The 93,442-nt window shown below is 56.6% G+C and carries 93 protein-coding genes, 1 tRNA gene and 1 pseudogene; 43 read left to right on the forward strand and 52 right to left on the reverse strand.

Annotated elements, in window-relative coordinates; genetic code table 11:
- Positions 1-131 precede the first annotated feature (131 nt).
- A complete protein-coding gene (putA, locus tag CKF42_RS05610; RefSeq protein ID WP_046102063.1) occupies positions 132-4,079 on the reverse strand; it encodes a trifunctional transcriptional regulator/proline dehydrogenase/L-glutamate gamma-semialdehyde dehydrogenase in 3,948 nt (1,315 codons plus the stop codon).
- 451 nt (positions 4,080-4,530) lie between these two features.
- Here putA and putP point away from each other — a divergent pair, with 451 nt between their 5' ends.
- The 5 genes from putP (at position 4,531) to phoH (ending at position 10,841) form a co-directional block, all read left to right on the forward strand.
- Positions 4,531-6,015: a sodium/proline symporter PutP gene (gene putP, locus CKF42_RS05615; RefSeq protein ID WP_111207733.1), complete on the forward strand. Its 1,485-nt coding sequence runs from the start codon at positions 4,531-4,533 to the stop codon at positions 6,013-6,015.
- 190 nt (positions 6,016-6,205) lie between these two features.
- Positions 6,206-7,030 carry an iron uptake transporter permease EfeU gene (gene efeU, locus CKF42_RS05620; protein ID WP_058958334.1) on the forward strand — a complete coding sequence of 275 codons (825 nt, stop codon included), beginning with the start codon at positions 6,206-6,208 and terminating at the stop codon, positions 7,028-7,030.
- A gap of 52 nt (positions 7,031-7,082) precedes the next feature.
- Complete coding sequence (gene efeO, locus CKF42_RS05625) at positions 7,083-8,198, forward strand: iron uptake system protein EfeO (RefSeq protein WP_111207734.1); 1,116 nt, start codon at positions 7,083-7,085, stop codon at positions 8,196-8,198.
- A 2-nt stretch (positions 8,199-8,200) separates the two neighbouring features.
- Entirely contained in the window at positions 8,201-9,481 is a 1,281-nt protein-coding gene (efeB, locus tag CKF42_RS05630) for an iron uptake transporter deferrochelatase/peroxidase subunit (RefSeq protein WP_111207735.1), read from the forward strand.
- 571 nt (positions 9,482-10,052) lie between these two features.
- Positions 10,053-10,841, forward strand: coding sequence for a phosphate starvation-inducible protein PhoH (phoH, locus tag CKF42_RS05635; protein WP_009089645.1), 789 nt, complete (start codon positions 10,053-10,055; stop codon positions 10,839-10,841).
- Between the two features lie 166 nt (positions 10,842-11,007).
- Here phoH and CKF42_RS05640 read toward each other — a convergent pair.
- The 6 genes from CKF42_RS05640 to eptA form a co-directional block, all read right to left on the reverse strand.
- A tRNA-Ser gene (locus CKF42_RS05640) sits at positions 11,008-11,095 on the reverse strand.
- A gap of 254 nt (positions 11,096-11,349) precedes the next feature.
- Positions 11,350-11,883 carry a peptide-methionine (S)-S-oxide reductase MsrA gene (gene msrA / locus CKF42_RS05645; protein WP_111207736.1) on the reverse strand — a complete coding sequence of 178 codons (534 nt, stop codon included), beginning with the start codon at positions 11,881-11,883 and terminating at the stop codon, positions 11,350-11,352.
- 59 nt (positions 11,884-11,942) lie between these two features.
- Entirely contained in the window at positions 11,943-12,509 is a 567-nt protein-coding gene (locus tag CKF42_RS05650) for a flavin reductase family protein (protein WP_181161902.1), read from the reverse strand.
- A 293-nt stretch (positions 12,510-12,802) separates the two neighbouring features.
- Positions 12,803-13,861 carry a two-component system sensor histidine kinase PmrB gene (gene pmrB / locus CKF42_RS05655; protein WP_111207737.1) on the reverse strand — a complete coding sequence of 353 codons (1,059 nt, stop codon included), beginning with the start codon at positions 13,859-13,861 and terminating at the stop codon, positions 12,803-12,805.
- Positions 13,858-14,538, reverse strand: a complete 681-nt coding sequence (gene pmrA, locus CKF42_RS05660; protein ID WP_046102013.1) for a two-component system response regulator PmrA — start codon at positions 14,536-14,538, stop codon at positions 13,858-13,860. Before pmrA ends, pmrB begins: the two co-directional genes overlap by 4 nt.
- Complete coding sequence (eptA, locus tag CKF42_RS05665) at positions 14,535-16,166, reverse strand: phosphoethanolamine transferase EptA (protein WP_111207738.1); 1,632 nt, start codon at positions 16,164-16,166, stop codon at positions 14,535-14,537. Before eptA ends, pmrA begins: the two co-directional genes overlap by 4 nt.
- Before the next feature lie 454 nt (positions 16,167-16,620).
- On the opposite strand from eptA, the gene otsB reads away from it, so the two are divergent.
- The 17 genes from otsB to CKF42_RS05750 all read left to right on the forward strand — a co-directional run bounded on the left by otsB (position 16,621) and on the right by CKF42_RS05750 (position 35,979).
- A complete protein-coding gene (gene otsB / locus CKF42_RS05670; RefSeq protein WP_111207739.1) occupies positions 16,621-17,409 on the forward strand; it encodes a trehalose-phosphatase in 789 nt (262 codons plus the stop codon).
- Positions 17,406-18,842 carry an alpha,alpha-trehalose-phosphate synthase gene (gene otsA / locus CKF42_RS05675; RefSeq protein ID WP_009089660.1) on the forward strand — a complete coding sequence of 479 codons (1,437 nt, stop codon included), beginning with the start codon at positions 17,406-17,408 and terminating at the stop codon, positions 18,840-18,842. The genes otsB and otsA overlap by 4 nt, the downstream gene beginning before the upstream one ends.
- Positions 18,843-19,855: 1,013 nt before the next feature.
- Complete coding sequence (gene flhD, locus CKF42_RS05680; protein WP_009089661.1) at positions 19,856-20,209, forward strand: flagellar transcriptional regulator FlhD; 354 nt, start codon at positions 19,856-19,858, stop codon at positions 20,207-20,209.
- Complete coding sequence (gene flhC / locus CKF42_RS05685; protein WP_009089663.1) at positions 20,206-20,784, forward strand: flagellar transcriptional regulator FlhC; 579 nt, start codon at positions 20,206-20,208, stop codon at positions 20,782-20,784. The genes flhD and flhC overlap by 4 nt, the downstream gene beginning before the upstream one ends.
- Before the next feature lie 132 nt (positions 20,785-20,916).
- Positions 20,917-21,804 (forward strand): flagellar motor stator protein MotA, encoded by an 888-nt coding sequence (motA, locus tag CKF42_RS05690; RefSeq protein WP_009089665.1) that lies wholly within the window; start codon positions 20,917-20,919, stop codon positions 21,802-21,804.
- Positions 21,801-22,745, forward strand: a complete 945-nt coding sequence (motB, locus tag CKF42_RS05695) for a flagellar motor protein MotB (RefSeq protein WP_009089667.1) — start codon at positions 21,801-21,803, stop codon at positions 22,743-22,745. The genes motA and motB overlap by 4 nt, the downstream gene beginning before the upstream one ends.
- A gap of 11 nt (positions 22,746-22,756) precedes the next feature.
- Positions 22,757-24,739 carry a chemotaxis protein CheA gene (cheA, locus tag CKF42_RS05700; protein ID WP_181161907.1) on the forward strand — a complete coding sequence of 661 codons (1,983 nt, stop codon included), beginning with the start codon at positions 22,757-22,759 and terminating at the stop codon, positions 24,737-24,739.
- Between the two features lie 23 nt (positions 24,740-24,762).
- Complete coding sequence (cheW, locus tag CKF42_RS05705; RefSeq protein WP_009089670.1) at positions 24,763-25,257, forward strand: chemotaxis protein CheW; 495 nt, start codon at positions 24,763-24,765, stop codon at positions 25,255-25,257.
- A gap of 471 nt (positions 25,258-25,728) precedes the next feature.
- Positions 25,729-27,291, forward strand: coding sequence for a methyl-accepting chemotaxis protein (locus CKF42_RS05710; RefSeq protein WP_111207740.1), 1,563 nt, complete (start codon positions 25,729-25,731; stop codon positions 27,289-27,291).
- A gap of 104 nt (positions 27,292-27,395) precedes the next feature.
- On the forward strand, positions 27,396-29,072 hold the full coding sequence (locus CKF42_RS05715) for a methyl-accepting chemotaxis protein (RefSeq protein WP_046102009.1): 1,677 nt from the start codon (positions 27,396-27,398) through the stop codon (positions 29,070-29,072).
- 78 nt (positions 29,073-29,150) lie between these two features.
- Positions 29,151-30,023 carry a protein-glutamate O-methyltransferase CheR gene (gene cheR, locus CKF42_RS05720; RefSeq protein WP_009089677.1) on the forward strand — a complete coding sequence of 291 codons (873 nt, stop codon included), beginning with the start codon at positions 29,151-29,153 and terminating at the stop codon, positions 30,021-30,023.
- The gene (locus CKF42_RS05725) at positions 30,023-31,072 is read left to right on the forward strand and encodes a chemotaxis response regulator protein-glutamate methylesterase (RefSeq protein ID WP_009089678.1); all 1,050 of its coding nucleotides are present in this window, start codon (positions 30,023-30,025) and stop codon (positions 31,070-31,072) included. The genes cheR and CKF42_RS05725 overlap by 1 nt, the downstream gene beginning before the upstream one ends.
- 39 nt (positions 31,073-31,111) lie before the next feature.
- The gene (gene cheY, locus CKF42_RS05730; protein WP_003849158.1) at positions 31,112-31,501 is read left to right on the forward strand and encodes a chemotaxis response regulator CheY; all 390 of its coding nucleotides are present in this window, start codon (positions 31,112-31,114) and stop codon (positions 31,499-31,501) included.
- A 9-nt stretch (positions 31,502-31,510) separates the two neighbouring features.
- Positions 31,511-32,152, forward strand: coding sequence for a protein phosphatase CheZ (gene cheZ / locus CKF42_RS05735; RefSeq protein ID WP_009089682.1), 642 nt, complete (start codon positions 31,511-31,513; stop codon positions 32,150-32,152).
- A 191-nt stretch (positions 32,153-32,343) separates the two neighbouring features.
- Entirely contained in the window at positions 32,344-33,495 is a 1,152-nt protein-coding gene (gene flhB, locus CKF42_RS05740) for a flagellar biosynthesis protein FlhB (RefSeq protein WP_009089683.1), read from the forward strand.
- Positions 33,488-35,587 carry a flagellar biosynthesis protein FlhA gene (gene flhA, locus CKF42_RS05745; RefSeq protein WP_111207741.1) on the forward strand — a complete coding sequence of 700 codons (2,100 nt, stop codon included), beginning with the start codon at positions 33,488-33,490 and terminating at the stop codon, positions 35,585-35,587. The genes flhB and flhA overlap by 8 nt, the downstream gene beginning before the upstream one ends.
- Positions 35,587-35,979 carry a flagellar protein FlhE gene (locus CKF42_RS05750; RefSeq protein ID WP_009089686.1) on the forward strand — a complete coding sequence of 131 codons (393 nt, stop codon included), beginning with the start codon at positions 35,587-35,589 and terminating at the stop codon, positions 35,977-35,979. Before flhA ends, CKF42_RS05750 begins: the two co-directional genes overlap by 1 nt.
- 130 nt (positions 35,980-36,109) lie before the next feature.
- On the opposite strand, the gene CKF42_RS05755 is transcribed toward CKF42_RS05750, so the two are convergent.
- The 6 genes from CKF42_RS05755 to CKF42_RS21435 all read right to left on the reverse strand — a co-directional run bounded on the left by CKF42_RS05755 (position 36,110) and on the right by CKF42_RS21435 (position 41,212).
- Positions 36,110-36,442, reverse strand: a complete 333-nt coding sequence (locus tag CKF42_RS05755; RefSeq protein ID WP_046102057.1) for a HigA family addiction module antitoxin — start codon at positions 36,440-36,442, stop codon at positions 36,110-36,112.
- An 84-nt stretch (positions 36,443-36,526) separates the two neighbouring features.
- Positions 36,527-36,862 carry a type II toxin-antitoxin system RelE/ParE family toxin gene (locus CKF42_RS05760; RefSeq protein ID WP_111207742.1) on the reverse strand — a complete coding sequence of 112 codons (336 nt, stop codon included), beginning with the start codon at positions 36,860-36,862 and terminating at the stop codon, positions 36,527-36,529.
- Positions 36,863-36,913: 51 nt separating this feature from the next.
- On the reverse strand, positions 36,914-37,912 hold the full coding sequence (locus CKF42_RS05765) for an aldo/keto reductase (RefSeq protein ID WP_111207743.1): 999 nt from the start codon (positions 37,910-37,912) through the stop codon (positions 36,914-36,916).
- Positions 37,913-38,146: 234 nt separating this feature from the next.
- Positions 38,147-39,064: a LysR substrate-binding domain-containing protein gene (locus CKF42_RS05770; RefSeq protein WP_111207744.1), complete on the reverse strand. Its 918-nt coding sequence runs from the start codon at positions 39,062-39,064 to the stop codon at positions 38,147-38,149.
- An 83-nt stretch (positions 39,065-39,147) separates the two neighbouring features.
- Positions 39,148-40,878 (reverse strand): arginine--tRNA ligase, encoded by a 1,731-nt coding sequence (argS, locus tag CKF42_RS05775; RefSeq protein ID WP_111207745.1) that lies wholly within the window; start codon positions 40,876-40,878, stop codon positions 39,148-39,150.
- 211 nt (positions 40,879-41,089) lie between these two features.
- A complete protein-coding gene (locus tag CKF42_RS21435) occupies positions 41,090-41,212 on the reverse strand; it encodes a hypothetical protein (protein WP_009089698.1) in 123 nt (40 codons plus the stop codon).
- 313 nt (positions 41,213-41,525) lie between these two features.
- Between CKF42_RS21435 and CKF42_RS05780 the strand changes: the two genes are divergently transcribed.
- Entirely contained in the window at positions 41,526-42,086 is a 561-nt protein-coding gene (locus CKF42_RS05780; RefSeq protein ID WP_111207746.1) for a VOC family protein, read from the forward strand.
- Here CKF42_RS05780 and CKF42_RS05785 read toward each other — a convergent pair.
- The gene (locus CKF42_RS05785; RefSeq protein WP_111207747.1) at positions 42,083-43,228 is read right to left on the reverse strand and encodes a MalY/PatB family protein; all 1,146 of its coding nucleotides are present in this window, start codon (positions 43,226-43,228) and stop codon (positions 42,083-42,085) included. The genes CKF42_RS05780 and CKF42_RS05785 overlap by 4 nt on opposite strands.
- Before the next feature lie 85 nt (positions 43,229-43,313).
- Here CKF42_RS05785 and cutC point away from each other — a divergent pair, with 85 nt between their 5' ends.
- Positions 43,314-44,066 (forward strand): copper homeostasis protein CutC, encoded by a 753-nt coding sequence (cutC, locus tag CKF42_RS05790; protein ID WP_111207748.1) that lies wholly within the window; start codon positions 43,314-43,316, stop codon positions 44,064-44,066.
- Positions 44,067-44,734: 668 nt separating this feature from the next.
- On the opposite strand, the pseudogene CKF42_RS05800 reads toward cutC, so the two are convergent.
- Positions 44,735-45,732, reverse strand: a pseudogene (locus tag CKF42_RS05800) (hypothetical protein).
- Between the two features lie 527 nt (positions 45,733-46,259).
- Here CKF42_RS05800 and CKF42_RS05805 point away from each other — a divergent pair.
- Positions 46,260-47,108, forward strand: a complete 849-nt coding sequence (locus CKF42_RS05805) for a hypothetical protein (protein ID WP_111207750.1) — start codon at positions 46,260-46,262, stop codon at positions 47,106-47,108.
- A 30-nt stretch (positions 47,109-47,138) separates the two neighbouring features.
- On the opposite strand, the gene CKF42_RS05810 is transcribed toward CKF42_RS05805, so the two are convergent.
- Complete coding sequence (locus tag CKF42_RS05810; protein ID WP_111207751.1) at positions 47,139-48,236, reverse strand: glycerol dehydrogenase; 1,098 nt, start codon at positions 48,234-48,236, stop codon at positions 47,139-47,141.
- A 145-nt stretch (positions 48,237-48,381) separates the two neighbouring features.
- On the opposite strand from CKF42_RS05810, the gene CKF42_RS05815 reads away from it, so the two are divergent.
- Positions 48,382-49,005: a LysE family translocator gene (locus CKF42_RS05815; protein WP_111207752.1), complete on the forward strand. Its 624-nt coding sequence runs from the start codon at positions 48,382-48,384 to the stop codon at positions 49,003-49,005.
- Positions 49,006-49,009: 4 nt separating this feature from the next.
- Here CKF42_RS05815 and cmoB read toward each other — a convergent pair whose 3' ends face one another.
- From cmoB to CKF42_RS05835, 4 genes are all read right to left on the reverse strand, one after another.
- A complete protein-coding gene (cmoB, locus tag CKF42_RS05820; protein ID WP_058957334.1) occupies positions 49,010-49,978 on the reverse strand; it encodes a tRNA 5-methoxyuridine(34)/uridine 5-oxyacetic acid(34) synthase CmoB in 969 nt (322 codons plus the stop codon).
- On the reverse strand, positions 49,975-50,703 hold the full coding sequence (gene cmoA / locus CKF42_RS05825) for a carboxy-S-adenosyl-L-methionine synthase CmoA (RefSeq protein WP_009089712.1): 729 nt from the start codon (positions 50,701-50,703) through the stop codon (positions 49,975-49,977). The genes cmoB and cmoA overlap by 4 nt, the downstream gene beginning before the upstream one ends.
- A gap of 81 nt (positions 50,704-50,784) precedes the next feature.
- Positions 50,785-51,180 (reverse strand): MAPEG family protein, encoded by a 396-nt coding sequence (locus tag CKF42_RS05830; RefSeq protein ID WP_111207753.1) that lies wholly within the window; start codon positions 51,178-51,180, stop codon positions 50,785-50,787.
- Between the two features lie 70 nt (positions 51,181-51,250).
- Entirely contained in the window at positions 51,251-52,072 is an 822-nt protein-coding gene (locus tag CKF42_RS05835) for a DUF72 domain-containing protein (protein WP_111207754.1), read from the reverse strand.
- A 211-nt stretch (positions 52,073-52,283) separates the two neighbouring features.
- Here CKF42_RS05835 and aspS point away from each other — a divergent pair, with 211 nt between their 5' ends.
- The 6 genes from aspS (at position 52,284) to ruvB (ending at position 57,803) form a co-directional block, all read left to right on the forward strand.
- Positions 52,284-54,062 (forward strand): aspartate--tRNA ligase, encoded by a 1,779-nt coding sequence (gene aspS / locus CKF42_RS05840; RefSeq protein WP_009089718.1) that lies wholly within the window; start codon positions 52,284-52,286, stop codon positions 54,060-54,062.
- Positions 54,062-54,493, forward strand: coding sequence for a dihydroneopterin triphosphate diphosphatase (gene nudB, locus CKF42_RS05845; protein WP_111207755.1), 432 nt, complete (start codon positions 54,062-54,064; stop codon positions 54,491-54,493). The genes aspS and nudB overlap by 1 nt, the downstream gene beginning before the upstream one ends.
- 278 nt (positions 54,494-54,771) lie before the next feature.
- Positions 54,772-55,515, forward strand: a complete 744-nt coding sequence (locus tag CKF42_RS05850) for a YebC/PmpR family DNA-binding transcriptional regulator (RefSeq protein ID WP_009089723.1) — start codon at positions 54,772-54,774, stop codon at positions 55,513-55,515.
- Between the two features lie 37 nt (positions 55,516-55,552).
- Positions 55,553-56,080, forward strand: coding sequence for a crossover junction endodeoxyribonuclease RuvC (gene ruvC, locus CKF42_RS05855; RefSeq protein ID WP_009089725.1), 528 nt, complete (start codon positions 55,553-55,555; stop codon positions 56,078-56,080).
- A 95-nt stretch (positions 56,081-56,175) separates the two neighbouring features.
- Positions 56,176-56,790 (forward strand): Holliday junction branch migration protein RuvA, encoded by a 615-nt coding sequence (ruvA, locus tag CKF42_RS05860; RefSeq protein WP_009089727.1) that lies wholly within the window; start codon positions 56,176-56,178, stop codon positions 56,788-56,790.
- A gap of 8 nt (positions 56,791-56,798) precedes the next feature.
- Positions 56,799-57,803 (forward strand): Holliday junction branch migration DNA helicase RuvB, encoded by a 1,005-nt coding sequence (ruvB, locus tag CKF42_RS05865; RefSeq protein ID WP_009089728.1) that lies wholly within the window; start codon positions 56,799-56,801, stop codon positions 57,801-57,803.
- Here the strand turns inward: ruvB and znuB are convergent.
- On the reverse strand, positions 57,800-58,585 hold the full coding sequence (gene znuB, locus CKF42_RS05870) for a zinc ABC transporter permease subunit ZnuB (protein ID WP_009089730.1): 786 nt from the start codon (positions 58,583-58,585) through the stop codon (positions 57,800-57,802). The genes ruvB and znuB overlap by 4 nt on opposite strands.
- Positions 58,582-59,337 (reverse strand): zinc ABC transporter ATP-binding protein ZnuC, encoded by a 756-nt coding sequence (znuC, locus tag CKF42_RS05875; protein ID WP_009089732.1) that lies wholly within the window; start codon positions 59,335-59,337, stop codon positions 58,582-58,584. Before znuC ends, znuB begins: the two co-directional genes overlap by 4 nt.
- A 77-nt stretch (positions 59,338-59,414) precedes the next feature.
- Between znuC and znuA the strand changes: the two genes are divergently transcribed.
- The 3 genes from znuA to lpxM all read left to right on the forward strand — a co-directional run bounded on the left by znuA (position 59,415) and on the right by lpxM (position 62,807).
- Positions 59,415-60,362 carry a zinc ABC transporter substrate-binding protein ZnuA gene (znuA, locus tag CKF42_RS05880; protein WP_111207756.1) on the forward strand — a complete coding sequence of 316 codons (948 nt, stop codon included), beginning with the start codon at positions 59,415-59,417 and terminating at the stop codon, positions 60,360-60,362.
- A gap of 13 nt (positions 60,363-60,375) precedes the next feature.
- Positions 60,376-61,707, forward strand: a complete 1,332-nt coding sequence (gene mepM, locus CKF42_RS05885; protein WP_046101985.1) for a murein DD-endopeptidase MepM — start codon at positions 60,376-60,378, stop codon at positions 61,705-61,707.
- 125 nt (positions 61,708-61,832) lie between these two features.
- Entirely contained in the window at positions 61,833-62,807 is a 975-nt protein-coding gene (lpxM, locus tag CKF42_RS05890; protein WP_111207757.1) for a lauroyl-Kdo(2)-lipid IV(A) myristoyltransferase, read from the forward strand.
- Positions 62,808-62,834: 27 nt separating this feature from the next.
- Here lpxM and CKF42_RS05895 read toward each other — a convergent pair whose 3' ends face one another.
- From CKF42_RS05895 to CKF42_RS05905, 3 genes are all read right to left on the reverse strand, one after another.
- Complete coding sequence (locus tag CKF42_RS05895; RefSeq protein WP_111207758.1) at positions 62,835-64,067, reverse strand: MFS transporter; 1,233 nt, start codon at positions 64,065-64,067, stop codon at positions 62,835-62,837.
- Positions 64,068-64,151: 84 nt separating this feature from the next.
- A complete protein-coding gene (gene pyk, locus CKF42_RS05900) occupies positions 64,152-65,594 on the reverse strand; it encodes a pyruvate kinase (RefSeq protein WP_009089741.1) in 1,443 nt (480 codons plus the stop codon).
- Between the two features lie 107 nt (positions 65,595-65,701).
- Positions 65,702-66,580: a MurR/RpiR family transcriptional regulator gene (locus CKF42_RS05905; protein WP_199559860.1), complete on the reverse strand. Its 879-nt coding sequence runs from the start codon at positions 66,578-66,580 to the stop codon at positions 65,702-65,704.
- A gap of 364 nt (positions 66,581-66,944) precedes the next feature.
- Between CKF42_RS05905 and zwf the strand changes: the two genes are divergently transcribed.
- Both zwf and CKF42_RS05915 read left to right on the forward strand, forming a co-directional pair.
- Complete coding sequence (zwf, locus tag CKF42_RS05910; RefSeq protein ID WP_009089746.1) at positions 66,945-68,420, forward strand: glucose-6-phosphate dehydrogenase; 1,476 nt, start codon at positions 66,945-66,947, stop codon at positions 68,418-68,420.
- 212 nt (positions 68,421-68,632) lie between these two features.
- Positions 68,633-69,271 (forward strand): bifunctional 4-hydroxy-2-oxoglutarate aldolase/2-dehydro-3-deoxy-phosphogluconate aldolase, encoded by a 639-nt coding sequence (locus tag CKF42_RS05915; protein ID WP_009089747.1) that lies wholly within the window; start codon positions 68,633-68,635, stop codon positions 69,269-69,271.
- A gap of 34 nt (positions 69,272-69,305) precedes the next feature.
- Here the strand turns inward: CKF42_RS05915 and purT are convergent, their stop codons facing one another.
- Positions 69,306-70,484, reverse strand: a complete 1,179-nt coding sequence (gene purT / locus CKF42_RS05920) for a formate-dependent phosphoribosylglycinamide formyltransferase (protein WP_009089749.1) — start codon at positions 70,482-70,484, stop codon at positions 69,306-69,308.
- Between the two features lie 167 nt (positions 70,485-70,651).
- On the opposite strand from purT, the gene CKF42_RS05925 reads away from it, so the two are divergent.
- Both CKF42_RS05925 and CKF42_RS05930 read left to right on the forward strand, forming a co-directional pair.
- Entirely contained in the window at positions 70,652-71,308 is a 657-nt protein-coding gene (locus tag CKF42_RS05925) for a tellurite resistance TerB family protein (protein ID WP_046101979.1), read from the forward strand.
- Positions 71,309-71,424: 116 nt separating this feature from the next.
- Positions 71,425-73,488, forward strand: a complete 2,064-nt coding sequence (locus CKF42_RS05930; protein WP_111207759.1) for a prolyl oligopeptidase family serine peptidase — start codon at positions 71,425-71,427, stop codon at positions 73,486-73,488.
- Here CKF42_RS05930 and exoX read toward each other — a convergent pair.
- On the reverse strand, positions 73,482-74,153 hold the full coding sequence (exoX, locus tag CKF42_RS05935; protein ID WP_199559861.1) for an exodeoxyribonuclease X: 672 nt from the start codon (positions 74,151-74,153) through the stop codon (positions 73,482-73,484). The two genes, CKF42_RS05930 and exoX, sit on opposite strands and share 7 nt — an antisense overlap.
- Positions 74,150-74,383 (reverse strand): DNA polymerase III subunit theta, encoded by a 234-nt coding sequence (locus tag CKF42_RS05940; RefSeq protein WP_009089756.1) that lies wholly within the window; start codon positions 74,381-74,383, stop codon positions 74,150-74,152. The genes exoX and CKF42_RS05940 overlap by 4 nt, the downstream gene beginning before the upstream one ends.
- Before the next feature lie 151 nt (positions 74,384-74,534).
- Between CKF42_RS05940 and copC the strand changes: the two genes are divergently transcribed.
- From copC to CKF42_RS05955, 3 genes are read left to right on the forward strand one after another with little or no spacing between them, the layout of a single operon-like run.
- Positions 74,535-74,912: a copper homeostasis periplasmic binding protein CopC gene (gene copC, locus CKF42_RS05945; protein ID WP_111207760.1), complete on the forward strand. Its 378-nt coding sequence runs from the start codon at positions 74,535-74,537 to the stop codon at positions 74,910-74,912.
- A gap of 5 nt (positions 74,913-74,917) precedes the next feature.
- On the forward strand, positions 74,918-75,793 hold the full coding sequence (gene copD / locus CKF42_RS05950; RefSeq protein WP_111207761.1) for a copper homeostasis membrane protein CopD: 876 nt from the start codon (positions 74,918-74,920) through the stop codon (positions 75,791-75,793).
- A 28-nt stretch (positions 75,794-75,821) separates the two neighbouring features.
- Complete coding sequence (locus tag CKF42_RS05955) at positions 75,822-76,169, forward strand: YebY family protein (RefSeq protein ID WP_009089760.1); 348 nt, start codon at positions 75,822-75,824, stop codon at positions 76,167-76,169.
- Positions 76,170-76,465: 296 nt separating this feature from the next.
- On the opposite strand, the gene CKF42_RS05960 is transcribed toward CKF42_RS05955, so the two are convergent.
- The 9 genes from CKF42_RS05960 to CKF42_RS06000 all read right to left on the reverse strand — a co-directional run bounded on the left by CKF42_RS05960 (position 76,466) and on the right by CKF42_RS06000 (position 84,269).
- Positions 76,466-77,530, reverse strand: a complete 1,065-nt coding sequence (locus CKF42_RS05960) for a tyrosine-type recombinase/integrase (RefSeq protein WP_111207762.1) — start codon at positions 77,528-77,530, stop codon at positions 76,466-76,468.
- Between the two features lie 104 nt (positions 77,531-77,634).
- Positions 77,635-77,850, reverse strand: coding sequence for an ogr/Delta-like zinc finger family protein (locus CKF42_RS05965; RefSeq protein ID WP_069026604.1), 216 nt, complete (start codon positions 77,848-77,850; stop codon positions 77,635-77,637).
- 77 nt (positions 77,851-77,927) lie between these two features.
- The gene (locus CKF42_RS05970) at positions 77,928-79,103 is read right to left on the reverse strand and encodes a phage late control D family protein (protein ID WP_111207763.1); all 1,176 of its coding nucleotides are present in this window, start codon (positions 79,101-79,103) and stop codon (positions 77,928-77,930) included.
- Positions 79,100-79,627 carry a phage tail protein gene (locus tag CKF42_RS05975; protein WP_111207764.1) on the reverse strand — a complete coding sequence of 176 codons (528 nt, stop codon included), beginning with the start codon at positions 79,625-79,627 and terminating at the stop codon, positions 79,100-79,102. The genes CKF42_RS05970 and CKF42_RS05975 overlap by 4 nt, the downstream gene beginning before the upstream one ends.
- Positions 79,628-79,630: 3 nt before the next feature.
- The gene (locus tag CKF42_RS05980; protein WP_111207765.1) at positions 79,631-82,093 is read right to left on the reverse strand and encodes a phage tail tape measure protein; all 2,463 of its coding nucleotides are present in this window, start codon (positions 82,091-82,093) and stop codon (positions 79,631-79,633) included.
- Complete coding sequence (locus CKF42_RS05985; protein WP_111207766.1) at positions 82,083-82,208, reverse strand: GpE family phage tail protein; 126 nt, start codon at positions 82,206-82,208, stop codon at positions 82,083-82,085. The genes CKF42_RS05980 and CKF42_RS05985 overlap by 11 nt, the downstream gene beginning before the upstream one ends.
- 32 nt (positions 82,209-82,240) lie before the next feature.
- Entirely contained in the window at positions 82,241-82,519 is a 279-nt protein-coding gene (locus tag CKF42_RS05990) for a phage tail assembly protein (protein ID WP_111207767.1), read from the reverse strand.
- A 58-nt stretch (positions 82,520-82,577) separates the two neighbouring features.
- Positions 82,578-83,087 (reverse strand): phage major tail tube protein, encoded by a 510-nt coding sequence (locus CKF42_RS05995; RefSeq protein ID WP_111207768.1) that lies wholly within the window; start codon positions 83,085-83,087, stop codon positions 82,578-82,580.
- Between the two features lie 12 nt (positions 83,088-83,099).
- Positions 83,100-84,269, reverse strand: a complete 1,170-nt coding sequence (locus CKF42_RS06000) for a phage tail sheath protein (RefSeq protein ID WP_111207769.1) — start codon at positions 84,267-84,269, stop codon at positions 83,100-83,102.
- 187 nt (positions 84,270-84,456) lie between these two features.
- Between CKF42_RS06000 and CKF42_RS06005 the strand changes: the two genes are divergently transcribed.
- Entirely contained in the window at positions 84,457-85,404 is a 948-nt protein-coding gene (locus CKF42_RS06005; protein ID WP_146239918.1) for a hypothetical protein, read from the forward strand.
- A gap of 231 nt (positions 85,405-85,635) precedes the next feature.
- Here CKF42_RS06005 and CKF42_RS06010 read toward each other — a convergent pair whose 3' ends face one another.
- From CKF42_RS06010 to CKF42_RS06075, 15 genes are all read right to left on the reverse strand, one after another.
- Complete coding sequence (locus tag CKF42_RS06010; RefSeq protein WP_146239919.1) at positions 85,636-86,226, reverse strand: tail fiber assembly protein; 591 nt, start codon at positions 86,224-86,226, stop codon at positions 85,636-85,638.
- A complete protein-coding gene (locus CKF42_RS06015) occupies positions 86,226-87,239 on the reverse strand; it encodes a phage tail protein (RefSeq protein ID WP_111207771.1) in 1,014 nt (337 codons plus the stop codon). Before CKF42_RS06015 ends, CKF42_RS06010 begins: the two co-directional genes overlap by 1 nt.
- Positions 87,236-87,844 (reverse strand): phage tail protein I, encoded by a 609-nt coding sequence (locus CKF42_RS06020; RefSeq protein WP_111207772.1) that lies wholly within the window; start codon positions 87,842-87,844, stop codon positions 87,236-87,238. Before CKF42_RS06020 ends, CKF42_RS06015 begins: the two co-directional genes overlap by 4 nt.
- Complete coding sequence (locus tag CKF42_RS06025) at positions 87,837-88,745, reverse strand: baseplate assembly protein (RefSeq protein ID WP_111207773.1); 909 nt, start codon at positions 88,743-88,745, stop codon at positions 87,837-87,839. Before CKF42_RS06025 ends, CKF42_RS06020 begins: the two co-directional genes overlap by 8 nt.
- Positions 88,746-88,749: 4 nt before the next feature.
- Positions 88,750-89,100, reverse strand: coding sequence for a GPW/gp25 family protein (locus CKF42_RS06030; protein WP_111207774.1), 351 nt, complete (start codon positions 89,098-89,100; stop codon positions 88,750-88,752).
- Positions 89,097-89,681 (reverse strand): phage baseplate assembly protein V, encoded by a 585-nt coding sequence (locus tag CKF42_RS06035; RefSeq protein ID WP_111207775.1) that lies wholly within the window; start codon positions 89,679-89,681, stop codon positions 89,097-89,099. Before CKF42_RS06035 ends, CKF42_RS06030 begins: the two co-directional genes overlap by 4 nt.
- An 81-nt stretch (positions 89,682-89,762) precedes the next feature.
- Positions 89,763-90,713 (reverse strand): DUF4062 domain-containing protein, encoded by a 951-nt coding sequence (locus CKF42_RS06040; protein ID WP_146239920.1) that lies wholly within the window; start codon positions 90,711-90,713, stop codon positions 89,763-89,765.
- 16 nt (positions 90,714-90,729) lie between these two features.
- Positions 90,730-91,188: a phage virion morphogenesis protein gene (locus CKF42_RS06045; RefSeq protein ID WP_111207777.1), complete on the reverse strand. Its 459-nt coding sequence runs from the start codon at positions 91,186-91,188 to the stop codon at positions 90,730-90,732.
- Positions 91,185-91,652, reverse strand: coding sequence for a phage tail protein (locus CKF42_RS06050; protein WP_111207778.1), 468 nt, complete (start codon positions 91,650-91,652; stop codon positions 91,185-91,187). The genes CKF42_RS06045 and CKF42_RS06050 overlap by 4 nt, the downstream gene beginning before the upstream one ends.
- A complete protein-coding gene (gene lysC, locus CKF42_RS21315) occupies positions 91,585-91,857 on the reverse strand; it encodes an Rz1-like lysis system protein LysC (protein ID WP_233501029.1) in 273 nt (90 codons plus the stop codon). The genes CKF42_RS06050 and lysC overlap by 68 nt, the downstream gene beginning before the upstream one ends.
- Entirely contained in the window at positions 91,754-92,176 is a 423-nt protein-coding gene (gene lysB / locus CKF42_RS06055; RefSeq protein WP_111207779.1) for an Rz-like lysis system protein LysB, read from the reverse strand. The genes lysC and lysB overlap by 104 nt, the downstream gene beginning before the upstream one ends.
- A complete protein-coding gene (locus CKF42_RS06060) occupies positions 92,173-92,682 on the reverse strand; it encodes a lysozyme (RefSeq protein ID WP_111207780.1) in 510 nt (169 codons plus the stop codon). The genes lysB and CKF42_RS06060 overlap by 4 nt, the downstream gene beginning before the upstream one ends.
- Positions 92,666-92,884, reverse strand: coding sequence for an HP1 family phage holin (locus CKF42_RS06065; RefSeq protein ID WP_064704197.1), 219 nt, complete (start codon positions 92,882-92,884; stop codon positions 92,666-92,668). Before CKF42_RS06065 ends, CKF42_RS06060 begins: the two co-directional genes overlap by 17 nt.
- Before the next feature lie 2 nt (positions 92,885-92,886).
- The gene (locus CKF42_RS06070; protein ID WP_031592803.1) at positions 92,887-93,090 is read right to left on the reverse strand and encodes a tail protein X; all 204 of its coding nucleotides are present in this window, start codon (positions 93,088-93,090) and stop codon (positions 92,887-92,889) included.
- The coding region (locus tag CKF42_RS06075; protein ID WP_111207781.1) for a head completion/stabilization protein at positions 93,090-93,442 on the reverse strand (353 nt) is incomplete at its 5' end. The genes CKF42_RS06070 and CKF42_RS06075, both read right to left, overlap by 1 nt.

Here is a 93,442-nt window from a genome sequence, read left to right on the forward strand (position 1 = left end):
AACGAAACCTGCTCAAAGCCCGTTCGTGCATCGAACAAACTCCCGGCGAACGAAACCTGCTCAAAGCCCGTTCACGCAGCGAACAATCTCAGCGCCCGCCCGCGCAGCGACCTCGCCGGCAACCCACCCCCTTACCCGATGGTCATCAGGCTGGCGTTACCGCCTGCGGCCGCGGTATTCACACTCAGTGAGCGCTCAATCAACAGACGCTCCAGCAGCAGATTCGTCTCGCCGCGGGCGAAGCCCTGCACCGACACAATCGCGCCGTCACGCGCGGCAATCTGTTCGCACAGGGCGCGCAGCTGATCGGCGTCGCCGTGATAGATTACCGCATCAAACTCCGCCGTCAGCGGGTCTCGCGCCAGCGTAATGCGCGCTTTCACCGCGTCCGGCAGCGAGGCTCGCAGGGTGCGATGCAGCTCATCATCCTGCCACAGCGCCTTACTGCCGACGCTGGTCACGGCCGCCAGCTGAATCAACGCATCCTGCTCGTTGTCAGCCAGGCAGAGCACCTGATCGCGTGGCAACAGCGAGAAGGTATTGCGCTCACCCGTCGGGCCGGGCAGCAGCCGTACCACACCGGCCTGGGCCAGCTGGTCGTAGCGATCACAGAGTTCAGCCAGCGCCGGTTTATCTTTGGCCCAGCTGCTGAGTGCCTGATGCGGAGCCAGCAGAGCGTGACGCAGCGTGCTGTCAGCCGGGCGCTCCGCATCCTGGCGATCGAAGGTCAGACGCAGCGCGCCATCCGGACGATGTGCCAGCAGGCGGTAGAGATAGAGCGGACCGCCCGCTTTCGGACCGGTACCGGATAAGCCTTCACCCCCAAACGGCTGCACGCCAACAACGGCGCCCACCATATTGCGGTTAACGTAGAGGTTACCGACCCGGGCGCTCGCCGTGACCTGCGCAATGGTCTCATCGATACGCGTATGGACACCCAGCGTCAGGCCGTAACCGGAAGCGTTAATCTGCTCAACCAGCTGCGGCAGCGTGTTGCGGGTGAAGCGCACCACGTGCAGCACCGGTCCGAAAATCTCTTTATCCAGGTCGCTGACCTGATCCAGCTCAATCAGCGTGGGTTTGACAAAGGTGCCGCTGTTCCACTCTTTGCTGTCCTGCGGATTATCCTGCACCGCCTGATAGACCGTGAAGCCCTTGTTACGCATCGCCTGAATATGGCGGTCGATATTGGCTTTGGCTTCGGCGTCAATGACCGGGCCGATATCGGTGGAGAAGCGCTCCGGGTTACCCATGCGGCACTCTGCCATCGCACCGCGCAACATTTTCAGCGTATGGTCAGCGACATCTTCCTGGATGCAGAGCAGACGCAGGGCGGAGCAGCGCTGTCCGGCGCTGTCGAACGCCGAGGCAACGATATCAACCACCACCTGCTCGGTCAGCGCGGAGGAGTCAACGATCATCGCATTCATCCCGCCGGTTTCCGCAACCAGCGGCACTGGGCGGCCGTGCTGGTCAAGACGACCGGCGAGATTACGCTGCAGCAGGGTTGCCACGGCAGTGGAGCCGGTAAACATCACACCGCGCACCCGGTTGTCGCCGGTCAGCTGTGCGCCAACGGTTTCACCCTGGCCTGGCAGCAGCTGCAGCACGCCTGGTGGTACGCCCGCATCCAGCAGGATCTGCACCGCCTGCGCGGCAATCAGCGGCGTCTGTTCGGCAGGTTTGGCCAGCACGCTGTTGCCTGCTGCCAGTGCTGCCGCAATCTGACCGGTGAAGATCGCCAGCGGGAAGTTCCACGGACTGATGCAGACCACCGGGCCCAGCGGGCGATGGGTTTCATTGTCGAAATCGTCGCGCACCATGCCGGCGTAGTAATAGAGGAAATCGACCGCTTCGCGCACTTCCGCGATGGCGTTGTTGTAGGTCTTGCCCGCTTCACGCACCAGAATGCCCATCAGCTTCTGCATCTGGCCTTCCATAATCTGCGCCGCGCGCTCCAGAATCGCGGCACGCTCCTGCGGCGGGGTGGCAAACCAGATTGGCCCGCTGTTCACGGCGGCATCCAGCGCCACAGACACTTCCTGTTCTGTCGCTTCACGCACCTGACCCACGCGATCGCCAGGCACGGCCGGGTTCAGCACGTCGTGCAGCTCACCGGTGCCCGCTTCGCCATCGATCATCGGTTCGGCCAGGTAAGGGTGGGCGGCGCTGCTCAGCAGGGCGCTGGAGAGTGAGGCGAGGCGGTGTTCGTTGGCCATATCCAGACCCGCAGAGTTGACGCGGTTCTCGCCATAGAGGTCACGCGGCAGCGGGATCTTCGGATGCGGCAGGCCGATCGCGCCTTCGCTTGCCCCGAGTTTCTCAACGGCGAGCACCGGATCGGCAACCAGCTCGTCAATCGGCAGCGAGGTATCCGCGATGCGGTTAACAAAGGAGGTGTTGGCTCCGTTCTCCAGCAGACGGCGCACCAGATAAGCCAGCAGGGTTTCATGCGTCCCCACCGGCGCATAGATGCGGCAGGGGCGATTCAGCTTCCCGTCCGCCACTTTGCCGACCACCTGCTCATAGAGCGGTTCACCCATGCCGTGCAGACACTGGAACTCATACTGTCCCGGATAGTAGTTGTTGCCCGCCAGCTGATAGATAGCGGCCAGGGTATGGGCATTGTGCGTGGCGAACTGCGGATAGATCAGGTTTGGCACGGAGAGCAGCTTGCGGGCGCAGGCCAGATAGGAGATATCGGTGTAGACCTTGCGGGTGTAAACCGGATAGCCTTCCAGACCTTCCATCTGCGCACGTTTGATTTCGCTATCCCAGTAAGCGCCTTTCACCAGACGGATCATCAGGCGGCGGCGACTGCGCTGGGCCAGATCGATCAGCTCATCGATGACAAACGGGCAGCGTTTCATATAAGCCTGGATGACGAAGCCGATCCCGTTCCAGCCTTCCAGCTCCGGCTCGAAACAGAGTTTCTCCAGCATATCCAGTGACAGTTCCAGCCGGTCAGCTTCTTCGGCGTCGATGTTGATGCCGATGTCATAGGAGCGCGCCAGCAGCGTCAGCGATTTCAGCAGCGGGTAGAGCTCTTCCATCACCCGCTCATACTGCGCGCGGCTGTAACGGGGATGAAGGGCTGACAGTTTGATGGAGATGCCCGGGCCTTCATAGATGCCCCGGCCATTGGAAGCTTTACCAATCGCGTGGATCGCCTGCTGATAGGAGAGCAGGTAGGCTTTGGCATCGCCTGCGGTCAGTGCCGCTTCGCCCAGCATGTCATAGGAGTAGCGGAAGCCTTTCTCTTCCAGCTTGCGGGCGTTTGCCAGGGCTTCGGCAATGGTTTCGCCGGTCACGAACTGCTCGCCCATCAGTCGCATCGCCATATCCACACCTTTGCGGATCAGCGGCTCACCGCTCTTACCGATAATGCGGTTCAGAGAGCGTGACAGATTTGCTTCGTTATGGGTTGAGACCAGGCGGCCGGTAAACAGCAGACCCCAGGTCGCCGCGTTGACAAACAGGGACGGGCTGCGTCCCAGGTGTGACTGCCAGTTCCCGTTACTGATTTTGTCGCGGATCAGCGCATCGCGTGTTGGCTTATCGGGAATACGCAGCAGCGCTTCGGCGAGGCACATCAGCGCCACGCCCTCGTGAGACGATAATGAGAACTCCTGCAGCAGGCTTTGCACCATACCGGCGCGTCCGGTTGCACCTTTTTGGTGCCGCAGCTTGTCGGCAAGCTGATAAGCGAGCTGATGGGTTTTCTCTGCCAGCGGCGCTGGCAGGCGCGCCTGCTCCAGCAGCATCGGCACCGCATCCGTCTCCGGACGACGCCAGGCGGCGGTCACGGCGGAACGGGTCACGGACTGCGGTAAAATCTGCTCTGCGAAGTCAAGGAACGGCTGATGCAGCTCCTCTGGCTGGATGTCGTCAGACTCGGCGGCGGCCTGTGCAGTGAGAGGGATCTCCGGCACGGCATCCCCGGTTTCCAGCTGGCCCAGGTAGTTAAAAATCGCCTGTTTGATCAGCCAGTGTGGCGTGCGGTCGATGCGCTGCGCAGCCAGTTTGATGCGCTCACGTGTCGCGTCATCCAGTTTTACACCCATGGTGGTTGTACCCATGACTTCCAGGCTCCTTAATAGTGGTTCGATACGGCGTGGGCTGCACTATCACTTAAGTTGCAACTTTGTGCAACCGTGTTAAATGTGAGCCAGTTAACACCCCTGTGACATCGCCAATTGTTAAATCTGACAATTCGGCACGGATATTGCTGCAAGATCCTCGCCAGGTTGGCAGACCCGATAAAATGCGGGTTTCCGGCAGGTTACACGGTGGTGCAACCGGATAACTGTGAGCGAGTGCAACCTCTGGACACTTTTTCACAACCGGTTAGTGAAATCACTGTAACGCCTGTGTTAAATCCATTGTGCGCGCCACGCCTTTCCGGCAGGATACCGCGCCGCTGGGAAATGACTGACGCCCTGACGAAAACAATCGGCCCGTCCTGCCCCGTTCCGGCAGGCGGGTAGCTGGCGATTTCTCTGGGATATCAAAAAATAAGTGGAGAGACAGATGAGTGTAAGTACACCAATGCTGGTGACCTTTGTGGTTTATATACTTGGGATGGTGTTAATCGGTTTTGTGGCCTACCGTTCGACCAAAAACTTTGATGACTACATCCTGGGTGGCCGCAGTCTGGGTAGTGTGGTCACCGCACTCTCTGCGGGTGCCTCAGATATGAGTGGCTGGCTGCTGATGGGATTGCCGGGGGCGATCTTCATCTCAGGGATCTCTGAGAGCTGGATTGCGATCGGTCTGACCATCGGTGCCTGGCTGAACTGGAAAATCGTCGCCGGCCGCCTGCGTGTTCAGACCGAACACCACAACAATGCGCTGACGCTGCCAGACTTCTTTACCAGCCGCTTTGAAGATCACAGCAAAATTCTGCGCGTGATTTCGGCCATTGTAATTCTGGTGTTCTTCACCATCTACTGCGCCTCTGGCGTGGTGGCCGGTGCGCGTCTGTTTGAAAGCACCTTTGGCATGAGCTATGAGACCGCACTGTGGGCGGGGGCGGCAGCCACCATCCTCTACACGCTGGTGGGAGGATTTCTGGCGGTGAGCTGGACGGATACCGTTCAGGCCAGCCTGATGATTTTCGCTCTGATCCTGACGCCGGTGTTTGTGATTATCGCGGTGGGCGGCTGGTCTGAATCGCTGGCGGTGATTGAGGCGAAAAGCCTGGAAAATCTCGACATGCTGAAAGGGCTGAACTTCGTTGCGGTGATCTCGCTGCTCGGCTGGGGCCTGGGCTACTTCGGTCAGCCGCATATTCTGGCGCGCTTTATGGCGGCGGATTCGCATCGCTCAATCCGCACCGCACGCCGCATCGGCATGGCGTGGATGGTGTTCTGTCTGGCGGGAGCGGTCGCTGTTGGCTTCTTTGGAATCGCCTACTTCCAGAACAACCCGACGCTGGCGACCGGCGTCAACGACAACGCAGAGCGCGTCTTTATCGAACTGGCACGCATCCTGTTTAACCCATGGATTGCCGGTATTCTGCTGTCAGCGATTCTGGCGGCGGTGATGTCAACCCTGAGCTGTCAGCTGCTGGTCTGCTCCAGCGCCCTGACTGAAGATCTCTACAAAGGCTTCCTGCGTAAAAACGCCAGCCAGCAGGAGCTGGTGTGGGTAGGGCGTCTGATGGTGCTGCTGGTGGCGCTGATCGCGATTGCACTGGCGTCTAACCCGGAAAACCGCGTACTGGGTCTTGTCAGCTACGCCTGGGCAGGCTTCGGGGCGGCCTTTGGACCGGTCGTGCTGTTTGGCGTCTGCTGGAAGCGCATGAACCGCAACGGCGCGCTGGCCGGTATGATTGTCGGTGCGCTGACCGTGCTGGTGTGGAAGCAGTATGGCTGGCTGGGTCTGTATGAAATTATCCCAGGCTTCATCTTCGCCAGCATCGCGATTGTGCTCTTCAGCCTGATGGGACGTGAACCTTCAGCCGAAGCGCAGCAGCGCTTTGCTGCCGCTGAGGCGGAGTTCCAGACCAAATAAGCAGAGCGTCATGAGTGAAGGCCCGTCCCGCAGGGGGCGGGCCTTTTTGTTACAAAGATAAAAGCCTCAGAAATGCAATTATCTCCATCGGCAACTTGTTTTTTTCGCAGCGATAATGATAATCGGTATCGTTTACACTTTACCTGAATTTACCGTTAATTGACGCTGCTTAACATTCAAGAGGCTGGCAATGTTCGTTCCCTTTCTCATCATGCTGCGCGAAGGACTTGAAGCCGCGCTGATTGTCAGCCTGATCGCCAGCTACCTCAAACGCACCCAGCGCACCCAGTGGTTTCCGGCCATGTGGGCAGGCGTCTTTGTCGCCGCGGCACTCTGCCTGGGGCTGGGTCTGTTTATCAATGCCACCACCGGCGAGTTCCCGCAAAAAGAGCAGGAGCTGTTTGAAGGCATTGTGGCGCTGATCGCCGTCGTGATCCTCACCTCCATGGTGTTCTGGATGCGCAGAGTGGCGCGCAATATCAAAGTTGAGCTGGAGCAGGCGGTCGACCAGGCGCTGCAACGTTCGGGCCGGGGCGGTCTGGCGCTGGTGCTGATGGTCTTTCTTGCCGTGGCACGGGAAGGCCTGGAGTCGGTCTTCTTCCTGCTGGCCGCTTTTACGCAGGATGTCGGGTATGCGCCGCCGATTGGCGCGGTGCTGGGGCTGGCGACAGCGGTGGTGCTGGGCATGCTGCTCTACTGGGGCGGTATCCGCCTGAACATGGCGCACTTCTTCCGCTGGACCAGCGTCTTTATTCTGTTTGTGGCGGCCGGTCTGGCCGCAGGGGCGATTCGCGCCTTCCACGAGGCGGGTCTGTGGAATCACTATCAGGATGTGGCCTTCGATCTCAGCAATACCTTATCGACCCATTCGCTGTTTGGCACCCTGCTGGAAGGCGTGCTGGGTTATCAGGAGGCCCCCAGCGTCAGTGAAGTGACCCTTTATTTCGTCTACCTGATCCCGGCCCTGATTCTGTTTTTTATGCCTGCGCGTCCTGCTGCGTCGGCCACTGTGTAATACGACCTTTAACGGGCGCATCTTACGCCCGCAACGTGATAGGGAAAAAGAGATGACAATGCGTTTCCGCCGCAAGGCACTGCTGCTTCCTCTGCTGGCGATTTCTGCTTCTGCGGCGGCAGCCGTTCCTCAGGTTACCGTAAGCGTCAACGACAGGCAGTGTGAGCCGATGAGCTTAACGGTGAAGGCCGGTAAAACTCAGTTTCTGATTAAAAATAACAGCCAGAAAGCGCTGGAGTGGGAGATCCTGAAAGGTGTGCTGGTGGTGGAAGAGCGTGAAAACATTGCGCCGGGCTTCAGCCAGAAGCTGACCGCTAATCTGGAGGCCGGGGAATATGAGATGACCTGTGGTCTGCTGAGCAATCCCAAGGGCAAACTGATTGTGCAGGCGGGGGAGAGCGCGACGCCCGGCGCAACCTCCGCGCGGATGCAGCTGGAAGGCCCGATCACGCAATACAAAGCCTGGGTGACGGAGCAGGTGAATCAGCTGGTGAGCCAGACGCAGGCCTTCACCGATGCGGTCAAAGCCGGGGAGGTCGAAAAAGCCAAAGCGCTGTTTGCCCCGACCCGCCAGTATTACGAGCGCATTGAGCCGATTGCTGAACTCTTCTCCGATCTCGATGGCAGCATTGATGCCCGTGAAGATGACTATGAAAAGAAAGCGGAGGATCCTAAGTTCACCGGCTTCCACCGTCTGGAGAAAGCGCTGTTTGCGGAGAACAGCACTAAAGGGATGACGGGCTATGCCGACCAGCTCAACAAAGATGTGAAAGATTTGCAGGTGCGCATCAGTGAACTGGCCTTCCCGCCGGCCAAAGTGGTGGGCGGCGCGGCCGGTCTGATTGAAGAGGTTGCCTCCAGCAAGATCTCCGGCGAAGAAGATCGCTACAGCCGTACCGATCTGTGGGACTTCCAGGCGAATATTGATGGAGCACAGAAGATCGTTGATCTGCTGCGCCCGCTGGTCAGCAAAGCCAATCCGCAGCTGCTGGCGAAGGTCGATGCCAACTTCAAAAAAGTGGATGCGATCCTGAGCAAATACCGCACGAAGACCGGTTTCGAATCGTACGAGAAACTGAGCACGGCTGACCGCAATGCGCTGAAAGGGCCGGTCACCGCCCTGGCGGAAGATCTTTCCTTACTTCGTGGCACGCTGGGTCTGGATTAATCATGAGTCGTAAGCCAGAGGACGCGCAGCAGCCTGCGCGTCGTCGTTTATTAAAAGGGCTGGGCCTGCTGGGGGGCGCCGCTGCCTTCTCCGGCGGTTGCCCGTTTCATGCCGCCGCCGCTGACACGTTTTCGCCGGGTACGGTAACGCCTCAGGCGCGGCAGCAAAAGCAGCCGTTTTATGGTCAGCATCAGGCGGGGATTATCACGCCACAACAGGCATCGATGATGCTGGTGGCGTTTGACCTGCTCAGCAGTGATAAAGCCGATCTGGTGCGGCTCTTCCGGCTGCTGACCCAGCGCATCGCCTTTCTTACCGCGGGCGGGCCGGCACCGGTCGTCACCAACCCGCAGCTGCCGCCAATGGATTCGGGCATTCTCGGCCCGACGATCGCGCCGGATAATCTCACCATCACCGTGTCGGTCGGCAGCAGCCTGTTCGATGAGCGTTTTGGTCTGGCCCCGCATAAGCCGAAAAAACTGCAGCCGATGACGCGCTTCCCTAACGATTCGCTGGATGCTGCTCAGTGTCATGGCGATCTGCTGCTGCAGATCTGCGCCAACACCCAGGATACGGTGATCCATGCCCTGCGCGATATCATCAAGCACACCCCCGACCTGCTTGGGGTTCGCTGGCGACGGGAAGGCTTTATCTCTGACCACGCAGCACGCAGTCAGGGGCAGGAGACGCCGATTAACCTGCTGGGCTTTAAGGATGGCACCGCGAATCCGGATACGCACGACGCTGCCCTGATGAATCAGCTGCTGTGGGTGACGGCGGATCAGGATGAACCGGTCTGGGCACGTCATGGCAGCTATCAGGCGGTGCGTCTGATTCGCTTTCACGTGGAGATGTGGGATCGCACCCCGCTGGGCGAGCAGCAGACCATCTTTGGTCGCGATAAGCTGAGTGGAGCTCCGCTGGGGATGCAGCATGAGCATGATGTTCCTGACTATGCCCGCGATCCGGACGGGCAGGTGATTGCGCTGGATGCGCATATTCGCCTTGCTAACCCCCGCACGCCAGAGACGGCCAGCAGTCTGATGTTGCGCCGCGGCTACAGTTACTCCGCCGGGAACTCGGCGTCAGGGCAGCTGGAGATGGGCCTGCTGTTTGTCTGCTATCAGCACGATCTGGAGCGCGGATTTCTGACGGTGCAGGGGCGACTGAACGGCGAGGCGCTGGAAGAATATATTCGTCCCTTTGGCGGCGGTTATTTCTTTGCGTTGCCGGGTGTCCCGGACGCCAGCCATTATTTAGCCCAATCCCTGCTGGAAGCCTGATTAAATTTCAACCACTGCGGGCGGCCCGATTTCTGGCCGTCCGGCTTTTCTTTCCCGTAATCTGACTAACTGAGTTTTAACTGAGAATCAGCCGGAGCTTCGCCGAATTAAAATAATATAAGTGACTGAAATTAATGTTTTTTAAGTGAAATGGTAAAATAAAGGCTTACCCGCGAATAGCAATTCCTTTGCCAGCAGTTAAAATTACTGTTGCAAAGGTTCAGCAAAATGATGCACTTTATTAAACAGGCGTAATCGGACGTGTCGATGTATCACACTGGAGTTCGCGCATGGGTCGAGTCTTTTATGGAAAGTCATTGTCAGTAAATAGATTGCGCCTGACCGCGAGGGCCATTCTGCCTCGTTATTTCTTCCTTCCTTCAACCAACTCTTTTGTCTTACCGTTTCCTTTTTTATCCGGTGTTCAGCCACGCTTCTGCGCTGCTGTATACCCACTATCCTGTCCTGTCATGGCTTAAAAGGAAGCCAACTGAAACCTCTAAAGCGTTCACGTAATCGTAACGGGCCACCGGCCTGACACGGGAAATGAAACCAACTGAAAGGTGCCACTATGGGAAGACAGAAAGCAGTGATCAAAGCGCGTCGTGAAGCGAGAAGAGTGCTTCGCAATGACTCACGGAGTCATCGTCAGCGCGAAGAAGAGTCGGTCACTTCGCTGGTGCATATGGGCGGACTGGATTCGATTGGCATGGCACGCGATGCGCGCGACCGGCTACCGATTGAAGCCCGGAATGAGGCTCAGGCGCACTATCTTAATGCCATAGAGACGAAGCAGCTGATCTTCGCAACCGGTGAAGCCGGATGCGGTAAAACCTGGATCAGCGCCGCAAAAGCGGCTGAGGCCCTGATTCATAAGGATATCGACAGGATTATCGTTACGCGCCCGGTACTGCAGGCAGATGAGGATTTGGGATTCCTGCCCGGCGATATTTCTGAGAAATTCGCCCCTTATTTCCGTCCGGTTTATGACATTCTGGTTAAACGTCTTGGCGCATCCTTTATGCAATATTGTCTGCGTCCGGAAATTGCCAAAGTTGAGATTGCGCCTTTCGCCTATATGCGAGGCCGCACTTTTGAAAATGCTGTGGTGATTCTGGACGAGGCGCAGAACGTGACCGCCGCGCAGATGAAAATGTTCCTGACCCGACTGGGCGAAAACGTCACGGTCATTGTTAACGGCGATATTACCCAGTGCGACTTGCCCGCTGGGGTGCCTTCTGGTCTCGCAGACGCGCTGGCGCGGTTTGAAGAGGACGAGATGGTTGGCATTGTGCGCTTCGGCAAAGAGGATTGTGTGCGTTCAGCGCTGTGTCAGCGCACCCTGCACGCGTACAGCTAGTGTTCGATTGAGTAGAAGTGTAGCGCCCAAACCCGGCTCCGGCCGGGTTTTCTTATTGTGGAGGGCAGGCTGCGCCCGCTGTCGAACCCCGCGGGGCTTCTCACCCCCTCTCCGTGCAATATGCAAAAAAAAGCCTGAACTTTCGTTCAGGCTTTTCTTCGGAATGTGGCGGTGAGAGGGGGATTCGAACCCCCGATACGTTGCCGTATACACACTTTCCAGGCGTGCTCCTTCAGCCACTCGGACACCTCACCACATTTGTTTCGCTGACCGCGCTGGGTCAACGGGGCGGTACTATAGGGAGTCGGCTGAAAACGGTCAAGCACTATTTTTTTCTTTTGATCTATTCGCTTAAGCTCTGAACGAATTGATTTATTCCGGCCTGAAACTGGCCATTTCTCCGCCTGATTTCCCGTCCTGTCTGCTCAGTGAGACAGAGCAGGGCAGCGGGCAGGACGACATCCTGAATAGCGTCTCAAACCGGATGCCGTCCCGTGGAAGGCTGAAATCAGCTCTTCACCCGGTTAGCGAAGCTTTTGCGCAGCTTCTGCAGCTTCGGCGGGATGACCGCCATACAGTAGCCGTTGCGCTGACCCGCGCCTTCCCAGTAATCCTGATGATAGGCTTCAGCAGGATACCACTCCTTCAGCGGCTCGATGGTCGTCACCACCGGCACATCATGGTCGGCCTGAGCTCGTTCAATGGCGGCACGCGCTTCCGCTTCCTGTTCGGCATTGGCCGGGAAAATGGCAGAGCGATACTGAGTGCCGATATCGTTACCCTGGCGGTTAAGCTGGGTTGGATCGTGCGTCACGAAGCTGATATCCAGCAGGTCGCCAAAACTCACCTGCTCCGGGTCAAACCCAATGCGGATCGCTTCCGCGTGGCCGGTCGCGCCGCTGCAGACCTGCTCATAGGTAGGATTCGGGCGCGCGCCGCCGGTATAGCCGCTTTCAACCGACTCTACGCCGATCACATCCTTAAAGACCGCTTCGGTACACCAGAAACAGCCACCCGCGATAACTGCGTATTCGATTGCCATAATATTTTACTCCTGTCAGGTCGAAAGAGGTGAATGGGGGCGCTGCGGAGGGCTTTCAACTAGATCAGCATCTCCGGTTTAAAATCTCCGCTCTTATCCAGCATTTTATCGCTCATCACGCTGAAGCGGCCTTCGCCAGTGTAATGCAGGGTCGCCGGGTATTCGGGCTGTTCGGCCACATGTGCCTTAACGATCTCAAAAATAAACAGGTTGTAGTTAGCCACCATCGAGTCGTCATAGAGCTGGCACTCAAAGCTGGCAAAACATTCGGCAATCATGGGGGCGCTGACCACCTGACCCGGCTCCGGCGTCAGGCCGAACGCGGCGAACTTATCCAGCTGGTCGCCGTGGCTGTTGCCGACCGCCACCACCTCATCAATCAGTGAAGCGGCCGGGATATTGAGGACGCACTGGCCACTGTTGCGAATCAGCGCGTGGCTGTGATTCATACCGGCAATCATGCAGCCCACCAGAGAGGGCGAGAACTCCAGCACCGTATGCCAGCCGAGCGTCATGATGTCCTGCTCATTGTTGTACTGCGAACTGAGCAGCAGCACCGGACCCGGTTCGAGATATTTACGGGCTTTACTGACCGGAAAGGCATATTTGTGCATGCGTTGGCTCATGGCTTAACTCCTTTGACGGAATGTCATCATTAAGTGTAGAGCACGCAGCGCATGCAGCAGGGGGCAAGGCAGAGGGGCGAGGGCGGGCAGCGCGGATATTTTTTCGCCCGCGCCGCGATCTTAATGTTTCCTTAATCTGCAGTCGCGATACTGGCGGCTCCTGTTGAGGAGGTTACTATGAAAACTGTGTCTGCTTCCCTGCCCGTTGCGGCTCCGCGTCCGCTGAGTGAATATGCTGCCCTGTTGATTACCGCAGCGACCCTTATTCTGTTCCTCAGTGCCTGGTTCAGCGCCTAACATCTGACCACGGCCCGGCAACCGCTTCTGTCCCGGCGGTTCTCCAGAAAAAACTGAAACCGGTGTAACTGGACGATACGGCTGACAATGCTCAGCCCAAGTCCGATGCCGCCGTAGCGGCTGTCCATGCGGATAAACGCTTTACTCAGCTCACCACTTTTACTCTCATCAATGCCCGGCCCCTGATCTTCCACCACCAGCATCGGTTGCGGAGACGCGAGTAGCTGGACAGTGATCGTACTGCTGTCCGGGCTGTAGCGATGGGCATTCTCGACCAGGTTGCGCAGCAGCATCTTCAGCAGCGTCGCATCCCCGCGCACAAATTGCTCCTCCGGCAGATCGAGCAGCAGCGTCTGCTGATGCGCCTCCAGCATGATACTCAGCTCCGCCTCCATCGGCAGGATCACATCTGCAATCAGTCCCACGTTCTGGTAGGTGCCGGAGGTAAAGGACTGGCCGGCGCGTGCCAGACTTAAAAGCTGCGAGACGCTGTGCGTCATCTGATCCAGTCGCTGCACCAGCGGCTGCACTTTCACATCGCTGTTGCGCTCGATTAACTCCAGATGCAGCCGTAAGCCGGCCAGCGGCGTGCGCAGCTCATGCGCCACATCGGCGGTGAACAGACGTTCACGCTCCAGGCTGGTGTTAAGGCGCGCCACCAGCTGATTGATCGCCAGGGTGACCGCCTCGATTTCATGAACCTGACTGTGGCAGGTGATGGGATGGAGATTATCTTCACCCCGACTTTCCAGCTCACGCTGTAGCTGGTAGAGCGGCCGGGTGATCCATTTCACCGCCTGGTAGCAGAGCAGCAGCGTCAGCGTAATCATCACCAGGCTCGGCACCGCCAGGCTGGCGACCGCTTCATGGACCTCGCGCTTGACGTGGCTGTCCATGTTGCGCTTCTGCAGCTGCGCTTCCACCAGAAACTGAATCTGCTCTTTACTCTCATGCCAGAGCCAGACCACGCTGATTACCTGAAAGACCAGCAGGATCAGGCCGATGGTCAGGATCAGGCGAAAGCGCATACTGCGGTGATCGAATCGTCCTGTCATGTTGCCTCGCGCGGGGTCTCCTGCGTGACCAGCGCATAACCAAATCCGCGTACGGTGCGGATGGCGCTTTTGCCTATTTTGTCGCGCAGATTATGAATATGAACTTCCAGCGTATTGGTCGACGGCTCGGTCTCCCAGTTATAGATGTCCTGGTAGAGAATTTCGCGGTGAACCGGATTGCCGGCCTTGAGCATCAGCCGTGACAGGATCGCAAACTCTTTCGGGGTGAGATCCAGCAGCACATCGCTGAGCGTGATCTGACGGTGGGTCATATCCAGCGCCAGCGCGCCCACTCTGACCTGACTGTCGCCCTGATTGACGTGGCGGCGGATCAGCGCACGGATGCGCGCCAGCAGCTCATCCAGCGAGAACGGTTTGATCAGATAATCATCGGCACCCGCGTCCAGTCCGGCAATGCGTTCGCTGATGGTGTCGCGGGCGGTGAGGATCAGGACCGGGGTCATCTTCTTCTGCCGCCGCAGACGGATCAGGAAGTGCAGTCCATCCTCGTCCGGCAGGCCGAGATCCAGCACCACCAGACTGTAGAGGCCGCTGGCATAATGCGCTTCCGCATCCCGTACGCTGGTGACGCCATCGCAGACATAACCTTCACCTTCCAGCGCCAGTATCAGACCCTGCAGCAGCAGGGCGTCATCTTCCACTATCAGTATCTTCATTCGTGTTGGCTCCGACACGACGTCAAAATATCATCCGCAGGCACATATTCGTGGGTTGCGGTGCCGGTTAATCCCAGCAGCGTTGAGAACAGATTATCCTGTGAGAAATCGTCTGTCGCCGCCAGTTTATTCAGGCAGGTGCGGTTAACCGCATAACGCTGCTGATAATCCGGGGAGAGCCAGATCAGCAGCGGCACATGCTTTTGCGTATCGGGCGCTATCGCATAGGGCAGTCCATGCAGGTAAGCCCCATTTTCCCCCAGCGACTCGCCGTGGTCAGAGAGATAGACCAGGCTGGTGGTAAAGCGATCCTGATGCGCACGCAGCACGCCAATCGCCTTATCCACGATGTGATCCACATTGAGCAGCGTATTGTCGTAGGTGTTGATCAACTGCTGCTGTGAACAGTCCTGAATCTGATTCGTGTCACAGGTCGGCTCAAACTGACGGAACTGTGGCGGGTAGCGATGGCTGTAGGTCGGGCCATGACTGCCTATGGTGTGCAGAACGATAATCGCGTTGCCCTTTAACTGGCTGATGTACTCATCCAGGCCGTGGAACAGCACGTCATCATAACATTCGCCCTCAATACACATGCCCGGCAGGTTCAGGCTGGTCATATCCTGATGCGGCACCCGATCGCAGGCTCCCTTGCAGCCACCGTCATTCTCATTCCACAACACGCTGACCCCGGCGCGCTGAATGACATCCAGCACCCCCTCTTCATGGGCCGCCAGCACATCATCATAGTGGGCACGCGGCATGTTGGAAAACATGCAGGGCACGGAGACCGCCGTGGCCGTTCCGCATGAGGTGGTATGCGGGAAGTAAATCACATCATCTTTCGCCAGCAGGGGGTTGGTCAGCCGGTCATATCCGCCCAGCGAGAAATTCTGCGCGCGTGAGGTTTCACCCAGCACCACAATCGTCAGGTTCGGTTTGCCCCGGCTGTGGCTGGCGTCCAGATGGGCATCTTCACCGATCCGCACCAGCGGCACATTCTGCAACTCATGATGCTTATACCAGGAGAGCGTGGCGGCGATGCTGTTAGAGGGGCTCAGCGCTTTGACCAGCTCGCGGTTGTTGCGGAACAGCGAGGCGTAATCCTTATAGAAGAGCAGGGCGATCAGCGCGATCAGCATCGCTGATAGGACAATGCTGAGCAGGCGTGCCAGCACCCCGCGCCACTGCTGCCGTTTTATCCGCGGCCAGAACATCATCAGCGCCATCAGCACGCCTGAGGTGAGCAGGGTGAGGAGCAGCTGCGGTGTCAGCAGGGCAAAAGACTCGGAGGCGGTGGTATCCATCATGTTAGTGATCATCGAGCGATCGATCACGATGTTGTAGGTATGGATAAAATACTGCGCCGACGCGGAGAGCAGAATAAAGAGCGCCGCCAGCAGGCGATCCAGCCAGAAAAATGAGGCCAGCGTAAGCACGATATTGATGACGCTGAAGGCGACCAGCGGCATGGATAAAAACACCAGCGTGGTATGCAGGCTCGTCAGCGGCATCACCGCCAGCACCTGACGGTAATAGACCAGATTAAGGAAAACCGCGATATAGATCGCCGCCAGGAGGAGCAGAGTCAGGCGGCTAATCAGCGGCCTCTTCAGTGTAAACGCCATGTGTGCAGGCACCCGAGGAAAGGAAAGTGTGCTGAGAGTGCGCTTTCAATATTAGGAATACCTTAAGAAGCTTAAGCTTCGTTTCAGGCCGCCGGATCCCCGAAGCGAAACGGCCGCAGCTCCGGTCAGCACTGGCCCGGCGGGGCAGCGGGGGAAACAGCACGCCCCCTGTCTGGGCTACTTTTCTGCTTACTTAACCGCAGCGGCTGGCATGAAAAGTGCATCTTTCTGGCATTACCCCTATTAATGACTACACTTAATCTGAAGATGTTCTCAGTGAGTCAGTATTGTCAGCAACGCGTTTGCACGTTTGAGGAGAGTGACCTATCTATTCACCCAGCTTTACCCCTCAATCACCGCTTTATCAGAATTTCCCGCTTGCTGACCTGACTGCGTCAGGACATTCTTGTTTCAACTCAATGTTTTATTAAATCTGATTTTCAGGAGAAGTGACGTGACCCAGGTGGAAGAGACACATCCCACGTATCCGGCATTACGCAGCGGACAGTACGCCTTCTTTTTTGATGTCGACGGCACGCTGGCAGCGATACAGTCCCGTCCCGAAGCGGTATTCATTCCTCAGCAGGTTATCGCACAACTGCAACAGCTTTCTGACCATTGTCAGGGTGCCCTCGCGCTGGTTTCCGGCAGACCCATTGCACAGCTTGATGCGCTGGCCGCGCCCTGGCACGGACCCGCTGCGGGCGTCCATGGTGCAGAGCGCCGCAATGCGCAGGGTGAGCTGCATCGCATCAGCCTGCCTGCCGAGGTCGAGCAGGCGCTCCGACAGGAACTGCAGGATGCCATGGCAGGCTGGCCAGGTACGCAGCTGGAGGTAAAAGGCATGGCCTTTGCGCTCCACTATCGCCAGGCGATGCAGCATGAGCAGGATGTGATGCGACTGGCCGAACAGTCCGTGAAGCGTTTTCCCGGACTGGCACTGCAGCCGGGGAAATGTGTCGTTGAAATTAAACCGGCAGGCATCGATAAGGGCGCTGCGATCAGCGACCTTATGCAGCAGGCCCCGTTTGCCGGACGTACCCCCGTTTTTATCGGTGACGATTTGACCGACGAGAAGGGCTTTGTGGCGGTTAACGCGCAGCACGGCATCTCGATTAAGGTCGGTGAAGGTTCCAGCCAGGCCCATTATCGGCTTACTGATGTCGATGCGGTTTACGGCTGGCTGGAAAAAACATTATTACTATTAGAGCAAGACAACGTCGGTAAGGAGTTTAGGTTATGAGTCGTTTAGTGGTTGTATCTAACCGTGTCGCCATGCCAGATGGGTCTAAAACCAGCGCAGGCGGTTTGGCCGTCGGCATCCTTGATGCCCTGAAAAGCACGGGTGGATTGTGGTTTGGCTGGAACGGTGAAATCAGCGAGTTTTCTGGTGAAGAAGAGGAGCAGGTCAGCGTTCAGGAACATGAGGGCATTGAGTATGCCTCCTTCCCGCTTAACCAGAACGAATATGATCTCTACTATTGCCAGTTCTCCAATACCGTCATCTGGCCCGCTTTCCATTATCGTCTCGATTTGGTGCAGTTCCAGCGTGAAGCCTGGGAAGGGTATTGTGACGTAAACGATATGGTTGCGCAGCGTCTGAAACCGCTGATTAAGCCTGATGATATTGTCTGGATCCACGATTATCACTTTTTACCGTTTGCCGCCGCGCTGCGCCGCGCGGGCATTAATAACCGCATTGGTTTCTTCCTGCATATTCCGTTCCCGACCCCGGAAATATTCAATGCCCTGCCGCCGCATAAAGAGCTGCTGGAGATGCTGTGCGAGTATGATCTGCTCGGCTTCCAGACCGAATCTGACCGCGTGGCCTTCCTCGACAGCGTCAGCCAGCTAACGCAGTTGCAGAATAAGGGCGATAAAAAGCACCGCGCCTTTGGCAATACCTTTATGACTGAGGTTTACCCTATCGGGATTGAGCCGGACAGTATTAAAGAGATGGCCGAAGGACCTCTGCCGCCTAAAATGGCGGCGATGAAAAAAGAGCTGGGCGATGCGCGCAACATTATCGCCTGTGAGCGTCTCGACTATTCAAAAGGTCTGCCGGAGCGTTTTCTGGCTTACGAAGCGCTGCTGGAGAACTTCCCGCAGCACCGCGGCAAAATCCGCTACTCGCAGATTGCACCGACTTCGCGCGGAGATGTGCAGGCGTATCAGGATATCCGTCATCAGCTGGAGACCGAAGCCGGGCGTATCAACGGTAAGTACGGCACGCTGGGCTGGACCCCGCTTTACTACCTTAACCAGCATTTTGACCGTCGCCTGCTGATGAAAATCTTCCGCCTGACTGACGTCGGCCTGGTCACGCCGCTGCGTGACGGGATGAACCTGGTCGCTAAAGAGTATGTCGCCGCTCAGGACCCGGACGATCCCGGCGTTCTGGTGCTCTCCCGCTTTGCCGGGGCCGCCAACGAGCTGACCTCAGCGTTGATCGTGAACCCTTATGACCGCGATGAAGTGGCGGCGGCACTGGATAAAGCGATTACCATGCCGCGGACGGAAAGGATCTCGCGCTACAACGACATGATGGCGGTATTGCGTAAGAACGATATTACCGCCTGGCGTGAAAACTTCCTGAAAGACCTGGAAGCCATTTCCCCGCGCAGCGCTGACCACGGCACCGATAATAAGGTCGCGACCTTCCCGAAACTCGCCTGACCTCGTTAACAACGGCGGCGATATCCCTGCGATATCGCTGCTGTTTTTCGTCCCACCGCTTTTCAAACCTTTCTGCAGGCACCACACCTTATCTGCTACGCCGTTTTCGGCGCATTTCGTCTGGCAGGCCGATCAGGGCGTGAGGCTGGCCCGATAAATGCAGCCCACGCAGAAATCCCGGTCTGTGGGGCTTATCCACTTTCTTTACCTTTTTAACTCAAGTTTTAGCCCCGCGTGCCGATACTCATAGTGCCATCGTATGCATACCCCTCAACTCATTCGGCTTTCTTATGTAAACCCTTGTTACATCAGGTGCCGGTTCCTTAGCGACCCCTTGTCACTGTTAACGCCAGGTTGTCAGAAGGCCTTCTCACAGCCGTTATACCCTGACGATTTATTTACATACCCGCAGCGTTGCTCCCCTTAAGTAACTAATTTCACAGCAAATACCCTGCCTGTATTTCAGCATAAAATGCTGATTACTCATCTTTAAATGGTTCTAAATAGGGTGTTAAAACGATTAACACCCATTATTCATTCCGGACTGCGCAAACCGTCGAATAACGCTGCTTTTACCCCCTATTAAACCTTTCTCAGGACAAATTGGACTTAAAATCGCTCTTTTTTGCTCAAAAAATGACCACTCGATAAGCAATGGTAAAGGGTTGCTGAAGAAATTTGCCTTAAAAGTGTGATCTGCATCACACTTTATCTAAAATTTCTCCTGGCTGTCGTTGTAACCCGAAATCAGACGATATAGATTTGCGTTGTTTTCGGAATAGTCCTAAAAAAAGTAAGAAGGCGTCACGGAAGATGTCCGGAACTCGAAAATAAAATGGCATGGATTTTCGACCTTCGGTGGGTCTGAAACTCACAAAAAACAGAAGGCGAAAAACAGTGACATCAAATTTATGTGAAATTTTTTTGCCATCTTTTGATTTATCAAACAGCAGCTCGAACCGCAGATCATATTCTGCGATACAGTTACGTCGCATCTCTCAGGATGGAAAATAATGGGCACCTCTGAAGTACTGAAACATATTTACGATCTCAACTTGTCTTATTTACTGCTTGCGCAGCGTTTAATTAACCAGGATAAAGCTTCTGCAATGTTTCGCCTCGGCATTGACGAAAAAATGGCGAATGCATTATCAGAATTAACATTGCCTGAAATGGTAAAAATGGCGGAAACCAATCAGTTGGTTTGCCAGTTTCGTTTTACCGACAGCAGCACGATTAATCGCCTGACGCAGGAATCCCGCGTGGATGATTTACAGCAGATTCATACCGGCATTTTATTATCCAGCCGTTTACTGCGTAATGCGTCTAAAGAAGATCTGCCTGCTAAAAAGAGAGCAATGTCATGAGTGAGAAAAGTATTGTTCAGGAAGCGCGTGACATTCAGCTCGCAATGGAGTTGATCTCGTTAGGTGCACGCTTACAGATGTTAGAGAGCGAAACCCAGCTGAGCCGGGGTCGCCTGATCAAGCTCTATAAAGAACTGCGTGGCAGCCCGCCGCCAAAAGGCATGCTGCCGTTCTCCACGGACTGGTTCATGACCTGGGAGCAGAATATCCACGCTTCCATGTTCTGTAACGCCTGGAAATTTTTGCTGAAAACCGGCCTGTGCAGTGGCGTCGATGCCGTCATCAAAGCCTACCGGTTATACCTTGAGCAGTGTCCGCAATCGGACGAGGGCCCGCTGTTGGCGCTGACCCGCGCCTGGACCCTGGTCCGATTTGTTGAAAGTGGCATGCTGGAACTGGCTGACTGCAAATGCTGCAATGGCAGCTTTATTAACCATGCACATCAGCCGGTTGGCAGCTTTACCTGCAGCCTGTGCCAGCCACCATCACGTGCCGTAAAAAGACGTAAACTTTCTGCAGAATCTGCCGATATGTTTCCACAACTGCTGGATGAACAGGTTAAACACGCCGTTTAAGTTTGTTCGCACTGTGGAAGCCATCCAGCAGCGGTTAATACCGCTGCTTTTTTTTTGCTTCCGGTTTGAGAATAACGCCTGCGGCTCTCTGGCTTAACTTCCACCAACACGTTACGGACGTAAGGATTTTTTGTGCTGATAATTATAGGTTACCTGGTTGTTTTAGGCTCCGTGTTGGGCGGATATGCACTGGTCGGTGGCCATCTGGGCGCGCTTTATCAGCCAGCCGAATTATTAATGATCGGCGGCGCGGGTGCCGGTGCTTTTTTAGTCGGCAACAACGGCAAGTCGATTAAAAAGACCATGAAAGCGCTGCCGCTGTTATTTCGCGGCTCAAAGTACAACAAAGCGGTTTACATGGATCTGATGGCGCTGCTTTATCGTCTGATGGCCAAATCGCGTCAGCAGGGGATGTTATCGCTGGAACGCGATATCGAAGATCCCAGCCAGAGTGAAATTTTTGCTAATTATCCCCGCATTCTTGCCGATAAACAGTTAGTCGATTTCATTACTGACTATCTGCGTCTGATGGTCAGCGGCAACATGAACGCCTTTGAAATTGAAGCGTTGATGGATGAAGAGATTGAGACTTACGAACATGAGTGTGACGTACCAGCGCAGAGTATAGCGGCGGTGGGTGACGGACTGCCGGCATTCGGTATCGTGGCAGCGGTCATGGGCGTGGTGCACGCACTGGCGTCGGCCGACCGTCCGGCGGCGGAACTGGGCGCACTGGTGGCCCATGCGATGGTGGGAACCTTCCTGGGCATTTTGCTGGCCTACGGATTTATCTCTCCGCTGTCGTCCGTTCTGCGTCAGAAGTGTGCGGAAACCACCAAGATGATGCAGTGCATCAAGGTGACGCTGCTGTCGAGCCTGAACGGTTATGCCCCGCAGATTGCGGTGGAGTTTGGTCGTAAGACGCTCTATTCCGCCGAGCGCCCGTCGTTCAGCGAACTGGAAGAGCATGTGCGTAACGCGAAAAACCCGGCTAAACAGACTTCGGACGAGGCTTCATGAAACACGGCAATCGCCCAATTGTGCTGATCAAAAAGCGCAAACATAAAGGCCATGAAGGCAGCCACGGTTCGTGGAAGATTGCCTACGCCGACTTTATGACGGCGATGATGGCCTTTTTTATGGTGATGTGGCTGCTGTCGATCGCCAACCCGCAGCAGCTGGTGCAGATAGCAGACTACTTTAAAACGCCACTGAAGGTAGCGATCACCGGCGGGCAGCGCAGCAGCGACAGCGAAAGCCCGATCCCCGGCGGCGGGGATGATCCGACGAAAAAGATCGGTGAAGTGAACAAAAAGGTCGATATGGATGCGCAGAAACGTCAGCTGGATGAGATCCGTCTCAACCGGCTGCGGGAGAAGCTCGATCAGATGATTGAGGCCGATCCGCGTCTGAAAACGCTGCGTCCGCATCTGATTATTAACATGGTGGAAGAGGGGCTGCGTATTCAGATTATCGACAGCCAGAATCGCCCGATGTTTAAGACCGGCAGTGCCGAGGTGGAGCCTTATATGCGCGACATTCTGCGTGCGATAGCGCCGATCCTCAATGACATCCCGAACCGCATCAGCCTGGCCGGACATACCGATGACTTCCAGTATGCCGGCGGCGACAAAGGCTACAGCAACTGGGAACTCTCGACCGACCGCGCTAACGCCTCCCGCCGTGAACTGGTGATGGGTGGCCTGGACAGCGGCAAAGTTTTGCGGGTGTTGGGTATGGCCGACACCATGCGCCTGAAAAATCGCGGCGGGAATGATGCAGTGAACCGCCGCATCAGCCTGCTGGTGTTGAACCATGACACCGAAGCGGCAATAGAAAAAGAGAACGCAGAAAGTGATGCCGTCCAGATCAGCGATCCGGCGGCCATTGAAAAAATTACCGCACCGCCAGCACCCCAGGGCAGCGCGGTGAATACAGCAGCCCCCTCACAGCCGAGGTGATTCCCGTGAGTATGGACATCAGCGATTTTTACCAGACGTTTTTTGATGAAGCCGATGAGCTATTAGCGGATATGGAACAACACCTGCTGGGCCTTGACCCGCAGGAGCCAGATTCTGAACAGCTCAACGCCATCTTCCGCGCCGCTCACTCCATTAAGGGTGGGGCCGGAACCTTTGGTTTTACGGTATTACAGGAAACGACTCACATCCTGGAAAACATTCTGGATGGTGCTCGTCGCGGCGAGATGCAGCTCAGCACCGACATCATCAACCTGTTTTTGGAAACCAAAGATATTATGCAGGAACAGCTCGATGCATATAAAACCGCGCAGGAGCCGAACGCGGAAAGCTTCAAATATATCTGTGAAGCACTGCGCCAGCTGGCGCTGGAGGCTAAAGGTCTGCCGGCAGAACTGCCGGTCAGCGTGGTGCCTGTCAGTGAAGAACCTGTCAGCACCAGCAGCAGTGGCCTGCGTGTTCAGCTGATCGACCTCAAAGAGAAAGAAGTCGATCTGATGCTGGAAGAGATGGGCAATCTCGGCACCCTGACCAACGTGCAGAAAGGCAGCACCACGCTGGATGTCTGCATCGATGGCGTGGGCAAAGATGACATCGTGGCGGTGCTCTGCTTCGTCATCGACGAAGCACAGATCCGCTTCCCGGAGGCGGACGACGCCGTTGCCGCACCGGTGGCGGCGGTTGCCGCGCCCGTGGTGGAAGAAGTCCACACGGCCAGTGTCACCGAACTGCCGGTGGCACCAGCGAAGCGTGAAAGCAAGCGCGCCGCGGCCCCGGCCAAATCAAGCGAATCCACCAGTATCCGCGTGGCGGTAGAGAAGGTTGATCAGCTGATCAACCTGGTGGGCGAGCTGGTGATCACCCAGTCCATGCTGGCGCAGCGTTCCGGCGAGCTGGACCCGGTCGCGCATGGCGACCTGCTGAACAGCATGGGTCAGCTGGAGCGTAATGCCCGCGATCTGCAGGAATCGGTGATGTCGATTCGTATGATGCCAATGGAATATGTCTTCAGCCGCTTCCCGCGTCTGGTGCGTGACCTGGCCAGCAAGCTCGGTAAAGAGGTTGAACTGACCCTGCTGGGCAGCTCGACCGAACTCGATAAGAGCCTGATTGAACGCATCATCGACCCGTTAACGCACCTGGTGCGTAACAGCCTGGACCACGGTATCGAAACGCCTGAGAAACGCGTGGCGGCTGGCAAGGTTGCGACCGGTAACCTGACGCTCTCCGCGGAACATCAGGGCGGCAACATCTGTATCGAAGTCTCCGACGATGGTGCCGGCCTTAACCGTGAACGTATTCTGGCTAAAGCGCTCTCATCCGGCCTGCCGGTCAGCGAGAACATGAGTGATGAAGAGGTCGGCATGCTGATCTTCGCGCCAGGCTTCTCCACCGCAGAGCAGGTGACGGATGTTTCCGGACGCGGCGTCGGTATGGACGTGGTGAAACGAAACATTCAGGAGATGGGCGGTCACGTCGAAATCGCCTCGAAGCAGGGCAAAGGCACCACCATTCGCATCCTGCTGCCTCTGACGCTGGCCATCCTCGACGGCATGTCCGTTCGTGTGGCCGACGAAGTCTTCATTCTGCCGCTGAATGCGGTGATGGAGTCGCTGCAACCGCGCGCCGAAGAGCTGAAGCCGCTGGCGGGTGGCGAGTGCGTACTGGAAGTGCGTGGCGAATATCTGCCGCTGGTTGAACTGTGGAACGTCTTTGATGTGCAGGGCGCGAAAACGGAAGCCACGCAGGGCATCGTCGTGATCCTGCAGAGCGCGGGCAAACGCTATGCGCTGCTGGTCGATCAGCTGATTGGTCAGCATCAGGTGGTGGTGAAGAACCTGGAGAGCAACTATCGCAAGGTACCGGGCATCTCTGCCGCGACCATTCTGGGTGACGGTAGCGTCGCGCTGATTGTCGATGTCTCCGCCCTGCAATCTCTGAACCGTGAAAAACGTGTGGCCGGCGCTGCCGCCTGATTGAAAACGAAAAGGTAAATAACATGAATGGAATGGCAACCGTGACAAAAATTGCTGGCGAAACCGTAGGTCAGGAGTTCCTGGTTTTCACGCTGGGCGACGAAGAGTACGGCATCGATATCCTTAAAGTGCAGGAGATCCGCGGTTACGATCAGGTTACCCGTATCGCAAACACCCCTGACTTTATCCGTGGTGTAACCAACCTGCGCGGCGTTATCGTGCCGATCATCGATCTGCGCGTGAAGTTTGCACAGCCCGATGTGGAGTACAATGACAACACCGTGGTCATCGTGCTGAATCTGGAAAACCGCGTGGTCGGCATTGTGGTTGACGGCGTCTCTGATGTGCTGTCGCTGACCCAGGATCAGATCCGTCCTTCCCCGGAGTTCGCGGTCACCATGTCTACCGAATACCTGACCGGTCTGGGTGCGCTCGGCGAGCGTATGCTGATTCTGGTCGACATCGAGAAGCTGCTGAGCAGCGACGAGATGGCGCTGGTCGATAACCTGCGCGCGTAAGGTGTTTATCACGGGCCGGTCTTAACCGGCCCGTGATCCTTCATGCCTGACCTCATTCCCGTTTATTCAGATATCTCCCCCGACACCTGCGCTGATTTCCCGCCTTACTCTGCTGATACGTCAGCGGTCATCCTGATCTGGCTGGCCTTCAAGGATTCATCAGGCTGAACGCCTGCGTTGCCACCTCTCTATCGCTGAAGCACACCGGGAGTCGGGTGTGCGATGACTCAGATACGATTTTCACCCTTGTCAGTCAGACGCACTGGCATTGCGTCTGATTCTGCGCTGTCCATCCTGCGAGGCGGGGCGCACCCTTTGTGCTTTTTCTGACTAAAGTCAAACTGATAGCCCCGCGCTGATAAAAATAATTACAAAAGCCATTTTCGGTCTTCAGGTGCCGAAAAGCGTTAATTAATCCCGTAATCACGCCGATATAGCCGCTGCACCTTAATCAACCTGCAGGGGAACGAGATGTTAAAAAAAATAAAAGTGGTGACCAGTTTAATCGCCGTACTGGTTATCTTTGGCACGCTCCAGTTAATGTCTGGCAGCCTTTTCTGGTCCGCTCTGAATAATGACAAAGCGGCTTTTGCACTGTCGCAGGTCTCTAACCGCAACGTCACCTCGATGACGGATGCCTATATCTCTCTGAACAACAGCCGCACCACACTGAACCGCGCCATGCTGCGGTTGCAGACCAGCATGGCGGCGCAGATGAACGGCGGTCAGCTGGATGATCTGATGAACCGCGCTAACAGTCAGTTAGCGGAAGCCGATCGTCACTTCAAAATCTACTACGATCTGCCTGCCACGCCGGGCCTGGAAGTGGCGCTGCGTGACAGACTCGAAGCGGATTATGCGCAATATGAAAAAGGGCTGAAGGGGATGGTGGCGAGCCTGCAGGCCCGCGATCTGGAAGGGATGTTCAAACAGAACATCGAGCAGAAGCAGGTTTCCATGCAGGAGAGTTACAGCGCATGGCGTGAACGTCAGACTGAGCTTTCCGATCAGGGCATGGCGCAGAACCAGCGTGCCTTCACCCAGATGATGTGGCTGCTGGGCGCGATTGGTATTACGGTCATTGCCGTGATCGTCGCCTGCTGGTTTGGCCTGCGTCAGGTGCTGATTCAGCCGCTGCACCAGCTGCTGACCCAGATTCGTGCTATCGCGTCTGGCGATCTGACACAGCCGATTGTGGTTGAAGGCCGCAACGAGATGAGCCAGCTGGCCGCAGGCATCCATGAGATGCAGCAGTCACTGGTGATGACGGTCGGCAATGTGCGCGACGGCTCTGATGCCATCTTTACCGGCGCCAGCGAAATCGCTGCCGGTAACAACGATCTGTCGGCCCGCACCGAAGAGCAGGCCGCCTCGCTGGAGCAGACCGCAGCCAGCATGGAACAGCTGACCGCCACCGTGAAGCAGAATGCGGACAACGCCCGCCAGGCCTCTCAGCTGGCGCTGACCGCCTCGGAAACCGCGCAGCAGGGCGGAAAAGTGGTCGATGGTGTCGTCAGCACCATGAAAGAGATCGCGGGCAGCTCGAAGAAAATTGCTGACATCATCAGCGTGATCGATGGCATCGCCTTCCAGACGAACATCCTGGCGCTGAACGCCGCCGTGGAAGCGGCGCGAGCCGGTGAACAGGGGCGCGGTTTTGCCGTCGTGGCCGGTGAAGTCCGCAGCCTGGCGCAGCGCAGCGCGCAGGCCGCCAAAGAGATTAAAGGCCTGATCGAAGATTCCGTGACGCGCGTCAACAGTGGTTCACTGCAGGTGGAAAGCGCCGGCAGCACCATGAGCGAGATCGTCGGGGCGGTCACCCGCGTCACCGACATCATGGGCGAAATCGCTTCAGCATCGGATGAGCAGAGCCGCGGTATTGAGCAGGTCGGACAGGCGGTGACGGAGATGGATCGCGTCACCCAGCAGAACGCCTCCCTGGTTGAGGAGTCGGCCGCCGCCGCCGCCGCACTGGAGCAGCAGGCCAGCGTACTGATGCAGGCGGTCTCCGTTTTCAAAATCTCCCGCGCCTGATTTTCCTTCCTTTGACTCTGGTGACGGCGTAAAGCCGTCGCCATCCATAAAGTTCCCTCACGTTGCGCCGATAAACAAAACGAATCGCAACCAATGAGGTGTTTATGTTTAGTCGAGTACGCGTTGTTTCCGGCCTGCTGTGTGTGCTGGCGCTGTTTGCGCTGCTGCAGCTGTTTTCCGGCGGAATGTTCTTCAAAACTGTCAGTTCAGATAAAGATAACTTTGCCTACAACCAGCGTCTGAATACGCTGCAGCAGGCTATGGGCACCTCATGGGTTTCGCTTGTTCAGGCGCGCAACACCCTCAACCGCGCCGGTATTCGTTTTCTGCAGGATGCGCAGATGGCGGGATCGGGTGCCAGCGTGAAAGAGCTGGTGGCACTGGCGGGTGAAGAGCTGAAACAGGCGGAAATCAACTATCAGATCTTCAACGATAACCTGTCGGAGAAGGGCAAAACGGCCGAAAACGTCCTGGCACTGCAGGCGAACTACAAGGCCTATCACGATGCGCTGGCGGAGCTGATGGTCTTCTTCACCACCGGCAACTTCAAAGGCTTTGTCGATCAGCCCACCCAGAGCTATCAGGACAAGTTCCAGAAAGATTACACCGCCTGGCTTGAGTACAACCAGGTCCTGGCGAAGCAGGGTGTCGAAGCTAACCAGCAGGCCTATACCCGTTCTATCACCATCGTGGTGGCCACGCTGGCAGTCACGCTGCTGATGATTATCCTGGTGTGGAATGTGATGCGCTCGGTGCTGATCCGTCCGCTGCGTCAGAGCATGGAACATATCCAGCACATTGCGCGTGGCGATCTGACTCAGCCGATCGAGATTAGCGTGCGAAACGAAATCGGTGAGTTGCTGACCTCTCTGCAGCACATGCAGCAGGAGCTGGTGCGTACCGTACGTACCGTGCGTGATGGCTCTGACGCCATCTACACCGGTGCCAGCGAAATCGCTATCGGCAACAACGATCTCTCTTCGCGTACGGAAGAGCAGGCGGCCTCTCTGGAGCAGACTGCGGCCAGTATGGAGCAGCTGACGGCCACCGTGAAGCAGAACGCCGAAAACGCCCGTCAGGCGTCCAAGCTGGCGCTGACCGCCTCTGAAACCGCGCAGCAGGGCGGCAAAGTGGTGGATGGCGTGGTCACCACCATGAAAGAGATTGCGGGCAGCTCGAAGAAAATTGCCGATATCACCAGCGTCATCGACGGTATCGCCTTCCAGACCAACATTCTGGCGCTGAACGCGGCGGTTGAAGCCGCCCGTGCGGGTGAACAGGGGCGCGGTTTTGCTGTGGTGGCCGGTGAAGTGCGCAGCCTGGCGCAGCGCAGCGCCCAGGCCGCAAGAGAGATCAAAGGCCTGATTGAAGATTCCGTGAGTCGCGTGAATACCGGCTCGGTGCTGGTAGAAAGCGCCGGTGACACCATGAGCAACATCGTCAGCGCGGTAACCCGCGTGACCGACATCATGGGTGAAATCGCCTCTGCGTCAGACGAGCAGAGCCGCGGTATCGACCAGGTTGGCCTGGCGGTTACCGAGATGGATCGCGTGACCCAGCAGAACGCCTCGCTGGTTGAAGAGTCAGCGGCAGCCGCTGCGGCGCTCGAAGATCAGGCAAGTCACTTAAAACAGGCGGTTTCAGTGTTCAATATTGGTAAAGAATTTGTCGCTCAGGCCGTTAACAAGACAACGGCGACAAAAACCCTACAGCTTGATGCGCCGTTAGCCGTTGGCCGTCAGTCTGCTGCGCGCAGTGACGACAACTGGGAAACCTTTTAATCGCCCGTCGTCCGGCCGCCGTTTCGCGGCCGGACATCGCAGCAGAGTTAATGTATTCAGTTCGGGCCAGGTGCAGAGATGAAAAAATCGACGATATTAGATCAAAATGAGACGACAACGCTGCTGTCACAGATGGTGCAGCGCCTGCCGCTCTCCGATGCGCATTTTCGCCGTATCAGCCAGCTGATCTATCAGCGTGCCGGTATCGTACTGGCCGATCACAAGCGTGAGATGGTTTACAACCGCCTGGTTCGTCGTCTGCGCACGCTGAACATCGACGATTTCGGTCGCTACCTGGCGCTGCTGGAGTCCGACCCGAACAGTGCCGAGTGGCAGGCGTTTATTAACGCCCTGACGACCAACCTGACCGCATTCTTCCGCGAAGCGCATCACTTCCCGATTCTGGCGGAGCATGCACGTAAGCGTCAGGGCAATTTCAGCGTCTGGAGCACCGCAGCGTCAACCGGCGAAGAACCCTATTCGATCGCCATGACGCTGGCCGAAACGCTGGGGACCGGACCCGGCAAATTTCAGGTTCACGCCAGCGATATCGATACCCAGGTACTGGAAAAAGCGGTCTCCGGCGTCTATCGCCAGGAGGAGCTGCGCACGCTGTCACCGGCGCAGATGCAGCGCTTCTTCCTGCGCGGAACCGGGCCGCATGCGGGCATGGTGCGGGCGCGCCCTGAGCTCAGTGGCCTGGTCACGTTCGCCCAGCTTAACCTGCTGGCTAACGAGTGGGCGCTGCCCGGGCCGTTCGACGCCATTTTCTGTCGCAATGTGATGATCTATTTCGATAAAGAGACGCAGGAGAAGATTCTGCGTCGGTTTGTCCCGCTGCTGAAGCCGGGCGGCATTCTGTTCGCCGGTCACTCAGAGAACTTCAGTCAGATCAGTAAAGAGTTCTGGCTGCGCGGACAAACCGTCTATGGACTGACGAAGGAAAGATGATGAGCAAAATCACCGTGATGTGCGTAGATGACTCTGCGCTGATGCGGCAACTGATGACGGAAATCATCAACAGTCATCCGGATATGGAGATGGTCGCTACGGCGCCGGATCCGCTGGTCGCCCGCGATTTGATTAAGCAGTTCAATCCGCAGGTGCTGACGCTGGATGTGGAAATGCCGCGCATGGATGGCCTCGATTTCCTGGAAAAACTGATGCGGTTACGGCCGATGCCGGTCGTGATGGTCTCCTCGCTGACCGGAAAAGGCTCTGAGATTACGCTGCGGGCGCTGGAACTGGGGGCGGTCGATTTCGTCACCAAGCCCCAGCTCGGCATCCGCGAAGGGATGCTGGCTTACAGCCAGATGATTGGCGACAAGATCCGCGCCGCGGCCCGTGCCCGTCTGCATAACCGCGCCGCTATGCCGGCCCCGGTGACGCTGAAAGCAGGGCCGCTGCTGAGTAGTGAGAAACTGATTGCGATTGGCTCCTCTACCGGCGGCACCGAGGCGATCCGTCATGTGCTGCAGCCGTTACCGGCGACCAGCCCGGCATTGCTGATTACCCAGCACATGCCGCCAGGCTTTACCCGCTCCTTTGCCGAGCGTCTGAACAAGCTGTGTCAGATCACGGTGAAAGAGGCGGAAGATGGCGAGCGTATTCTGCCGGGTCACGCCTATATCGCGCCAGGCGCGATGCATATGGAGCTGGCCCGAAGCGGTGCCAACTATGTTGTGAAGCTCAATGACGGCCCGCCGGTTAACCGGCACAAACCGTCGGTGGATGTGCTGTTCAAATCGGTGGCGATCAACGCCGGACGAAATGCGGTGGGGGTGATCCTCACCGGCATGGGCAACGACGGCGCCGCCGGGATGCTGGAGATGAACCGGGCGGGAGCCTGGACCATCGCCCAGAGCGAGGCCAGCTGTGTGGTATTTGGCATGCCGCGTGAGGCAATTGCCACAGGCGGTGTGAATGAAGTCGTGGATTTAAGCAACATCAGCCAGCACATGCTGGCGAAAATTAGCGCCGGACAGGCATTGCGTATTTAACAGGCCCGTCCTGCCGGGCGAGACAACTCAGGAGTAGATATGGCTGATAAAAACATGCGCTTTTTGGTAGTAGACGACTTCAATACGATGCGTCGTATTGTCCGTAACCTGCTGAAAGAGCTGGGCTTCAATAACGTAGAAGAAGCAGAAGATGGTGTGGATGCCCTTGGCAAACTGAAAGCAGGCGGTTTCGACTTCGTCATTTCTGACTGGAACATGCCAAACATGGATGGCCTGCAGCTGCTGCAGACCATTCGTGCCGACGCGGCGATGAGCACGCTGCCGGTGTTGATGGTGACCGCAGAAGCGAAGAAAGAGAACATTATCGCTGCTGCTCAGGCAGGCGCCAGCGGATATGTGGTGAAGCCTTTCACCGCCGCTACCCTGGAAGAGAAGCTGGGTAAAATTTTTGAAAAACTGGGCATGTAAGGAGATGTGATGAGCGACCTTCCGAAACCAACTATGGATGCCTCGGCACACGACATCATCAGTCGCATCGGGTCTCTGACCCGCATGCTGCGCGACAGCCTGCGCGAGCTGGGGCTGGATAAAGCCATCGCCGATGCCGCTGAAGCTATTCCTGATGCCCGCGACCGTCTGGATTACGTGGTGCAGATGACGGCGCAGGCCGCCGACCGTGCGCTGAACTGTGTTGAAGCAGCTCAGCCACATCAGGATAAAATGGAAGCCGGGGCAACTCAGCTGAAAGGGCGTTGGGATGAGTGGTTTGAGAACCCGATTGAACTGGGTGATGCGCGGGAGTTGGTGACGGATACGCGCGCATTCCTCGACGCTGTGCCAGAGCATACCTCCTTCACCAACAAACAGCTGCTGGCCATCATGATGGCGCAGGATTTCCAGGATCTGACCGGTCAGGTAATCAAGCGCATGATGGATGTGATCCAGGAGATTGAGCGCCAGCTGTTGATGGTGCTGCTGGAGAACATGCCGGAAGTCAGCGCAGAGAAGCGCCAGGAGGGCACCAGCCTGCTGAACGGGCCGCAGATCCACGCCGATGCACCGGGCGTGGTGGCGAACCAGGATCAGGTTGATGACCTGCTGGACAGCTTAGGGTTCTGACCCGATGTTGTCCGCCTGCGGGCGGGCAACAGCGCTGTACTCCCCTGAAACAGGGTCACCCTCCGGTGGCCCCGTTCCCCATTGCCAGATTCATCCCCGAAAGAACGCCCTTTTTCCCCATCTTATCTCCGCTTTGACTTAAGCCAGATTTGGCATCCTATGCTCAGAATTCCTGCCAGCTGAGGTTTGTCGTGGCTGAAGAAAGCGACGAAGACAAAACAGAATCGCCCACGGCCCACCGACTTGAGAAAGCGCGTGAAGAGGGCCAGATTCCGCGTTCGCGCGAACTGACGTCATTACTGATGCTGCTGGCCGGCATCATGATCCTGTGGGTAGGCGGCAACATGATGGCGCACCGGCTGGCTGCGATGGTCGCCACCGGCCTCCGCTTTGATCATGGCATGGTCAGAGATGACAAAATCATTGTCAGCCACATCGGCGGACTGATCACGCAGGCGCTGATGGCGCTGCTGCCCCTGATGGGCGGGCTGGTGCTGGTGGCGATTGCCGCCCCCATGCTGCTGGGCGGTATCGTGTTCAGTGGCAAATCGATCAAGTTCGACCTGAAAAAACTGAGTCCGATGGCCGGTTTCAAGCGAATGTTTGCCGCTCAGGCCTGGACTGAACTGTTTAAAGGCGTGCTGAAAACCATTCTCGTCGGTGCCGTGGGCTGGTGGTACATCTGGAGCCACTGGCCGGAGATGCTGCGGCTGATCAGCGAAGCCCCGGTCACCGCGCTGATCCACGGCATGGAGATGATCGCCGTCTGCTGTTCGCTGGTGATGCTGGGGCTGGTGCCGATGGTGGGGTATGACGTCTTCTGGCAGCTCTACAGCCACTTCAAAAAGCTGAAGATGTCGATGCAGGAGATCCGCGACGAGCATAAGCAGCAGGAGGGTGACCCGCACGTTAAGGGGCGTATCCGCCAGCAGATGCGCGCCGCCGCGCGCCGCCGCATGATGGCGGATGTGCCGAAAGCTGACGTTATCGTCACCAACCCGACGCACTACTCGGTGGCGCTGCAGTACAACGAGAAGAAGATGAGTGCGCCAAAAGTCGTCGCCAAAGGCGCAGGCGAGATAGCCCTGAGAATCCGCGAACTGGGCGCGGAGCACCGCATCCCGGTTCTGGAAGCACCGCCGCTGGCGCGTGCCTTGTATCGACACACTGAGATTGGTCAGCACATCCCCGGCGCGCTTTATGCTGCCGTGGCAGAGGTACTGGCATGGGTCTGGCAGTCACGCCGCTGGAAGCGTGAAGGCGGCCTGATCCCAGCCAAACCAAAAAACCTGCCGGTTCCGGCAGAGATGGACTTTGCAGGAGAGAGCAAAAACGATGGCTAACAACCTGGCCGCAAAACTACGTTTACCGGGCAACTTTAAAGAGATGCAGTGGCAGGTGCTGGCAGGTCCGGTGCTGATCCTGATGATCCTGTCGATGATGGTGCTGCCTTTACCGCCATTCATCCTCGATCTGCTGTTTACCTTTAACATTGCGCTGTCAATCATGATCCTGCTGGTGTCGATGTTCACCCAGCGGACCCTGGAGTTTGCGGCATTCCCGACCATCCTGCTCTTCTCTACGCTGCTGCGCCTGGCGCTCAACGTCGCGTCGACCCGTATCATCCTGATGGAAGGACACACGGGGGCCGCGGCGGCGGGGCAGGTGGTGGAAGCGTTCGGCCACTTCCTGGTGGGCGGAAACTTCGCCATCGGTATTGTGGTGTTTATCATCCTCGTCATCATCAACTTCATGGTTATCACCAAGGGTGCCGGGCGTATCGCGGAAGTTGGCGCGCGCTTTGTGCTGGACGGGATGCCCGGTAAGCAGATGGCAATCGATGCCGACCTCAACGCCGGTCTGATCGGCGAAGATGAGGCCAAGCGTCGCCGTGCGGAAGTGACCCAGGAAGCGGACTTTTATGGCTCGATGGACGGTGCCAGTAAGTTCGTTCGCGGGGATGCCATCGCAGGCATCATGATCATGGTGATTAACGTCATCGGCGGCCTGCTGGTCGGCGTGGTGCAGCACGGTATGGATGTGGGTCATGCCGCAGAAACCTATACCCTGCTGACCATCGGTGATGGTCTGGTCGCTCAGATCCCGGCGCTGGTTATCTCCACCGCGGCCGGTGTTATCGTGACGCGCGTCGCCACCGATCAGGATGTGGGCGAGCAGATGGTCACCCAGCTGTTCAAAGATCCGCGCGTGCTGATGCTCAGCGCCGGGGTGATCGGTCTGCTGGGCCTGGTGCCGGGCATGCCTAACTTTGTCTTCCTGCTGTTTACCGCGGCCTTACTGGGTCTGGCCTGGTGGCTGCGTGGCCGCGAAATGCAGCCGAAGAAGAAAGTGGACAGTGCAGGCAGCATCAGTAACAAAGCGGCGGCGGACACGCCTGCCGCCACGGAAGCCTCCTGGACCGATGTGCAGCTGGAAGACACGCTGGGCATGGAAGTAGGCTACCGCCTGATTCCGATGGTCGATCATCAGCAAAATGGCGAGCTGCTGGGGCGTATCCGCAGTATCCGTAAGAAGGTCGCTCAGGATGTGGGTTTTCTGCCGCCGGTCGTGCACATTCGCGACAATATGGAGCTGCCGCCTGCACGCTACCGCATTCTGATGAAAGGGGTGGAGATTGGCAGCGGGGATGCGTACCCTGGCCGCTGGATGGCGATCAACCCAGGCACGGCGGCTGGCTCGCTGCCGGGTGAAGCCACGGTCGATCCCGCCTTTGGCCTGGCGGCGGTCTGGATTGACAGCGCGCTGAAAGAGCAGGCGCAGATTCAGGGCTTTACCGTAGTGGAAGCCAGTACCGTCGTCGCGACCCACCTGAATCACCTGATTGGTCAGTACGCCAGCGAGCTGTTTGGTCGTCAGGAAGCGCAGCAGTTGCTGGATCGGGTGACGCAGGAGATGCCGAAGCTGACCGAAGATCTGGTGCCGGGTGTAATCACGCTGACGACGCTGCATAAAGTGTTGCAGAACCTGCTGGTTGAGCGGGTGTCGATTCGCGATATGCGAACCATCATTGAAACGCTGGCGGAGCATGCGCCAGTGCAGAGCGATCCGCAGGAGCTGACCAGCGTCGTTCGTGTGGCGCTGGGCCGTGCGATTACCCAGCAGTGGTTCCCGGGTAATGATGAGGTGCAGGTAATCGGACTGGACTCGACGCTGGAACGGCTGTTGCTGCAGGCCCTGCAGGGTGGCGGCGGGCTGGAGCCGGGGCTGGCCGATCGGCTGTTAAGCCAGGCACAGGCGGCGTTGCAGCGTCAGGAGATGCTGGGCGCACCACCGGTGCTGCTGGTTAATCATCCGCTGCGTGCGCTGCTGGCGCGTTTCCTGCGCCGCAACCTGCCACAGCTGGTGGTAATTTCAAATCTGGAGCTGAGCGACAACCGCCAGATCCGTATGACCGCCACCATCGGAGGCAAATAATGCGCTGGCCAATCGCTCTGTTGTTGCTGCTGCCGCTGATGGCACAGGCGGCCGGCGGGGCCTGGAGTGGCAGTGCCAGCGGGCCACCGCTGGCAAACCGGGGCAGCTGGATGCGGTCGCAGCCGCTGACGCCCCCCACCGGTGTGGGCGGTGAGGTCAGCGTAATCAGCTGGCGTTATGAGCTGAGCCGGCCGGCGCCTTCCGGCCTGGAGGTGCGGCTCTGCGGCGTGCAGCGCTGCGCAACGCTGGAGGGGGCCAGCGGGGTGACGCGCGGGCTGGCCCATCTGAGTGCCGATGAACCGCTGCATATGGTGTTTGGTTTTGCCGGCAGCGGGGCGCTGCCGCCAGGTTTGCGGGTGGTCAGCAGCGAAGTGATGGTCAACTACGAGTAGGGTGGTTACCGGAGAGCCTGAAAGAGGCCTGAGATCCGGGAGATGTGATATCAGGGCGCGCTGAGCGCGGCCCTGGGATTCGTCGAAAGATTTGCCTGTAAACGCGCCGTCAGCACGACGTTCTTCACTTTCATGCCACCTGATTCTCTTTCTGCGCCAGAAACGTCTTCAGCGGGGTTACGCGACTGATCTCCTCCTGAGCGCGTGCATCGTGCATCACTTCCCAGACATCAACACTGTTCTGCAGGTTAAGCCAAAACTCCACACTGGTCTCAAAGGCCGCAGCCAGTCTGAAAGCCATATCCGGTGTCAGCTTCCTGTTATTGTTCACCAGAGCGCTGACGGTGTTACGGTGTACCTTCAGCATCTCTGCTAAATCAAGGATTTTCAGGCCAGCTGGCTCCAGGTATTCGTAAAGTAACACGTCGCCAACAGTGGTCGGTTTTCGGGTCGCCTGATTCATATCGTTGCTCTCTTCATCTCTTTCAGCGTCTGATAATGCTGCCGGCAGGGTGGCAGCGTCCGACATCAGGATGTCTGGTGATTATCATTTGTGTTTTTTGTAGCTATGCGGGTCCAGATAGAGATCAACAGCCTTACCGTCGATCCATTTGAAAATCAGCCGGTATTGCTCATTGACTCTGATTGCTGCATATCCTTTCAGGGGTGGGTTCAGCTCCTCATAACGATTGCCTGGTGGTGATCTCAGATCCTGATAATTTACCGCGGCATTAATAATATCGAGCTTTCTGGCCAGGGCTGATGAGAGTGTCATCGGGATTTTTCCGGAATGTTTCCTATATAAAAAAAAGTCCCTGAGCCATTCATCCCTGAAACTGTCGATGTTCCTTAACGTTGCCACATCATGACCTCCCTGTATCATGTTGAAATCAGCTTAGCGCACCGTTGCACAGTGCGCAAGTGCTAATCAGGGTCAGCCATTTACCCCCTTCATTCCCTCTTCAGAGTAGCGGCCACCTTTGACTTCGATCTGCTGATGCAGGCCATTCAGCAGCCGGACATCGGCCTCTTCCAGTTCAATCTCTGCGGCCCCGGCATTTTCATGAAGCCAGACGAGCAGCTTCGTGCCCGGGATCGGCACCACTTTTTCATACTGAGCCAGTAACCACGCCAGCGCAATCTGCCCGCTGGTGGCGTGATATTTCTCAGCCAGCGGCGCAATCGCGTTAAGAAGGCAGAGATTGTGGTCGAGATTTTGTTGCTGGAAGCGGTCATTATTTTTGCGGAAGTCGCCTTCAGTAAAATCGCTGTTGTTACGGTATTTACCGGTAAGAAAACCTCTGCCCAGCGGCGAGTAGGGCACCAGTCCGATGCCGAGCTGTTTCACCATTGGCAGGATCGCCGCCTCAATGTCCCGCGTCCAGAGTGAATACTCCGTCTGTAATGCCGCCAGAGGATGCACGGCATGCGCCCGCTTCAGCGTGGCGGCGGAGGCTTCGCACAATCCAATCTGTGCAATCTTGCCCTGCTGCACCAGACTGCTGAGGCACGCCATGCTCTCCTCAATCGGTGTCGCCGGACTGATACGATGCAGATAGAACAGGTCGATGCGCTCAACGCCCAGCCGTTTCAGCGACGCGTGGCAGCTGCGGATAATGTAGTCCGGCTCATTATTGATGGTGCGGGCATAGGCCTCATCCGCTGGCCGGGCGATGCCACATTTGGTGGCGACGGTAAATGTCTGCCGGTCGGCCGGGCTCAGCCCGGCAAGAAACTGACCGATCAACTGCTCGTTGTGGCCGCGGCCATAGAGATCGGCGGTGTCGATAAAGGTGATGCCGGTTTCGCGTAGCTGGTTAAGCAGCTGCAGTGAGTAGCGGTCGTCGGTCTGACCATAAAATTCGCTCAGCCCCATTGCGCCATAACCGATCGCGCTGACCTCCATCCCCTGAGATAACGTACGTGTTTTCATTGTCTCTCCTCGTGAGTGAGCCGCCATTATTTCACTCACGCCGATAGCCATGAATTGCTATTCCGGCAATGCCATTAAGGTATCAGTCAGGTGAATAAATAAGCGGAGAAGCTGCGGCGGAAATTATTAATTGCACATTGGAAAAGGGCGGGGGTGGGTAATTAACGCTTCGTTCTGAGGGCGGCGTAAATATATTTTCTCCGATGAAGTGCGGCTATTTTTTAACGGAATGGGTTAGCTTTGAGAGGATATTTTTTCCAGCGCTGCGAGAACCGCCTCGTTTTTTTCATCGGCACGGATAGCGGCATACACATCAATGGCCAGGTGCCGGGCTGCGCGTTCGCTCAGCGGCCGGTAGCAGAGTCCGGCCTGATTAAAGGTACATTTTGACCGGGGCATCAGGGCGAAACCCTTGCCTCTGGCGATATGGGACAGCATCAGCAGTGAATCTTCCGGCTCCCGCTGCCGTTTCAGCGCTACGCGGAGCGTGGCGAAGTAGCGCTCACATTTGTCGTAGAACAGCGGATTGGCACTGCGCGCAAACCAGAACAGGGGCAGGTCAGCCACGGCCTCAGGCGAAACCTGTTCCGCCCGGGCGGCAGGATGGGAGGCGGGCAGGACGACCAGCAGCGGCTCGCGGTAAACCCAGGCGTAGTGGACGGCCTCATCAGCCTCCGCGCCTTTTTCTCCGGTGAGGATTAAATCGAGCGTGTTACGGGCCAGGTTCTGCAGCAGCTGCGCGGAGGTCAGGCTGGGCATCTCCATCTCTTCACTGGCATGAAGTGCCATGAGCTGCTGGTTAAGCGGCGTGATAGCTTCAAAGTTCAGCGTTCGGGTTACGCCGATACGCAGGCGCGAGGCAACAGGGCCCGCATCCTGGGTTAAGGCTTCGAGGGCGATGAGGATCGCTTCCGCTTTAGCAACCAGGGCCTGCCCGGCTTCGGTGAGCGTCACCTCGTGGGGCGTCCGGCTGAAGAGGGGCTGCCCCAGCAGATCTTCCAGACTCTGAATCTGGCGGGTCAGGGGAGGCTGCGTCATTCTCAGGCGTTCGGCGGCCCGACGAAAGTTAAGCTCATGCGCGACCGCCAGAAAGCATTGCAACTGCTTTACCGCAGGAAGATGACGGCTGATGAGATGCGCTGCTACAGACATGAGGTCGTTCTGCCACTCAGAGAAGGGGGAATAAGGCAGGCGGGGTCAGCGACGGAGAGGGAAGGCCCTCTCCGTCGCGACGATTACATGCGCTCGACTGTGTCGATGCCCAGCGTATCCAGACCCTGCTTCAGCGTCTTCGCAGTCAGCGCAGCCAGCTGCAGCCGGCTCAGGCGGGTTGACTCTGATTCTGCCGTCAGGATCGGGCAGTGCTCGTAGAAGCCGGAGAAAAGACCGGCCAGATCGTAGAGATAGGCACACATCACATGGGGAGTGCCGTCACGGGCAACCTGAGTGATGATCTCTTCGAACTGCAGCAGGCGGGTCGCCAACTGGGCTTCGCGCTCTTCGCTGATGACAATCTCTGCATCCAGCGAATCGGCATCAATACCCGCCTTGCGGAACACCGAGAGTACGCGGGTGTAGGCATACTGCATGTAGGGCGCCGTGTTACCCTCGAAGGCCAGCATGTTGTCCCAGTCGAAGATGTAGTCGGTGGTGCGGCTCTTTGAAAGGTCAGCATATTTCACCGCGCTGATCCCGACCACTTCCGCCAGCGTTTTGACTTCCGCTTCGCTCATCTCCGGGTTCTTCTCGCGCACCAGCGTGTAAGCACGCTGATAAGCTTCATCCAGAAGGTCGGAAAGCTTGATGGTGCCACCGCTGCGGGTTTTGAACGGACGGCCATCTTTGCCCAGCATCATGCCAAAGGCATGGTGTTCGAGCGGCACCGACTCCGGAACATAACCGGCTTTACGCACGATAGTCCAGGCCTGCACCAGGTGCTGATGCTGACGGGAGTCAATGTAGTAAAGAACACGGTCAGCTTTCAGGGTCTCATAACGATATTTCGCACAGGCGATATCGGTCGTGGTGTAGAGGTAGCCACCATCCTTCTTCTGGATGATGACGCCCATCGGCTCACCTTCTTTGTTCTGGAACTCATCCAGGAACACCACGGTCGCGCCTTCACTCTCGACGGCTAACCCTTTCTGCTTCAGGTCAGCCACGATGCCAGGCAGCATATCGTTGTAAAGACTCTCACCCATCACATCGTCGCGGGTCAGGGTGACGTTCATGCGGTCATAAATCTTCTGGTTCTGACTCATCGTGATGTCGACCAGCTTCTTCCACATCTCACGGCAGTAAGGATCGCCACCCTGTAATTTCACCACGTAGCTGCGTGCGCGCTCGGCAAACTCAGGATCTTCGTCATAGGTGCGCTTGGCTTCACGGTAGAAGGCTTCGAGATCGGCCAGCGCCATCTCTGCGTGGTTCTCGTTCTGCTGCTTTTCCAGGAACGCGATCAGCATGCCGAACTGAGTGCCCCAGTCGCCGACGTGGTTCGCACGGATCACCTGATGGCCGAGAAACTCCAGCGTACGAACGGCGGCATCACCAATGATGGTGGAACGGACGTGGCCCACGTGCATCTCTTTGGCGACGTTAGGCGCAGAGTAGTCGACTACGATCGTCTGAGGCTCAGCCAGCTGCACGCCCAGACGCGGCAGACTCAGGGCTTCACGGGCATGCTTCGCCAGCCAGGCGTGGTCAAGGAAAATATTGATGAAGCCCGGTCCGGCGATTTCGACTTTGCTGGCGATGCCGGTCAGGTCGAGATGCTGGATCACCGCTTCCGCTAATTGTCGCGGAGCCTGTCCCAGCTTTTTCGCCACGGCCATAATACCGTTGGCCTGATAGTCTCCAAACTGGACCCTGGCGGACTGACGAACCTGCGGTTCGCAATCGGCGGGTGCGCCGGCTAAAACCATTGCCTGACTGACTTTTGCGGAAAGAAGTGCCTGAATATTCACCGAGTTACCTTCATAAGCTGAACAACGCCCGAGCCTGCTAAGCCGGACTGTCATCATCTTGCCTGACAGCATCGCGTCACGGACGGGCAGAAACGGATGAGGCAGACAAAACGGAAAAAAATGAGGGGGAAAGTATACGTGAAATGTCAGTGTGCGTCAGTAGCTGGATGAAGCGGGGAAACAGAGCCAGAGAAGATGTTTCCCGGAGGCATTAACGACGTCTCAGATGACGGCGGGGGTTCTTAACGCTTTTGTCTTCACGCACCTTCCAGTGGCGGGAAATTGCAAATCCCATCAGTGCGATCAGGACAGCGACAACGATGAGCATAGACATAGAGCCATTCCTTTTGGTTGTGTTAGGACAAATTTATAGGAAGGCAGGGAGAGCTGCAATTGATCGTCGCCGAAATGAGAGTTATCTTATTGTATTAAAGAACTCTAATTAAATCACTTGCTTAATATGCATTCATCAAGGAACTCATGGTCCTAAACAGGAGATAAATCCGAAATGAAAGATGTTATTATGCGGTTTTGCGTTAAATTTCCGGTCAAATAAGATGAATCTTATCATTTAATACGCTTAACTCCCGGCGCACAATAAAGCAGACTGGTCATAAATGTTAAATAAAGAGAGAGGAATGAGGGTTGTGAAGCATACTTTTCCGGCAGAATTGGATGATTTAAAGTCAGATTTAGAGCGTTTTGAAGAATCGTTGCAAAACTTTGCGCAGCGCCTGGGTTTGTCTCTTTGCGATCACGAAATCGACCATATCGCGGTGCGCTGTCATCAGGACACCACGGCGGCACGCTGGCAGAAGGGTCTGCAGCAGATAGGCACTGAATTTTCCTCCGCCGTCATCAATGGGCGACCAATTTGTCTGTTTAAGCTCGATCAACCCTTCACCGTGGCAGGGTGTCAGATTGATGTGGTGGAACTGCCGTGGCCGGGTGAAAAGCGCTATCGCCATGAAGGCTGGGAACACGTTGAGGTCGTGTTACGCGGCGATCCTGAGTCGCTGGGCATGCGCGCAATGGCCTTACTCTCTGACGCGGCACTGACGCAGCCGGGCATCTCGTTTAAAACCAGCGCGCCGAAGGGAGAGAATGAGCGTCTGCCCAATCCGACGCTGGCGGTGACGGATGGACAGACGACAATCAAGTTTCATCCGTGGCGACTGGAAGAGATTGTCGCCAGCGAGCAGAACTAAATCCGGGCGGCGACCGCGCGTTTCAGGCGGGCGACCGCCTCGTCAAGCAGCGCGCGCGTGCAGCCGAAATTGAGCCGGACAAACTGGTCATTGCCAAATTCCCGGCCTGCGGTTAAGCCCAGACCGTGTTTTTCGAAGTAGAGCGCCGGGCTGGCGACGCCCAGTTCGCTGGCGTCGATCCAGGCCAGGTAGGTTGCTTCCGGCGCGGCGAGTGACAGGCCGGTCATTTTATTGACCTGCGACACCAGCCAGTCGCGGTTGCTGCGCAGGTAGAGGTTCTGCGCGTCCAGCCAGGATTCACCCTCGCGCCACGCCGCCGCCGCTGCCGTAATCGCCAGAATATCGACGTCAGGCACAATGCCGCGCCGCAACCGCGTAAAGCGCGCGCGCAGTTCGGGATTCGGAATAATGGCGATGGATGCGCCAAGCCCGGCAATATTAAAGGTTTTGGACGGCGACATCAGGGTTACACTGCGCTGCGCGGCGTCTTCGCTCAGGCTGGCAAACGGGATGTGCTGAACACCCGGCTCCAGCAGCAGATCGCTGTGGATCTCGTCAGAGCAGACAATCAAATCGTGCTTCTGCGCAAAGGCGAGCTGCGCCAGCAGTTCATCCCGACGATAGACGGTGCCGCCCGGATTCTGCGGATTGCAGAGCATTAACAGCCGCTCGCTGCCCGTCATCTCACCCTCGGCTGCCGTCAGATCCAGCAGCCAGCGTCCCGCGTTCAGGGTCAGCGGCAGATTCAGCTGAGCACGCTCCGCCAGCTTTGACGCCCCGCGAAACGGGGGATAAATCGGGGTCGGCGCTATCGTGCGTTCGTCTGAGGCCGTAAAGGCACGGACAGCCAGGTTCAGCCCGCTCACCACGCCGGGCAGTACCACAATCCACTCCGGATTTACGTGCCACTGATAGCGTGAGGCAAGCCAGGCGATCGCGCTGTCGATAAACTCAACGGGCGTGTCGCCGTAACCAAAAATCCCATGTTCGGCACGGGCTTTTATCGCGTTGATGATGCAATCCGGCGATCGGAAATCGGTATCCGCGACCCACAACGGCAGAATGTCCTGGTCCGCATATTTGTTCCATTTGAGACTATCGCTGTGACGGCGGTCTATCCGTTGGTCGAAATTGAATGTCATAGTTAACTTTCCCGGTAAACTCATTCCAGCAGCCAGACTAACTGATGAATCTGCCTTGAACCAGAGTCATGTAAAGGAGAAGAGAATGACCACACTGGAAATTTGCTGCTATGGCGTGGACTGCGCCGTGACCGCACAACAGGCGGGTGCCGATCGGGTTGAACTCTGTGCCGCCCCGCGCGAAGGCGGTCTGACCCCGTCTGCGGGGATGCTGAAGGCGGCCCGTCAGGCGGTTTCGATTCCGGTTCATCCTATTGTCCGGCCACGCGGGGGCGATTTTTGTTACACCGCACGTGAATTTGAAGCGATGAAATCGGATGTGACGCTGATCCGTGAACTCGGTTTCCCGGGGCTGGTGATTGGTATGCTGGATGAAGATGCCCATATTCATCAGGGGCAGATGCGTCAGATTATGGCGCTGTGTGACGGCCTGAGCGTCACCTTTCATCGGGCCTTCGATCTCTGTCACAGCCCTAAGCGCGCCCTGGAAACATTAACCGATCTGGGAGTGGCACGGATTCTGACCTCCGGGCAGCAGCAGAGCGCCGAAAACGGAATTGCATTACTCAGGGAACTTAATGAGACCAGCACGGGTCCTACTATTATGGCGGGTGCCGGGGTACGTCTCAGCAACCTGCAAAAGTTTCTCGATATGGGCATTCGCGAAGTTCACAGCTCGGCCAGCCGCCTGATGGCCTCGCCGATGCGCTACCGCAAAGCGGGTGTTTCCATGTGTTCAGAAGCCGAAACCGACGAGTTCAGCCGCTACTGTGTCGACGGCGATGTGGTTGAGGCGATGAAAAGCGTGATGCAGATGAGCAGCGTCCGGGTCGCCTGAGCTACAACAGATTTTGCCGCGCAGCACGCCGATCATTGACGTGGTGTTTGCAAGTACCAAACCCCAGTATGCTTGCTGGGGTTCTTTTTGTCTGAAATTAAGGTTTAGGATCAAATCAGCGTCGGCTCAGGTTTTGTAAAAGCCTGAGGTTTCTTTAAACCGCACTACCTGTCTCTGACTGAATAGTCTGTACAAGTAAGGCCAGGACTATGCATTACGCGTACGAATTTCTGGCTCTCTTTGCGTCTGATAAAGGCGGATTTCAAAATTGTGTGATGATAGCTTTCACTAAAGAAATTATTAAAAAAACGGCATACAAAAACAGCGATAAGAGTGAAAGGTAATAGTAATTATCAATCCATCCAGTGAGGTTGTAGTTCATGCCTTTCAGATGCTCGGTAATAGCGACGTGTTGTCTGGGCTGAAAAATGACCTTTTTTCCTTTTCTGAGTCTTGAGAAGAAATAGGACATGCCAAACGACCCCAAAAAACCCATAGACCCATAAAACCTGTAAAGGGGTGGTAATTCAAACCTGGCATCATGGTAAAAAGATAACAAAGATTCATATTTCTCTTTGTTAATGGAAAAGATCACGAACTGTATAATGGTAATAAAGAAAGGCACAAGGGCACAGCCCATAGCGAGATAAAAAAGCCTATTTTCCATATTATTGTAACCACATATCCATAAAATAATCGTTTACTGCACTTGCAGCGGTCCCGCCGACTAGCGAACCCACTGCAGCACAGGCAACCCCCCGGCACCAGCGGTAACTATACCTACTGCAAAGCAAACGCCCATACCAGCAGATGCACCCAGTGTGCCTCCAGCCATGCCAGAAAATGTACCACTGGCAAATTTAGCGTATTCCTTAAATGCTATCTTACTGCATTCACCTTCTCGCCCAATCTTGCAGGCATTAGCGACTTCGTTTGTGGTTCCTAAAAAGGCAAAGCCTATTCCGATATATCCTCCGGATTTTAGGAATCGCGCCGCTCTGGCTGCATTGCCTACATAGAATGAATAACCGGGAATGCCGCCCAGGCCCACCGTTGACCACTCATGCACGATTGAACGACTGGAAAGATTTAAGGCTCGCTTCAGATTTTCGTACTGTCGGAACTTAACGACAGAACGTGATAGTGATTTTAACAGTGGCTTATTGACCAGTTCTCTAAGCTGGTTTAGCAACTGATTACGCTCGAGGAAAAACTGCTGGCTGATGAGCGTTCCCTGCGAACGGAACTGATTCTGATAACTGGCCTCAATTTTCGTCAAAGTTTGCTCAATGGCTCTGAAGTATCTTTCACCGGCATCGCCTGCTGTGCTGAAAATCTTATCTCCCGCGCCAGTCAAAGCGGCAATCAGACCGTAATGCTTTTGCAGAAAACTGGCATCGTCACCATCAATCCCTGTAAAGGCGTTATTGGTCTTGTCTTTCGCCTGCCTGAGTGAATGCAACATTTGCAGGGTGATTTGAGCGGGTGTCTCTGGATCAGCGACAATCAGAATCTGCCCAGGCTTAAGATAGCGGGTATCTGCATTAAGTTTCATAAACAGGCTGACTGCTGGAGATTGAACGTCCCTGAACAATTCTCGCGCCTGGTATTCCAGTGTTCCGGGCCTCTCCACAACACAATATCCGGGGGCAATATTACGCGCCATGATTCCTTTCTCCGTTCGTTATAAACCCGACATGATGAGTAATACAGACAGACGGCAGTACCGGTATGGATAAAAAGCTGGGGTAAATATAAATAATTCCGTTAAGCAACGCAAAAGTGTTGAGCCCTGCCAGAGGCGATTCTAGCGACAGCCTGAAAATAACTGTCTGACGGTTTTCAGCCCAATACTTGCTATCCAGTTTGATACGGAATGGCTCCCTCGCTTTCCCTGCTGAATCCGGACGAGGAAAATACGTGCCGCCGCTTCAGCGTGTTTTCATATCCCTTAAAGCCGATCAGCCGGGTAGACCACCCGCACAATGCGCAGCTGTCGTTCAGATAAATTATTCACTGCCATCCGGGACTTTTACCGCAGAGACCCACGCAAACCGCCGCGCTATCCGTTACGCTTAGATCACCGCACCGCTTCAGGCATAACTCCTGGCGGCAGCTTCAATTCGTCACCGATTGCCGCTGTTTTTCACGGCAGGGTTTACACTTACAGCAACGTTGCCCGGAACTGACCCTATGAATCGCAATCAGAGTGCCGCTCTCATCCAGTTGCTGACTGCGCTGTGCAGTGGCAGCGTGGCGGCCAGCGCATGCCGGCCGCAGAGCACAACCATCACCAACAGCAATAACCTGATTCTGCTCGGCGGCAATGCCAAAGGCGCAGTGAAGCAGGTGATTGCGGGGGAATTTGGTAAGGATGTGAATTCTCAAAAGCGGGTGCTGGGCCAGTTTGACGCCTGCGGCGACCTGACCGTGGCTGACGTCAGCTATGACAAAAATGAGCGCAACGTTATCCTCAGTATGGAGCAGCACATTGCCAGAGTGCAGGGCGGCTGGGTGGCGGAATATGCCTGGATGGTGAAAGTGCTGAAAGAGGGCAAGGAAGTCGTGGTCGACAACAGACAGGGGACGATTAACTGGCAGAAAGGGGAGCATGGCAATATCACCAGCGCCTCTGACAAATTTATTAGCATGGGAAAAAGCGGTTTTACCGACACGACCTATCGCTATGATCGCCAGTTGCGCCTGGAGAAGAGCGTGGCGCGCGGCAGCGACCCGACGACCAACGGCGAGTTTCACTATCACTGGAATCCAAAGGGACTGGTGACACGCACCACTTCCGCCCGCAGCACGGACAACTACACCTACGATCCGCAATGGCGTGAAGTGCGTCTGAACGGCACGGCCAGCACGCCGCTGAGCACGATCCGCTCGGTGGACGAGTGCCAGTCATGGGATGAGGTCGGTAACTGCACCCTGAGCTACCTGCATGAGACCGAAATCTTCACGCGCGGCACCATCGAACGCCACCTCAGTTCTGCCTATAAATATGAGTACTGGGATCAGCCTGCGGCGGAGGAGTAACGGGCGATCGGATCATCGCCCGTTGGCGGCTTATTTCACTGTCTGACTAAAGGCATCCAGCGCCAGCAGGGCGTTGGCAATATCTTCCGGTGACAGATGAGGATTCAGATTTTTTAGCGTATCCCCCTCACTGTTGGCCAGAGCGCCCACTTTCACCAGATTCTCCCAGCTTTCATTTTCAAGATGCATCTCCCGGAGCGTGGTCGGCATGTTGATAGAGCGATAGAAACGGATGTAGCGCGCAATTTCCTCGTCCGGACGCTGCTCCAGCACCATCTGCGTCAGTGTGCCATAGGCAACTTTTTCGCCGTGGGTCAGATGATGAATGTCACCATCAATGGCGGTAAAACCATTGTGAATGGCATGAGCGGCTGCCAGCCCGCCGTTTTCAAAGCCCAGGCCTGAGAGCAGCGTATTCGCCTCAACCACCGCTTCCACGGCGGGCGTGACCCGTTTTTCGCTCACGGCGATATAGGCGCTGTAACCCCACTTGAGCAGTGTTTCTTCGCAGGCACGGGCAATCGCCAGTCCGGCAAGGGTCGGATCGCCATTGACCATGGATTTCGCATGGGAACGCGCCACGGCCTGCGCTTCAACCCAGGTGGCCAGCCCATCGGCAATGCCAGAGGCAAAGAGTCGCGCAGGCGCACTGGCGCAGACAGCCGTATCCACCAGCACCAAATCAGGGTTTTTGCTGTAGAAGCGATAGCTCTCAAATACGCCACTGTCAGAGTAGATGACCGACAGGGCGCTGCAGGGGGCATCGGTAGAGGCAATGGTCGGCACGATGGCTACCGGCTGCTGAAGTTCGTCCGCTACCGCCTTAACCGTGTCCAGCGTTTTGCCGCCACCCAGCCCGACAATCACGTTACAACCCTGGCGCTTCGCCAGCGCACTGAGACGGGTGATCTCATTGCTGGACGCCTCGCCGTTAAATTGCTTCCAGCTGAATTTCACTCCCGCGGACTGCAACGTCTGTTGCGTCCGTTCACCAATCAGCTTCCAGACAACCTCATCCGCCACCAGAAAAGCCTGATCGCCCAGTTCAGTCAGCAACGTTCCCAGCTCGTCCAGTACACCTGCGCCCTGCACATATTTACGGGGTGATGAAAAAATAAATTTACTCATAATCACGTCTCCTTAATATGAATAGCCCGACCCGATCCAGCCTGGCACAATCCGCCCGGCATGGCAGGTGATCCCGCGCATTACGCTGTCAGGGCTGTTAAGCTGCCTGAACACCCCTTACCGGGCGAAACAACGGAGAATCATTATGAGCGCCACGCTCTTTTCATTTCTGTTTGCGATAACCATTCTGACGCTCACGCCTGGGTTTGACACCGCGCTGGTGCTGCGAACGGCCATTGCGCAGGGCTGGCAGCGCGCCTGGGCGACAGCGCTGGGTGTGACGCTGGGTTGTCTGCTCTGGGGGATCGCCGTCGGGCTGGGGCTGGGGGCGCTGCTGATGGCGTCTGAGATTGCCTATAACCTGCTGAAATGGCTCGGCGCGGCCTGGCTCTGCTATCTGGGCGTCAGGTTGCTGGTCACCCCGCGCCAGCAGTCGCCTGCTGTAGCTCAGCCCGCGGTTCGCCAGCAGGGCTATCTGGCCTGCTTCAGTCGGGGATTGATGGGCAACCTGCTGAATCCAAAAGTGGGGGTCTTTTACGTCACCTTTCTGCCTCAGTTCATCCCGGCCGGAGCGTCAGTGGCGCTCTGGTGCAGCCTGATGGCGCTGGCTCACATGCTGCTGGGGCTGGTCTGGAATGCGGCGCTGATTGGCGGCAGCCACTTTTTCGCCGGTCATCTGCAAAAACCTGCGGTGCTGAAGGTGATGGATCGTTTGACCGGCTGCGTGTTTATTGGATTTGCGGCGAAACTGGCCTTGTCCCGCCGCTGAGACGTCAGGGTTTGGTGGCGACCAGCACGGCACGCAGGGGAGCGGGGTAGCCCTCAATCGTTTTGCTGGCGTCATCGGGGTCGAGAAACTCTGCCAGGGATTCGCTGGTCATCCAGTCGGTCCGGCGCTGCTCTTCCGTGGTGGTGCGGGCAAAATCAACGATCCGCACATCCACAAACCCGCTTTTCTCCAGCCAGCTCTTCAGGGCCTCGGCTGACGGAATAAAGAAGACGTTGCGCATCTGGGCATAGCGCTCGCCGGGCACCAGAACCTGATTCACATCGCCCTCAATCACCAGCGTTTCCAGCACCAGTTCGCCGCCGCTGACCAGCTGGTTTTTGAGCTGTAACAGGTGATCCAGCGGGGAGCGACGATGATAGAGCACGCCCATAGAGAAGACGGTATCAAACGCCTGCAGTGCCGGTAACTGCTCGATCCCCAGCGGCAGCATGTGCGCCCGGCGATCGTCATTGAGCAGCTTGCGGACGGCTTCAAACTGCACCAGGAAGAGCTGCATCGGATCGATGCCGACCACCAGATGCGCACCGGCACCAATCATGCGCCACATGTGATAGCCGCTGCCACAGCCCACATCCAGCACGGTGCGGCCCGCCAGGGGGGAGATGTGTGGCAACACGCGCTCCCACTTCCAGTCAGATCGCCACTCGGTGTTGATGTGCGTGCCATAGAGGGAGTAAGGCCCTTTGCGCCACGGCATCAGGTTACGCAGTAATTTTTCAATGCCCTGACGATGGCGATCGCTGATGTCATCACGGTCGGCGGTGACGCTGTGCAGCAGGTCCAGCTTCTGGGGCGCGAGCAGCGGCAGATACTCCAGCGACTTGTACCAGTCGCGGAAGTGACCGTGCAGGTTTTCCCGCTGCCATTCGCTGATTTGAGCCGGTAATACTTCCAGCCACTTCGCCAGCGGGCCTACCGCAATTTGCTGATAAAAACGGCCAAAGTCGATCATTTCAACGCCACCAGTGAACCAAAATTAAAGCACTGGAACCAGAGTTCGGCGTGCGGGAAACCAGCCTGCTTCAGGCGGGCTTTGTGGGCTTCAACGCTGTCGGTCAGCATCACGTTTTCCAGCATGCTGCGCTTCTGGCTGATTTCCAGTTCGCTGTACCCGTTGGCGCGCTTGAAGTCGTGATGCATGTTAAATAACAGCTCACCGACTTCCGCATCTTCAAAACTGAACTTCTCAGACAGCACCAGCGCGCCACCCGGTTTCAGTCCCTGCCAGATTTTCGTCAGCAGCGCCAGGCGCGCAGGCGGCTCCAGAAACTGTAACGTGAAGTTGAGCACCACCAGCGAGGCGTTTTCAATCTCAATATCGCGGATATCCGCTTCCAGCACCGTCACCGGCGTATCGGCGCGGAAGGCATCCAGATGACGACGGCAGCGCTCCACCATCGCGGGCGAGTTATCCACCGCGATGATCTCACAACCCGGCACATGAATGTTGCGGCGCACCGACAGGGTGGCTGCGCCCAGTGAGCAGCCCAGGTCATACACCCGGCTCTGCGGGGTAACAAAACGTTCTGCCAGCATGCCAATCATCGAAATGATGTTGGAGTAGCCAGGCACCGAGCGCTGAATCATGTCAGGAAAGACTTCAGCCACGCGCTCGTCAAAAGTCCAGTCGCCCAGTTTTGCAATGGGCGCTGAGAAGAGTTGATCGCGGTCAGACATATCGAAAATCCGAAGAGACGACGGAAAGGGCGCTATTCTGGCAGAAAGTGGGGCAGGCTGCACCCCTTAACCCCGCCCCGCTTAATGGAGCGACAGCACCAGATCCCAGGGGAGATAGATCAGGTTAAAAATAACCATGCCGCAGAGGGAAAACAGCGTCAGCATCATGCCATATTTGCGACCGGTCATTGCGCTGTTGCGTAATCCCCAGGCGTGCAGAAACCGGCCGATGAAAAACAGCAGCGCGGTGAGATGCACCATCCAGATATCCGCGCCGTTCATCTCCATCACGACCAGCAGCAGCAGCGCCAGGGGAATGGTTTCAATGGCGTTACCGTGAATGCGAATCGCCATTTTCAGGTCGTGATAGCCGCCGTCGCCATACGCCACGCGATAAAAACGGCGGAAACGCACGACGTCCAGCGTGAATTTCATGATCAGTAAGGCACTCAGTACCACGTATAACGCGCTTATCATTGTCACTCCGGTACGCATTCAGAAGAGGGGCTATTCTATCCAGCGTTCGGCGCGCTGTCCCGTATGGCGTTTAAAACAGTGATGCCTGCTGCGGCCAGTCTGGCCCGTCACCGATGGCCGGATCGATTTGTTGCAGCTGCGGCCACAGCGCCTGCACCAGTGGAAAAACCTGGCCCATATCGGGTGTGTGCAGAAACAGCATGGCGTCACCCTGCTGCTGCCACTCGGCCAGTTTGCTGCGCCAGATCTGAAACAGCGGCACACTCTCTTCCACGCTGTCGCTGCCGATAAAGCGCACCATCGGCTGTGAACCGGTGCGCAGCGCGTGGGGCGGCACCCGCGGCTTCTGCGCCCGGGCGGCCAGCGCGGCCGGACTCTGTGACGTGGAAGCATGCACCGGACGGCTATCGAGCATCACGCGATTTATGCCGCGTGCCAGCAGGCCGCGGTTCAGCGCCCGCTCCGCCTCGCCTTTGGCAAAGAACGCAGGATGGCGCACCTCCACCCCGTAGTGAAAACGGCGTGGCAGGTTGTCGAGAAAACGCCACAGGTCATCGAGCTGCGGCGGGGAGAAGCTGGCAGGCAGCTGCAGCCAGTACTGACCGATGCGATCGGCCAGCGGCTCCATCAGGCGCAGAAAATCGGTCAGCAGATCGTCGCTGTGCTGCAGCGCCGCCTGATGGCTGATGGTGTTGGGAAACTTAAAGCAGAAGCGAAATGCCTCATGCGTCATGTCGCGCCAGCGCATCACCGTTTCAGCATTCGGCAGCGCATACAGCGTGGTGTTTCCCTCCACACAATGGAAATAGCGGGCATAGTCCGCCAGGCTTTCAATGCCCCAGCGTTTCCAGTGTGAGTGCTGCCACTGGGGCAGGCCAATACGCAGTGTCACGCGCGCTCCTCGCGGCCGGTTAAGATACCCTATTATCTGTCAGGCTCAGGCAGGGGGGCAAATGCACAGAGGAAATCGGTGCTTTGGCGCGGATATGTTTATCCTGCCTGGCTTTTTCCATTATAATGGCCGCCATTTTTGCGACAGCATCGCATCAGGTAACGCGGCCGGATGCTGTCAGCTGCAGCGGCGAAGTTAAAAGGATAGTGTTATGCGTACAGAATATTGCGGACAGCTCAATCTGTCTCATGTGGGTCAGCAAGTCACGCTTTGCGGCTGGGTAAACCGCCGTCGCGATCTGGGCAGTCTGATTTTTATCGACATGCGCGACCGTGAAGGCATCGTACAGGTGTTCTTCGATCCCGATCGTCAGGACGCGTTTAAGCTGGCTTCTGAACTGCGTAACGAATTCTGCATCCAGATTACCGGTACCGTGCGTGCGCGTGATGAGAAGAACAAAAACAGCGACATGGCGACCGGTGAAGTGGAAGTGTTCGCCCAGGAACTGACCATCATCAACCGCTCTGAACCCCTGCCGCTGGACTCTAATCAGACCAACAGCGAAGAAGCGCGCCTGAAGTATCGCTATCTGGATCTGCGTCGCCCGGAGATGGTGGCTCGTCTGAAAACCCGCGCCCGCATCACCAGCTTTGTGCGTCGCTTTATGGATGACGAAGGCTTCCTGGATATTGAAACCCCGATGCTGACCAAAGCGACACCGGAAGGTGCGCGTGACTATCTGGTGCCAAGCCGGGTTCACAAAGGGAAATTCTATGCGTTGCCGCAGTCACCGCAGCTGTTCAAACAGCTGCTGATGATGTCCGGTTTTGACCGCTACTATCAGATCGTGAAATGCTTCCGCGATGAAGATTTACGTGCCGATCGTCAGCCTGAATTTACCCAGATCGATGTTGAAACCTCATTCATGACCGCGCCACAGGTGCGTGAAACCATGGAGCGTCTGATTCGCAACCTGTGGCTGGACGTCAAGGGTGTGGATCTCGGTGAGTTCCCGCAGATGACCTTTGCGGAAGCGATGCACCGCTACGGCTCCGACAAGCCAGACCTGCGTAACCCGATGGAGCTGGTGGACGTAGGCGACCTGCTGAAAAACGTCGAATTCCAGGTCTTCTCTGGCCCGGCCAACGATGAAAAAGGCCGCGTCGCCGCGCTGCGCGTGCCGACCGGTGCACAGCTGAGCCGTAAGCAGATTGATGAGTATGGCAAGTTTGTCGAAATATACGGCGCGAAAGGCCTGGCGTGGATGAAGGTCAATGTCCGTGCCGATGGACTGGAGGGCGTGCAGAGCCCGGTTGCCAAATTCCTGAACGCGGAGATCGTTGAGGGCATCCTGAGCCGTACCGGCGCGCAGGATGGCGACATCATCTTCTTTGGTGCTGACCGCGCTAAAGTAGTGGCTGACGCACTGGGTGCCCTGCGCCTGAAAGTCGGTCGCGAGCTGAACCTCACCGACGAGAACGCCTGGGCACCGCTGTGGGTAATCGACTTCCCGATGTTCGAAGAGGACGAAGAGGGCGGTCTGGCCGCGATGCACCATCCGTTCACGGCGCCAAAAGAGATGAGCGCCGAAGAGCTGGCGGCCGATCCGACCCGTGCCGTGGCGAACGCCTACGACATGGTGATCAACGGTTACGAAGTGGGCGGCGGTTCTGTGCGTATCCACAACGGCAACATGCAGCAGACGGTGTTCAGCATTCTGGGTATTGAAGAGCACGAGCAGCGTGAGAAGTTTGGCTTCCTGCTGGACGCGCTGAAGTTCGGTACGCCGCCGCATGCGGGCCTGGCGTTTGGTCTGGACCGTCTGACCATGCTGCTGACCGGCACCGACAACATCCGTGACGTAATCGCCTTCCCGAAAACCACGGCTGCCGCCTGTATGATGACCGAAGCGCCAAGCGAAGCGAACCCGGCTTCCCTGCTGGAGCTGGGCATTCAGGTGGTTAAAAAAGAAAAGCTCGAGAATAAATAATGGGCTATAAACACCCGGTTTCAGTGCTGGTAGTGATTTCGGCGCGTGATACTGGCCGGGTGTTGATGCTGCAGCGGCGTGACGATCCCGCGTTCTGGCAGTCGGTCACCGGCAGCCTGGAGCCGGGTGAGTCTCCGCTGGCGACCGCCTGTCGCGAAGTGAATGAAGAGGTCGGTATTGATGTGCTGGCTGAGCGTCTGGAGATGGAAGATTGTCAGCGTCAAATCGACTTTGAAATCTTTCCCCATTTCCGCCATCGCTATGCACCGGATGTCACCCATAATCACGAGCACTGGTTTCGCCTGCAACTGCCAGCGGAGCGCGATGTGAGGCTGACCGAACATCTGGCCTTTCGCTGGCTGGCAGCGGCGGAGGCGGCAGCATTGACCCGTTCATGGAGTAACCGCCAGGCAATCGAAGAGTTCGCCTGAAAACCTGTCGCCGCACGCTATTCCGGCGACGGAGAGATGATAAGTTGAATCGGGTGAGTGTTAACACAACGACACCACACTATTAAACAGTCGGGCGTCATCGCCGCCGCGACAATGTTCCCCGCCAGCAAGAGGGCACCCGCGTCAGGTTGACCGCGAGGATGACGCGCAGGCTCGCCCGTCACGGGCTGACAGGTTACGACCTGTCTGAGCTACGCCGGAGGACAGGATCGCAGCCAGATCGCCCGCACCCTGTAAAAGATCGGAGAGAAGAGAAAATGGCAGGACACAGTAAGTGGGCTAACACCAAACACCGTAAGGCGGCGCAGGATGCGAAGCGCGGCAAAATCTTCACCAAAATCATTCGTGAACTGGTGACGGCAGCCAAGCTGGGCGGCGGCGATCCGGGGTCTAACCCCCGTCTGCGTGCGGCGATGGATAAAGCGCTGTCTAACAACATGACGCGTGACACCATGGATCGCGCCATCGCGCGCGGTGTGGGCGGCGATGACAACGCCAACATGGAAACCATCATCTATGAAGGGTACGGTCCGGGTGGCTCCGCCATTATGATTGAATGCCTCAGTGACAACCGCAACCGTACCGTTGGCGAAGTGCGTCACGCCTTCACTAAAACCGGCGGCAACCTGGGAACTGACGGCTCCGTGGCCTACCTGTTTAACAAAAAAGGCGTCATCTCCTATGCACCAGGCCAGGATGAAGATGCGGTCATGGAAGCGGCGCTGGAAGCGGGTGCTGAAGATGTGGTCAGCTACGACGATGGCGCGATTGATGTCTTCACCGCATGGGAAGAGATGGGCAGCGTGCGTGATGCACTGGAAGCCGTCGGCCTGAAAGCGGATACCGCAGAAGTCTCGATGATCCCGACCACCAAAGCGGAAATGGATGCGGAAACCGCACCGAAACTGCTGCGTCTGATCGACATGCTGGAAGACTGCGACGATGTGCAGGAGGTTTATCACAACGGTGAAATCTCCGACGAGGTGGCGGAAACGCTGTAATGGCGTTGGCCATCACCGCTTCAACCGGAGAGGCGTAATGTCGATTATCCTGGGTATCGATCCCGGCTCACGCATCACCGGTTATGGGGTTATTCGTCAGACTGGCCGCCAGCTCACCTACCTGGGCAGCGGCTGTATCCGCACCAACACCGCCGAGCTTCCCGCCCGCCTGAAGCTGATTTATGCGGGCGTCTGCGAAATCATCACGCAGTTCGCACCCGACTACTTCGCCATTGAACAGGTGTTTATGGCAAAGAATGCTGACTCGGCGCTGAAGCTGGGTCAGGCTCGCGGTGCGGCGATTGTTGCTGCGGTCAACCACGACCTGCCGGTGTTTGAATATGCCGCCCGTCAGGTTAAGCAGACGGTGGTTGGCATCGGCAGCGCCGAAAAAAGCCAGGTGCAGCACATGGTGCGGACCCTGCTGAAGTTACCGGCAAACCCGCAGGCGGATGCCGCTGATGCCCTGGCCATTGCGATTACGCACTGTCACGTGGCACAGAATGCGACGCGGATGAGTGACAGCAAGCTGGTACTCACGCGCGGACGATTGCGATCCGGTTAACGGCCGCGGCACCGTCTCACTCTCAGGCTGGATATTCATCCAGCCTTTTTTATGTTATAAAATCCGCCACATTCGTAAGTTAAGGAAGCATTCAGGTGATAGGTCGTTTACGGGGCAACATTCTGGAAAAGCAGCCGCCACTGGTGCTGCTTGAGGCACACGGCGTCGGCTATGAAATTTACATGCCTATGACCTGTTTTTATGAGCTGCCTGAACTTCAGCACGAAGCGGTGATTTTTACCCACTTTGTGGTGCGCGAAGATGCCCAGCTGCTGTTTGGTTTTAACAGCAAGCAGGAGCGCACGCTGTTCCGCGAACTGATCAAAGTGAATGGCGTCGGGCCAAAACTGGCGCTGGCGATCCTCTCCGGCATGTCGGCGCAGCAGTTTGTGACCGCGGTGGAAAAAGAGGAGATCGCGTCGCTGGTGAAACTGCCCGGCGTGGGTAAAAAGACCGCCGAGCGTCTGGTGGTGGAGATGAAGGACCGCTTTAAAGGGATGCACGGCGACCTGTTTGGCGGTGATTCAGCCTTTACACTCACCACGCCAGGCCCGGAAGCGGACACCAACGATGCGGAAGCGGAAGCGGTTGCAGCGCTGGTATCACTGGGTTATAAACCGCAGGAAGCGAGCCGTATGATCAGTAAAGTCGGTCGACCGGATGCGGATTGTGAAACCCTGATCCGCGAAGCGCTACGCGCCGCCATTTGAGGTAAGTGATGATAGAAGCCGACCGTCTGGTCTCCGCTGCCAGCGTTAACGAAGAAGAGATTATCGATCGCGCCATCCGGCCAAAACTGCTGAATGAGTATGTCGGACAGCCACAGGTGCGTGAGCAGATGGAGATTTTCATCAAGGCCGCACAGCTGCGCGGTGATGCGCTTGATCATCTGCTGATCTTCGGTCCGCCGGGGCTGGGTAAAACCACCCTGGCGAACATCGTCGCTAACGAGATGGGCGTTAACCTGCGCACCACCTCGGGCCCGGTACTGGAAAAAGCCGGGGATCTGGCGGCGATGCTGACCAACCTTGAGCCGCACGACGTGCTGTTTATTGATGAAATCCACCGCCTCTCGCCGGTCGTGGAAGAGGTGCTCTATCCGGCGATGGAAGATTATCAGCTGGATATCATGATTGGTGAGGGCCCGGCAGCCCGTTCGATTAAGCTCGACCTGCCGCCGTTTACCCTGATTGGTGCTACTACCCGTGCCGGCTCACTGACCTCGCCACTGCGCGACCGCTTTGGCATTGTGCAGCGGCTGGAGTTCTATCAGGTTAAGGATCTGCAGCACATCGTGGGCCGCAGCGCCGCCTGTCTCGGTCTGGCGCTGAGTGATGACGGTGCGTTAGAGATCGCCCGCCGCGCCCGCGGCACGCCGCGTATCGCCAACCGTCTGCTGCGCCGGGTTCGTGACTTCGCCGAAGTCCGGGCCAACGGTGAGATGAGCGGTGAAGTCTCCTGCAGTGCGCTTGATATGCTCAATGTGGACAGTGAAGGCTTCGACTATATGGACCGCAAGCTGCTGCTGGCCATTATCGATAAGTTTATGGGTGGGCCGGTCGGACTGGACAACCTGGCGGCGGCCATCGGTGAAGAGCGCGAAACCATCGAAGATGTGATTGAACCCTTCCTGATTCAGCAGGGCTTCATTCAGCGCACACCACGTGGCCGTCTCGCCACGCAGCATGCTTATCGTCACTTCGGCATTACTCGCGAAGATTAAACGGCGGGCTTGCGCACCATGCTGAAGATAAACAGGATGGCGGCGCACAGCACCACTGACGGGCCGGCTGGCGTATCATAGAACGCGGAGAAGGTCAGCCCGCCGGTCACAGCGATGACCCCGATCACTACCGCGACGGCTGCCATGCCTTCCGGCGAACGAACAAAACGCCGGGCGGTCGCCGCCGGTATGATCAGCAGCGACGTGATAATCAGCGCCCCCACGAACTTCATCGCGACACCGATGGTCAGTGCGGTGATCAGCATCAGGATCAGCCGGGTGCGCTGAATATTGACGCCATCCACCTGCGCCAGCTCCGGGCTGATGGTCATCGACAGCAGCGATCGCCACTGCCATGCCATCACCAGCAGCACGACCACCACGCCACCGCCCATCATCCAGAGATCGTCTGGCGTCACTGCCAGCAGATCGCCGAACAGATAGGCCATCAGATCGACGCGCACATTCTTCATCAGGCTGACGACCACCAGACCCAGCGACAGCGCGCTGTGCGCCATGATCCCCAGCAGCGTGTCGATCGCCAGATGGGGGCGCCGTTCCAGCCAGACCAGACCCAGCGCCAGGCAGACCGTCACCAGAATGACCGCGTAATAGGGATTTACGTTAAACAGCAGGCCAAACGCCACGCCGAGCAGGGAGGCGTGTGCCAGAGTGTCACCAAAGTAGGACATCTTGCGCCAGACGACAAACGAACCCAGCGGGCCGGCAGCCAGCGCTAACATCACGCCGCCTATCCAGCCCGGTAATAACAACTCAATCATGATGAACTCTGTCCTTTGCGTAAAACGATACGTCCCTGAAGGTCGTGACGGTGATTATGGTGGTGACGGTAGATCGCCAGCTCCTGCGCACCGCGCGGACCAAACATGGCGATAAATTCGGGATGCTGTGACACCGCTTCGGGGGTACCGGAACAGCAGATGTGGTGATTCAGGCAGAGCACTTCGTCGGTTTTGGCCATCACCAGGTGGAGGTCGTGAGAGACCATCATTACGCCGCAGTTCAGTTCAACGCGCAGCTGATTGATCAGATCATAGAGGGCGACCTGACCGTTGACATCCACCCCCTGCGTCGGCTCGTCCAGCACCAGCAGCTGAGGCTGGTTGAGCAGGGCGCGCGCCAGCAGCACACGCTGCGTTTCGCCGCCCGAGAGTTTCTGCAGCGGCGCGTTGAGTAAGTGGCCCGCCTGCACGCGTTTCAGGGCGGGGAGGATCTCCGCCTGTTTACTGCCGCGGGTCAGACGCATAAAGCGTTCGACGGTCACCGGCAGCGTCGGATCGATATGCAGTTTCTGTGGCACATAGCCAATACGCAGATCGGCATGGCGCTGAACCGTCCCGCTGGTGGGGGCGAGCAAACCCAGCACCACACGGACGAGCGTAGACTTACCGGCGCCGTTAGGCCCGAGCAGGGTGAGAATACGGCCAGGCTGCAACGCCAGGCTGACGCCCGATAAGACGTTGCGCTGGTTAAATTTTATCGAAACGTTATCAAGTGTGACAAGTGAGGTCATAGTATTTACAGGTTGCACAGAATTTCGAATGTTATAATATCACATTCCACTTCATGGTCACGATGGAATGACGCAATATGTTACATAATAAAAAAGGCGCAATTTTCGCCTTATCGGCCCTCGCTGTTTCAGCTTCGTTAACCCTTCCTGCAGAGGCAAACGTCGTCGCCTCATTAAAACCGGTCGGTTTTATCGCCGCAGCCATTGCCGATGGTGTTACCCCGGTTGATGTCCTGCTGCCAGATGGTGCCTCTGAACACGATTATGCCCTGCGCCCCTCTGATGCAAAACGCTTAAAAAACGCGGACTTAGTCGTCTGGGTTGGCCCTGAAATGGAAGCGTTTATGGCGAAGTCTGCATCTGAACTTCCGGCCAAAAAAAATCTCGCTATGGTCGACATCGACGGCGTAAAACCGTTATTGATTAGCGGCGGTGAAGATGAAGATGAACACGCAGCGGAAAATTCTGAAGAACAGGATGCCGATGCACATCACCATCATCACGGTGAGTTTAATATGCACCTGTGGTTGTCGCCAGAGATAGCGCGCAAGACCGCGGTTGCAATCCATGGAAAATTATTGGAACTTATGCCGCAAGATAAAGCCAAACTTGACGCCAACCTCCAGCAGTTTGAGGTAGCGTTGGCAGATACGGACAAACGCGTTAGCGCACAACTTGCTCCGGTCAGAAATAAAGGATATTTCGTTTTTCACGACGCTTACACGTACTTTGAAAAGCACTACGGTCTCTCGCCTGCCGGGCATTTTACCGTGAATCCTGAAATTCAGCCGGGCGCACAGCGTTTACACCAGATACGAACACAGTTGGTTGAGCAAAAGGCGGTCTGCGTCTTTGCTGAGCCACAATTCAGGCCAGCAGTCATAGATGCTGTTGCCCGCGGAACGCAGGTGCATAAAGGCACGCTCGACCCGCTGGGGACAGACATCAGTCTGGCAAAAGACAGCTATGTGAAATTCCTCTCACAGCTGTCGGGCCAGTATGAAAGCTGCCTGAAAGGAGCATGAGGAATAGGTAAAAGTGCAGCAGATAGCCCGCTCTGTCGCCCTCGCATTTAATAATTTGCCGCGCCCCCACCGCGTAATGCTGGGTTCTTTAACTGTAGTCACTCTGGCCGTCGCTGTCTGGCGGCCTTATGTTTACCATCCCACCGATGACGTGACGCCTATCGTCAAAACGATCGAGCTGGACAAAAGTGAACTTCGTACGCTGCTGCCAGAAGCCAGTGAGCCTATCGATCAGAGCACACCGGAACCGGACGAAGAGCTGCCTGCGGATGATGTCGACACCGACGTGCCAGATACGGCAGGCGTGCATGACTACACCGTCTCTTCCGGCGATACGCTGAGCAGCGCCCTGAATCAGTATGGCATCGACATCGCTGACATCAATGCGCTGGTGGTGAGCGACCGCGATCTGCGAAATCTGCAGGTGGGTCAGCAGCTGAGCTGGACGCTGGATGATGATGGCGGTTTGAAAACCCTGAGCTGGGAAATCTCCCGTCGTGAAACCCGCACCTATGAGCGCACCCCGAAGGGTGGCTTTAAGATGGAAGCGGAGATGCAGAAGGGTGAATGGCGCAACAGTGTCATGCAGGGCGAAGTGCGTGGCAGTTTTGCTGCCAGTGCCATGCGGGCCGGACTGAGCGGCGCTGAAGCAAGCGCCGTCATTAAAGCGATGCAGTGGCAGATGGACTTCCGCAAGCTGCGTGCCGGTGATCAGTTCAGTGTTCTCATGTCGCGCGAAATGCTGGACGGTAAAAGTGCACAGAGCCAGTTGCTGGGCGTGCGCCTGCGCAGCGGGGGCAAAGACTATTACGCGTTCCGTGCCGAAGATGGCAAGTTCTACGATCGCAGCGGCTCGGGCCTGGCGCGCGGCTTTATGCGCTTCCCGACGGTTAAGCAGTATCGTGTATCCTCCAACTTTAATCCGCGCCGTCTGAACCCTGTGACGGGGCGTATTGCGCCGCACAAGGGCGTCGACTTTGCACTGCCGATCGGCACGCCGGTACTGGCTGTCGGGGATGGTGAGATCGTGGTGGCGAAAAATGGCGGTGCTGCCGGTAACTATGTTGCCATTCGTCATGGCCGTCAGTATATGACGCGCTATATGCACATGAAGAAAGTGCTGGTGAAGCCGGGTCAGAAAGTGAAGCGCGGTGACCGTATCGGCTTGTCCGGTAATACCGGACGTTCAACCGGGCCGCACCTGCATTTTGAAATCTGGATCAATAATCAGGCGGTCAATCCATTAACGGCGAAACTGCCGCGCATGGAAGGCCTGACCGGTAAAGAGCGCAGCGAGTATCTGGCGCAGGTGAAATCCTGGCTGCCGCAGCTGGGCCTTAAGTAAGCGATTTTCATCAGGTTGCACAAAAACCGACGGTTTCCCCGTCGGTTTTTTGTTATCCGGACCGTGATGATTGCAAATTTGTTTGCCGCCACTATCATTAGCCGGTCATTGCTTGAGGCGAGTGCATGGAAACCCGTAAAAAAAATAACACTGAATTCATTCCCGTTTTTGAACGATCTTTTCTCAAACCGAAATACTGGGGCAGCTGGCTGGCGATTGGCGCACTGGCCGGCCTGGCTTATTTACCGCCGAAAGTGCGCGATCCGCTGTTAAGCCGCTTAGGCCGGTTCGCCGGTAAGCTGGCAAAGGGTGCACGTCGTCGTGCGCTGATTAACCTCTATTACTGCCTGCCGGAACTCAGCGAAGCGCAACGCGCCACGCTGGTGGACGAAATGTTCGCGACTGCACCGCAGGCGATGACGATGATGACCGAGCTGGTGCTGCGCGATCCGGCCCGCATTCGTCAGCGTGTCGAATGGCATGGTCGTGAAATCATCGACCAGATGAAAGCCGCGCAGGAGAATGTGATTTTTCTGGTACCCCACGGCTGGGCGGTGGATATTCCGGCCATGCTGCTGGCGTCAGAAGGGCAGAAGATGGCGGCGATGTTCCATAATCAGAGCGATCCGCTGCTTGATTATGCATGGAACACCGCGCGTCGTCGTTTCGGTGGCCGGATGCATGCCCGAAATGATGGCATTAAGCCGTTTATCAGTTCGGTGCGCCAGGGCTACTGGGGCTACTATCTGCCCGATCAGGACCATGGCGCCGAGCACAGCGAGTTTGTTGACTTCTTCGCGACCTACAAAGCAACGCTGCCCGCAGTCGGGCGGCTGATGAAAGTGTGTCGCGCCCGCGTGGTGCCGCTGTTCCCGGTCTATAACAGTGAACGGCATATTCTTGAAATCTATGTGCGTCCGCCGATGGATGATCTGCTGGAAGCGGATGATCATCAGCTGGCTCGCCGGATGAATGAAGAGGTGGAAATTTTTGTCCGCCCGCATCCTGAGCAGTACACGTGGATCCTCAAGCTGCTGAAGACCCGCAAAGAGGGTGACATCGAACCCTACTCGCGCAAAGAGCTCTATCCACGCAAATAGTCAGAAGGCCGCGCAAGCGGCCTTTTTTTATAACGCGTCCAGTTTGCTGCGACGCTTTCGCTCGCGCATAAACAGGACCACCAGACCAAACCACAGCACGCCACTGATAAAGTTGATCAGGCAGAACCAGAGTGTGCCACCGCTGAAGTAGCCACTCTTCGCCAGCTCAATCCCCACTGCCAGCGTCAGAATACTGATCATCCCCAGCATCGCCGCCACGCTGCCTTTACCCTCATTGCTGGCGTACAGCGTCAGGCGGTAGAGCCCGGCGTTCACCATGCCTGCACCAAAAGCGTAGAGGCTGAGACCGGCCGTAATCAGCAGATAGCCATGGCTGTTCAGCAGGCTCGCCACCAGCGCCAGGCTCAGACCGGTCAGAATCGGCCAGGCAGCAAACTTCACCGGCTGCTCAATCGGCACGCGTCCCGCCAGCTTACTCAACGTCAGGTTGCCGGCGATCATCGCCATAAAGACCGGAAGCTGCAGCAAGGCATACTGCATCCGCGACAGGCCTTCGTCATGCATCAGGATCACCGGCGAGAGGGCAACCCAGGTGAGGATCGGGATAAAGACCATGCCGATGGCAAAAGAGCCGGACATCACCAGCCGATCCTTCATCAGCCGGCCATAGTTGCGCGCCAGGCTGGGCAGGGCGATAGAGTGGCTGCGGTCGCCCGCGGTTTCGGGCATGACCCGCCACAGCACCGCAAACGCCACCAGGCTGCAGGCGGCAAACAGCCAGAACATGCTGCGCCAGCTGCCGACGGTCAGCCAGGCAGCACCGGCCAGCGGGCCGGCCAGGGGAGCCAGCAGCGCCACGTTGGCCATCAGCGCCATCATGCGCACCGCCAGCGCCTCATCAAAGGCTTCCTGAATCGCGGCATAACCCACTGCGCCAATAAAGCAGAGGCTGATGCCCTGAACAAAGCGCAGGCTGACAAACTCTTCAATGGAGCTGACCCAGTTGGTCAGGATACAGGCGATGGCAAAAAACAGGATGCCGGCGAGCATCACCGGGCGGCGGCCAAACTTATCAGAGAGCGGGCCAAGCAGCCATTGCAGTACCACGCCGCCAATCAGGTAGGCGGTCAGTGAGGTGGAGACCCACTCCGGGCCGACAGCAAATTCGCTGGTGACGATCAGCATGCCCGGCTGGATCATGTCGTGAGCAATATAGGTGGCAAACTCAAACAGCACTAATGCCAGAGGGAAAAGCAGAATCCGGCCGGTCAGCTGGCTGATGGGGTGAAAACGGGCCATCTGGCCTCCTTGTCAGAAAAGAAAACGCGACTGGCTGGCAGTCGCGTTACTGATTCTACACTGACAATGTCAATCCGGGCTTAATTAATCCACGCGCAGCACGCGGCTGGTATTGGTCGTGCCGGTGGCACCCATCACATCACCCTGCGTCACGATGACCAGATCGCCGGATACCAGGAAACCTTTGTCACGCAGCAGATTGACGGCATCGTGTGCCGCAGCCACACCGTCATTGTTGCTGTCGAAGTAGACCGGGGTGACGCCGCGATAGAGCGCGGTGAGGTTCAGCGTGCGCTCATGGCGTGACATGGCAAAAATCGGCAGGCCTGAGGTGATGCGCGAGGTCATCAGCGGCGTACGGCCCGACTCGGTCATGGTGATGATCGCGGTCACGCCCTGCAGATGGTTCGCGGCGTACATGGATGACATCGCAATCGCTTCTTCGATGTTATCGAACTGCACGTCCAGACGGTGTTTGGAGACGTTAACGCTCGGGATCTTTTCCGCGCCCAGGCAGACTTTCGCCATCGCCGAGACGGTTTCAGCCGGATACTGGCCTGCGGCGGTCTCCGCGGAGAGCATCACGGCGTCGGTGCCATCCAGTACGGCGTTGGCCACGTCCATGACTTCGGCACGGGTCGGCATCGGATTGGTGATCATCGACTCCATCATCTGTGTCGCGGTGATGATGGTGCGGTTAAGCTGGCGGGCGCGGCGAATCAACGCCTTCTGAATGCCGACCAGTTCCGGGTCGCCAATTTCGACGCCCAGGTCGCCACGGGCCACCATCACCACGTCAGAGGCGAGAATGATGTCATCCATCGCTTCCTGGCTGGCGACCGCCTCAGCACGCTCCACCTTCGCGACCAGACGGGCATCACAACCCGCTTCACGCGCCAGACGACGCGCCAGGTTCATATCCTCGCCACAGCGCGGGAAGGAGACGGCCAGATAATCGACCTTGATTCTGGCGGCGGTAATAATGTCCGCCTTATCTTTTTCAGTCAGGGCTTCCGCCGACAGGCCGCCGCCCAGCTTGTTGATGCCTTTATTGTTCGACAGCGGGCCACCCACGGTGACTTCGGTGAAGACTTTCATGCCCTGAACTTCCAGCACTTTGAGCTGCACGCGGCCATCATCCAGCAGCAGGATATCGCCTGGCACCACATCTTCCGGCAGGCCTTTATAGTCGATGCCCACCCGCTCTTTGTCGCCTTCCCCTTTACCCAGGGTGGCATCCAGCAGGAAGCGGTCGCCGATATTCAGGAAAACTTTGCCTTCTTTGAAGGTCGAAACACGAATTTTTGGCCCCTGAAGGTCGCCAAGGATCGCAACATGGCGGCCCAGTTTAGCGGCAATCTCACGCACTTTATCCGCACGAAGCTGGTGATCTTCTGGCGTGCCGTGAGAGAAATTGAGTCGTACAACGTTCGCGCCCGCCGCGATGATTTTTTCAAGATTATTGTCGCGATCGGTGGCCGGGCCGAGGGTAGTAACGATTTTGGTTCTTCTGAGACGTCTTGACATCGGGGACTCCGTAAACATTTAAGCGTGTCCGGATCAGTGGACACAGCATGGTTATCTATTCTATATGATCGACAGCGTGTGATACGACTCACATTGTAAATGTGATGTTAATTTTTTTGCGGTGCATCCTCTTTCCCTGGAAACTGCTTTTCGTAACGCGACGCTTTCAGCGCCTCTTTCACGCGCTTCAGGTTTTCGCGGAACGGCGCACCCCGTTCGAGGGTAAAGCCGGTCGCTAACACATCGATCACGGTCAACTGCGCCAGGCGCGACACCATCGGCAAATAGACATCAGTATCTTCCGGGACATCAAGCACTAAAGCGATGGCGGCTTCATCGGCAAGGGGTGAATCGGGAGAGGTGATGGCAATAACGGTGGAACCGTTTACACGGGCCAGGCGAGCCAGTTCTACCATATTTTTTGTGCGCCCAGTATGTGAAATGAGAACAAAAACGTCACCGGCTCGACTATTTATGCAACTCATGCGCTGGATCACAATATCGTCAGACCAGATGACAGGAATATTAAAGCGCAGGAATTTGGTAAAGGCGTCATGGGCCACCACCGCGGAGGCGCCCAGACCGAAAAAGGCGACTTTATCGGCCTGCGCAAGCTGAGTGACCGCCTGCTGCAGCCGCGAACTCTCCAGCTGATCCCGAACCCGCTGCAGACCTGCCAGCGCGGAGTCAAAGATTTTGTGGCTGTAGTTCTCCACACTGTCATCCTCCTCCACACCCCGGCTCACCCAGTTACTGCTCTGCACCAGGCTTTGCGCCAGCTGCAGTTTAAAGTCGGGAAAACCGCGTGCGCCTAAACGGTGGCAGAAGCGGTTTACCGTGGGCTCACTGACGCAGGCTTCGCGTGCCAGAGTGGCAATGCTGGCGTGCATCGCCGCCTGCGGCGCCGCCAGAATCTGCCGGGCGACTTTCTGTTCCGCTTTACTCAGCGAAGCGAGCTGCACCTCAATTTTTTCCAGCATGTTCATAAGCTGATGACCATTATCATTTTTAGCAATTTCAGAAATCCCTGTCGTCAGAGCTGATTAACAGAGACTATATCGCGTCAGCGGGGCGCGGGCGCAGTGACGGACAAGCCGATTTGCGTTTTTTTTGGGATACTTTGACCCCGGGCAAATTTCACTGACACCTCCGGATACAGAAAAAACCGACAATCCGCACGCGTCATCACACCGGTTTTGCTTATCCGGTACAGAGTTAATGCGGTTAGCCCGGCGAGTCGGTTTACCTGGCGCAGGGAAAAAAGTACATTGTGCGGAAAGAAAATAATAACCTGGACCCGGTGGCAGAGGATGCATCACCACCGGACTATCCTGCAACGAGGAGAGGAAAATGGCGGTAACACAAACAGCCCAGGCATGCGATCTGGTGATTTTCGGTGCCAAAGGCGATCTTGCACGCCGTAAACTGTTGCCTTCACTGTACCAGTTAGAGAAAGCGGGTCAGATCCATGAGGAAACCCGCATTATTGGTGTCGGACGTGCTGAGTGGGACAAAGCGGAATACACCAAAGTGGTACGTGAAGCGCTGGAAACCTTCATGAAGGAGAAAGTTGACGAAGCGCTGTGGGATAAACTCAGCAACCGTCTCGACTTCTGCAACCTCGATGTCAACGACACCACGCACTTCCCTAAACTGGGCAAGATGCTCGATCAGAAAAACCGCACCACCATCAACTATTTCGCCATGCCGCCGAGCACCTTTGGTGCCATCTGTCAGGGACTGGGCACGGCGAAACTGAACGCCAAACCGGCGCGTGTTGTGATGGAGAAGCCGCTCGGCACCTCACTGGAAACCTCACAGGAGATCAACGACAGCGTTGGCGAATACTTCGATGAGAGCCAGGTGTTCCGTATTGACCACTATCTGGGCAAAGAGACGGTGCTAAACCTGCTGGCGCTGCGCTTCGCGAACTCCATCTTCGTGAACAACTGGGACAATCGCACCATTGACCACGTGCAGATCACCGTGGCCGAAGAGGTGGGTATCGAAGGCCGCTGGGGTTACTTCGACAAAGCGGGCCAGATGCGTGACATGATCCAGAACCATCTGTTGCAGATCCTGACCATGATCGCCATGTCGCCGCCATCCGATCTCAGCGCAGACAGCATCCGCGATGAGAAAGTTAAAGTGCTGCGCTCGCTGCGCCGCATCGACCAGACCAACGTGCGTGAGAAAACCGTGCGCGGTCAGTACACCTCCGGCTTTGTACAGGGTAAAAAAGTCCCGGGCTATCTGGAGGAAGAGGGCGCCAACAAATCGAGCGCGACCGAGACTTTCGTGGCGATTCGCGTCGATATCGACAACTGGCGCTGGGCGGGTGTTCCGTTCTACCTGCGTACCGGTAAGCGTCTGCCAACCAAATGTTCTGAAGTCGTGGTCTATTTCAAAAACCCTGAGATGAACCTGTTTAAAGACTCTTACTCAGAGCTGCCGCAGAACAAGCTGACCATTCGTCTGCAGCCGGACGAAGGGGTGGATATCGAAATCCTGAACAAAGTGCCAGGCCTCGACCACAAGCATAAGCTGCAGACCACCAAGCTCGATCTGAGCTACTCTGAGACGTTTAACCAGTCGCACCTGGCCGATGCTTATGAGCGTCTGCTGCTGGAGAGCATGCGCGGAATCCAGGCGCTGTTTGTGCGTCGCGATGAAGTTGAAGCGGCATGGACCTATGTCGACTCCATCATCAACGCCTGGGCTGCGGATGGTGACTCATCCAAACCGTATCAGGCTGGCACCTGGGGTCCGGTGGCCTCAGTCGCGATGATTACCCGCGATGGCCGTTCCTGGAACGAGTTCGAATAACCGTCGTCATGAAGAAGCCCGCAACGCGGGCTTTTTTTTTGCCCCTCACCTGACTGGCGCAGGCAGATAAAACTGAACTGCCGTTTCAAAATGAGAGCAGGGTAATGGACGCTCCGGAAGCCGATCATGTATGGTAGTGTCATCATTACAGGGCAGGAGCCGAAGCTCCGTGACCGGGCTGCTATCCCGGTGTTATTAATCAAGGGGAACTGATGAAAAACTGGAAGATGAGTGCTGAACAGATTCTGACCACCGGGCCTGTGGTACCGGTCATCGTCGTGAATAAGCTGGAACATGCCGTGCCGATGGCAAAAGCGCTGGTGGCGGGCGGTGTCCGGGTGCTGGAAGTGACGCTGCGCACGCCCGTCGCGATGGAGGCGTTGCGTGCGATGATCAAAGAGGTGCCGGAGGCGATTGTGGGGGCGGGAACCGTCATCAATCCGCAGCAGCTTCAGCAGGTGACCGATGCCGGCGCGCAGTTTGTTATCAGTCCGGGGATTACGGAATCACTGCTGAAGGCCGCGGTGGAAGGGCCGGTTCCCCTGATTCCCGGTATCAGCACCGTCTCTGAACTCATGACCGGAATGGACTACGGTCTGCGCGAATTTAAGTTTTTCCCGGCCGAGGCGAATGGCGGTGTCAAAGCGCTGCAGGCCATTGGCGGGCCTTTCCCGCAGGTCCGTTTTTGCCCGACTGGCGGGATCTCTCCGGCAAACTACCGTGACTATCTGGCGCTGAAAAGCGTGCTCTGCATCGGCGGTTCCTGGCTGGTGCCGAATGATGCGCTGGAAGCGGGCGACTGGGATCGCATCACCCGCCTGGCGCGTGAAGCCGTTGAAGGCGCGAAGTAAGCTGAAGCGGTGAGCGTTTGCTCACCGCACGCTGTTACCCCTGAACCGTCACCGCTGCTGCGCTGGCAACGGCACGCGCAATGGCCTCATCCGTCGTCTCACCGCTCGCCAGCGCCACGCCTAAACGACGCTGACCGCTGATCTCCGGCTTACCGAACAGGCGCAGTTGCAGACCGGCACCCAGCGCCGCTTCGACGTTGACGAACTGCACATTCTGGCTGGTCAGTTGCGGCAGGATAACGGCCGAGGCGGACGGACCATACTGACGAATTGCGCCAACCGGCAGACCCAGGAACGCCCGCACGTGCAGCGCAAACTCTGACAGATCCTGCGAAATCAGCGTGACCATGCCGGTATCATGGGGACGCGGTGACACTTCACTGAACACCACCTCATCGCCACAGACAAACAGCTCGACGCCGAACAGACCATAGCCACCCAGCGCCTTGACCACCTGCGCGGCGACATCCTGGGCCCGCTGCAGCGCCACATCACTCATCTGCTGCGGCTGCCAGGATTCACGGTAGTCACCATCTTCCTGACGATGACCAATCGGCGCACAGAAATGGATGCCGTCAACGGCACTGATGGTGAGCAGGGTGATTTCAAAATCGAAGTTAACCACGCCCTCTACGATGACGCGACCGGCTCCGGCGCGGCCACCCTGCTGCGCATAGTCCCAGGCGCTGTCGAGCTGGCTGGCGTCACGGATAAAGCTCTGGCCTTTGCCGGAGGAGCTCATGACCGGTTTTACGATGCACGGAAAGCCAATCTCTGCGGCGGCTTCGTCAAAGCGCGCTTTGCTGTCGGCAAAGCGATAGCGTGAGGTCGGCAGGGATAACTCTTCCGCGGCGAGTCGACGAATCCCTTCACGGTTCATGGTCAGCCTTGCGGCACGGGCTGTCGGGACCACGCGCTGGCCCTGCTGCTCCAGCTCAACCAGGGTATCCGTGGCGATAGCCTCAATTTCCGGCACCACAAAGTCAGGTTTCTCCTGCGCGATTAACGCAGCCAGGGCCGCACCATCCAGCATGTTGATCACATGGCTGCGATGCGCCACGTGCATGGCCGGGGCATCCGGGTAGCGATCGACCGCAATCACTTCCACACCCAGACGCTGACACTCCAGCGCCACCTCTTTACCCAGTTCACCCGAACCCAAAAGCATCACACGTGTTGCCGCCGGACGCAGCGCCGTTCCGAGAGTTGTCATACATTCACCTAAGCAGTCAAAATTCGCGCGCAAGTATAAACGAAAACGTTTGCGTTCTCACGCTTCGTCCGTATAACACCGCCATTTGCCTTACTTTTCCCGCTCTGACGTTTCCTGACAACCCTTTCGCCAGGATAGCAGGCTGACATCGTGAACAGGAGCGGATGATGAACAACTGGTTACAACAGATTCAGTCGGTACTGGCGAAGAAGGGCGGTGACGGTAAATCGGGCGGAGGCCTGAGCGATATGCTGGCACCGGGCGCGCTGGGGGGGCTGGCCGCGATGCTGATCAGCAGTAAGTCTTCCCGCAAACTGCTGACGAAATATGGTGGGCAGGCGCTGATTATTGGCGGTGGGGCGGCGGCGGGTGCGGTGCTGTGGAACAAATATAAACAGCGGGTCAGCGACGCGCATCAGAGTGAACCGGACTTCGGCGTGTCGCAGACACCGGTCGATCTGCGCGCTGAGCGTCTGGTCACGGCGCTGGTGTTTGCCGCAAAAAGCGACGGACACATCGACGATCAGGAGCGTGCCGCTATTGAGCAGAATATTCATCAGTCCGGCTACGGTCAGGATGCGGAAAAGCTGATCCAGAAAGCGATGAATCGCCCGCTGGATCCGCAGTGGCTGGCCGCTGACGTGAAGAACGAGGAAGAGGCGCTGGAGCTCTATTTCCTCAGCTGCGCCGCCATTGACGTCGATCATTTCATGGAACGCAGCTACCTCTCTGCGCTGGGTGACGCGCTGAAAATCCCTCAGGATGTCCGCGACGGCATTCAGCAGGATATCCAGGCCGAAAAAGCCCGTCTTCCGGCCAGTTAACTTCTCCTGGCGGGCCGCAGAGGAGGCCCCGCCTGCCGCCGTTCCCTCGCTACCCCCTGGCTTCCCGCCACTTAAGTGTTACGCTTACAGATCATGACGTTCACGGAGACGGATGGATGAAAGCTCCCATTGCAAAAAAAATTCCTCATGAAATGACGCTGCATGGCGAGACGCGCGTCGACAACTATTACTGGCTGCGCGACGATAAGCGCGAAAACAGTGAAGTGCTTGATTACCTGCGTGCCGAAAATAATTACGGCAAAAAAGTCATGTCGTCGCAGCAGCCGCTGCAGGACCGGGTATTAAAAGAGATCATCGACCGGCTGCCACCGGAAGATCACTCAGTGCCCTATGTCAAAAACGGCTACCGCTATCAGAGTCGTTATCAGAGCGGCAATGAGTATCCGGCCTATTACCGTCAGCCTGCGGCGAGCGAGGAGTCGGCGGAGTGGACCCTGCTGCTGGATGCCAACCAGCGCGCGTCACACAGCGACTTTTACACCATGGGCGCGCTGCATATCAGCCCGGACAACCGCGTGATGGCGCTGGCCGAGGACTTTCTCTCGCGCCGCCAGTATGGCATCCGCTTCCGCAACCTTGAGAGCGGAAGCTGGTATCCTGAAGTGCTGAGCAACGCCTCCTCAAGCTTCGCCTGGGGTAACGACTCCCGTACGCTCTACTACGTGCGGAAACACCCGCAGACGCTGCTCTCTTATCAGGTCTGGCGACACGAGCTGGGATCGCCGCAGTCTGATGATCAGCTGGTTTATGAAGAGCAGGATGACACCTATCATCTGAGCGTCCACAAGACCACCTCAAAGCAGTTCATCATGATTGCGCTCTACAGTACCAACACCAGCGAGATTCAGCTGATCGATGCTGATTTCCCCGATGCGCAGCCGCATGTGTTTCTGCCGCGCCGCCGCGATCATGAATACAGCATCGATCACTACGAGCATCAGTTCTTTATCCGGTCTAACCGGAAAGGCGAAAACTTCGGGCTCTATCGCAGCCGTTATCTGGATGAATCCCGCTGGGAGACCCTCATCCCGGCGCGTGAAAACGTAGTGATGGAAGATTTCCAGCTGTTCCGCGACTGGCTGGTGGTTGAAGAGCGCCAGCGCGGCCTGACCAGCCTGCGCCAGATTAACTGGGCCAGCGGCGAAACAAGTGGCATCGCCTTTGACGATCCCACTTACGTCACCTGGCTGGCTTACAATCCGACGCCGCGCACCAGCAAACTGCGCTACGGTTACTCCTCAATGACCACACCGACCACGCTGTTTGAGCTGGATATGGACACGGGCGAGCGCCGCATCCTGAAGCAGAGCGCGGTCAAAGGGTTCAACGCCGACGATTACAAAAGCGAGCACCACTGGATAAAAGTCAGCGATGGTACTGAAGTGCCGGTGTCGCTGGTCTATCATCGCAGACACTATCAGCCCGGCCAGAATCCAATGCTGGTCTATGGCTACGGCGCCTATGGCAGCAGCATGGATGCCGATTTCAGCGTCAGCCGTCTGAGCCTGCTGGATCGCGGCTTTGTTTTTGCCCTGATTCAGGTGCGCGGCGGCGGGGAGCTGGGGCAGCAGTGGTATGACGGCGGTCGCCTGCTGAACAAAATGAACAGCTTCACGGATTTCATCGACGTGACCAATGCGCTGGTGGCGCGCAGGATAGGGCATCCGGAACGTCTCTACGCCATGGGCGGCAGCGCAGGCGGCTTACTGATGGGCGGGGTGATCAACATGGCACCGCAGCGCTTCCACGGCGTTGTGGCGCAGGTTCCTTTTGTGGATGTGCTCACCACCATGCTCGATGAGTCGATCCCGCTGACGACCGGCGAATATGATGAGTGGGGCAATCCCGGCGATCCGGAGTACTACCGCTACATCCGCCAGTACAGCCCCTATGACAACATTGAGGCAAAAGCCTATCCGCATCTGCTGGTCACCACCGGCCTGCACGATTCGCAGGTTCAGTACTGGGAACCGGCCAAATGGGTAGCGAAACTGAGGTCGATGAAAACCGATAATAATCTGCTGCTGCTCTGCACCGATATGGATGCCGGACACGGTGGCAAGTCGGGGCGCTTTAAAGCCTATGAAGGGATCGCGATGGAATATGCCTTCCTGCTGGGGCTGGCGCAGGGCACCCTGCCCCCGGCAGAGGATTACTGAGGCTCGGTCAGGTATTTACGCAGCGCCTGCCGCAGTGGCGGGCGCAGATCGCTGACGTTATCCAGCATCCATTTCAGATAGCCCGGATCCTTGCGCGCCACCACCGCAATCGCCTGACCACGGTATTTGCCGAATGGCAGAATATCGTCGCGCTGGGCCGCCGGTTGTGAGCGCACAATCATCTCGGAGGCGTTCCAGCCCGAAGTCTCCATAATGCGGATCAGCAGGGCCGCCGTCACATAGCAGTCATAGAGCGCGCGATGCGCATGCAGATCGGCTGGCGGGGTAATATCCAGCTTCAGGGAATGACGCAGGGCCTGGTTGCCATATTTGATGCCCGGCCAGAGCTGACGCGCCAGCTGCATGGTGCAGATCCACTCGCCAAACATCTCCGGCAGCATCCGGCGGTCAAAGCTGGCGTTATGTGCCACATAGAAGGCACTGCCGTAGTAGCGCGGGATCGCCTCTTCGATGGTCGGTTTTCCGGCCACCATCGCTTCGGTGATGCGGTGCACGGCCATCGCCTGACGGCTGATGGGGCGGTCAGGCAGGATGAGATCGCTCATCGGATTCACAATCTGACCATCAACCACATCGACGGAGGCCACTTCCACCACGCCACCCTGCAGGCCGCAGGTTTCGGTATCTATGACGCGAAACATCATTGCTTCATCTTCGGTTCGTAAGGGAGGCGTGACAGGCTCAGTGACGCCTGGCGGTAATGCATCAGACGCTGACGAAACCAGTCACGCAGCGCTTCGGGCTGCTCCTGCACTACCATCTCGGCAACGACCGGCATGTTATAGCGCTCTTTAAACGCCACGCCCGCAGCCGCTAAATCGACATTTAACTTATCTTTCTCGTCCTGGGACAGCAGGGCAAGGTTATGGCTCATAATATTCTCCTGATGACAGGGGGCAAAAGTAATGTTTTCGCCGGTCTGAATCAAGGATTAAGGATCGCATTGCTGGCCTCGACAGTGCAAATGCAGCAGCGTATCCTTTTGCCTCGTTTATCGCCCTGGCGGCGGCTAAAAGGATGATCTGATGCAGAAAAAACACATTTCCCGCATGGTTATTACGTTGGTGGCAGCCGGTGCGATGGCATTTAGCTCGCTGGCCGCTGCGCATGCCCATCTCCGCGCCTCCACGCCGGCGGCCAAAGCAGAAGTAACGACCGCTACCGATGTGCTGACGCTGACTTTCACTGAAGAGATTGAGCCCGCGTTCAGCGGCGTTACGCTGCTTGACGATCATCAGAAGCCTGTTGCGACGGAGAAGGCGCGCGTAGCGTCCGGCCACAAAGATCGGCTGATTGTCAGCCTGCCTCAGCCACTGAAAGCGGGGCACTATCAGGTTAACTGGCATGTCCTGTCGGTGGATGGACATAAAACCGCAGGAAGCTACCGCTTCAGCGTGCAGTAAGCGTCGTGACGACCCTCTGGCCAGCGCTGCGCGCGCTACATTTTGCGGCCGTGATGCTGCTGACCGCCAGCGCCTGCTACAGCGCGCTGCTGGCACCAGAACGTTATCGTCCACAACTGGCGCGGCGACTTAATCCGCTGGTAAACGGAAGTGCGTGGCTGGCCCTGATCAGCGCGCTGGCGATGCTGGCCTGCCAGAATGTGCTGATGAGTGGCGACAGCGCCAACCTGCTTCAGCCTGACGTCTGGCTGGCGGTGCTGGGCACCCATTTCGGCGCGGTGTGGCAGTGGGAAATCGTGTTCAGCGTGCTCGCCGTGTCGGCGTTGTTACTGACCGCGCAACTGCGCCAGCAGGCCTTACTGCTGGCAGGCGTGCTGCAACTGGCCGGCATGGCCCTGACGGGGCATGCCGCGATGCGGGAAGGCTGGCCTGGCCTGCTGCATCAGATCAACCATGCGCTGCACCTGATTGCGGCAGCGTTCTGGGCCGGGGGACTTGTTCCGCTTCTGCTGCTGATGCGTGAAGCGCGCCAGATCGATCGCCGCACCGATGCGATCCGCACCATGATGCGCTTTTCGCGCTACGGTCATCTGGCGGTCGCGTTAACGCTGCTGACCGGCGGGGTGAACAGCCTGATGATCCTGGGCTGGCCGCTGACATGGCACGAATCCCGCTATAGTCTGTTGTTGCTGGGGAAAGTGCTGCTGGTGGCCCTGATGGTGGGAGTGGCGCTGATTAACCGTTACTGGCTGGTGCCGCGTTTCCGCGTCGCGGGTAGCGGCACCCAGCAAAAATTTATCCGCATGACACAGCTCGAACTGCTGCTGGCTTGTGGCGTGGTTGGGCTGGTCAGCGTGTTTGCCACGCTGTCGCCAGCCTGAATGTGATTTAAGAGAGAAAAGGGCAGTTATGTTGCTGAAGAAAGTGGTCCCCGCAATCCTGTTATTATCTGTATGCGGCCAGGCGCTGGCGGCACAAATCATTACCGTCAGCCGCTTTGAGATCGGTAAAGATAAGTGGCCGTTTAATCGTGAAGAGGTGATGCTGACCTGCGAGAAAGACGGTGCCATGTTTGCCATCAACCCGAGCACGCTGATGCAATACCCGCTGAACGACAAAGCGGATGCGCTGTTTAAAAGCAACCAGGTGAAAGCGCAGCCGATCAGCGTGATCCAGAGCGAGGATAAAGCGCATCCGGGCCAGATGATGAGCCTGCAGCCGATTGTTGAGCGCACTCAGGCGCTGTGCGGTAAGTAAGCCTGCCGGGTGCAGCATCACGCTGCGCCCGACTGTTTTTTGCCGTTGCGATCACAAACTGATCCTGTTTATGGCCCTGTGCCGTGCCTCAGCTGGCAATTCCTCCGCGCTGTTCTAATCTTAAGTTGCAAGGCGTTATCGCCTTCATAAATGCCAACTTTTAGCGCACGGCTCCTCGAGAGCCATTTCCCTGGACCGAATATAGGAATCGTATTCGGTCTTTTTTTGTTTGGCATTTAAAAACATAAACTTACAATATAATCAATTAGTTAAGCCCAACCCTGTTACCTTCTGTTCTACTCTGCTGGACTCTGAGTCGCCACTTTGTCGCCACTTTCCTTCGCCATCAACGCCAGCGGATTACAACGAATTGCATCCTCAAGATGGTCGGGCGCGAAGTGCGCATAACGCATCGTCACCCTGATGTCGGAATGCCCGAGAATACGCTGCAGCACGATGATATTTCCTCCGGCCATCATAAAGTGACTGGCAAAGCTATGGCGCAGTACATGGCTCATCTGGCCTTCGGGTAATTCAATACCGGCCAGGCGAATGACCCGATAAAACTGGCGATAGCACTCTGCAAAAAAACGGCCTTCTTTGTTTTTTAATTCGTTATACAGGGCGTTGTCGATAGGTACCGAGCGGTTCTTTTTGCCTTTGGTATTGATGAAGGTAATTTTGTTTGGAGACAATTGTGAGGCTTTAAGATTCGCGGCTTCACTCCACCGGCACCCGGTTGAAAGGCAGATTTTAATAATCAGCGTGAGATCCGGGTTATCGTGAACTTTACAGGCAGCAAGCAGCTTTTGTATCTGGGCTTCAGTCAACCATGCCATTTCTTTTTCTGGCTGATCAAACTCGCGGATATTTTTAAGTGGGTTGGGGTAGCTGATTTCACCAAGCCGTTCCAGCTCATTAAAAAGAGCGCGAAGGAATGCATGTTCACAGTTAATGGTACCCGGTGAGACCTTTAACGATTTATCGCTGGTTTTGTATCCGTTCTGTATGAGGCCATGTAAACGCCTGTCCCGATAATGTGCCCAATCCTTTGAAGTGATAGAGGCAGCAACGGGGTTTCCCATGCCATTGCAAATAATATTGAGTTTGCCGAGTCGGCCTTTTCTGTCACTTAGCGAGCAACCGTGCAGTTTGTACCATAGCTCGATAAGTTCGCTAAGCTTGCGGTTATCCTCTTTCTCAGCCAGCCAGGGTTTAGCCTTCATTTCGTCCTGAGTGTATTGCTCAAAGGCAATGGCTTCAGCTCGGGTCCTGAACTGTCGTCTCACTCGTTTACCATCCCTTCCATTGAGATAGCACTCGCAGAGCCACTTACCTGTATTTAATTTCCTTATTGCCATGCAGCCCCCTTGATAAAAGGGGGTTAAATTACTGTATATAAAAACAGTATTCAATGTTTGATTATGGATTTTCAAACATGAAAAAGCCCGCTGAGCGGGCTAAATTAATGCAGAAGGGAAGGTTGCTGTTGGCTAGTGTAGAGTGGCACCTTATTGATTTGCCCAGGCGAGACAATCATTCCAGTCACGGTCTCGTGCGTTTTGAATGTGCAGCTGCAATTAATATTCTGGCACTGGTGATAACGTTCTTTTGTTTCTTTTGAAACATAGCGGCTGCTTTTTGCGTGGGCTGCTGTCTGGCATAAAGGGCAGTGCATCATCATCAATATCCTCAATAAGGGCAGGGAGAGCCACTTAGTTTGAATATGCAAATCGTGTTTTGCAAATTACACCCGAATTAAGCAGTTTCCGTTTCACCCTCTGTTTCTGACTGATATTCAATATCTGAAAGCAGCACTTCAAACTCAAGCGTGGTTGTATACCCGCTGCCGCTCAGGCTATGCGTCACCTTACTGATAATCCACGGCTGCGCATCGATCACCGACTTAAAGCCGCTCACCCTGACCGGCGTCTCCGGGTACAGGTCGGCGCGGCCCATTGCGAGCGTGAGCGAGAACTCAGCGACTCCGCGCTGCAGCTTATCCCACTTTGCTTTAGCTGCCCGCATTGCGGCCGCTTTCGTCGCATATACGGTCGTCAGCGTAAATATATTGTCTTCCGTGCCAGCCAGATAATCACCCTCTCTGGCCTCTGGTGTTTTGGTCGCGGTCGTCTTTTTCTTTTTAGCCGCCGGGTGCTCCAGCGCGCGCAGATGCTTTACCTTTGGCTTGCGCTTCACCTTCACCTTTTTCGGCTTCGGGTCTTTGGTATGCAGCCAGCTCGCAGAGACGCCGGTATATGCGCCACGGTCAGCAATGCTGAAGCTGTGCCGGTCGCCGTCCTGTCGCGTAATCGTCATCTGCGGGATTGGCTTTCCGCTGGCGGTGACGCCGTTACCGGGCTTTATAAACAGAAGCCGCCCGGCCTTCACTGCCGCAACCGCGCCGTACAGCGTGGCGAGTCGCGTCAGGAATTTAGCGTCTGTCTCCTGCGTCTGGTCAATGTGCGCTACGGCAATTCCGGCGAACCCATCAGCCAGCATGCGCTTTAAGTTATTTCGTGCGGCTATCTGCGTCACGACTTCCCCCAGGGTGGTGTCGTGATAGGACACCTCCCGGCGGGAATTGAGCGAGCCACGAAAATCGGCACTGCGGGCGCGAATGGTCATGGTGTCCGGCGCGCCGTGGTGCTCAACCTCATCAACGGTGAAATCACCTTTGTCGAAAAGCGTCTGCCCCTTCCAGCCGAGAAACAGCGTTATCACTGCGCCGCGCACCGGCATTGCCAGCTGGCCGTCGGCGTCGTCCAGCTCAATATCCAGCTGGTCAGCTTCAAAGCCGCGGTTATCGGTCAGCGTCATCGAGACAAGGCGATCCCGGATGTTGGTTGTGACGTCATTAGAATTAACCTTCAGCATGAAATCCGGCGTCAGCTGCGCCCCGGCCTGTACCGGCAGGCTGCTTATCCCGATCATCCGAGCAGCCCCTGTGCAGAAGAAATCAGGCTACCGGCTGCCGACTTTACGCCGTTGATTGCTGACGTGAGCTGCCCTGGCAGATTGCCTGAGCCGCTGATAAGCCCGTCAGCCTGTTTCTTCAGATCGCCAAACATAGAGGTAAGCGACTCATCCACGCGCTTAAGACTCAGGGTAAACATGATTTTGCTGGCCGTTCCGTTGGGATAAAACTCGCTGAAGGTGTTAGAAATACTCTCGATCACGTACATGCCGTAAATCATGCCGCTGCCGCCAATCAGCGGCCACGCCATGCCCTCATCGGCCATCAGGCGGACGGTCATCAGCGACACCGGGCCGCCTGTGATTTCCGGGCGCAGCTCCCCGGAAAGCGTGATTTTTTCATCGCCCGGCCCGATAAACTGCGCCGATGGACGCTGCCCGAACCTGCTGTTAGTGGGCCAGCGGTAGTCGATATTCTGCTGCATGTCCCCGTAAGGCAGGGTCTGTCGCATAAACGGCATCATGCCGTAAATCATCATCATCGGTTAATCCTCCCAGCCCATTTTGCTGCGGTTCTGTGCCTGGCGGTTGCGCTGCTCTTTTGCCTGGTGCTGCGCCATTAATGCCATTGCGTCGTCTTTGGTCATACCCTCATGCATGTTAATTTCATACTGATATGTATTCTGGCTGCGGTCGGTGAATCCGCCCCCGGCTGACGGAGCTGAAACCGGGCGGTAAGGCGCGCCCCCGTAGGCGATGTTGTATTGCAGCCCGCCGGTATCGGCGCCCGCGCCGCCGGTCGCTACCGGGTCAGGCGACGGCACCTTGTCTTTCAGCCCGTCGGATTTCGTGTCGATAATGCCGAGCTTATCCAGCATCCAGTTAATGCCGCCCATCAGCTGATCGAGCGCGTGACCTGGAATTTTCAGCGCCTCGGCCAGCATGTTGCCGAACTTCTTACCCATATCTGCGGCGGCGGCGAGTTCAGTCTGCGTTGATTTTACCGGCTCCAGTAGTTTGCCGAACCAGTCCCACAGCTCTTTGACCTTGCCGCCCACCCAATCAAACACCGGCTTTAACGAACCGAAGGAATCACTGATCGGCCCCATCGCAGCGGTGAATCCTTCGGCCATGCCTGCAATAAAGGCGCTGATGGGTTTCCAGTATTTGCGCACCAGTAGCGCCCCGGCCACGATTGCCGCCGCGACGGCCACAACCGGCAGCGTGATAGCGCCGAGCGCGGCCGTAATCGCTCCGCCCGCGATGCTGAATGCCGTACCGAGGAAGCCCGCCCCGGCAATCAGGGTATTCACGCCTGCGATCACCGGCCAGGCTACCAGCCCGATAGCACCCAGCGCCCCGGCTAACATCAGCCCGCCCATCACCACTTTTGCTATACCGCCTGCCAGCTCAGGATTAGCTTTAATCCAGCCATCAACCTTAAGCAGCAGCGCCGCTGTATCCTGTGTAAGTGTGCGCAGGCTGCCGTCGTTCTGATCAAACAGGTCGGTGCCGATAGCCTCATAAGCAGACTGCAGCTCTTTCAGATCGCCGCCGAGATTATCCTGCATGACCTGGACCAGTTCGGCGGTTTTGCCATCAGAGGCTTTAAACGTGGCGGTCAGCTGATCAAGCTTGCCGGTTGAGGCGGCGGTCATCAGTACGGCGGCCGATGAGCTGGCCTCTTCGCCGAAGATGGTTTTCATGTACTCGGCGCGCTGGCCCGTTCCCAGCTTGTTACGATCAAAGCTCGCCTGCATTTCTTTCAGGATGGTGAAGATCGGGCGGGTATTTCCTTTGCCGTCTGCCGTTTTAATTCCCAGCTCTTTGATAGCCTTGAATGATTCGCCGGTAGGAGCCTGCAGCCTGCTCAGCACGGCGCGGCTTCCCGTACCGGCCATTGAGCCGGTTATTTTGGCATCGTGCAGAGCGCCGACCATCGCCGCCGCCTGCTCGATGCTGACGCCCGCGTTTTTCGCTACCGGGGCGACGTAGGTCAGCGCGTCACTCAGCCCGTCAAAGTCAGCGGCCGTTTTATTCATGGTCATCGACAGCACGTCGCCGATGTGTGCCACCTTATCGTTTGAAAGCTGGAAGGCTGACTTCATCCCCATCAGCAGCCCGGCGTTTTCTTCCATCGTGCGCTTGTTTGCCAGCGCCATGTTGAGCGTAACCGGCGTAACGGCCTGAACGGCAGCGGCATCACCGCCGCCTTTGGCGATAACGATTTGCGCGCCTGCGGCATCATCGGCAGAGGCGGCGGTTGTATCGCCGAGCTGACGCGCCTGCGCACGCAGGGCTTTCATTTCCGGCGATTCTTTTCCCACACCGAGCACGGCCTGCAGCTCGGAATTTTTCTGTGCAAAATCAAACCCCGGCATCAGGAGCGAGGTTGCTGCCATGCCGCCAACCGTGGCAGCACCGATACCGGCCGCGCCCATGTTGCGCACCCTGCCTGACAGCTCCTGTCCTTTACGGTAGCGTTCGCTGGTCTGGTTCAGCCGCTCCTGCTGCGCATTCAGCCGCTGCAGCTCCATTTTCTGCCGACTCAGACTGACGGTTGCCTGCGCCGAGGCGGATTTCAGGCGCTGCTGCTCACTGCTCAGGCTTTTAGTGGAAATCCCCGCCGCGTTAAGCGCCTCGCGCTGCTGCTGGACCGACAGGCGCAGGCTGTTGGTTTTGGTCTGCAGCTCAGCCGCCGCCTGCCGGGCCTTTTCAAGCGCGCGGGCCTGCTGTGTCGTCGGGCGCTCCGTGTTTTTAAACTGCACGGCCAGCGCTGCCGCCTCCTGCTTTGCGTCCTTCAGGCTCTGCTGCGTGACGGCCAGCTGCGCGCTGGCCTTGCGGAAGCCGTCAATTTTTCCGGCCTGCGCATCCAGCTCCTTAATGGTTGATTGTGTCTGGCGAATGTCAGACGACAGATTTTTAGCGGCGGTCTGCACGGCTTTGAAGGGGCGCGAGGCTTTGTCTACCGCGTTCAGCAGTACCTGCACCTTGAGGTTATTGCTCATCCGGGGTTGCTCCGCTGCGGATAAAGGCTTTATGCCGCCAGTCCATCAGCTCGGCCAGCGGCATGTCGTACATCTCGGAAGGTTGCCAGTGAAATATCGTGGCAATGTCGGCCATCAGGTCGTTAACCGTCAGGCCGTGCGGCCAGTCTATTCGTCCGACTTCGACTGCAAAAAACCGATCACCTTTCCGCCCAGCGCAATCAGGTCTACCGGATCAAGGGCATTACACTCGGCCTTTGTCAGCGCTGGCAGGGTAATGCGGGGCAGCACGGTCAGCAGGGCGTCAACATCAGACTGGCACAGGTCGGCCAGGCGCACGCCGCGCAGACTTCCGGCCGTCGGCTTAATCAGCTCCACGCTTTTGATTTCGGTTTCGCCGCGCTTCAGCGGGGTTTCAAACTCAACAACGCTATCTTTCTTTTCCATGATTGTTCTCTGTTCACTGTAGTCAGGTAATGCCAGCGGCGGGCGCTGGCGTCAGTGTTTATACCAGGCCGAGGTTTTTACGGCGCTGCTCAAGACGGTCAGTGCCGTTAACCTTCTCCACCATGTTGATGGTGTCGATTTCGATCAGCTCTTTGCCGTTGAAGGTGAGCTTGTAATAGGTGTTTTTACTGGTGATTTTGGTTTCGGTATCTTCGCCCTGCTTGGCTTCACCAAAATCAAACGACTGATGCTTACCGCGCACCTCAATCTCTACCGCGATTTCCTCGCCGGTATCGTCGCGCTGGTAAGAGCCGGTAAAGCGCAGGGGAATGTCAGACGCACCCCACTGCGTGAGTACCAGCTCATCAATACCGCCGATGCTCCATTCAACATCAAGCGCGTCATCTTCCAGACCGTTATCAATAAAGGCCGCGCCGCTCATGCCGCCCGCGCGGAACGGGTCGAGCTTGCGCGCCAGCTTCGGCAGGGTGACGGCGGTAACGACACCCTGATAGCTGTTGGCGTCGTTAAAAAGGTTCATGCCCTTCAGTTTGCGTGGCAGTGCCATTTATCCGGCTCCTCAGCTGTTTACGGATGCGGCGAAGTTCGCCAGATAGGTGTCGGTGATGCGCTGGCGAAGGGTTAAATCCTCCAGCGGCGGAACCGGCGTATAGTCATAATCGATAAAGAGTTTCCCCGCCTTCAGGGTGTCTTTATCGTTGGCGCTTTCGTCATACCAGGCGGATGCACCCAGCAGATAACCGGCGTTAACCAGCTCGCGGAACTTCGCATTTATGCCCGCGATAATCTCGCGCACCAGAACCGGCGTCAGCGGCTTATCAACCGCCCACATGTGCGCCTCGGCCATCGTGTCGGCCAGCACCTGCGCGGTGCGGGTGTAGTTCTCAAACTGAAACAGCGGGTCATCGCTGCAGGTGCGGTTGCCCCAGAAGCGGAAACCGTCTTTACGAATCAGCGTCGTAATGTCGGCCTCGTTGAGCAGGTCGGCGTCGGTGCCGGTCTGCTGCAGATCCCAGAACACCGACGCGGAAATACCGGTCACATTGTTAACGCCGACGTTAGACAGGGTTTTATGCCAGCCCGTGTCGTTGTCGATTTTGGCGCGCAGGCCCAGCGCGCGGGCGGTCGCAAAGGCAGTATCGGATTTGCTGGTCGCAGTGTTCCAGGCGAGAAAGTCCGGCCAGATAACCATGATTTCGCGCTGGCTGAAGTTCTGACGATACAGGCGGGCTTCGGAAATGGTTTTGCATTCCCACGCTGACACGTAGGCAAAGGCGCGCAGCTGCTGCGCGATGCTGGCAAGCGCGGTCGCCACCGCCAGTGAATCCAGCCCCGGCACGCCAAGAATGCGAGGCTTAACATCGAGCTGGGTCTGCGCGGCGAGCAGCGCTTTCATGCCGGTATACTGGCCGTTTTCATCCGTGCCGCCGATGATATTTGACGTGGTTTCGGCTTCGTCGGCACCTTCAGCCACGCGCACGACGACGGTCACAGGTTTGGACTGGTCAGCAATGGCCTGCAGCGCGGCCGCAAGTGTGCCTTTTTTACCCGCCTTGCCGACTACGCCCTGCACGTTGGTGATAAGTACCGGCGTATTGAGTGGAAAGGTTGCCGCGTCAGCGTCCTGCGCGGTGCAGACCATGCCCACGATTGCGGTTGATACGGTTGTAATGGTGCGCGTGCCGTCATTAACTTCGACGACGCGGACACCATGATGATAATCTGACATCTGATGCACTCCGTTTTGAGGGTGTGCTCAGGGTGACTTCTTTTTTGTATAACAACAGCTCATTTATGTTTGCTAAGACATCAAAGGACATTAGCTCGAAATTGTTTTACTGTTATAATTAGCAAAACCTTTTTGAAGAAAAGCATTAGATTTAGCGATGGACATAAATTTTTATGGAGAAGAGTTGATGTATAGGATTTTTATATTTTTTTTCATTTTTATATCTGCTTGCTCAGCACCTGCGCAAGTCAATAAAAAGGAAGTTACAGAGCTATATACTGTCGATCCATTAAGCGCAAGAAAACTTTCATCTCTAGAAAGTCACTTAATTAAAATTAATTTCGCGATAGATGAAGCCCTTAAAGAGGAAGGAAAGGTTGGGGTCGACGCTAAATCATTCAAAGAAGGGTTAAGAGGTATCAAGCTCTTGAGTGAAAGTTTTGAAGAGTTTAGAATTCAAAAATATCACAACGATACAACCATCGCATCTCAGCAACTAGGTGAAAAGCTAGACGGAATAAAGGGCCAGTTAGTCAACATAAGTAACACTCTGTATAATAACTACAACAAGGATAGCTGGAAAGAAGTTGTAAAATCCATAGCTCCCATTGTTGCAGGTATATTTATATTTATATGGAGCTTAATGAATCTAACTATTTCCGAAGCTAGAGCTAAAATGAGTTACATCTCCCCATTAATAGATAAATCATCATCTGCGATTGTGATGGCCTATGAGAAAATAGCGAAAGGTAGCCCTTTAGAAAATGAAGACATCACAAAGATAATTGAGCCAATGATACGCATCGGGCCATTCTTTAATGAAGATAACTTCGTTGAGTTGATTATACAATCCAATGAAAAAGCTTTTGTTTTAATGAAGATGTGTTTGCCTTCAAATATTATAACTGAAATTGAATCTAGAGATCTTTTAAATACTTATCTTAACTCTGGCGTTGGCTCATCTACGATTCAATCAATAAGGACCACTCTAGTGAGGCAATATGATTCAGCTTTAAATGATTTCATCAGGAGCGATAAAAAAGTAGCGCCTTTGAATGTTAGGGTAAAAAGATGGCTAATTTTATTCCTTTCTACTGGCTTGCTTGGGGTTTTCTATTACGCAACCCTGTCATGATCTTTGTCAAAAGACATAATTTGGGTTTGAGATGAAAATTGCGCGATGTATGGCAACCTAAGGTTGCGATATGATTTTTAATCTAGATGGATTAGTCTTTTTAACCTAGACTGAAAAACTTGCTTCGTCAATATTTTTGTAGGATTGATAGTAGTCTTTTTAAAGAAGTCACTTATATTTAGGGTTCTCTACTCTCTCTATCTATGGAGATTAAAGAACCCTCGTTTTTTATTACAATGGTTTGTTAGGCCAAACTATTGTTGTTTTTTTACTCAAGTCTAATTTTTGTAATTTTTGAATGTACTTCATCCACTCGATAAGCAATGCTTTATCGTCATCCGTAATAATCCCCAGCAGCAGCTGCGTCTGCCATGCCTGGGTGATGCCATTGGCCTCACTCACGCGCGCCGACTTTTCGCTGGCCGCTGCGTCAAACAGTGATTGCTGCTGCGCATCGTTGTCGGTTACCCACTTTTCACCGTCCCACTTGTCGAACGTGGTTGCCGGAGCCTGCGTTGTGGTGTCTGCGGGATAGTCGCCGAGCGCAGTAATCTTCACCGGCGCGCCGCCGTAAACCGGGTAAACCGTTTCGCCGCGATGGTCCGGCATGCTCAGCCAGCCGCCGCCCTGATACACGGCCACCATGCCCGACTGCGAGGCAGGCGGTGCGCTCAGGCAGGCGCAGGCGGGCAGGCCGACACCCTGCGGAAGAAACTCCTGCACTGCGCCGGTAAACTCCCCGGTTAGCGCGTCATACCCGTAAACCGTCAGCGTGCCGTCGGCTTTTGCCAGCCCGTTTTTATCAAGTGTCACCTTAGCCATTATGCAGCCCTCACGATGTAGTTAAACGCCACGTTACGCGGGCGGTTCTCCGCCGCCACAGGCACCATGCGCGAGGCGTCAAAATAAATTTTCTCGCCGGTTGAAGCGCCCGAACTCACAGTGCCGACCGGCGGACCATCATTGATGGGCGAACCATCTGCGTAAACGCCTTCGTTCGCATTTTTGCCATTGTTATAAAAAGCGCCTTCAGACTTCCCGTTGTAAGCCACATCAAGAGACTGCACGCCGGTAATGTTACGTATGGCATCACCCTGCGCGGACAGCAGCACACGTCCGCTGTCCGCACCGCGCCCGTCGTCCCAGCCGCGAATAAACTCACCGCGCAGATCTGGCAGTTTCAGCGACGGATAGACTTTCGCAAGTGCCGGATAGGCTGAGGCGCTGAAGGATGCGCCGTTGCACTTAAGCCAGCCTGTCGGGGGTGTTGCGGACGGCCACGGCTGAGGAATACCAACCGGCAGCGCCGATCCGTCAGCGGCAAGCAGATACTGTCTGTGCGGATTAGCGGCGGCAATATGGTCAGACATAACCTTATCCACATATTGCCGGGTCGCCAGCACAACAGCCGGGTCTATCTTCAGCGCCACATCACCGGTACTGCTGACAATAAGGATCATGCGCACGGTCTGCGTTCTGCCGCTGCCTTCAGCCAGCTGCGGCTTATAGGTTTCCGGGCAGTTAGCAACGGCAATCAGCACGCCGTCGGCGTCATACAGGCCAATCTCGCGGATCCAGAAACCGCCCTCGTTTTCGGGGATAATCTGCTCGGCAATAATCTGGCTGCTGTTTGCCGCGTCAACTGTCAGCGAATTAAGCTGCGCGCGGCGCTTCTCGCCGATGAGCTTAGTCTGCGCCGCGTCAGGCGTCGGCAGCGTGCCGCCACCATCGCCGACACCCATAGAGGCGATATTCACTTTCGTGCCGAGTGCGGCGGCGTTCGCCAGCTTAGCCGCGCCCTGATTGGTCAGCAGGGCAAAATATTTTGTCGTCATGCGCTCACTTCCGTCAGGTCAATAAGATGCACCGCCGCGCCAGAATAGACCGGCCCGCCGACGCTGATAAGCTCAGGGGTGTAAGGGTAAACAGTCAGCTCGTCGCCGCTGTAGCTGGCAACGGCGACCGGCAGAGTGCCGTTAGCATCGAGATTAATGGACAGGCCGATAAGGTGACGGCTGCAGGGCTTGGCGTCAGCTATCAGGCGCTCCAGCTCGTTATACATTTCCTCGGTAATGCCGGTATCCAGTACGCCCACGTCCAGCCGGAACGTGCCTGGCGCTTCGTTGGTTTTCCACCACTCAATTATCTTGATGAGATAGCCCAGCGGCTCAACGACGCGGCGGATTGCCCCGATAGTGCCCTTGTGCCGGTGCACGTACTGCGAGGCGGCAACCACGGCGCGCTTTGTCGATTCAGGCCAGTCTGAATCCCATCGGTCAACCGACCACGCCCACGCCAGATAGGGCAGAAGCTCCACCGGGCATGTGTACGGATTCCATAACTGGCGCAGCGGCACGCTCATAGCGCTAGGACTCGCCAGCGCCTCGGCAGCAGCAATCTCAAGCGCTGATGAGCCGGTCGGCAGCAGGCGATCACTCATCCGATCCCCCCACTGTCAGCGTGTAGCCTGTGCAGTAAGCGGCCTGCGTTTTGTCGAGCACCACATCAGCCGATGGCTTGATAAGGTTGACGCGCTGCACGCCCTCAACGTGCATGGCGGCATACAGCGCAGACAGGCGAATGTCTCGGCCGAGGCGCTTCTGCGCGCTGACAAAGGCGGCGAGCTTTGCCTCTGAGGCGGCGCGGATTGGCTCCGCTTCCGGCCCCGGATAGAGGTATAGCTCGGCCACGATTTCGTATTCCACAATTTTTGCTGACTGCACGCTCACCCGGTCGGCAACCGGGCGCACGTCCTCATCATTGAGCGCAGCGTTAACCACGGCCAGCAAATCGTCGCCCGCCACGCCGTTGCCTTCTCGCGCAAGCACAGTCACGGTAACAACGGCGGGCGACGGGCTGATGGCTGATGCATCGGCTACGCGGCCGTCAGCACTTTTGGCATGGTACTCATAAGCACCGGTTGGCCCGGCCACGCTCAGCCCTTCAAAGGCGGAGGCGATGCGCAGCCGGAAATCATCGTTACTTTCCATCACTGCGGGGGTTGGCGGAATGGTTGTATCGTCGGCCGGGGTAATAATCAGGCGGGGTACGCCATTATTCGCGCCGAGCTGGTCAAGGTCGCCATCCAGCGCATAAGCAACCATGACGGCTTTTGCCGCCTCATTGATGCGCTGGCGCAGGATCAGCTCACGGTAGGCATTTTCCTGCAGCAGTTTAACGATGGGTTCTGACTCCAGCGTCAGCGTGCGGGCGACGGCCTCCTGCTGGTCAGCCGGGTAAAGGGAAATCAGCGTCGCCTTACGCTCGGCCAGCAGGCTTTCATAGTCCAACGCCTCCACCACATCAGGGGCAGGCAGCTGGCTCAGGTCGATAGTTGCCATAGTCTCAGCTCACAGGAACGGTTAAGGAAAAAGGCTGCGCGCCGTCGGTGCGGTTACCGGACAGCTCAACCACCATTGCGCCGTTGATATCCGACTCAAAGCTGATGGCGGTCAGCTTTACGCGCGGCTCCCATTTCAGGATCGCCATATAGCAGGCCGACATAATCTGCAGGCGCAGCGCCTCGTTTTGCGGCTGGTCAATCAGCGCGGATAAAAGCGAACCATACTGGCGACGCATCACCCTGGTGCCGACAGGGGTCAGCAGAATGTCACGCACTGACTGCCGGATGTGATCGAGGTCGGTCAGCGCGCCGCCGGTTTCCCGGTTCATGCCGATATATTTTGCAGTTGTCATACTGGCGCTCCCGTCTGGCCGCCGCTGTCGCCTGGGTGGATATGCGAGTGCAGCACTTTGCCGTTTGAGGAAAGGTTGCCACCGCTATGCGTAACGTTGCCTTTCATCACTGCGCCCTTTGTGACTTCCAGTTGCGCAGTTTTGAGCAGCGTTGTGCATTCCACTTCGGGCGAGTCGAACAGGATTTTTACCGCTGCTTTGATGGTTGCCGTCTGTATGCCGGTTGCGGCCAGTGCGCCCGTTTCCGGCTCGTACTCGATCACTGCGCCGTCAGGGAATGACCAGTGCAGTGCATCGGCCGAGGCTGACGGGGCTGGGTTGTCATCCGAGAAAATGCCCGGCAGCACAAAGCCGGTATCGAGTTCGCCGCCGAGGCACAAAATAAGAACCTGCTCCCCCACTGACGGCGCATTCCACGAGCGGGTTTTACCCGCACGGGCGCTCAGCCAGTGCAGCCAGTTGGTTGTGTTTTTTCCCGTATCGACACGGCACAGCCCACCGTCGAGATTGACGGCCGACACGGTTCCGATGCGGATAAGATTGCGCAGCAGGCGCTGAATTTCTGAGAGTTGTTCGTTCATGACATAAGGTTGCCGTTCAAATTAATTAGCAGCAACCTTATGCTGTTTGCTCATTGACTAACGAAACGTAAATTTGACGTTCTAGAAGGGAATCTCGTCATCGGAAAACGCTGCTAGCGGAATAACTTTCACATAATCGGTTTTCCAATCAGCAGGAGTCATTGTGATCAACTTATCTTCAGCATCAAAAATATCCTTGCTTACACGAATAGCTTTATTAGCTTTTTTGTTATCGAAATCGTGAGCATCATCAGGCGACCAATCTTTATCGAGATTATATCCCCTTGCTGATAATAATTGGTTCAGCTCTTCTAGGTTATAAAAAACAACCCTATAAGTTATCCCAGCACTTTTCTTAATTGCTTCGAAAGCCGGGTGGTGCAACATTAATATGTCATTAACTTGACCGGGATTATTCTTTTCCTTAAGCAACACTGCAACTAAACTGCTTAGAGTTTCACTGCTCGACTTGAGGTCGCTAATCAACTGCGCCTCAATATATCTTGAATTCGTAGTAAGCAGCCTCTGAAACAATCCGGCCCATTGTTCCTTCAGGAATCTTATAATGTCTTCGACTGTTTCAAATGGCTCAACTGGATTTCCTACATCCATATTGTAAATATCATATAGAAAATCAAATATTTTATTGTTATCTACTGAAATTGGAGAGAAGCCTTCAAGGTGTTTATTTTTTTGATAGGTATGATATTCAGAATGCACTGACTTATCGACAAATAAATAAACTTGCTTTCCTTTCTCATAAGCTTCATTTATCTCATTTTGCGTTATTGAGGAATCATTACTTCTGGATTGCGTGCCAAATTTTCCGCCAATAACCGCAACTAAGATATCGCAAGTATGGATCTCTCTATAGCAATAAGATTCAAGAGCATCCTCCTTCCCCCATGGAATGTGACCTCGTTCAAATAGAATAGGGTCGTAACCTGTTTCTTTGACAAACCGTTCTAAACTAGCCCGCATTGAGCGGAGATCAAAAAAAGTAGAGCTAATAAAAACCCGAGGTTTTGCCATTTTAAAATAACTCAAATTATTTAGAGTTCTCTGCTAAAGCTTCCGTTATGACATCTTGTATCAAACTCAAATGATTTGACGTTAAGCCAAGCAGAGGACGACTGTTGTAAAGTACTTCTTTTATATTTCTTCTTGGCCGATCTTTCAAGCCGTAGTGATGAACATTTGCTAGATGCTGGACCTTTGATTCGAAACCAACAATAGCTTCACTTGGTGTAGCTTCGATTTTTAAATATTTCGTGGTACGTAGCTTTGCGAACATCTCGCGCTTTATCCGGCCTTTTTTGCTGCGCACGGGCTGCGTTTTGCGGGGCTTAAACGGCGTTCCGTCAGGTGCCTGCTGCCGCTTGATGTTCTGCTGCTGACTCGCACGCAACTTACGGCCAATGCTGCGCGCCATTTCTTTACGCGCCGGGGCTGACAGGCTGCTGATAAGCGCCTCCAGACGGTCATTTACCAACTGCAGCTCGCTCATGTCTGTAACTCGCTGACCAGCTCGCCCTTAACGTAAAGCTGCACCGGCCGCGCGTCATTTTCCGGCAGCGGGTTCTCGCCGACGTGGGTCACGTGCAGCCCGTCGTCGGCCCGCTTCACGATCACGCGCTCGCTCAGCTGCAGCTCAATGCTGATGTCGCTGGCCGTGTCGCTGATAACGTCCGCCTGAAAGGTAAAGCCCGTCCGGCGCTTTTCCTCGGTTGCCATGATGTCGGGTTCATTTGTGCGCAGCCATGCCAGCAGCGGCACAATCAGCAGGTCGATATTACCGGCGTAGTCGGTGATAACCATGTTAAGCCGGTACTGGTATTCAAACGACAGCGAGCTGGCAAGCGTCGAGACGATGCGCCCGCTGTCGATAAATACGTTCAGCGCGTCAGGGTTTCGCTGCAGCTCCGGCACGCTGTCGGTCAGCGCCTGACGCAGTTGTTGCGGTTTCAGCATCGTGTTGTTCCTGGCAGTCTTTGATGATTTCGACCTGCAGCCCGCAGGCGGCGAGTGCAGCCTCAAGCTGGCGATTGTCCGCCGTCAGATCGCCCGCCGTTTTAAGGCTGTTTCCCGGCACCGGGCAGCTTGTCACGCGCGGACACCCAATCCAGATAATCTCTGGCGCTGGCGAAGGCCGGACGGGCGTGCAGCCGGATAACATCGTCAGGCAGATCAGCAGCAGACCAGTTACGCAGTATCGGATTCGCATCGGTTTCTCTCTGTATGGTCATTTCACGGTTAAGCGCGGCCGTGCTGGCACGGCCCTGCATCAGCCGCAGCTCGGCCTCGCGCTTCTGGCTGGCTTTTGCATCCGCGTCCAGCCTGGCTATCGCCCGGTCGCGGCTCTCGATACCGGCCGACAGCGTGCCGATAATGCGCTGTGCGCTGGTCAGGTCGTCTTTTGCAACTTTCCACTGCCAGCCGGTCACGCCCAGCGCCAGCAGAGCCACGGCCAGAAGCAGAGCTATCAGCCGCGTCATTTCGCACCCCGCAGGCAGTAGGCTGTCTCATTCGCGCGGCGGTTTTCCAGCCCGCGATTTTTAACGCCCTTAACGTACACCCAGCGCCGCAGCTCATTACAGGCATCAGACCAGTGCTGCATCATGATGTAACGGGCAAAGGTCGAGCTGCAGGCCGCGCGCACGCCGACGTTAAAGGCGAATGAAACGGCGGTGTCATAGACCGGCTGCGGCATATCGCTGCGCATACAGGTATCGATCCCGCGCTCTACGCGCATCACGTCATACACAAGATTAACCGCCGCCTGCCGCTCGCTGATCTGGCTTTGCGGCGTCACGCCCTCTGTGTGACCGATGCCGTTAGTCCAGACTCCGGCGCTGCACTGATAGGGCGAGGTGCGGCACCCCTCGGCGTTGGCAATGAGCGCAAGCCCGGCCTCGGACGTTTTCAGGGTTTTAAACTGTGGCAGCAGCGCAGCAATCGCCAGCACGGCGACGACGGCGCAGCGTTTAACGGTCTGGCTCAAGGTTCACCCCCCGCAGGCGCTGCAGCTCGTAGGTTTTGCGTCGGTAATGCCAGTTGATAAAGAACGTCGCCACGTTAGTTATAAGCGTGATAACCGCCACGCCGGAACCGACCATAAAGGCGATATCCTGCGGCGTATGACGGCCGAACCACATCAGGATGAGGCCAATCAGGTAGTTGATCACAGAGCTGATTTTTTCCATTTTTAGTCCCACAGGTTGACGGTTTCACCTGCTGAAGATTCAGGCAGATCAGGCAGCGTCACCTCGCAGCCGTGTGGCAGCACCGGCCCGCTTTCGGCGAGGCCCGGATTAGCCGCATAAACCAGCCCGACGGCCTGACCGGTTCGTCCGTAATAGCGCTGACAGATTTCGTCAACGGTATCGCCCTGCTGCGCGTAAACGTTCATCAGAGCAGATCCACAATGCAGCCAGGCTTACCGGCGATGCGGCTGATACTGAATCGCGCGTCGCGCCAGTACTCGTCGGCGCTCGCCTCGATTTCGCCCGCTTTTTTCGTGCCGCTGGCGTCATAGCCGCGATAGCGCTCAACGATGGTGGCGGCGGTCAGCGCACTGACGGCGGCAAGGTAGGCCGTAATCTTTTCGCTCTCGCCGTCGAGCGATTCCGCAGGCACGTCGGCCAGCACCTTAAAGCCCGCCGCAATCTGCGCGGCGCGCCAGTCGTACAGCTCGGCGTTCACTTCAGAAATTGCCGTTTTCACGGCAAGGCGCAGGCGCTGCGCCGTGACCGTTCCCTCAT

Origin of the sequence: Pantoea sp. ARC270 (assembly GCF_003236725.1) — a bacterium.
GTDB lineage: Bacteria > Pseudomonadota > Gammaproteobacteria > Enterobacterales > Enterobacteriaceae > Pantoea > Pantoea anthophila.

Excerpts from the sequence above, each read along its gene's own strand:
- putA (WP_046102063.1), bottom strand. The coding sequence starts at position 4,079 with ATGGGTACAACCACCATGGGTGTAAAACTGGATGACGCGACACGTGAG.
- putP (WP_111207733.1), top strand. The coding sequence starts at position 4,531 with ATGAGTGTAAGTACACCAATGCTGGTGACCTTTGTGGTTTATATACTT.
- efeU (WP_058958334.1), top strand. The coding sequence starts at position 6,206 with ATGTTCGTTCCCTTTCTCATCATGCTGCGCGAAGGACTTGAAGCCGCG.
- efeO (WP_111207734.1), top strand. The coding sequence starts at position 7,083 with ATGACAATGCGTTTCCGCCGCAAGGCACTGCTGCTTCCTCTGCTGGCG.
- efeB (WP_111207735.1), top strand. The coding sequence starts at position 8,201 with ATGAGTCGTAAGCCAGAGGACGCGCAGCAGCCTGCGCGTCGTCGTTTA.
- phoH (WP_009089645.1), top strand. The coding sequence starts at position 10,053 with ATGGGAAGACAGAAAGCAGTGATCAAAGCGCGTCGTGAAGCGAGAAGA.
- msrA (WP_111207736.1), bottom strand. The coding sequence starts at position 11,883 with ATGGCAATCGAATACGCAGTTATCGCGGGTGGCTGTTTCTGGTGTACC.
- CKF42_RS05650 (WP_181161902.1), bottom strand. The coding sequence starts at position 12,509 with ATGAGCCAACGCATGCACAAATATGCCTTTCCGGTCAGTAAAGCCCGT.
- pmrB (WP_111207737.1), bottom strand. The coding sequence starts at position 13,861 with ATGACAGGACGATTCGATCACCGCAGTATGCGCTTTCGCCTGATCCTG.
- pmrA (WP_046102013.1), bottom strand. The coding sequence starts at position 14,538 with ATGAAGATACTGATAGTGGAAGATGACGCCCTGCTGCTGCAGGGTCTG.
- eptA (WP_111207738.1), bottom strand. The coding sequence starts at position 16,166 with ATGGCGTTTACACTGAAGAGGCCGCTGATTAGCCGCCTGACTCTGCTC.
- otsA (WP_009089660.1), top strand. The coding sequence starts at position 17,406 with ATGAGTCGTTTAGTGGTTGTATCTAACCGTGTCGCCATGCCAGATGGG.
- flhD (WP_009089661.1), top strand. The coding sequence starts at position 19,856 with ATGGGCACCTCTGAAGTACTGAAACATATTTACGATCTCAACTTGTCT.
- flhC (WP_009089663.1), top strand. The coding sequence starts at position 20,206 with ATGAGTGAGAAAAGTATTGTTCAGGAAGCGCGTGACATTCAGCTCGCA.
- motB (WP_009089667.1), top strand. The coding sequence starts at position 21,801 with ATGAAACACGGCAATCGCCCAATTGTGCTGATCAAAAAGCGCAAACAT.
- cheA (WP_181161907.1), top strand. The coding sequence starts at position 22,757 with ATGGACATCAGCGATTTTTACCAGACGTTTTTTGATGAAGCCGATGAG.
- cheW (WP_009089670.1), top strand. The coding sequence starts at position 24,763 with ATGAATGGAATGGCAACCGTGACAAAAATTGCTGGCGAAACCGTAGGT.
- CKF42_RS05710 (WP_111207740.1), top strand. The coding sequence starts at position 25,729 with ATGTTAAAAAAAATAAAAGTGGTGACCAGTTTAATCGCCGTACTGGTT.
- CKF42_RS05715 (WP_046102009.1), top strand. The coding sequence starts at position 27,396 with ATGTTTAGTCGAGTACGCGTTGTTTCCGGCCTGCTGTGTGTGCTGGCG.
- cheR (WP_009089677.1), top strand. The coding sequence starts at position 29,151 with ATGAAAAAATCGACGATATTAGATCAAAATGAGACGACAACGCTGCTG.
- CKF42_RS05725 (WP_009089678.1), top strand. The coding sequence starts at position 30,023 with ATGAGCAAAATCACCGTGATGTGCGTAGATGACTCTGCGCTGATGCGG.
- cheY (WP_003849158.1), top strand. The coding sequence starts at position 31,112 with ATGGCTGATAAAAACATGCGCTTTTTGGTAGTAGACGACTTCAATACG.
- cheZ (WP_009089682.1), top strand. The coding sequence starts at position 31,511 with ATGAGCGACCTTCCGAAACCAACTATGGATGCCTCGGCACACGACATC.
- flhA (WP_111207741.1), top strand. The coding sequence starts at position 33,488 with ATGGCTAACAACCTGGCCGCAAAACTACGTTTACCGGGCAACTTTAAA.
- CKF42_RS05750 (WP_009089686.1), top strand. The coding sequence starts at position 35,587 with ATGCGCTGGCCAATCGCTCTGTTGTTGCTGCTGCCGCTGATGGCACAG.
- CKF42_RS05755 (WP_046102057.1), bottom strand. The coding sequence starts at position 36,442 with ATGAATCAGGCGACCCGAAAACCGACCACTGTTGGCGACGTGTTACTT.
- CKF42_RS05760 (WP_111207742.1), bottom strand. The coding sequence starts at position 36,862 with ATGATACAGGGAGGTCATGATGTGGCAACGTTAAGGAACATCGACAGT.
- CKF42_RS05765 (WP_111207743.1), bottom strand. The coding sequence starts at position 37,912 with ATGAAAACACGTACGTTATCTCAGGGGATGGAGGTCAGCGCGATCGGT.
- CKF42_RS05770 (WP_111207744.1), bottom strand. The coding sequence starts at position 39,064 with ATGTCTGTAGCAGCGCATCTCATCAGCCGTCATCTTCCTGCGGTAAAG.
- CKF42_RS21435 (WP_009089698.1), bottom strand. The coding sequence starts at position 41,212 with ATGTCTATGCTCATCGTTGTCGCTGTCCTGATCGCACTGATGGGATTT.
- CKF42_RS05785 (WP_111207747.1), bottom strand. The coding sequence starts at position 43,228 with ATGACATTCAATTTCGACCAACGGATAGACCGCCGTCACAGCGATAGT.
- cutC (WP_111207748.1), top strand. The coding sequence starts at position 43,314 with ATGACCACACTGGAAATTTGCTGCTATGGCGTGGACTGCGCCGTGACC.
- CKF42_RS05805 (WP_111207750.1), top strand. The coding sequence starts at position 46,260 with ATGAATCGCAATCAGAGTGCCGCTCTCATCCAGTTGCTGACTGCGCTG.
- CKF42_RS05810 (WP_111207751.1), bottom strand. The coding sequence starts at position 48,236 with ATGAGTAAATTTATTTTTTCATCACCCCGTAAATATGTGCAGGGCGCA.
- CKF42_RS05815 (WP_111207752.1), top strand. The coding sequence starts at position 48,382 with ATGAGCGCCACGCTCTTTTCATTTCTGTTTGCGATAACCATTCTGACG.
- cmoB (WP_058957334.1), bottom strand. The coding sequence starts at position 49,978 with ATGATCGACTTTGGCCGTTTTTATCAGCAAATTGCGGTAGGCCCGCTG.
- cmoA (WP_009089712.1), bottom strand. The coding sequence starts at position 50,703 with ATGTCTGACCGCGATCAACTCTTCTCAGCGCCCATTGCAAAACTGGGC.
- CKF42_RS05830 (WP_111207753.1), bottom strand. The coding sequence starts at position 51,180 with ATGATAAGCGCGTTATACGTGGTACTGAGTGCCTTACTGATCATGAAA.
- aspS (WP_009089718.1), top strand. The coding sequence starts at position 52,284 with ATGCGTACAGAATATTGCGGACAGCTCAATCTGTCTCATGTGGGTCAG.
- nudB (WP_111207755.1), top strand. The coding sequence starts at position 54,062 with ATGGGCTATAAACACCCGGTTTCAGTGCTGGTAGTGATTTCGGCGCGT.
- CKF42_RS05850 (WP_009089723.1), top strand. The coding sequence starts at position 54,772 with ATGGCAGGACACAGTAAGTGGGCTAACACCAAACACCGTAAGGCGGCG.
- ruvC (WP_009089725.1), top strand. The coding sequence starts at position 55,553 with ATGTCGATTATCCTGGGTATCGATCCCGGCTCACGCATCACCGGTTAT.
- ruvB (WP_009089728.1), top strand. The coding sequence starts at position 56,799 with ATGATAGAAGCCGACCGTCTGGTCTCCGCTGCCAGCGTTAACGAAGAA.
- znuB (WP_009089730.1), bottom strand. The coding sequence starts at position 58,585 with ATGATTGAGTTGTTATTACCGGGCTGGATAGGCGGCGTGATGTTAGCG.
- znuC (WP_009089732.1), bottom strand. The coding sequence starts at position 59,337 with ATGACCTCACTTGTCACACTTGATAACGTTTCGATAAAATTTAACCAG.
- znuA (WP_111207756.1), top strand. The coding sequence starts at position 59,415 with ATGTTACATAATAAAAAAGGCGCAATTTTCGCCTTATCGGCCCTCGCT.
- lpxM (WP_111207757.1), top strand. The coding sequence starts at position 61,833 with ATGGAAACCCGTAAAAAAAATAACACTGAATTCATTCCCGTTTTTGAA.
- CKF42_RS05895 (WP_111207758.1), bottom strand. The coding sequence starts at position 64,067 with ATGGCCCGTTTTCACCCCATCAGCCAGCTGACCGGCCGGATTCTGCTT.
- pyk (WP_009089741.1), bottom strand. The coding sequence starts at position 65,594 with ATGTCAAGACGTCTCAGAAGAACCAAAATCGTTACTACCCTCGGCCCG.
- CKF42_RS05905 (WP_199559860.1), bottom strand. The coding sequence starts at position 66,580 with ATGAACATGCTGGAAAAAATTGAGGTGCAGCTCGCTTCGCTGAGTAAA.
- zwf (WP_009089746.1), top strand. The coding sequence starts at position 66,945 with ATGGCGGTAACACAAACAGCCCAGGCATGCGATCTGGTGATTTTCGGT.
- CKF42_RS05915 (WP_009089747.1), top strand. The coding sequence starts at position 68,633 with ATGAAAAACTGGAAGATGAGTGCTGAACAGATTCTGACCACCGGGCCT.
- purT (WP_009089749.1), bottom strand. The coding sequence starts at position 70,484 with ATGACAACTCTCGGAACGGCGCTGCGTCCGGCGGCAACACGTGTGATG.
- CKF42_RS05925 (WP_046101979.1), top strand. The coding sequence starts at position 70,652 with ATGAACAACTGGTTACAACAGATTCAGTCGGTACTGGCGAAGAAGGGC.
- CKF42_RS05930 (WP_111207759.1), top strand. The coding sequence starts at position 71,425 with ATGAAAGCTCCCATTGCAAAAAAAATTCCTCATGAAATGACGCTGCAT.
- exoX (WP_199559861.1), bottom strand. The coding sequence starts at position 74,153 with ATGATGTTTCGCGTCATAGATACCGAAACCTGCGGCCTGCAGGGTGGC.
- CKF42_RS05940 (WP_009089756.1), bottom strand. The coding sequence starts at position 74,383 with ATGAGCCATAACCTTGCCCTGCTGTCCCAGGACGAGAAAGATAAGTTA.
- copC (WP_111207760.1), top strand. The coding sequence starts at position 74,535 with ATGCAGAAAAAACACATTTCCCGCATGGTTATTACGTTGGTGGCAGCC.
- CKF42_RS05955 (WP_009089760.1), top strand. The coding sequence starts at position 75,822 with ATGTTGCTGAAGAAAGTGGTCCCCGCAATCCTGTTATTATCTGTATGC.
- CKF42_RS05960 (WP_111207762.1), bottom strand. The coding sequence starts at position 77,530 with ATGGCAATAAGGAAATTAAATACAGGTAAGTGGCTCTGCGAGTGCTAT.
- CKF42_RS05965 (WP_069026604.1), bottom strand. The coding sequence starts at position 77,850 with ATGATGCACTGCCCTTTATGCCAGACAGCAGCCCACGCAAAAAGCAGC.
- CKF42_RS05970 (WP_111207763.1), bottom strand. The coding sequence starts at position 79,103 with ATGATCGGGATAAGCAGCCTGCCGGTACAGGCCGGGGCGCAGCTGACG.
- CKF42_RS05975 (WP_111207764.1), bottom strand. The coding sequence starts at position 79,627 with ATGATGATGATTTACGGCATGATGCCGTTTATGCGACAGACCCTGCCT.
- CKF42_RS05980 (WP_111207765.1), bottom strand. The coding sequence starts at position 82,093 with ATGAGCAATAACCTCAAGGTGCAGGTACTGCTGAACGCGGTAGACAAA.
- CKF42_RS05985 (WP_111207766.1), bottom strand. The coding sequence starts at position 82,208 with ATGGCCGACATTGCCACGATATTTCACTGGCAACCTTCCGAGATGTAC.
- CKF42_RS05990 (WP_111207767.1), bottom strand. The coding sequence starts at position 82,519 with ATGGAAAAGAAAGATAGCGTTGTTGAGTTTGAAACCCCGCTGAAGCGC.
- CKF42_RS05995 (WP_111207768.1), bottom strand. The coding sequence starts at position 83,087 with ATGGCACTGCCACGCAAACTGAAGGGCATGAACCTTTTTAACGACGCC.
- CKF42_RS06000 (WP_111207769.1), bottom strand. The coding sequence starts at position 84,269 with ATGTCAGATTATCATCATGGTGTCCGCGTCGTCGAAGTTAATGACGGC.
- CKF42_RS06005 (WP_146239918.1), top strand. The coding sequence starts at position 84,457 with ATGTATAGGATTTTTATATTTTTTTTCATTTTTATATCTGCTTGCTCA.
- CKF42_RS06010 (WP_146239919.1), bottom strand. The coding sequence starts at position 86,226 with ATGGCTAAGGTGACACTTGATAAAAACGGGCTGGCAAAAGCCGACGGC.
- CKF42_RS06015 (WP_111207771.1), bottom strand. The coding sequence starts at position 87,239 with ATGACGACAAAATATTTTGCCCTGCTGACCAATCAGGGCGCGGCTAAG.
- CKF42_RS06020 (WP_111207772.1), bottom strand. The coding sequence starts at position 87,844 with ATGAGTGATCGCCTGCTGCCGACCGGCTCATCAGCGCTTGAGATTGCT.
- CKF42_RS06025 (WP_111207773.1), bottom strand. The coding sequence starts at position 88,745 with ATGGCAACTATCGACCTGAGCCAGCTGCCTGCCCCTGATGTGGTGGAG.
- CKF42_RS06030 (WP_111207774.1), bottom strand. The coding sequence starts at position 89,100 with ATGACAACTGCAAAATATATCGGCATGAACCGGGAAACCGGCGGCGCG.
- CKF42_RS06035 (WP_111207775.1), bottom strand. The coding sequence starts at position 89,681 with ATGAACGAACAACTCTCAGAAATTCAGCGCCTGCTGCGCAATCTTATC.
- CKF42_RS06040 (WP_146239920.1), bottom strand. The coding sequence starts at position 90,713 with ATGGCAAAACCTCGGGTTTTTATTAGCTCTACTTTTTTTGATCTCCGC.
- CKF42_RS06045 (WP_111207777.1), bottom strand. The coding sequence starts at position 91,188 with ATGAGCGAGCTGCAGTTGGTAAATGACCGTCTGGAGGCGCTTATCAGC.
- CKF42_RS06050 (WP_111207778.1), bottom strand. The coding sequence starts at position 91,652 with ATGCTGAAACCGCAACAACTGCGTCAGGCGCTGACCGACAGCGTGCCG.
- lysC (WP_233501029.1), bottom strand. The coding sequence starts at position 91,857 with ATGTTATCCGGCTGCACGCCCGTCCGGCCTTCGCCAGCGCCAGAGATT.
- lysB (WP_111207779.1), bottom strand. The coding sequence starts at position 92,176 with ATGACGCGGCTGATAGCTCTGCTTCTGGCCGTGGCTCTGCTGGCGCTG.
- CKF42_RS06065 (WP_064704197.1), bottom strand. The coding sequence starts at position 92,884 with ATGGAAAAAATCAGCTCTGTGATCAACTACCTGATTGGCCTCATCCTG.
- CKF42_RS06070 (WP_031592803.1), bottom strand. The coding sequence starts at position 93,090 with ATGAACGTTTACGCGCAGCAGGGCGATACCGTTGACGAAATCTGTCAG.